This is a genomic window from Streptomyces longisporoflavus (genome assembly GCF_014649775.1).
GTDB lineage: Bacteria > Actinomycetota > Actinomycetes > Streptomycetales > Streptomycetaceae > Streptomyces > Streptomyces longisporoflavus.
On sequence record NZ_BMTR01000005.1, the window covers coordinates 56,146 to 171,488 of the forward strand.

Consider the following 115,343-nt stretch of genomic DNA (forward strand, 5'->3'; position numbering starts at 1 on the left):
GACCCGGACTCCGCCGCGGACACCCGGCGCACGGCGGACCTCCTCGCCCGGCGGCTCGGCGTACCGGTCGTGCCCGCGTACGCGACGCCGACCGAGGCCTCCGCGCTCAGCGTGCCCGCGGCGGTACACGCCCTCGCCGCTCGCGGACGCCACCGCACCGCCGTGGCCTCGTACTTCACGGCACCCGGCCGCTTCGCCACGCAGTGCGCCGAGGCCGCCCCCTGGATCGCGTCGGCCCCCCTCGGCGTCCACCTCGCCATGGCCCGCCTCCTCCTGCACCGCTACGACCAGGCCCGCGCCACCGCATCCTCGACGCCCCGGGCCGCCGCGCACGTTCCGTCCCGTCAGCTGACCACCGCCTGACGGCCACGCGGGGCCCCTGAAGCCCTCTTTGTCACTGCTTGCGTTTACTGTCGGTGCATGGAAGGCACTGCATCGAACGCGTACGGCGCTGGGGCGGCCTATGACGAGGCCGCCGTCGAGCGATGGGCCGCCGAGCCGGACAAACGGCCGGGGCGCACCGCCTTCCAGCGGGATCGCGCGCGCGTGCTGCACTCCGCCGCGCTGCGCCGCCTCGCCGGGAAGACCCAGGTGGTCACCCCCGGCACACGCAGCAACGAGGCGTGGGACGCCAGCGCACGGACCCGTCTGACGCACTCCCTGGAGTGCGCCCAGGTCGGCCGCGAGCTCGGCGCCGCCCTCGGCTGCGACCCCGACCTGGTGGAGACCGCGTGCCTCTCCCACGACATGGGGCACCCGCCCTTCGGGCACAACGGCGAGCAGGCGCTGAACGAAGTCGCCGAGAGCTGCGGCGGTTTCGAGGGCAACGCCCAGTCGCTGCGCCTGCTCACCCGCATCGAGCCGAAGCGCTTCGTCGCGCACGAGGGGACGGGCGAACTCGTCAGCGTGGGGCTCAATCTGACCCGTGCCGCCCTGGACGCCGCCACCAAGTACCCCTGGCCGCGCGGCGCCCACCCCACCGACCCCGAGTCGCCCAAGTTCGGGGTCTATGAGGACGACCGGCCGGTCTTCGACTGGGTCCGCAAAGAGGCGCCGGGCCGCCGCACCTGCTTCGAGGCCCAGGTCATGGACTGGTCGGACGACGTCGCGTACTCGGTGCACGACATGGAGGACGGCCTGCACGCCGGACACATCGATCCGAACGTGCTGCACGCCGAGCCCGAGCGCCGCGACATCTTCGCGGTCGCCATCGGACGGTACGTACCGGCGGACACCGACCCCGAGGAGCTGTCCGAGGCACTCGACCGCCTCCTGGGCCAGGAGTGGTGGCCGCACGGGTACGACGGCTCGGCGATCGCCCAGGGCCGCCTGAAGGACGCGACCAGCCAGCTCATCGGCCACTTCTGTCTCGCGGCGGAGAGCGCCACCCGCGCGCGGTACGGCAAGGGCCCCCTGACCCGGTACGCCGCCGAGCTCGTCGTCCCGCGCGAGGCCCGCCACGAGTGCGCGGTCCTCAAGGCCGTCGCCGACCGCTACGTGATGCAGCGCCCCGCCCAGGAGCGGCTGCGCGCGGACCAGCGGATCGTCGTCGCCGAACTGGCCGATGCGCTCACGGCGCGCGCCCCCGAGGGACTCGACCCGCAGTTCCGCGCGCTGTACGACACGGCACCCGACGACCGCGCGGCGCTGCGTGTGGTCGTCGACCAGATCGCGTCCCTCACGGACGCCGCCGCGCGCTCGCTGCACGCGCGGCTCACGGCAAGACACCCCTGACATATGCGAAATGAGCCGTTCGACCACGGGGCGTGACGAAAACTGGCCGGATCGGTTCGCAACCCCTTCCCCCATCACGCTCCGTGCGGGACGCTCCCCCCTGACGGCAAGGCTTCGAGGAGGCATCAAGTGGTCGACGCGGATCAGACGTTCGTCATTGTCGGAGGAGGTCTCGCGGGCGCGAAAGCGGCCGAGACGCTCCGGTCCGAGGGCTTCACCGGCCGGGTGATCCTCATCGGCGACGAACGCGACCACCCGTACGAGCGCCCGCCCTTGTCGAAGGGATACCTCCTGGGCAAGGAGGAGCGCGACACCGTCTTCGTCCACGAACCCGCCTGGTACGCACAGGCGGACGTGGAGCTGCACCTCGGCCAGACCGTCGTCTCCGTCGACCGCGCCGCCAAGGCCGTCCACCTCGGCGACCGCGCCGTCATCCACTACGACAAGCTCCTCCTCGCCACCGGCGCCGAGCCGCGCCGCCTCGACGTCCCCGGCACCGGCCTGGTGGGCGTGCACCACCTGCGCCGCCTCGCGCACGCCGACCGGCTGCGCCAGGTGCTCACCGGCCTGGGCCGTGACAACGGCCACCTGGTGATCGCCGGGGCGGGCTGGATCGGCCTGGAGGTCGCCGCCGCCGCGCGGACGTACGGCGCCGAGGTCACCGTCGTCGAGCCCGAGACCACCCCGCTGCACGCCGTACTCGGCCCCGAGCTCGGCCAGATGTTCACCGACCTGCACGCCGAGCACGGCGTGCGCTTCCACTTCGGCGCCACGCTCACCGAGATCACCGGCCAGGACGGCATGGTCCTGGCCGCCCGCACGGACGACGGCGAGGAGCACCCGGCGCACGACGTGCTCGCCGCGATCGGCGCCGCCCCGCGCACCGGGCTCGCGGAGTCCGCGGGGCTCGAGATCGCCGACCGCGCGCACGGCGGCGGCGTCGTGGTCGACGGCTCCCTGCGGACCTCGGACCCGGACATCTACGCCGCGGGCGACGTGGCCGCCGTCCACCACCCGCTCTACGGCACGCGCCTGCGCGTGGAGCACTGGGCGAACGCCCTGAACGGCGGCCCGGCCGCGGCCCGCGCCATGCTCGGCCAGGACGTGGCGTACGACCGGGTGCCGTACTTCTTCTCGGACCAGTACGACGTGGGCCTGGAGTACTCGGGATGGGCGCCGCCCGGGTCATACGACCAGGTCGTCGTCCGGGGCGATGCCGGCAAGCGGGAGTTCGTCGCCTTCTGGCTGAGCGAGGGGCGCGTCCTCGCCGGGATGAACGTGAATGTGTGGGACGTCACGGACACCATCCAGAAGCTGATCCGCACGGGGGCACGACCGCCCGCCGAGTCCCTCTCCGACCCGTCCGTCCCCCTGGAGTCCCTGCTCGGGTGACGCCAGGGGGACGGGGCAGGGCGGGAGTGTCAGAGCAGGGCCGTAGTATTCCAACGTGGCAGGCAGGATCAATGACGAGGACGTGAAGGCGGTTCGGGACGCGGTCCCGATCGACGCCGTGGTCTCCGACTACCTCCAGCTGCGCAACGCGGGCGGAGGCAACCTCAAGGGCCTGTGCCCTTTCCACGACGAGAAGTCACCGTCCTTCCAGGTCAGCCCCAGCAAGGGTCTCTTCCACTGCTTCGGCTGCCAGGAAGGCGGCGACACGATCGCCTTCGTGATGAAGATCGACCACCTCACCTTCTCCGAGACGGTCGAGCGCCTCGCCGCCCAGGCGGGCATCACCCTGCGGTACGAGGAGGGCGGGTACAACCCCTCCGGTCAGCGCGGCGAGCGCATCCGCCTCGTCGAGGCCCACAAGATCGCCGCGCAGTTCTACGTGGACCAGCTGGAGGGCCCCGAGGCCGAGATCGGCCGGAAGTTCCTGGCCGAGCGCGGCTTCGACCAGGCCGCCGCCGCGCACTTCGGCGTCGGCTACAGCCCCGCGGGCTGGGACCACCTCACCCGCTTCCTGCGCGGCAAGGGGTTCACCGACAAGGAGCTGACCCTCTCCGGCCTCTCCCAGGAGGGCCGCCGCGGGCCCATCGACCGCTTCCGCGGCCGGCTGATGTGGCCGATCCGCGACATCAGCGGCGAGGTCGTCGGCTTCGGAGCGCGCAAGCTGCGCGACGACGACAACGGCCCGAAGTACCTCAACACCCCCGAAACGCCGATCTACAAGAAAGGCCAGGTGCTCTACGGCGTCGACCTGGCCAAGAAGGAGATCGCCAAGACCTCCCGCGCGGTCGTCGTCGAGGGCTACACGGACGTCATGGCCTGCCACCTGGCCGGCGTCACCACCGCCATCGCGACCTGCGGCACCGCCTTCGGCGGCGACCACATCAAGATCCTGCGCCGCCTGTTGATGGACAACGGCTCGGCGCGGGTGATCTTCACCTTCGACGGCGACGCGGCCGGGCAGAAGGCGGCCCTGCGCGCCTTCGAGGACGACCAGAAGTTCGCCGCCGAGACGTACATCGCCATCGCGCCCGAGGGCATGGACCCCTGCGAGCTGCGCCTGGCCAAGGGAGACGGAGCGGTCGCCGACCTCGTCGAACCCCGCACGCCGCTCTTCGAGTTCGCGCTGCGCCAGATCGTCGGACGGTACGACCTGGAGACCCCCGCGGGCCGCGCCGCCGCCCTGGACGAGGCGGCGCCGGTCGTGGCCCGCATCAAGAACAGCGGCGCGCAGCACGAAGTGGCCGTACAGCTCGCCGGGATGCTCGGCATCATGGACACCCAGTTCGTGGTCAAGCGCGTCGCCCAGCTGGCGCGCTGGGCCCGGGACCGGGGCGGCAGGGGCCCGGCCCCGCAGCAGGGCCCGCCCCGGGGCCGGCAGTACGAGGCCTCCGCGCCGCCCGCGCCCTCCGGCCCGGCGCTCACGCTCCGCAGCCCCGCGCACCGCACCGAGCGCGAGCTGCTCAAGCTGGCCCTCCAGCGCCCGGAGCTGGTCTCCCCGGCCTTCGACGCGTATGGGGTGGACGAGTTCACGGCGCCTCCGTACGCGGCGGTGCGCCAGTGCATCGAGGAGGCGGGCGGCGCCGAAGCGGGCATCCCCGAGCCGCAGACCTACCTCGCCCGCGTCCTGGACGCCGCGCCGGACGACACGGTCCGCGCCATGGTCACCGAGCTGGCCGTCGAGGCGATCCTGCGCAAGACGGTCGACGAGATCTATGCGGGCACGCAGCTCGTGCAGGTCAGGCTGCGCGCCGTGGACCGCCGCATCCGGGACGTCCAGGGCAGCCTGACCCGGCTGAGCGCCCAGCGCGACGCCGCTCAACTGGCCGCCGTGCAGAACGAGTTGTGGGTCCTCCAGCAGTACGGCAGGGCGCTGCGCGAACGCGGCGCGGACGCGCTCTGAGCTTCCGCCCGGGGGCAGGAGCGGTCTCTTTGCCCGGCACGGTTGGCGGGTCCTGAGGTTCGGAAGGCGCCGCTCTGGTTACCCGTGGGGTAACCACACGGTTACGGACCGGACTCAAAAAGTCACCGCACGCCCCTCGTGGCGGCCGTGTGTCGTGCCCCACACTGGGTTGCGGTGCCTGAGTCCTCGGAGCGCGGCCGGCCCGCAGACAGCGGATGCGGTTCCGGTGAACCCGCGATTCCACACATCGTGTTCGGGACGGACAGCGGCGAGGCCGTGGAAGCCGATCCCGCTGTACCGCTGCCGCACGCCTCAGCAGCGATCATCATGGAGGTCGCCCCCGTGCAGACCCAGACCCTCACCCAGACCGAGACCGCCGTTGCCGCGGAAGCGGAGGCGGAGGCGGATACGGACGTCATCGCGGCCGTGCCGCCACAGAGCCGCGCCGCACGGCACCCGGAAGCGGGGCCCGAAAGCCCCGAAGCGGAGGCGATCCCCGACCCGCGGGACGCCCCGGAGGCACTGGAACCCGACAGCGGTGCGCTGCCGCCGCCTCCCGTGGCGCGGAGCCGCGCCGACAGCGGCGGCCCCTCGTCCGACCTGTTCCGTCAGTATCTGCGCGAGATAGGCCGGATCCCGCTGCTCACGGCCGCGGAGGAAGTGGAACTCGCGCGCGGTGTCGAGGCCGGTCTGTTCGCCGAGGAGAAGCTGCGTCTCGCCCCCGACCTGGACTCACAACTCGCCCTGGATCTCGACAAGTTGGTGGTCGCCGGCCGGATGGCCAAGCGCCGCCTGATCGAGGCCAACCTCCGCCTGGTCGTCTCCGTCGCCAAGCGGTACGTCGGGCGGGGACTGACCATGCTCGACCTTGTCCAGGAGGGAAACCTCGGCCTGATCAGGGCCGTCGAGAAGTTCGACTACGCACGCGGCTACAAATTCTCCACGTACGCCACCTGGTGGATCCGCCAGGCGATGTCGCGGGCCCTCGCCGACCAGGCCCGCACCATCCGCGTCCCCGTGCACGTCGTCGAGCTGATCAACCGCGTCGTCCGCGTCCAGCGCCGCATGCTCCAGGAGCGGGGCTACGAACCCACCCCCGAAGAGGTCGGCGCCCAGCTCGACCTGCCGCACGAGCGCGTCAGCGAAGTCCTGCGCCTGGCCCAGGAACCGGTGTCGCTGCACGCCCCCGTGGGCGAGGAGGACGACGTCGCGCTCGGCGACCTCATCGAGGACGGCGACGCGACGAGCCCCGTCGAATCGGCGGCCTTCCTGCTCCTGCGCGAACACCTGGAGGCGGTGCTCTCCACGCTCGGCGAGCGCGAACGCAAGGTGGTACAGCTGCGCTACGGCCTCGCCGACGGCAGGCCCCGCACCCTGGAGGAGATAGGCCGGATCTTCGGCGTGACACGCGAACGCATCCGCCAGATCGAGTCCAAGACCCTCAACAAGCTGCGGGACCACGCCTTCGCGGACCAGCTGCGGGGCTATCTCGACTAGCAGCCCCGCCAGCCCTAGTCGACTTCAGCCACGGCCTCCGCGAACTGGGCCTTGTAGAGCCGCTCGTACGCCCCGCCGGCGGCCAGCAGCTCGTCGTGCGTGCCCTGTTCGACGATCGCACCGTCCTCCATCACCAGGATGGTGTCCGCGTCCCGGATCGTGGAGAGCCGGTGGGCGATGACGAACGAGGTCCGCCCGTGGGCGAGCCGCGACATCGCCTTCTGGATGAGCACCTCGGTGCGGGTGTCGACCGAACTCGTCGCCTCGTCGAGCACCAGGATCACCGGATCGGAGAGGAACGCCCGCGCGATCGTGATCAACTGCTTCTCGCCCGCGCTCACCCCCGTGCCCTCGTCGTCGATCACGGTGTCGTAGCCGTCGGGCAGCGTGCGGCAGAAGCGGTCGGCGTGGGCCGCCCGCGCCGCCTCCTCGATCTCCTCGCGCGTGACGTCCTTGGCCGCTCCGTACGCGATGTTCTCCGCGATCGTGCCGCCGAACAGCCAGGTGTCCTGGAGCACCATGCCGATGCCGGACCGCAGTTCGTCGCGCGACATCTTCGCGATGTCGACCCCGTCGAGCGTGATGCGCCCGCCGGTGACCTCGTAGAACCGCATCAGGAGATTGACCAGCGTCGTCTTGCCCGCACCGGTCGGACCGACGATCGCCACCGTGTTTCCCGGCTCGACCGTCAGGGACAGGTCCTCGATGAGCGGCTTGTCCTTCTCGTAGCGGAAGGACACGTGCTCCATCCCGACCCGGCCGAGCAGCTGGTCTGGACGGACCCCCGGCTCCGGGTCCGCCTCCTGCTCGTCCGCGTCCAGGAGCTCGAAGATCCGCTCGGCGGAGGCGACACCGGACTGCACCAGGTTGGCCATCGACGCCACCTGCGTGAGCGGCATCGAGAACTGCCGCGAATACTGGATGAAGGCCTGCACGTCACCGATCGACAGGGCGCCGGACGCGACCCGCAGTCCGCCGACGACGGCCACGAGCACGTAGTTGAGGTTCGACATGAAGAACATCAGCGGCTGCATGGCCCCGCTGTTGAACTGCGCCTTGAACCCGGCCTCGTACAGCGCGTCGTTCTGCTCGGCGAACGCCTTCGCCGACTCCTCCTGGCGGCCGAAGACCTTCACCAGGCTGTGTCCGGTGTACATCTCCTCGATGTGCGCGTTGAGCTTGCCGGTGGTCTTCCACTGCTGCACGAACTGCGGCTGCGACCGCTTGCCGACCTTCGTCGCCACGAAGAAAGAGAGCGGCACGGTGATCAGCGCCACCAGGGCGAGCAGCGGCGAGACGTAGAACATCATGATCAGTACGCCGACGATGGTGAGCAGCGAGTTCACCAGCTGGCCCATGGTCTGCTGCAGCGTCTGGCCGATGTTGTCGAGGTCGTTCGTCGCCCGGCTGAGCACCTCGCCGCGCTGCCGCTTGTCGAAGTACGAGAGCGGAAGGCGCGACAGCTTCTCCTGGACGGCGCCCCGCATGTGGAAGACGGTCTTGTTGATGGCGCGGTTCGACAGGCGTGTCGCCACCGCCATCAGGAGACCCGCGATCACGAACACGCCGAGGGCGAGCAGCAGGACCTCGCCGACGGCGCCGAAGTCGATGCCCTCGCCCGGCGTGAAGTCGACGCCGGTGAGCATGTCGGCCATGCCGCCGTCGCCCTTGTCGCGCAGGCCCTCGATGGCCTGGTCCTTGGTGATGCCGGCCGGCATGTCCCGCCCGACGATGCCCGCGAAGAGCAGGTCGGTCGCCCTGCCAAGGATCTTGGGGCCGAGCACGCTGAGCGCCACGCTGAGCACTCCGGCGGCGAGCATCCCGTACATCGTGGTGCGCTCGGGCCTGAACTGCGAGAGCAGTCGTTTGCCGGACCCCTTGAAGTCCATCGACCGGGAGTCCGGTCCCATCATCTGTCCGCCACCCGGACCGGCCATTACGCGGCCTCCGCTTCCGTCAGCTGGGAGAGCACGATCTCCCGGTAGGTCTCGTTGCCCGCCATGAGTTCGCGGTGGCTGCCCGACCCCACGACCCGGCCCTCGTCGAGGACGATGATGCGGTCGGCGTCCCGGATCGTCGCCACGCGCTGGGCGACGATCACGACGGTCGCCTCGGCGGTCTCGCGGCCGAGCGCGGCGCGCAGGGCGGCGTCGGTCGCGTAGTCCAGGGCCGAGAAGGAGTCGTCGAAGAGGTAGATCTCGGGGCGCTGCACCAGGGTCCGCGCGATCGCGAGGCGCTGGCGCTGGCCGCCGGACACGTTGGTGCCGCCCTGCGAGATGGGCGCGTTCAGGCCCTCCTCCAGGCTCTCCACGAAGCCCTTGGCCTGGGCTACCTCCAGGGCGTGCCAGAGCTCCTCGTCCGTCGCGTCCGGGTTTCCGTAGCGGAGGTTGGTGGCGACGGTGCCGGCGAAGAGGTACGGCTTCTGCGGCACCAGGCTCACCGTTCTTGCGAGCAGCGCCGGCTCGATGGTGTGCACGGGCACGCCGCCCACCAGGACCTCGCCCTCGGTGGTGTCGATGAGCCGCGGCACGAGGCTGAGCAGCGTCGACTTGCCGCTGCCGGTCGAACCGATCACGGCGGTCGTCTCGCCGGGCCGTGCGACCAGGCGGACGGCCTTCAGGACGGGTTCCTCGGCACCGGGATAGCGGAAGCCCGCGTCGCGGATCTCCAGGTGGCCGTGGCTGCGCAGCTCCGTCACGGGGGAGGCCGGGGGCACCACGCTGCTCTCGGTGTCCAGGACCTCCTCGATGCGCTCGGCGCAGACCTCGGCGCGCGGCACCATCATGAACATGAAGGTGGCCATCATCACGGACATCACGATCTGCATCAGATACGCGAGGAACGCGGTGAGCGCCCCGATCTGCATGCCGCCGCTGTCGATGCGGTGCGCGCCGAACCACACCACGGCGATCGAGGAGAGGTTCACGACCGTCATGACGATCGGGAACATCAGCGCGAGCAGCTTGCCGGTGCCGAGCGAGACGTCGGTCAGCTCGGCGTTGGCCTCGCGGAAGCGTTCCTTCTCGTACTCGTCGCGGACGAAGGCGCGGATGACGCGGTTGCCGGTGATCTGCTCGCGCAGCACGCGGTTCACGGTGTCCAGGCGCACCTGCATGGAGCGGAAGAGCGGCCGGAGCCGCTTCACGATGAGGCTCACGGAGACCGCGAGGACGGGCACGACGGCGACCAGGATGCCCGAGAGCGGCACGTCGAGGCCGAGGGCCATGACGATGCCGCCGACGCACATGATCGGCGCCGACACCATCAGCGTGAACGACATCAGGACCAGCATCTGCACCTGCTGGACGTCGTTCGTGGTCCGGGTGATCAGGGACGGCGCGCCGAAGTGCCCCAACTCGCGGGCGGAGAACGACTGGACGCGGTCGAAGACCGCTGCCCGGACGTCGCGGCCGAGGGCGGAGGCGGTGCGGGCGCCGTAGTACACGGCGCCGACGTTGCAGATCACCTGGGCGACGGTGACGGCGATCATGAAGCCGCCGAACGAGAGGATGTAGCCGGTGTCGCCCTTCACCACACCCTCGTCGATGATGTCGGCGTTGAGCGTGGGCAGGTACAGCGAGGCGCAGGTCTGCAGGAATTGCAGCAGCACCAGCAGGACGATGGGCTTTTTGTACGGGCCCAGATGGGCCCGAAGGAGTCGTATGAGCACGGAGTCTCTTCGAGAGGCGTGGGCGGGGTTCTTGGCGAGGTCGCCCCCCATACTCCGGTACCGCACCCCGGCGTGCGCAACCGTTTAAGCCATTACCCGGTAAAAGAGTTGTCTGGGTCAAGAACCCGGATGCGTCCCGCCCGGTTGGTCGCCTGCGGGTGCGTCGTGGCTTGTCGCGCAGTTCCTCGCGCCCCTGCGGGGCGCTCTAGAGCGCCCCGGGATGCGTCTGTTCCCGCACCGTTCGGTACTGCTGCCGCACCGCCTGCCCCACGGCGTGCTCCTCGCCCGGCTCGAAGACCTGCGCGGTCGCTCCCTGCCAGTACGGCAGCCGGCCGTTCAGCGCCCAGGCCGCCTGCCGCGCCGCGCCGATCGCCGCGTAGTCCGCGGGCTGCGGCACCACGACCTGCGTGCCGAACAGCATCGGCGCCGCCGCCTGCACCGCGGGCAGCTCGGCCGCGGCGCCGAGCAGGAACACCCGGCGCACCTCCACGCCCCGCCCCCGCAGCACGTCGAGCGCGTCGCCGAGCCCGCACAGCATGCCCTCGAACGCGGCCCGCGCCAGATGCTCGGGCCGCATCGACTCACGCCGCAGGCCGGTCAGGGTGCCCGCCGCGTGCGGCAGATTCGGCGTCTTCTCGCCCTCCAGATACGGCAGAAGGACGAGCCCGTGCGCCCCCGGCGTCGACTTCACGGCCAGGTCGGAGAGCGCTTCGAGGTCGGCGACGCCGAGCATCTCGGCGGCGCCGCGCAGCACGCGCACCGCGTTCAGCGTGTGCACCACCGGCAGATGCATGCCGGTGGCGTCCGCGAGGGATGTGATCGTCCCGCTCGCGTCGACGAGCGCCTCGTGGTGGACGGCCATCACGGACCCCGAGGCCCCCAACGACACGACCGCGTCACCCTGTTGCACCCCGAGCCCGAACGCCGCCGCCATCGTCTCGCCGGTCCCCGCCGAGATCAGCAGCCCCTCGGGCGTCGTCCCCGCGGCCTCCGCCGGGCCGATCACCTCGGGCAGCATCGCCTGGTGGCCGAGCGCGAGCTCGACGAGATCGGGGCGGTACGAACCCGTCGCCGCCGACCAGTAACCGGTCCCGGAGGCGCCGCCGCGGTCGGTCGTGCGCCGCGCGGGCCTCCCGAGCAGCTGCCACACCAGCCAGTCGTGCGCCTGCATGAGGGCGGCGACGCGCTGCGCGGCCTCCGGCTCGGTCTTCGCCAGCCAGCGCAGCTTCGTGACGGGGTGGGCCGCCTGCGGGACGATGCCCACGGCCTGCGCCCACGCCTCGCGGCTGCCGAGCCCGTCGATCAGGTCGGCGGCGGCGACCTGCGCCCGCCGGTCGTTGCCGACGAGCGCCGGCCGCACGGTGTTGCCGTGCTGGTCGAGGGGGACGACCGCGTTCTGCTGTGCGGAGACGCCGATGGCCTGCACGCCTTCCAGCAACCCGCCGCCCGCCGCCTCGCCGAGCGAGAGCAGCCAGGCCTGCGGATCCACGTCCGAGGGGCGCCCGCCGTCGGGATTCTCCGTCGGATGCGGGGCATAGCCCTGCTTGAGTACGGCACCCGTGTCCGCGTCACAGACCACGATGCGCGTGAAATCGGGCGAACTGTCCAACCCTGCGACTATCCCCATGCCAGGAATTCTGCCGCACCGCGCGACGTGTCCCGAACCTCAGCTCCCGGGCGTCGTCCCGCCTAGGTGTTGCTGGTGCCCCAGTCGTCCTCGCCGCTGCCCTGCCCGCGCTCGCGCAGCGACCGCACCCGGTCGCTCACGGAGTCGGGAACCCGGTCCCCCACCTTCTCGGACACGGTGTGGAAGGCCTTGCCCGCCACGTCGCGGCCCTGCTGGGTCGCGGACTCGACGGTGTTGCGCACCGCCGGGTTCTGCGCGATCTCCCGGGCGGACTTCTTCAGCTTCTCGTAGCGCTCGCGGCCGGCCCGGGTACCGAGCACGTACCCGAGAGCCAGACCCGCCACGAATGTGAGCCGGTAGCGCATGTCTGCCACCCTTCCCTTACGTCGGCGTCGAGCGTCTGCTCGTCCGTCTGCTGCTCTGCGTCGGCGGTGGGGGATACCGATTGGCGGAGCACCCCCCTGCTTGCGCTAATGTATGTGTCGCAGCGACCGCCCGCCGCCTGGAGAGTTCCCGGTTAGGTGCGTTCGATGCAAACGAGACGATCCCCTGTAGCTCAATTGGCAGAGCAGCCGGCTGTTAACCGGCAGGTTACTGGTTCGAGTCCAGTCGGGGGAGCTCGGTCTCCTGTAGCTCAATTGGCAGAGCAGCCGGCTGTTAACCGGCAGGTTACTGGTTCGAGTCCAGTCGGGAGAGCAAGTGAGATGGACCCTTGAGATTCCCTCAGGGGTCCATTTTCATGCCTGGTGGAACCATGTGGGCAGCCGTGCGGTCCTCATGGTCGAGCGATGCCGACCATCCGAAGCAGGAGATCGTATGAGCGGCTATGCTGCGGCAGACGGCGCGCACAAATGTGCGCGACGCGCCGTTAGGGGCGGTAGCTCAGCCGGTTAGAGCAGCGGACTCATAATCCGTCGGCCGTGGGTTCGAGTCCCACCCGCCCCACCGAAGCGCTGGGGCGCAGGAACGATTCCACCTGCGTCAACAGTGCAAACCTCCCCGTCCCGCCCCATGCGGCGACACGCGGGACACAGGAACGCGGGACATGCGGTGGCCGCGCCGATCGGCGCAGGGTGCCACCGCGTCCCGCCGCTTCGGGCCCCGGCCCTCAGACGCGCTCCAGGACCACCACCGGGATCGACCGGTCGGTCTTCTCCTGGTACTCGTCGTAGGCGGGCCACGTCGCGGCCATGGTCCGCCACATCCCCGGCTTCTCGTCCGGCGTCGCGGTGCGTGCACGGGCGGTGTAGCGATCGCCCTTGATCTGCACCTGCACCTCCGGGTTCGCCTCCAGATTGCGGAACCAGAGCGGCGGGGTGTCGGCTCCGCCGTTCGAGGCCACCACGAGCACCGCGTCACCGTGCCGCCGGTAGATCAGCGGGGTGCTGCGCGGTTCGCCGCTCTTGCGGCCGGTCGTGGTGAGAATCAGCACCGTGGTGCCCTGCCAGTCGTGGCCTTCCTCGCCGTCGGTCTCCACGTAACGCTGGACGTGCTCCTTGCCGAACAGCATCTGCTCTCTCCTTCGTCTCTTGTCTTCGCGGGCTCGCGCCTGCCGGCCCACGTCATGGACACCCTGCGCTTTCCCGTCTGCCAGGCGCCGAACCGACGCGCCCGACGGCGGAGTGAGCTTCGTGATCGTGCGGTGGGCTTCAGCTCCGTGATCCGGGGAACCAGGGCGTCATGAAGATATTGATCGTCCTGGTGGTCGTCGGCCTCGCCGCAGCCTGGTACCTGCAGTCACGGAAGCGCCGGTGAGCGCGCACGACGGACGTGCGTCCGTCACGCCGGTGACCGTGCACCCGCCGCTCGGCACGGGTGGCCGCAGGGTGACGGTCGGGGGAGAGATCCTGGGGCTCGCGTACTCCGACGCCGATGTCGTGGAGTTCCTGCGCCGGATCGGGCTGCCGGAGGCCGAGGGGCTGCTCGACGATTCGGGGTGGGTGAAGTGGCGGGGCGGGCACGCTCACCACTACGAGGCGGCGTGAGCGGGGCGCGGGGACCGGGGCGCGCGGGGCGGTGCTCAGAGAGGCGCCTGCCACGTGGTCGTCGTGCCCTGGTCCGCGCTGTCGGAGGTGCCGTCGTCGTACACGGTCAGGCGTACCCCGGGCCGACCGTCCGGCAGCGTCGCCCGCGCGTCCACGGCCACCTCGATGCGGGTCACGTCGGGGCGGCGTGAGGCGCCGGCCAGGGCGCGGCGCAGGGCGGCGAGGAGATGGCCCGCCGCCGGGTCGGTGACGCGGTTGTCGACGGCGCCGGAGAAGTGCACCGATGGCTGTACGCCGACGACCGCGGCGGCGCCCGCCGTCTCGCGCAGGACCTTGCCCCGGAACGTGGTCGGGGCATCCGCGGGCGGCTGCTGGAGCGCGAAGATCGCCGTACGGACCTCCTGGATGGTGGACTCCAGCTCGTCCACGGCCTGGTCGAGGGTGGAGCCGACCTGCGGCGAGGCGTCCCTGCGGCGGGTGGACTCCAGCATCATGCCGGTGGCGAAGAGGCGTTGGACGACGAGGTCGTGCAGGTCGCGGGCGATGCGGTCGCGGTCCTCGAACACCGCCAGGCGCTGCCGGCTCTGCTGGGCGTCGGCCAGGACGAGGGCGAGGGCGGCCTGTGAGGCGAACTGGGTGGCGAGGAGACGCTCCACGGAGGTGTAGGCGCGCTCTCCCCTGCGGCGGGGCAGCGCCAGCGTGCCGATGAGGCGTCCGTCGGCCTGTAGCGGCAGCATCATGCTGGGCCCGAAGTTGGTGCGTACGTGGGTGGTCATGCGGGGGTCGGTCGCGGAGTCCTCGATGAACACCGGCTCGCCCCCGAGCAGTTGTTCGAGGACCGCGCTGCCGGGCTCGATGGTGGTGCCGATGAGGTCGTTCTGGAGGGCGGGGGAGGGGGCCGGGGCGGTGCTCGGGGGATCGTCGGTGTCCTCCGCCGTCGCCGCCGCGACGATGCGCATGCCGCCCTGCTCGGTGGGTTGCAGGATCACCCCCGCGGAGGCGTTCGCGAGGATCCGGGCCTTCTCGGCGACCGTCATCAGCGCGTCGGCCGCCGGTTCGCCGGTGAGCAGCGCCGTGGTGACCGCGGCGGCCCCGTCGATCCAGCGCTCGCGCTGCCTGGCCGCCTCGTACAGCCGGGCGTTGCCGATCGCGATGCCCGCCTGGCTCGCCAGGACGCGGAGCAGTTGCAGGTCCTCGTCGGTGAAGCGGCCCCCGCGCTTCTCGGTGAGGTAGAGATTGCCGAACGCCTCGTCGTGGACGTGCACGGGAACGCCCAGGAAGCTGTGCATCTCCGGGTGCCCCGGTGGTACGCCGCACGAGCGCGGGTCCGCCGTCAGATCGTCCAGGACGAGCGGCCGCGGCTCGCGGATGAGGGCGCCGAGCAGGCCCGAGCGGCCGTCGGGGAGAGGGCCGATGCGCTCCCGCTCGTCCTCGGTCAGGCCCGCCGTGAACAGGTCGGTCAGCCTGCCGTGCGCCGGGTCGATGACGCCGAGCGCGCCGTACCGGGCGCCGGTCAGCTCGGTCGCGCTCTCCACGATGTGCTGCAACGTGGTGTGCAGTTCGAGGTCCGAGCCCACGCCGAGCACCGCGTCCAGGAGCGGCACCAGGGGCAGCGGCAGGTCGGTGCCGCTCATCGCGCGGCGCCCGCCGTGCCCCCGGCGGCCCCGCCGCGCCGCGCCTTCTTGACCGGGCTCAGCAGCGAGACCACCCTCCACGCACCCTCCACGCCCCCTCCAGAAGCAGGAACCTTCATCGCTTTTCGTCCAGAGCGTCGCCCGCCGTGAGCCCGGATCCGGCGGAGGTGAGCAGGATCGGCGCGGAGCCGGCCAGCCACACGGTCATCGGCATACGGGCACACTTCCGCGGGGCGCCGAGGCCGGCGGGGGAGGGCTCCGCGGTCAGCCGGAGAGCGGGTTGAGGGCCAGCGGCTGGATCTTGCCCTCCAGCATCGCACCGAGCCCCATCACGGCGCACACGTCGGGCCGCTCGGCGATCTCCACGGGCATCCCCGTCGCGTCCCGCAGCATCTGGTCGAGCCCCGGCAGCAGCGCGCTGCCGCCGACCACCATGATCCCGCGATCGGCCAGGTCGGCCACCAGGTCCGGCGGGCAGTCCCGCAGCACCTTGCCGATGCCGTCGAGCACGGCGGTCAGCGGGGTGTGGATCGCTTCCCGTACGGCGGCGGTGTCGACGTGCACCGAGCGGGCGAGCCCTGTGGCGACGTCGCGGCCGTGGATCTCCGTCGACTCGGGACCCTCGGGCGTCAGGCCGTTGCCGCGCAGGGCGAGCTGAAGGGGACGTACCGACTGGCTGGGCAGCATCAGTTCGTGGTGGTGGCGCAGGTGCTGCACGATCGCCTCGTCGATGGCCTCCCCGCCGACCGGGATCCGCTGGGCGGTCACGATCGATCCGAGCGACAACACCGCGACCTGCGTCGTCGCGGCCCCGCACACCAGGATCATCGTTGCTTCCGGCTGCTCCACGGGCAGCCCGCAGCCGACCGCGGCCGCGATGAGCGTGTCGACGAGCTCGACCCTGCGCGCCCCGAGCCCGACCATCGTCTCCACGGCGGCCCGGCGCGCCAGCGGGTCCGCGTCGTGCGGCGTGCAGGCGGCGGCGCGCAGCCGCGGCTTGCGGCGCAGGTTGCGGCGCAGCTTCTCGCCGATGAGGTGCCGCAGCATGCGCTGGGCCATCTCGATGTCGACGACGGTGCCGCCGGAGACCGGCCGTACGACCCGGATGTAGCCCGGCGTACGTCCCGTCATCTGCTCGGCGAACCGGCCGACCGCGATGAGCGCGCCCGTCCGTGTGTTCACGGCGGCGGCGCTCGGTTCGTCGACGACGAGCCCCGCGCCCTTCACGAACACCCGGGTCCTCGCGGCACCCATGTCGACGGCGATGTGGCAGCGGCGCAACTGCTCCAGACTGACGGTCATGGCAGATCCTCCCGAGAGCGCAGACCGTACGGACCGCCGGACGACGGTCCCATCTCGCATCGTGCGGTGGCCGCGGGCGGCGCGCGCGTCGGGCTGAGCCGGGCGGGGTGCCGCCGCACGGGTGATCTTGATTGCGTCGCGGGCGGCGCAGTTAGCATCCCGTGTGACGCATACGCCCCCTGAAGAAGACGAAGCCGACGGCCCCCGCATACCCGAAGCCGCCGACCGCCCCCCGCTGTCCCCGGTACCAGTTGAGCCCCGGGAGCCCGTCACGAAAAGGCGGATACTCGCCGATCTGACGCCTTTGCGTACGTCCGTCGACTACCGCCGTCTCTGGATCGGCAACACCATCTCCTGGATGGGCCAGGCGATGACCGCCCTCGCGGTCTCGCTCCAGGTGTACGACATCACGCACTCCAGCTTCTCGGTCGGCCTCGTGGGGCTCTTCTCGCTCGTCCCGCTCGTGGTGTTCGGCCTGTACGGGGGCGCGATCGCCGACACGGTGGACCGGCGGAAGCTCGGCCTCTACTCGTCGCTCGGCTCGTGCGGACTCTCGGTCGCCCTCGCGGCGGGCGCCTTCGCGGGCTTCCACCACGTGTGGTTCCTGTACTCCGTGGTCGCGTCGCAGGCGGTCTGCGGGGCGCTGAACTCGCCGGCGCGCTCGTCGATGATTCCGCGCCTCCTGCCGCCGGAGCAGTTGCCCGCCGCCAACGCGCTCTCCTCGATCACGACGACGTCGGGCACGATGCTCGGCCCCATGCTGGGCGGACTCATCGTCGGCCTGTGGGGCTACCAGGCGGCGTACACGGTCGACGCGGTCGCCTTCAGCGCGTCGCTGTACGCGATGTGGCGGCTCCCGGCGATGCGGCCCGAGGGCTCGGCGGGCTCGGCGACGGGGGGTCGCAGGAAGCGGGCCTCGGTCATGGACGGGCTGCGGTTCCTGGCCACGCGGCCGAACCTGCGGATGACCTTCTTCACGGACATGTGCGCGATGGTGCTCGCGCATCCGCGGGCCCTGTTTCCCGCCGTCGCGGTGGTGTGGTTCGCGGGCGACGCGAAGACGGCAGGCCTGCTGGTGGCCGCGCCCGCGGTGGGAGCGCTGCTCGGCGCGGTGTTCTCCGGGTGGCTGGGGCGGGTCCGGCGGCACGGGCTCGCGATCCTGTGCGCGGTGGCCGGTTGGGGCACGGCGATCGCCGTCTTCGGCCTGACGCGGAACCTCTGGCTGGGGCTGTTCTTCCTCGCGCTCGCGGGGTGTGCGGACACCGTCTCGATGGTGTTCCGGAGCACGATGCTCCAGGCGGCCGTGCCGGACGAGATGCGGGGGCGGTTGCAGGGGGTCTTCATCGTGGTGGTGGCGGGCGGGCCACGCCTCGGGGACTTCATCGCGGGGTCGGTGGGGGACCTGAGCTCGCCGGGGGTGGCCGTGGTGGGCGGCGGCGTCGCCTGCGTGGTCGCGGTGGGGCTGCTCGCACTGCGGTGGCGGGGGTTCGCGCGGTACGACTCGCGGGTGCCGGGGGCGTGAGGGGGGGGGTGCTGGGGGGCTTGGTGGGCTCGGGGGCTTGGGGGTCCCGTGCGTGGGTCGTACGAGGGGGCTCGGGAGGCTTGGGGGTCCCGTGCGTGGGTCGTACGAGGGGGCTCGGAGGGCTTGGGGGTCCCGTGCGTGGGTCGTACGAGGGGGCCCGAGGGGCTTGGGGGTCCCGTGCGTGGGTCGCGTGGGTGTGCCGTGGGTTCCGTGAGTGTCCCCGTGGGTCGCCCCTGAGTGTCCCGTGGGTTCCGTGGGTGTCGCGTGGGTCCGCGTGGGTGTCGCGTGGGTCCGTGGGTGTTCCGTGGTCCGTGGGTGTCGGCGGGCTCGGTGTCGTCAAATGGCGCGGACCGCGTCGATCAGCGGGGTGAGCGAGTCAAGGGTCAGGTCGCAGCCCTCGGCCCGGAGCCTGCTGTACGACCTCTCGTCCCGCCGGTAGCCGATGAACGGCAGTCCGAGCCGCCGCGCCGCGAGCAACTCCGCCGCGGACGAGCCGACCATCACGCAGCGCTCGGCGTCGGATTCCAGGGCGAGGAGCGCGCGGCGCAGGCAGTCGGGGTCCGGCAGCAGGGGAGAGTCCGCGCGGCGGCCGTGCGTTCCGCCGGGCACCGCGTCGGTGAGACCCCGCCGGGCGAGCAGTTCCGCCATGACGTCGGAGTCGCAGTCCCCGGCGACCGCGACGGCCAGGCCCCCGGTCATGAACGTGCTCAGCAGCCGGGGCAGGTGCGGGGTTGGCCGGGCGTTCGTGAGGCTCTGCCGCTCGATGCGCTGGAGGCGGGCGCGCAGTTCACGGGCCGACGGGTGGTCCTGGTCCCCATGGGCGCGCAGGAGGTCCGTCGGGTGCACCCTTCCCTCGTAGCCGTCAAGGGCTCCGTCCAGTGCTCCGGCCAGGGGCGGCCTGCCGTCCAGGGCGTCCTCGACGGCACGGTCCTCGGTGATGGGGCCCATCAGGTCCAGGACGCCGGCGCGTGCCTGCGAGTCGGTGTGGAGCCGTACGACCGGCCCGTCGAAACCGAGGATCACGGCGCTGCGGCCGGCGAGCAGCGTGCCGAGGGCGCCCGAGACGGCGGAGGTGGTGGAAGCGGCGGAGACGGTCGTGGTCGCGGGGCGGGTGGGTACGGGCGCCGTGATCTCGCAGTACCAGTCGTCGGACCGCGGGACCGGCTCGAACCGGGCGTCTCCCGTGCGGCCCGATCGGCTGAGCCGGTCGTGCAGGTCGTTCGAGACGATCACGGTGGCCCGGCTGCCGGGGCGGTCGAAGAGGTGGCGCAGCTCGGCGGGGAAGGCGGGGGCGGAGACCGTGGGGTCCGGCTCGTGGGTGACGGTCACCCCGAGGCCCGCGCCCGGCAACTCCGCCAGCGCGGCGGGGAGTTGTCCGATCGTCGCCGTCAGCGCGTGCAGGACGTGGACCTCCGGGGCGACGGCCGCGTCCCAGCCGCCCGCGCGGGGTCGCAGCTCGAAGTGGTCGGGGCCGATGCCGCCCGCGATGAGCAGGTGGGAGATCACCCGGCCCAGCTCGTGCAGGGCCTTTGACCGGGCGCCGGCGGGGCGGGTCAGGTACTCGAAGGTGAGGGTCGTACCCGGCTGCGCGGGCTGGTCGTCCGGCAGCTCACGGCTGACGCCGATGTCGTCCAGCTGGTCGCTGGGGAGTTCCTCGTACGGGGTGAGCACCTCGTCCTCGGTGTGGGGGAACTCCCTAAGCAGCTCGGCCAGTTCGGTCTGCTCCTGCTCGGTGGCGCCGAGCTCCCGGTTCAGCTCAAGTCGCGTGTGGAGCAGGGACTGCCGCAGGCGGCTGATGTCGGCGCGGGTCGCGTGGGCCGCCGGGCCGGGGACTCCGTCCAGGGGGGTGCCGCGCCATAGGTCGAGAGCGGCGGTGACCAGCTCGCGGGCGCGGGTGAATTCGCCCGCGAACCGGGCGTGCCGGGCGTCCGCGGCGAGCCGCTGGCAGTGGAACAGGTCGACGACGTCGGGGCCCGTCGGCAGGGGCAGGACGTACGCGTCCCCCTCGGTCAGCACGGAATCCGGGCCCAGGGCGTTGCGCAGCCGCGACGCGTAGGTGCCGAGGACGCGGCGCGCGTGTGGGGGTGCGCCGGGGCCCCACATGCCCTCGATCAGCTCCTCGTGGGTCACGGCACGGCCGCGCCTGAGCAGCAGCATGCAGAGCATGGCCTGTTCGCGGGGCGTGCCGGTGGCGAGGGGGCGGCCGTTCCGTGTGGCGCGGAGAGGGCCGAAGAGGGAGTAGGCGCGCTCGCTCGACGAGGGCGCGGCAAGCCGCGTGAGCCGGTTGAGACCTTGCCGCTGGAGCTCCGGGTCGGTCGAGTCGAGCTCGCGGGCGGCGGAAGTCAGTGTGCTGCGGAGCGTGGCGCGCGGGGGTGTTGTGAGTGCCTTTGCCTGATCGGGTCCGGCGGCTGTCTGTTCCGGGTCTGCGGCTACTTGCTCCGGTCCGGTGGCTGCCTGATCCGCTTCCGCGGCTACTTGGTTCGGTCCGGCGGCCATTTCACCGGTGCCGTACATCTCGCGCAGCAGGCGGCCGAGCGAGCGGAGGTCGGCGGCGCGGGTCTCCTCGTTGTGGGGGACGAGGGCGAAGCCGCACAGTACCGGGCCCCGGGTGGAGAGGCGCACGTAGGAGGCCGAGAGGGCGCCGTGGGCCAGGCCCACGGTGTGCAGGGCGGAGACCGCGCCCGCGAGGGGCGGGAGCAGTTCCACGAGCCGGTGGGCGGGCAGGCCGTCCGGGTGGTCCGTGAGGAGATCCCGGAGGCTGTGGCCGTCGATGAAGTCCATGGTCACGTACGGGACTTCACCGTTGGCGTAGTCGTGCACGGCGGCCACCTGCGGGTGCCGGAACCGCGACAACTGCCGCGCCGCCCGGGTGAAGTCGAGGCGGAGCCACTGCGGCGCCTGCGGATAGCGCTGCACGACCACGGGCTTTCCGTCGCGGCGCAGATCCTCCGCGAGCCAGACTCTGCCGCTCTGCCCGATCTGCTGCATCATCCGGTACCGGTCGCCGAGGAGCTCCGCGTCCTGTCCCGCGGCCTGTCCCGCGGTCCGTCCCACGCCCAGCTGCCGCACGCTCTCCGGAGTCACCGTCGCGAACGGCTCGCCCAGCGGGGGACCTTGTCCGGCACCCCCGCCGACCGAGGGCTCCTGCCCGGCGCCCCCGCCCGAGGAGGCCACCGCCCGCAGCTCCCCGGGGGCCGTCCCCGCCCGCTCGTCGATCAGGCCGCCCACCCTGGCAAGCAGCTCCCTCGTACGCCCCCGCGCGGTACGCGGCAGCGACCTGAGCAGCAACTCCCGCACCCCGTCCCGGAATACGTACGACCCGGCGCCGTCGCCCGCGGTCAGTATCCCGCTCAGGATCACCTCCGCCAGATGCTGCGGACGCGGACGCTCCTCTACGGCCGCCTGGACGAGCCGCATCACCGGCAATCGCGGCTCGCCCACCGCCAGATGGCCAGCGAGGCGGAAGGCTTCCGGGGAGGCCGTGGAGCGGAAGCGGAGCACGAGGTCCTCGGCGGAGAGCCGCGTGACGTCCTCGCCGCCCGCGCCGCCGTCCGTCCAACCATCCGCCCCGCCGTCCGCCTCACTGTCCGTCTCGCCGCCCCCTTCGGCGTCCGCGGGCGCCGCGCCCAGCCACCCCACCGCGCCCGGCAACTGCGCCCCGCCCGCGTCCGCCACCAGCGCCGCCCAGTGCGACAGCCACGGCCCCGCGGGTTCGAGAACCGGCACCGGCAAGGCTCCGGCGGGCTGCGGCGCGTCGGCGGCGTACGGCGTGAAGGCGAGAGCGGCGGACGGTGCCGCCGGGTGCGGGGCGCGGAGAGTCCCCGGAGTCGTGGGCAGAGCCGTGGTACGCCAGAGGCGTTCCGGGAGTGGCTGAATCACGGCCGTCGGCATCTGGCTCGCCCAGCGGCGCAAGGTGCGGTACCAGCGGTTGCCGGCCGTGCCCGTACGCCACTGCGGGCCCATGCAGTCGCTGATCACGAGGGTGACCGTGCGGCCCGCCGCGGGGGCGTGGGCGGCCCGGGGCGGGACCGTGCCGTCCGGCTCCGCACGGTGCAGCTCGACCGTGCGGAAGATGCCGGACTGGGCGAGCGCCGTGTGGAGTTCGTGGACCAAGGGGCGCCAGATCGGCATGGTGGGGCCCGCGTCGTACACCAGGCACAGCCGCAGCCAGCGTTCCTCGGCGGGGCGCAGCACCGGCAGCCAGCCCTGCGGGCGGCCACCGAGGCGGGCGATGCGGTGTGCGGTGGCCTCCTCGTCGATGACCTGTCCCACCGGTGAGGGGACGCGGCGCTTGAGGGGGCGCAGGGCGCGCTGGAGTGTGAGGGGGTGGGTCACCATCGGGGGGACGGGAACGCGGACGGGCTGGATATGCCCGACCGCAGCCGACGGGGCGGAATTCGGCGCCGCGACCGGAACAGGCAGCCGCAGCGGGACCCGGTCGTCGTCCGGGGGAGGGGCAGGGGCGGGGGCGGGACTGAGGTCGGCAGGCGCCGGGCGCGGTGGTGCCGCCTGCTCAGTCTCCGGCGCAGGCGCCGACGGCTCTACGACCCCGGCAGTCTCCTGCGCCGCCCCAGCACCCCCACCCGCCTGTCCCGCAAGCCACAACAGCTCGGCCAGCTCGACAGAAGTGGCCCGCGCCCCACCCGCCACCTCCGCAAGCAGATCAGCGAGGCGCGCGACGGGGCTGTGGGGGCGGGGCGCGGTCGCGGGCGGGGAGGGGTCAGACGGCATTGGGGTCCGTGTCCGGCGACTGCGTCAGGTACGGCATCAGTTGGCGGGCCAGTTCGTCGCGCGAGGTCGCGTCGATGCCTGCCGCGCCTGTCAGGTAGATCGCGTTCAGGAGTTGGTCGGTGGCGAGTTCGCCGGCGGTGCCCCGTTCCAGGAAGCGGGTGATGAGGGTGCGGGCGTAGGCGTCGGGCTCGCCGAGGTGGGCGCGGACGATCTCCTCCAGGTGTTCGTCGCGCGGCTGGCGAAGACGCAGCGTGACACAGCGGCGCAGGAACGCGGGCGGGAACTCGCGCTCGCCGTTGCTGGTCAGGACGACGAAGGGGAAGGCGCGGCACCGCACGCGGCCCCGCTCGACCGTCACCGGCTCGTCCGAGCCGTCGGTCAGGAGATCCGCCTTCGGGGTGTGCTTGGCGATCCGTACCAGCTCGGGGATCTCGTACTGCCCCTCCTCAAGGATGTTCAGGAGATCGTTGGGCAGGTCCAGGTCGCTCTTGTCGATCTCGTCGATGAGGAGTGCCCGGGGGCGGGCGTAGGGGAGGAGCGCCGTGCCCAGCGGGCCAAGGCGCAGGTGGTCCTCGACGCCCGCGCCGTCCCGCGGCGTCCGTGAACTGGGGGCGCGGCCCGCCGCGTAGAGACGGGAGAGCGGGTCGTACTGGTAGAGGCCGTCGTGCAGGGTGCTGCGGCTCGTGATGTTCCAGCGCAGCACAGGACCGAGCCCCAACTCCCGTGCCACCGCGTACGCGAGGCTCGACTTGCCGCTGCCCGGCGGGCCCGTCACCAGGAGCGGCCGCCGCAGGTACAGCGCGGCGTTGACCAGCTGCACGCAGGTCTCCGTGGCCCGGTACGTGTGCGCCCGGTGTACGCGGTCCGGAGAGGTCGCCGAGCCGTCGTCCGCCGGCGTATCCAGGACCGGACCGCCGTCGAAGGCGCGCCACGGCGGGGGCGGAGGCAGCTCGGAGATCCCGTCGTGGGGCTCGTTCGTGCCGGTGTAGACGGGCCACAGGGACATGATCGGGGTTCTCCGTATTCGTACGTCGGTCACATGCGTCATTCGTACGTCGGTCTCGTGCGTCGGTCTCGTGCGTCGGTCTCGTGCGTCGGTCTCGTGCGTCGGTCCCCATACGCCGGCGGACTCAGGCGACCGGGGAGTGGCGGTGGGCCGGGGGCGCGTCGGGGAAGCAGCGCGGGTCGTCCCAGAGGAGCTGGACGTCCCTCGCCCAGTGCTTGTCGGGTTCGTCGGCCGCGTCGGCGCTCTCGCGCAACGACATGATGGTGCGCGGGAGTTCGGCGGGCCGATGACCGTCGAGGTGGGCGGCAAGCCGGTCGAGGAAGTCGGAGCCCTGACAGCCCATGTCGTCCCGGTGGTGCTCGGCGTCCTCGCAGCCCGTGCGCGGCCACAGCAGCATCGGTACCGGCACGGTGAGCGAGACGTCGAAGTGCGTCACGTCGGCGTCGGGACCGGCGCGGTCGGCGCGGGGCGGCGCCGCGAAGCCCGCCAGATCCGCGCCGTCCTGCCGCAGCCGGAAGCGCAGCTTGTTCGGCTTCTCCCGGGTGCCGCACTCGACGCGGTGCAGGACGGTCGTGGCCCGGCCGTCCAGCTGCTCCCACTGCCGGGCGAGCCGGTGGCGCAGACCGCCCTTGCGGCGCGAGCGGTCGGTCACGACCAGGGGGTACGAGCAGCCGAGCGGGGTCGGGTCGTCGGCGCCGCACTCCCACTGGGCCACCGGCCAGTTGAGCAGCGCGCGGGGCAGGACGAAGGCCAGCAACTCGTCCGTACCGGGCGTGAGATGGGAGAAGGCGTCGTCGACACGCTCCTGGACGTACGAGCGGACGTGGCTCGCGGCGACGGTGCCCGAGCCGACGGGGTGGCGCAGGCCCTCGCGGTACGCGGACACCTCGACCAGGAACTGGTCGTCGCCTGCCCCGCTGTGGTCGATCTCGACGAGGATGGGGGACCACACGGGCAACTCGCCGGGCGCCGGTCCGGCGCTCCCGGCGGTCCCCGCGATCCCGGCGGGCCCGCCAGGTGAGGTCGCCGTTTCGAGCTGCATGGCGAGCCGGTCGGCCAGGCGGGTCACCACGTCGGGGTCGTCGACCTCCGAGAGGACGTACCACGCCGCCGACCACAGCGAGCCGAAGCCGCCGGGCGGCACGGGCGGGTCGAACGGTCCCACCGCGTCGCGGTAGAGGCGCTCCGGATCGCCGGCGACGCCGGCCGCCGCAGCCCGTTCCACCAGGGCGCGCAGCCGTTCCTTCGCCGTCCGCTGGTGGCCGGGGGTGGGGATCAGGTCGCCGAGCGGGGGCCAGTAGCGGGCCATGACGGAGGTGGGCAGCATCCGTCCGTTGCGTACGCCGCCGGCCGCGCGGGAGGCGGCCGACACCATGCCCACGACGCGGTTGCTGTCCGCGAGGGTGGCCGCCGAGCCGCTGAACCCCGGTGCCAGGGGCTGTCCGTGGGCGCTCCAGGCCTCCAGCTGCACCCATTCGTCGGCGATCCGCTGGGCGGCGGTGGCGCGGTACTCGGCGAGGGTGCCCTCGCGGTAGCCCTTGGGGAAGCCGTAGACGAGGAGCCGGGGGCGGGGCTCGGCGTACGCCTCCTCGGGCGCCGCGAACTCGGCGGGCCGCAGCGGCACCGTGTGCTCCAGCTCCAGGACGGCGAGGTCACCGAGGTCGTCGCTCCGTCCGTCCCAGCCGCCGTGGGCGCAGACGGCCGCGGTCACCTCCCCGAGGTCCTCGCGGTGCGGGAACGAGACGGCGACGGGGGCGCGGGCGCTGTCGCGGACGACGTGCGCACAGGTCAGGACGTGCCGCTCGGACACGAGGAACCCGGCCCCGGCCTCGCCCCCGCACGCAATGCGGGCATGCCACGATGCGCTGCTCATCGTGCGGGGGAGACCTCCGGCGGGCTCACGGGCGACGCGGCGGACGCCCCCGCGGCCCCTCCTGCCGCTCCCGCGGTCTCTCCTGCCGTTCCCGCGGTGCCGCCTGCCGTTCCCACGGCCCGACCTGTCGCTCCCGCGGCCCGACCTGCCGCTCCCGCGGCCCTTCCTGCCGCCCCTGCGGACTCGCCTGCCGCCCCCATGGACCCGCCCGGCGCCGCCCCCGCCGACCCGTCCGGTGTCCACGCCAGGCGTACCACCAAGTGGCCCTCCGCCGTGCCCTTGACGATCACCGCGCCCGCCTCCGCCGACATCCGTACGCCGAACTCGATCTCCACCGAGTCCGGGCGCAGGCTGCCGTCACGGAAGACCCGCAGTGCCGACTCCGCGGCGGCGCGCGCCCCGGCCAGAGACTCCTCGAAGGTGCGGGCCGCGCGGGAGGGGCCGTCGCCGCGGGAGACGAGGCGGGAGCCGTGCGTGTCGTCCACGTCGGCCATGACGACGTGCCCGCCGTCGTCGGTCGTGAACTCCACCAGATCATCCATCAAAATGCCCCCGTCGAGCGTTCATCGCACCTGCCAACCGCATTGTTACGGATGGTCCTCGCGCCTGTCATCACGGTCATCACCAACGGGCATCACCAGCGGTCATCACCCCAGTCACGGTGATCGCGGGCGCACCGGCGGGGGCAGGAGGGAACGGTGGACTTGGCGGGAAGGTGCCCTGGCGGCTTCCCGCCAGCACCGGTCAACACCCCCGCAACACAAGCCCCCTGACACTCTTCGCAGCGCCCGGGAACCACCCCCGCCCGGGTCCGACGAAGAGAGGGCACCCATGACCCGATCATTCCCCCGGCGAAGAGCGAGGCTGCTGCCTGCCGTCGGCCTCGCGTTCGCGCTGCTCCCGGCAGGGCAGAGCGCCACCGCCGCGCCCGCGGACGGACCGCGGGCGCGGACCGCCCCCGCAGTTCCCGCCGCCCCCGCCGCGAGGGCCGCTCACACGGTCACCCTGGTGACCGGCGACAAGGTCACCGTCACGGAACTCGGCGGCGGCAAGAAGACCGTCACCGTCGACCGGCCGACCGGGGCCACCGGCGCTGTCCGGAGCGAGATCGCGGGCGACCGCATCACCGTCGTACCGGACGAGGCGCGGCCCTACCTGAGCGCGGGCACCCTCGACAAGCGCCTCTTCGACGTGACGGAGTTGATGCGCCAGGGGCTCGGGGACGAGAAGGGCGGCGCGCTGCCGCTCATCGTCACGTACGAGAAGAGCGCGCGCCGCGACGCGGGCCCGGCGACGCCCCGCGGCACCGAGAAGGTGCGCGCGCTGCCGAGCGTGGGCGGCGTGGCGGTGAAGGCGGACAAGCCCGGCACGTTCTGGCGGGACGTCGCGCCCGGCGCCTCCAAAGCCACGCGTACGAAGGCCGGTTCGGACTCGGGCGGCGCCCTCGCCGACGGCATCGAGAAGATCTGGCTCGACGGCCGTGTCGAGGCCGACATGGCGCAGAGCAACGAGCAGATCGGCACACCCGGGGCCTGGGAGGCCGGGCTCACCGGCAAGGGCGTCAAGGTCGCCGTGCTCGACACGGGCGTCGACCTCGGCCACCCCGGTCTCAAGGACCGGGTGGGCGCCGCCAAGAGCTTCATACCGGGCGAGGAAGTCGCCGACCGCAACGGCCACGGCACCCATGTGGCCTCGACCGTCGGCGGCAGCGGAGCCGGATCCGACGGCGACAAGGAGAAGGGCGTGGCACCCGGCGCCGACCTCTCTGTCGGCAAGGTCCTCAGTGACGAGGGCTCCGGCACCGAGTCGCAGATCATCGCGGGGATGGAGTGGGCGGCCAAGGACGTCGGCGCCAAGGTCGTCTCGATGAGCCTGGGTTCGCAGGAGGCGAGCGACGGCACCGATCCGATGGCCGCCGCCGTCAACACGCTCTCCGAGGACACCGGCGCCCTCTTCGTCGTCGCCGCGGGCAACAACGGCGCACCCTCCTCGATCGGTTCGCCAGGCGCCGCGGACTCCGCGCTGACCATCGGCGCCGTAGACTCCGCCGACCGGGCCGCGTACTTCACGAGCCAGGGCCCCCGCTACGGCGACAACGCCCTCAAGCCCGACCTGTCGGCGCCGGGCGTCGACATCCTCGCCGCCCGCTCGCAACTCGTCACCGGCGAGGGCTACTACACCGAGATGAGCGGTACGTCGATGGCCACCCCGCACATCGCGGGCGTCGCCGCCCTGCTCGCCGAGAAGCACCCGGACTGGAGCGGGGCGCGCCTCAAGGACGCGCTGATGTCGACGTCGAAGCAACTCGACTCATCGGCCTATGAGTTGGGCGCCGGGCGCGTCAGCGTGCCCGATGCCGTGGGGGCCCGCCTCACCGCGACCGGAAGCGCCGATCTCGGCTTCTACTCCTGGCCGTACGAGGAGAACAAGCCCGTCACGAAGACGGTGACGTACACCAACTCGTCGGACGCCGCCGTCGAACTGAGCCTGTCCGCCGAGGGTGCGGCCGAGGGCGTCGCGACCCTCGCCGACAAGACGCTGACCGTCCCCGCGCACGGCACCGCGTCGACCACGGTGACCGGTGACGGCGCGAAGGCGCCCGTCGGGAACACCAGCGGTCGTATCGTCGCGAGCGCCGCCGGGAAGCCGGTCGCGCACACCGCGTTCGGCCTGGTCAAGGAGGAGGAGCGGTACACGCTCACCGTCCGCGTCAAGGACCGGGACGGCGCCGCGACCGGGGCAGGCCTCGTGCTCCAGCGGCTCGCCGGGCAGGTCGACCCCGTCCAGGCGCAGGTCGGGGACTCCGGCACCCTCCAACTGCGCCTGGAGCCCGGAAAGTACGCCCTCTCCTCCTTCCTCGACGTGCGCGGCGGCAAGGGTGAGGACTCTCTCGGCCTCGGCTTCCTCATGGCGCCGGAGATCATCCTCGACAGGGACCGCGAAGTCACCCTCGACGGCCGCAAGCTGCGCGAGGTCGGCGTGGACGTCGGGAAGCGTACCGAGACCCGCCAGCTCCTGATGGAGTACGACCGCCGGGCGAACGGTGCCGAATTGCAGGGCGCGGTCCAGGTGCCGGTCAAGTACGACAGCGTCTTCGCGGCGCCCACCGAGAAGGTGACCGACGGCAGCTTCGAGTACCGCACCGTCTGGCGCCTCGGCAAGCCGACCCTGGACGTGCGGGGCCTGCGCGAGGTGGTCGCGCAGCCCGGCGGCACGGTGACCGAAGGGCGGAGCGAGCTGCGGCTCGTGGACGCGGGCGGCGGTACGGCGGCCGATTACGCGGGCAAGGACGTGAAGGGCAAGGCTGTCGTCGTACGGCGGCCGGCGGTTGCGGACGGGACGGCCGCGCAGCTCGCGCAGACCGCCCAGGACGCGGGCGCCAAGGCACTGTTCGTGACCGACGACGTGCCGGGGCGGCTCAACGCCTGGTTCGGAACGGACGACAACGCGGACCGCCCGCTCCAGATCGGCACGGTCGATGCGGCGGACGGCGCGCGGCTGCGCGCGGCGGCGAAGGCGGGCCGGACCGTGCACACGACGGCGACTCCCCGCACTCCCTATGTCTATGACGTGTCGGAGGGTCACAAGGGAGCCGTGCCCCGCGACCTCACCTACGAGCCGTCGAAGCGTGAACTTGCCGTGCTGGACACGAAGTTCCACGCGGTGAAGCCGGTGGCGGGCGGCGAGTTCCGCTACTCGCTGACGGACACCTTCTCCGTCGGGTTCGGCTTCCAGGAGAAGATCGACTACCCGGTCGAGCGTACGGACCACGCGTCCACGGGAGCCGGTCAGCTGTGGCACGAGTCGGTGTCGGTCGGGCCCGGCGTCCTGGAGGAGCGCAGCGGTCTGGTCGGCTACCGGGGCGGCAAGCGCGGCGAGCTGAACTGGTTCAAGCCCGTGTGGCATCCGTGGCTGGGCACGGGGCTCGGCTGGGGCCAGACGCGGACCGGGAACAACCTGGAGTTCAACGTCCCCGGCTGGGGCGATTCAGGACCCGATCACACGGGCTTCGGCGACGTGTGGAACGACGACTCGATGACGCAGGTCAGCGAGGTCTACGCGAACGGTGAGCTGGTCGACCGCAAGAAGAGTTCGGGTGTGTACGTGTGGGACGCGGACCCCGCGCCGACGACGTACAAGGTCGTGACGGACACGACGCTCGACCCGCGGCGGTGGCGGCTCGCCACGAAGGGCCACTCGGAGTGGACCTTCGAGTCGAAGGAGACGGCGGTCGACCGCAGGACGTTCCTGCCCCTGCTGAACCTCGGCTTCGACGTGGACACGGACCTGGCGGGCGATGTGCGCGGCGGGCGTTCCGTGCGGGTCGGGATCTTCGCCGAGTACGTGAAGGGGGCTGTCGGCACCGGGAGCGTCGGAGGCGGAAAGCTGGAGGTCTCCTACGACGAGGGGAAGACCTGGAAGAGCGTCGGCCTCGACCGGCGCGGCAGCGGGGCCGCGTGGGAAGGGAAGCTGAAGGTGCCCGGGTCCGCGGAGTTCGTCTCGCTGCGTGCCTCGGCGAAGGACGACCGGGGCGGCTCCGTCACCCAGGAGATCGTGCGGGCGGTGGGGGTGAAGTAGCGGACGGCGGCCGAACGCGGCGACGCCGCCTCCCCTGGGACGGGGGAGGCGGCGCCGCTGCGTGAGTATCCGGGTGCGTCTCCGGACGGTCTGCGGGTGACGTCAGATCAGCCAGCCGAGGAAGTGGGCGATACCGGCGACGACGTCAGTGATGATGTTCATGGTGGTGCTTCTCCTTGTGGGACTTTCTCAGGATGTTCCAACTCCCGGCCCTCGTATGGGACATGGGCCGGGTCACGCGGCAACTACGGTCTGCAGCCCGTCGCTTGCGTTCCGTAATCATCGTCAATCACATGCGTCACATGCAATCCCTGCCGGAACGATCACCTGTTCAAGGGAACAACTGCTCCCGTGTTCGTATTTTCGAGATCGGGGGCCAGGGCGGTGAAGAGAGTTGGAGGGCGCACGCGTTGAGGGCATGTGCATCCAACCGCTCAGAGCGTCTTCATCCTCTGAGCCACGCCACGCGGCGCCCCGCTCCCCCGGGGCGCCGCGTGCGCGTCACCGCATGGGTGCCTTCATCATCCGATCCGCGCCTCTTCGCCCACGCCTGCGCCGAGTTGGGCGTCGCCCCCGCGGATGCCCTGATGGTCGGCGATCACCCCGCCAAGGACGGTGGTGCCGCGGGGGCGGGGCTGCGGGCCTATGTCCTGCCGGGTGGTGCGGCGCCGGGAGCCGTGCGGGGGCTCGGGGCGGTGCTTCGCCTGGTCGACGGGTCTCGCTGACCATGCCGCCCGCGCGCCTTGCTGACCATGCCGCCCGCGCGCCTTGCTGACCACGCGGACCGTGCGCCTCGCTGACCATGCCGCCCGCGCGCCTCAATGCCTCGCTGACCTGGGCAAGGGGCTTGTCGGGTACACGTCCAGGAGTTGTTAGCCTGCGGGGCGGATCATCGAACCCAGGAGGCCTCCGTGTCACCAGACCGCCCCACGATCGCCCTGGTCACCAGCAGGCCCCAGCTGGAGACCGGCGTCGACCGTGACCTCCCCGGGCTTGCGCGTTCGCTCGGCGACGCGGGCGCCGAAGTCGCCACCGTGTCCTGGGACGACCCGAGGGTCGACTGGGAGCGGTTCGACCTCGTCGTCATACGGTCCGCCCGGGATCACGGCTCGCGCCTCGCCGAGTTCGTGGCCTGGGCGGGCCGCGTCGCACGGCTCACCGTCCTGGCCAACCCGGCGTCCGTGGTGCGGTGGAACACCGACGAGCGCTACCTGGAGGCGCTGGCGACGGCGGGGGTGCCCGTCGTGCCCACGCGCTATCTGGCGCCCGGTGACGCGGTGGAGATCCCGGACGACGGCGCGTTCGTCGTCAAGCCCGCCTCCGGGGCGGGCGCGCGCAGTGCCGCCCGGTACGAGAAGGGCGAATACGAGCCCGCCGTACGGCACATCGAGCGGCTGCACGGCGAAGGGCTCACCGCGATGGTCCAGCCCTATATGCCGCGCGTGGACGAGACCGGTGAACGCGCACTCGTGTACGTCGGCGGGCGCTTCCTGCACGCCGTACGGAAGGGTGCCCTGTTGGCTCCGGGCACGGCGTACGACGACCGGACAATGCCGCGTCCCGACCTCCGGACCTGGCAGCCGACGCCCGCCGAACTCGCCCTCGCCGAGCAGGTGTTGGCCGCGGTGCCGGGCTCGCCCGAGTTGCTGTACGCGCGCGTCGACCTCGTCGACGGGGCGGAAGGGGACGGGCCCTGCGTCCTGGAGCTCGGACTCGTCGAGCCGAACCTCTACCTCGACCTGCACGCGGGCTCGCTGCCCGCGGTGACCGAGGGGATTCTCGCCGCCGCCGGATAGCCGACGCGGTGTAACCGGATGGACGTGGCGGCCGGGATCCGCATACCCTGCCGCCATGTCCAGCCCCGAGTCCGACAGACTCCAGCCACCGGCCGGCATGTCCGGTGGCTGAGTAGTTCCGCGGGAAACCAGCGTCAAACTGCGCCTACGCCGTGGCTCGGCGCGTCGTTTTCCGCGCCCCTGTCAGGGCGCTGCCTCGCTCACGTCACCGGACCCTTCGCCGCCGCACGGGCCGACGTTTCCTTCCCCCGGCCGGCGCACATCCGTCCGTCCCGCCGGTCGATCACTGACGTGGTTGCGGAGTTCCTTCATGCCATTTTCCCTCTACATGCTCGGACTTGCCGTTTTCGCGCAAGGCACATCCGAGTTCATGCTCTCCGGTCTCGGCCCCGACATCGCCGCCGACCTCGACGTATCCCTCTCCACCGCGGGCACCCTGACCTCGGCCTTCGCCGTGGGAATGGTCATCGGCGCCCCGGCGATGGCCCTCCTCAGCCGTCGCCGGCCGCGCAGGACCGCGCTGCTCGGCTTTCTCGTCGCCTTCCTGCTCGTTCACGTCGTCGGCGCGCTGACCAGCAGCTTCGCCGTGCTGCTCGGCACCCGTGTCGTCGGCGCGCTCGCCAACGCCGGATTCCTCGCGGTGGCCCTGGTCGCCGCCGTCGACATGGTCGAGCCGAACGCCAAGGGGCGGGCCACTTCCGTACTGCTCGGGGGCGTCACCCTGGCCTGCGTCGCGGGTGTTCCCGGCGGCGCGCTGCTCGGGCAGTTCTGGGGATGGCGGTCCGCCTTCTGGGCGGTGGCGCTGGTCTCCGTGCCCGCGCTCCTCGCGATCCTGCGATCCGTGCCCGGCGGTGCGTCCGGCACCCGGGTGTCCGGTGCGCGCGGGGAACTGCGGGCGCTGCGCGAGCCGCGTCTCGTCGTGACCCTGCTCCTCGGAGCGCTGGTGAACGGCGCGACCTTCTGTACGTTCACCTACCTCTCGCCGGTGATCACCGAGGTGAGCGGGTTCCCGGAGACCAGGGTGCCCGCGCTGCTCGCGCTCTTCGGCGCGGGGTCGTTCATCGGGGTCACGGTCGCGGGGCGGTTCGCGGACGCGCGGCCCGTGACGTTCCTTCTCACCGGCGGGGTCGCGCTGCTCGCCGGGTGGGTGCTCTTCGCGCTGACCGCGCAGAACGCGGTGGCCGCCGTCGTGCTCGTCCTCGTCCAGGGCGCGCTGTCCTTCGGCGTCGGCTCCGCCCTGATCACCCGGGCGCTGTACGCGGCCACCGGCGCCCCCACCCTCTCCGGCGGCTTCGCGACGGCCGCGCTGAACGTGGGCGCCGCGATCGGCCCCGCAGGCGGCGGACTCGCCCTCGCGGCGGGGCTCGGCCACCGCTCGCCGCTGTGGGTCAGCGCGCTGCTCGTGGCGCTGGCCCTGGTGGCCGGGGTCATGGCGCTCGGAAGCGTCAGCCGCCGGGGGAGTCGGGAAGCGACAGCCGCTGCACCAGTCCCCAGGTGAACTCCGCCACGCACCGCCGCGGCTGACCCGCACCGTCCGGGGCCGTGAAGGCGAGGCGCCAGCGCGTGGGTGCCGTGCCCTCCATGGGGCGGGCCGGGGCGAACGCGCGGGCGGCCTCGTCGACCGTGCACGACCAGGGGGTGAGGTCGTCCAGGGTGTGCAGCGCGGGCCCCGGAGCGCCCGGCGCGCGGATCAGCCACTCGTTCCACACCGCGCCGTTCGGTGCGCGCAGGACCTCGAAGCGCAGGGACGGCCACAGCGGCACCGGCCACAGCAGCGCCTCGCACTCCAGGTCGCCGATCTGCCGGGCCAGGGTGGCTTCGGGGGCGCCGAGCACCGAGCGGTAGCGGGAGACCGCGCCCCGCGAGCGGGCGGAACGGGTCATCGCCTGCCAGCGGCGGTTGGCCTCGCGCATGTCCGCGATGGAGACGCCGAGCTCGTGCCGGGCCGCCTCCACCAGGTCCGGATTGTGGTCGGCCATGCGGCGCAGCAGGACCAGCTGGAAGTCGAGAGGGGTGAACGGGCCGGAGGGCGGCCTCGACCCGGAGGCGGAGCTAGCGGACATGCGCTCCATGGTCGCGCACCGCAGCCGCCCCCGGGCGGCGCCCGCCGGGAAGGAACAGGACCGAGTTCACGTACCGGGGTCTGCGCGGGGTGAGCACCCGGCGCAGCAGCCCCTGCGACACGACGTACGACGTGTCCTTCTGGTGCGCCTCCAGGTCGAAGTCGGCGAGCGGCAGCCAGGTGTGCTCGGGCAGGACCCAGCCCTGGTAGCCGTGGTGCCGGGTGAGGAGGTCGACGATCGGCCCGATCGGCTGGATGCGGGACTCCAGCTCGACGAACAGAGCGGGACGGTCGCGGGTGAGCAGATCGTGGGCGCCGCGCAGGACCCGCAGTTCGTTGCCGTCCACGTCGATCTTGATGAAGTCGACGTCGCGCAGGCCGAGCCCGTCCAGGGTGAGACAGGGCACCTCGACCGCCTTGGCGTGGATGTCCCTGCGGATGAGTGAGGAGACCCCGCGGTCGCCGCGGTCGCCCTGCGGCAGCCAGAGCCGCGCCGTGCCGGGGCGGTCGGTGGCCGCTGCCTGGATCACCCGCACGTTGCCCGGCGTGGAGGTCTCCAGGAGCCGGGCCAGATGCGGGACGGGTTCCACGGTCACCACGCGGCGCGCACGCGAGGCCAGGCGGCGCGACCAGGGGCCGTACCAGCCGCCGACGTCCACCGCCGTGCCGCAGCCGCGCGGGCAGAGGTCCGCGAGACGGGCGAGCTCCGGCTCGAAGCGGGGATAGACGAGGCGGGCCAGGGAGGCGATGAGCCGGGCGGGGAGGTGCGGGGCGAGGCGGGCGGCCACGGTTTTATGGGTGCTCGGCCCGGGCTTGTGGGGGCCCGTCACGTGGTTATCCGCTTCAGGAGCTGCTCGTGCTCGTCCTCCGACAACTGCTCCCCCGAGGAGGGCAGGAGCTGCGGTATGCCGTCGATGATGGGATAGCGGCGGCGCAGCCTGGGGTTGTAGAGCACCTCCTGCGGTACGAGGGGTTCCGCGGGTTCCAGGAGATGCAGCGGCCCCTTGTCCAGCGGGCAGGCGAGGATCTTCAGAAGAGGGTCTTCGGGGTTCATCAGCTCGTCAACTCCTTGGTCGGTGACGTCGCTTGAGGTGGCGGCGCGTCGTGCTTGGGCATGGCGAGGAGGACGGAGACGGCGAGCGCCGTGCCCGCGATCCGCAGGGCGAGCCGCACGGGTTCGTCGGGCAGCGGCTCGCCGAACGCCAGCGTGCCGAGTACCGCGGTGAACAGCGCGGTAACCGTCGTGCAGACCGGGACGATGAGCGAGGCGCGGCACCGCTGCAGCGCCGCCTGGGACATGATCAGGCCGAACGCCCCGGTGAACAGCAGGAGATACGGATACGGCGATGCGAGGAGATGGAGCAGCGCCGAGCCGAGATCCTGCGTGGTCAGATAGCTGGAGACGCCCTTGATGGCCAGTGAGCTGACTCCGTAGAGGAGCCCTACGGCCACCCCGTACTCCACGCCCGTCGTCGGGAGCCGGTGCCGGTGCCTCGCGCGGCGCTCGGCCGAACCGTAGAGCAGCACTCCCGCGGCGAGCGAGGGCAGGCAGACGGTGAGGACGAGCGGCACGGGCGCGCCGCGGCTGACGGTGTCCGCCTCCTCGTCCAGCGAGAGGACGACCATGAGCAGCGCGAGGAGGATGGCCCCGACGGCGTACCGCTCGCGCCCCGAGGTCTGCTCCCCGAGCAGCACGGAGGAGAGAAGCAGCAGGAGCACGAGCCCGGAGACGAAGATCCCCTGCGCCGCGGCGATGGGCAGCGTCCGGTAGACGGCGAGCTGCGCGCCGAACCCGGCGGCGAGCGCGAGCGATCCGCCGATCCACAGCGGGCTGGAGATCACCTGTTTGAGCAGCCGTGCCGGGCTGCGCACGCTGACGGACGGCATCGCGGTGAGGGCACGTTTCTCCAGGACGAACCCCGTGCTGTAGAGGACGTTCGCGAGCAGTGCGGCGGTCACACCCCACCACATGGCGTTACGTCCTTCGGGCGTGTAGCAGCAGGATCGACGAAGCGCTCGGCACCGCGCAGGCGAGCCGGTCCAGGGTGCGCAGCGGGCGCGGTACGCCGTGGAAGGGCGCACCGGCGACCCGTACGACCTCGAAGCCGGACGCGGCGACGAACTCGCGCAGCGCGCGGGCGGTGTAGAGCCGCAGGTGCCCGACGACCTCGCTGCCCGGACGGCCGTGGATGCCGCGCAGGCTGACCTCCGAGAAGACGGGCTGCACCCCCGCGAGCAGGAGCCCGCGGTTGTACCAGGCGGCGAGGTTGGGCGTGGACAGCATCAGGTGTCCGCCCGGCCTGAGCACTCTGCGCAGCTCGTCGAGCGCGCTGTCCGGGTCGACGAGATGCTCGATGACCTCGCTGAAAAGCACGGCGTCGGCGGCACCGTCCGCGAACGGGAGCCCGCCGTCGGTGAGTTCGCCGCGCACGACGTACGGCAGCTGTGCGTGGGCCCGCTTGAGCGCGTCCTGGGACCAGTCGACGCCGACCACGCGGTGTCCCGCGAGGAGCGGCGCGGCGGTCGCCGCCGCGGTGCCGTCGCCGCAGCCGATGTCCAGGACGACGGAGGTGCGGGTGGTGGCGGGGCCGATGGCCTCGGCCAGCATCCGGGCCTGGCGGAGGCTGCGGGCGTCGCCGGACGCGACGGGGACGGAGGGGTCCTCGTAGAAGTCCCGCAGGTCGCGGGGCGCGGTACTGGTGCTCGTCATCGCTTCGTTCCCTCCTCCGTGTGCTCGGTGGCGTGGAGGTAGTGCTCGAAGAGGTCGCGCAGGTGGGCGCCGTCACCGCTGCTGAGCAGGGACTTCGACCAGCGAAGGGCGACGTGCAGGCGCCCGGCGGTGGCCGCCGTGGTCACCGTCAGGCCGCGGGGCAGCCGGGCGGGCGCCGAGAACCAGACGGCGTGCGCGCGCCCGGCGTCGCCGAAGTCGAGGGGGTAGGGGACACGCCCGATGTTGCTGAGCAGCGTCGTGGACGTCCAGGGCGCGGCGGCCCTGCGCAGGCCGCGCGTGACGGCGGCTCTGAGCGTGACGGGCAGGACGGGCGAGGTCAGCAGGGCGGCGCTGCGGCCGAGTTGGGGGCGTGGGAGTGCCTTGAGGGTGCGGGTGCGTTCGGCGGTACGGCGCAGGAGCGTGCCGATGTCCTCGGGGCCCCAGTCTTCCGAGGTCAACTCGGCCGCGCTGAAGGGCACTTCCACGAGGCGGGTGCCGTTACCGATCGGCATGTCCATGCTGCGGGGGCGGTCGTCGACGGGCATGGTGATGCGAAACGGCTTGGGCCGCGCCCCGTGCTCCCTGTTCCAGTGCGCGATCATCAGCGCCGTCGCCACCATGAGCTGGTCGTTCACGGTGAACGGCGCACCCTTGGGACGCCGCGGGACGGCAAGCTCGGCGACGAGCATGCCGTTGCCGGGAGAGGGCTCGGGCGTGCCGCGCGAGACGCGGGCAGGCGGAGCCCAGCCACCGGGCGCGTCCCCGACGGGCTCCGCGCCGCTCTCGGCCGCGGAGGACGAAGGCGTACGCACAGGAGGCGCGGCGGGCGAGTTGTCCTGCCCGTCGTACAACTCGGCGGCGGTGGCGAGCACACGCAGACAGGCGGGCCCGTCGAGGGCGGTGTGGTTGATGGTGAGGAAGAGGACGCTGCCCTTGCCGGCCCCCGGAGCGTCGGGTTCGCCGGCCGGGCCGCTGTCCCCGCCCGGCCGGGTGCCGGCCGCACCGGCAGCCGGTACCGCCACGTCGCCGGAGACACGGCCCCGGTCGTCACTCCCGGCGGAGGCGGCCGTGCCGGGCACCTCCTCGGCCGCGATCACCTCCAGGCGGATCGGAGGGGACGACGACAAGGGCGGGGCCTCGGAGAGGGAGCGGGTGCGGGCCTTCTTGAGGGCGTCCCGCTCCGGGGGCGGGAACGTCACCACCTCCACGTCCGGCTCCGCCGTCAGCTCCCACTCGTAGCGGCGGCGGTACCAGGGCCCCCGCGCCTCCCGCATCAGGATGCGCGGGTGGCGGCGCAGGGCCTCGGCGAACGCGGCCTTCAGGCGGGCCGGGTCCGGGGTGCCGGGCAGGTGGACCTCGATGTGTACCGTCTCCGGCTCCTCCTCCTGGAGGCAGTGCCGGGCGACCTCGTCGACGACGGGGAACGGCACGCGCTCCGGGCGCCGTTCGGGTCCGTCCGCGTGACGTGCCGGCTGATCGAGTGCGGTCATCGGTCGTTGTCCTCCCCGGGGGCGGACGGCGCCGCGGCTCCCGCGAGCCCCTCCGTCGTCCTTGTCCTGCGCCGCCTGAAGCGCGTGGTCCGCGCGGTTCGCGCGCCCGGCGGCGGAAGTTCCGGCTGGGCGGACGCGGGACCCCTGGCGGAGATGGTCGAACTCGCGGCCCGCTGTGCGCCACCCGCGTCCATACTGCCGCCACCTCCCGCCTCCGCGCCCGGCCCGCTCTCCCCGCGCTTCCGGCGGGGCAGCCGTGTCGTACCCGGGTCCGGGTCGGGCCCGAGCGGCAGCGTGCTGCCGGCCGGGGGCGGCGGCATCACCGGGGGAGCGGCGGGCGGCGGCTGGTGCGGGGGAGGCTCCCACGCGCCGGCCCCGCCACCGTCACCGGTGCCACCCGCGTCGGAACGAGTGCCCGCGGCGGCGCCCCGCACACTCACCAGCGCCGCGAACAGCGCTATGAGAGCCAGGAGTTGGGCCGCGGGGCTGAAGGCGCCCGCGTCGGACGTGGTCGGTTCACCGGCGTTCACCGCGGCCACGATCCCCGCCGCCGCCATCGCCGCGAAGGCGAGCGGGACGAGCAGCGCGTGCCGGCGCCACGCGAGCAGCGCGAGCACGGGCACAAGGAGTGCGAACCAGCCCGCGATCACCACGCCCACCAGCGTCAGCACCACCGTGCCCGGGATCAGACCCGGCGCGGGCGGCGCCACATCAGGCCCGTCCGGGTTCGGCTCGCGGCGCCGGATCAGGACCAGGGCGATCAGGGCGATGATGCCCGCGGCGCCGCCGATCAGGCCGATCTCGTAGATCCGCGACGGCTCGTACGACAGCTTGACCGTGCCGCCCTCGCCGCCGGGGACCAGGAATCCCTGCTGCCAGCCGTCGAGCCGTACGGACGACAGCTCCTTGCCGTTCAGCGTGGCCTTCCAGCCGTCGTTGACGTTCTCGTACGTCGTGAGGTACGAGGCCGCGCCCGCGCCCACCGCCAACTCGCGCCGGTCGCCCAGCCAGTCCTTGACGTTCAGGGAGCGCGACTCCTCGTCGACCGCCCCCGGCGTCCCCTGCGTCAGCGAGACGTCCATGAGGGAGAGCGGGCCCGCGTCACCGGCCTCGACGGTGTGCTCGCCGGAGCCGAGCGACATCGTCGTGTTCTCCGAGCCCCGCGAGCACAGCGTCACCTCGACGGGCCGCCGCTCGACCAGATCCCGTACGGAACCCTTCGCGCTCGTCGCGTGCAGCTTGCCGTCAACGGCGAGATCCGGGCCCTCTCCGCAGGCGAGCTCGAACTTCTCCGAGACCGGCGGCTGCTCCGTGCGGAACTTGTCAAGGGCCGGGACGTAGACCTCGGTGAGACCCACCGGCAGCTGCAACTGGGCGTCGGCCACCGGGTTGTGGACCGTCAGCGGCGCGGTCTGCGTGACGGTGATCGTCAGCTCGTCCGTGGTGATCGGCGCGAACCGCGCGTTGCCGTTCTCGTCGACCCCGGCGACCGCCGCGCCGTCCGGCGAACTGATCTCGATCTTCTCGGGGCGTGTCGAGAGCCCGCCCGCCGCGGGCAGGACGATCTCGTCGATCTCCTGCTTGCCCTGCCACTTCAGATGGACCACCGGACTGTCGCCGGCGATCCACGCCGTCGTCAGATCGCCGTCCGTGAGATTGCGCGGGGACAGACCGCCGCCGAGCTTCGACGTGGAGTCGGCGCTCGCGATGATCTGGTCCTTCTGCTCCGGAGCCACCTTGTAGAGCAGCTCGTCGAGCTCGGGCCCCGGCACGGCGAGCGCGCTCGCGCTCACCTCGTACTCGCCCTCGGCCGGTGTCGTGAAGCGGCGGTGCAGACCCGACTCGGCGTTCACCGCGTTCAGCGCGCCCGGGTCGGACGAACGGTGCATCGAGTACGTCGTCGCCTCGGCGCCCGCCGCCGCGTCGCGGCCCGCGCCGGACCCGGTGTCCTTCGGCAGCTGGAGCAGCTTCGTCACACGCACACCCGGCACGGTGATCTCCGAGAACCCGGCGCCCGTCAGACCCTCCCTGCCGATCTGCGCGTCGACGATGGTGACCTTCAGCCAGCTCGACTCACCCGCGGGCGCCTTGATGCGCTGCCGCATGCCGTTGGGCTGGAGGAAGCTCGTACGGCTGCCCTGCTCCGTCTCCACCCGCACCCGGGTGGGCGCGGCCCGCACGCCCTCCTGCGGCAGCGGGATGACCCTGATCGAGGACGGGATCGACTCCTTCGACCTGAACTCCGCCTTGATCCAGGCGCCCTTCGGCTTGCCGGGACTGCCCTCGGCCCATGCCGTGGCCGGGTTGCCGTCGAAGGCGTTCACCGGGTCGTACTGCGGCAGATGGAAGAGCCAGTTGCCGTAGCTCGACGCCGTCACGGACTTCGCGCCGCGCAGCACCGCCGTCGTCTGGTGCTCGATCCCCTCGGTGGGCAGGATCTGGTGCGGCTTCTTGCCCGGATCCTGGAGGGCGCCGCTCGCGTTGTGTTCGCCCGCTGTGTATGTGTACGAGGTGTTGGAGCTGACCAGGCCGAAGCGCGTGTCGGCGCGGCGCAGGCCGTCACCGACCGCCTGGAGCGCGGGAGTGCCGACGCCCGGGTGGTTGTCGCCCGTCAGGACGGAGGGACGGTCCCGCATCGAGGGGTCCGCGGACAGCTGGAGCAGCGCCTCGGGGCCGCCGCTCACCACGGCCGTGTTCGAGACCGGCTTGATCCCGGCCTGCCCCGGCCGCTCGGCGCCCGACTTCGGGGCGTAGATCTCCACCGCGCGCTCGCGCGGGTAGAGGCCCTCGACCTGGAGGGGCGTGTCGTTGGGGATGATCCCGCCGGTCTCGGTCGGACCGAAGCCGGTGACACGGTCGAAGCCCGACTCCTCCAGGGTCCGCTTCACGGTCGAGGTCGGCACGTTGCCGATCTGGTCGGGGTCGAGGTCGTTGCGTACGACGACGTAGTACAGGCCCGCGCGCGTCAGGTAGTCCTGGAGGCCGGGGACCGCGCCGCCCGTCGCGAGCGCCTGCTCCACGGCGTCCATCGCCCGCCGGTTGCCGGGCGTGCCGAACGGTACGTAGTCCCGCTGCGCCCAGCGCGAGTCGGCGAGCACGTCGAGGGGCTGGTCGATGGGCGAGCCCCAGGTGTAGATGCCGTGCGCGGTGGCGGGCACCACGAGCGCGCGGGAGTCGGGGGAGTACTTCTCCAGCCAGTCGGCCGTCGCCTGCCAGTACGTCGGCAGCTTCTTGAACGAGCCGGGCTGCAGGATCGAGCCGTTCAGATAGGGGAAGGCGAGGCCGGGCAGCACGAGCAGGGCGGCGATCAGCGGGGCGTAGCGCCGTCCGCGCACCGGGCGCGCCCCGCGCGACTGCGCGGCCACGCCCACCAGGTGCATCAGACCGAAGACCAGGGCGAGCGCGAGGCCCGTCTGGAACTTGTAGATGTTGCGGAAGGGGACGAGCCCGCCGTTCAGCCACGACTGCACGGTGTCGTGGAAGGGAGCGCCGAACGCGCCGCCGTAACCGGCGAGCGTGACGAGGGCGACCGAGAGCACGGTCAGGACGAGCCAGCGCCGCTCGGGCACGTCGCGCCGCGCGAGCCCGGCGAGACCCAGGGCGGCGGCGAACGCCGAGCAGACCACGACGATCCCGGCCGTCGCGACCGTCCACCCCGCGGGCAGCCACGCCTCGCCGAAGTTGAGGTACGCGACCCAGTTGCCGGCGCCGCGCAGTGCCTCCGTGGCCGACATCGTGCCGGTCGTGGTGGCCGAGGTCTCCACGTACGGGAGGAAGTTCTCGCCGTAGATGCCGAGCATCAACAACGGCACCACCCACCAGGCGGTGGCGAGGATGACGCCGGGCACCCACCAGAGGATCAGCTTCCGCTTGCGCGGTCCGTTCGGTCTGGAAAGGAGATACAGGCCCACCGGCAGCAGGGACGCCAGCGTCGCCGCCGCGTTCACGCCGCCCATGAAGGGGATGAAGAGCGCCGAGCGCAGGGCGGCCGAGCGCGCGCTGACGCGGTCGTTCGTCAGCGGGAGCAGCACCCACGGCAGCAGGGCGCCGGGCAGCGCCGCGGCCGACGTCGACCCGACGACCACCGTGAACGTCGGCCACAGGGCGTACACCACCGCGCCGAGCAGGCGGCTCGAACCGCTGCCGATCCGCATCCGCTCGGCGAGCCGCAGCACGCCCCAGAACGCGGTGGCCACGATCAGCGAGAGCCAGAGCCGCTCCGCGAGCCACACCGGGAGCTGGACGAGGTCCGCCAGACCGTAGAACGGCAGCATCGGCCACGCATAGCCGACGTACTGGTCCTGGATGCCGCCGAAGCCGCCCCGGTCATGCCAGAGCTGGCCCAGGTCGGAGAGGAACTGCCAGGGGTCGACGGCGACCCCCAGCTTGGTGTCGAAGGTCATCCGCCCCGGCTGCACGACCAGGAAGAGGACGAAGACCACGGCCCAGAACCCGAACAGCCAGCGCTTGGAGCGCGGCCCCCGTCCGGGTTCGGGGGCGTCAGCCGTGGGCCGGACAGACGCCGGGGGTGGGGCCTGCACCGTGGTCATGGACACCGCCTGAGGATGAGGAGGAGATTCCAGGTGGCGAACTCGCGTACACCCGGCACTTTGGTGATGGCACCGGCCAGGAAGGGCCAGTAGCGGGACCGTGCGGACACGACGGACACGTCGCCCCTCGCCCGCACCTGGCGCAGGGTCGGGCCGACGTGGTGGGCGAAGAGGTTCTCGCCGAGCGTGTGTTTGGCTGCCTTGCCGGTACGCCGTTCGTAGCGGGCCCGCGCGCGGGCGCCGCCCAGGTAGTGCCAGGGCGCCCACTCGTGGCCGCCCCACGGCGAGTACCAGTTGGTGAAGGAGACGTAGATCAGACCGCCGGGCCTGGTCACCCGCACCATCTCGCTGAGGAACGTCTGCGGATCGTCGACGTGCTCCAGGACGTTGGAGGAGAAGGTGACGTCGGCCGCGCCGTCCGCCAGGGGGAGCAGATAGCCGTCGGCGACGACGGCGCCCTCCGGCGGCTTGGCGCCCAGCTCGGCCAGGTCGGGCTCGAAGAGGAAACTCTGCGCGCCGCGCCGCCGGAACTCCTCGGTGAAGTAGCCCCCGCCGCCGCCGACATCGACGACGACCTGGCCCTTGACCGGTCCGTAGGCCTCGACCTGGTCGGCGGCGTCACGTGCGAGCAGGGTGTAACACCGCTCGGGCTCCTGCTGCTCGCGCATGAAGGCCCGGAAGAGGGTGACGGAACGGCGCAGGGACGGGTCCTTCACACGGACCCCTGGGATGCCCCGGGCGTGGACGGGTGCGCGGACCGGCTCGTCGTCCGGTGCGTTGTCTGGTTCGTCGTCTGGTGCGTCTGGTGCGCGGCGACCGCCTCGGCGGCCACCGCCTGGAACTCGCGCACGGTATTGGCCCACCGGTAGCCGGTGGCCCGTTCGCTCGCCGCCTTGCCGAAGGTCTCCCTGCGTTCCGCGCTCAGCGCCAGAGTGCACCAGGCGGCGGCGAAGGAACTCTCGCCGCGGGCGAGCAGCCCCGTCACGCCGTCCTCGATGGAGTCACGTACGCCCGGTACGTCGAAGCCGATGGCAGGCGTCGAACGGGTCGCCGCCTCGGTGATCACCAGGCCCCAGCCCTCCACGGCCGAGGGATGGAGCAGCATCCAGGCCTCGCAGAGCAGCCGGTGCTTCTCCGCCTCGGAGACATGGCCCCTGAACTCCACGCCGGGACCGGCGAGTTGTTGCAGCCGCCCCAGTTCGGGGCCGTCGCCCACGATCACCAGACGTCCTCCGGTGACGGGTCTGACGCGCTCCCAGAGGCGCAGGAGCAGGTCGATGCGCTTGTACTCGACGAGCCGTCCCATCGCGAGGAACAGCGGCTCGTCGGAGCGGGGGTGCAGTGTGCCCGGCTCCTCGACCCCGTTGTGGACTATCCGTATTCGCTCGCGCTCGACGCCTATCGCGCGCAGCGCGGTGGCCGTGGACGGAGATACGGCCACCAGGAGATTGCCGCGCTGGGCGCCGGAGAGCGACCAGTGTTCGAGTCTTCGGCCGAGCCGGGCGGCGGGGGCGAGCGCGCCCTGGAAGCGCATCCCCCACAGATCGGTGTGGACGTGGTTGACCAGGCACAGCGTGGGCCCGCGGTGCCACAGCGGCGCCAGGTAGGGCATGCCGTTGCAGACTTCGACCAGCAGGTCGCAGTCGCCGACCTGCCGGGTGAAGGCGGAACGCGAGCGCAGATAGTGGCCGAGGTCGCCGCCCGCCGAGACGACGCGGTAGTCGCGGAAGGCCGCAGGGCCCCCGCACAGCAGGGTGACCTCGTGGCCCAGCTTGCTCAGGCCGTCGGCCAGCCGGTCGACGAGCAGTTCGGATCCGCCCGCGGCGGGGTTCGCGAGATCGCGGCGGGCCAGGAAAACGATTCGGCCCGGCTGCGGGGGAAGTGCCGGAAGCCGTTGCGCGACCCGCGGGGTGGCGGCGCGCAGCGGAGAAGGCACGTGCTGGGGCATGCGTGCTCCAACTCGTCAGGGTGCGGAACCGTGAGGCGCTTATGGGGGGTTGCACCGTTCGGGGGTCGCTTGCGGACGTGCTGTGCTCGGACTGTGCGGGGGCGTGCTCTACGCGTACGTGCTGTACGCGTATGTGCCGTGCGGGGGCGTGCCGTGCTCGGACTGTGCCGGGGTGGTGCGGGGACTGTGCTCGGGGTGGGGTCGTTAGTTTTCGCCGCAGTCTTCGACGCGGCTACTCACCGAAGTGACAAGTTCTGGGCTTTCAACGGCTGACGTCTCATCACATCGTGCTGGGTTGCAGGGTGGTTGGGGACGTATCGCCATTCGGACCGTTCGGCTCCGCCGCGCTGCCCGGGCCGTTCGTCCCTTGTGTCCCGCTGTCGGACCGTCGTCCCCGCAGCACCAGGACGCCTCCCGCGATCGCGAGCAGCCCACCCAGCACGGCCGCTCCCACGGGCAGCGTCACGCCGATCAGCTCCAGCCGGCTGCTGTCGTCGTCGGCGAGCTTGACCTGCGCCTTCTGCGTCTTCGTCGTGAACGCGATGCGCTTGCTGTCGAGCAGCACCGTCTCGTCCTTGTCCGAGCCGGGGGCGCGCAGCGTCTTGCGGGGGCCGATCGCCGCGTAGATGATCCGGCCCGTGCGCTTGTCGGCGACCAGCTCGACGCCGTGGTTGGCGTACCACTCCTCGGCCAGCACGTTGCTGCGCCGGGGCTGGCCCACCAGACGGCCCGGCACCAGACGGGTCCCGGTCTTGGCCGGCTTCACCTTGGCGGTGAAGCGGTAGCCCTCGTACCCCTGGATCTTCTTGGTGCCCCGGAAGGTCAGCGGGACGGTCGCGCCCAGGGTGTTGTCCCACCAGATGTAGGAGCGTTTCTGCACGTCGAAGGGGAACTTGAGGTAGGCCTCGCCCTCGAAGTACGGCTTCTCGTCGCAGCAGTGCACCGGTCTGTTGGTCTTGCGGTCGGTGACCCAGCGCTCCGTCGTGAACTGGAGCGAGTCGTGCGGGTCGGCGGCCGGAAGCGACGAGTCCGGATCGACGGACGTGACCACGTCCCAGACCGCGTGCTCGTCGTTGCTGTCGTCCACGTCGCCGCGCACCTGACGCGTGATCGTGAGGTTCTTGTCGTGCACGGTCTTGATCTTGTCGGTGTCGAAATAGCTGCCCGTGCCCTTGAAGACGGTGGTGGTGTCGATGTCGACGGGCGTGCGTTTGGCTCGTGGCTCGACGTACCACGCGAGCATCGGGGCCAGGACGAGCAGAAAAACGCCCAGACCGAGGAGAATCAGCGAGAGGGGTGAAGCTGTGCGGCGCATCCGGCACTCCTGGGGGCGGGTGAGAAGTGTTACCGAGCCGTATGGGGCCGGAACGCTAGGCGGACCCTTGACGAAGTGTCAATGCCGTGATGAGACTGTGCACTTGCCGGACGGGGCCGGTAAGGGACTGTGCGCCTGACGTCAACTGACATCCGCACGACCAGGGTGGGGACGACCTCCAGCAGAGAGGCTGACCCTAGACATGCACCGATTGCTAGCCGCCGGTCTGACCGTCGTGGCCGCCGCGGCACTCGCCGTGGGCGCCGCGTTCGGCATCGTCGCTCTCCTGGGCGCGACACCGGACCAGCCCAACACGCCACTCGTGCACTACGAGACTCCCCCTCGGGGACAGTGAGTGGCCGTGCCCGTGACCGAGAGCCAGGGTTCCCTGTCCGTCCGCTCGGCCTGGCGCGACGTACCGCCCGTGCTCGTCAGGCGGTTCGCGGCGCTCGCCCTGGACGAAGTGCCCGCCCTGGCCCAGGACATACTGCGGGAGATCCGCGCCGAGTACCCCGGCCTGCCCGTCGTCCTCGACGACTCGGGCGAGCCCATGGCGCTCATCGGCATACGCCGTGCCCTGGAGGGGTTCGTCCAGCAGATCGCGTCCGCCGAGGGGCGCCCCCGCTATCCGCTGGAGGTCTTCCAGGAGTTCGGCAGGGGCGAGGGCCTGCACGGCCGCAGTCTCGACTCGCTCCAGGCGATCTACCGGCTCGGCGTACGGCTCGCCTGGCGCCGCCTCGCGGAGATCGGCCAGCAGATCGAGATCCCGCCGCCTGCCATGTACGAACTCGCCGAGTCGGGCTTCGAGTATCTGGACGGCCTGGTCGACCAGTCCGTCCGCGGGTACGCCGAGGCCGCGGCCCGGCAGGAGGGCGAACGGCTGCGCCTGCAACGCAAGTTGATGGAGCTCCTGCTCTCCGAGCGGCGCGGCGAATCCGGGGCCGGATCGTCGGCCGATCCCGGTTCCGGTCCTGGTTTCGGTTCCGGCTCCGGTTCGCACTCCGGGCAGCGGCAGCCCGGCGCCCGCAGCGCGCTCGACGAACGGGCCGCCCGCGTCGGCTGGCAGCTGCCCGAGCGCGTCGCCGTCGGCGTACTGCTTCGCCCGGCGAGGGACGCCGTGGCGCCCGCCGTGGGCCAGGGCGTGCTGCTCGACATGGAGGCCGAACAACCCCGCCTCGTCGTCCCCGACCCCGAAGCGGCGGGCCGCCCCGAGCTCCTGCGGCGCGCCATGACGGGCTGGTCCGGCGCCATCGGCCCGCCCGTACCGCTCGCCGACGCCGCGAAGTCACTGCGCTGGGCGGAGGCCGCGGTCCGTCTGATGGAACGCGGACTGCTGCCCTCCGGCGAGGTCCTGCACTGCACCGAGCACACCGAGGCCCTGGTCCTGCTCCAGCCCGAGGAGCTCATCGAGGACCTGGCCCGCCGCTGCCTCGCCCCGCTCGCGCACTGCGGCCCCGCGCACGGCCGCCGCCTCGCCGAGACGCTGCTCGCCTGGCTGGAGACGCGGGGCGGCGCACCGGAGGTCGCGGCGCGCCTCGGCGTGCATCCGCAGACGGTGCGCTACCGCCTGCGGCAGATCAGGGAGCTGTGGGGCGACGAGGTCGACGATCCCGACCGCCGCTTCGAGCTGGAACTGGTGCTCAGGGCGCGCAGGTTGCGGGGCGAGCTCGGCCGGGTGGGCTGAGCGGGGGTGTGCGGGTAGCCTGCGGCAATGGACATAGCGGTACGCGCGCAGGCAGCACTCGGCGAGGGCCCCACCTGGGATCATGCCGCCCAGCGGCTGATCTGGGTCGACATTCTCAGCTCCCGCGTGCACACGTACGACCCGTCGAACGGACGCCGCTCGGTCATGGCCACCGAGCAGCACGTCGGCGCCGCGAAGCCGCGCGCGGGCGGCGGTCTCGTGGTCAACCTCCGGGACGGCGTCGCGCTCTACGACTCCATGGCCGACGGCGGCGCGTTCCGCTGGCTGCACCACGAACCCGTGCCGGGCCGCCGGGGCAACGACGCGGCGGTCGCCCCCGACGGCTCGCTCTGGGCGGGCACGATGCGCTACGACGAGGCGACGGGCGGCGGCAACCTCATCAGGCTGACCGGCGACGGCACCGTGACCGAGGTCCTCGACGACGTGTCCGTCAGCAACGGCACGGGGTGGAGCCCGGACGGCCGCCTGATGTACTACATCGACACCCTGACCCGGCGCATCGACGTACTGGACCTGGGCGAGGACCAACTCCCCACCGCGCGACGGACCTTGGTGGCGATCGAGCCCGAGGCCGGATACCCGGACGGGCTCGCCGTCGACGCCGACGGCTGCGTCTGGGTCGCCCTGTGGGACGGAGCGGCCGTGCGCCGTTACACCCCCTCCGGCGCCCTGGACCGGGTGATCAAACTCCCGGTGGCCCGCCCGACCGCGTGCGCGTTCGGCGGCGCGGGTCTGCGCGACCTCTACATCACGTCCGCCTGTACGGGACTTGAGGCGCCGCACCCCTTGTCCGGATCCGTGCTGGTCGTGCCGGACGCCGGGCAGGGCCTGGAGCAGCCGCCGTTCGCCGGTTAGGACGGCCACGTCCCGGGACCCACGAGGGCCGGGGCTCCCGCGGCCGGCGCGGAAGAGGCGGTTTGCCCCATAGCGGAAGCGGACTCCCTCGGAATATTCGATTCCGCACACAACCTTCACGGCAGCGGCTTCCTCTGTTACCCGCGGCTCACTTAGCCTCCATGCCTCATGGACTACTGCCACCCGTGCCACCGGCACCTCAACGGCGCCCTGGCCTGCCCGGGGTGCGGAACCCCGGCCGATGCCTGCCGTGAGTACGCGGAGGCGGTCACCGCGCAGAGCGAACCGGACGGTTCCGGGCGCGCGTCCGACGGCGAGACCCCGCGCGGCAGGGGCCGCCGCCGGGAGCGGGAGCGGGGGCGTCGGGAGCGCGGTCGCCGGGCGCACCGGCGCAGACGCCGCAAGGTCCTGCTGATCACCGCCGGGCTCGCGCTCGCGGCCGGCGGTCTGAGTCTGGCCGAGCTTGGCATCGAGGGCCCTTCGGAGGAACCTGCGGCGGCGTCGTCCCCGGACGGCGGAACGGGCAAGTCCGCGTCACGGACCCCGGACGACCCCGAGAGCGGTACGGCGGCGGAGGCCGAGTCCGCAGCGGACACATCGGCCGGCCCCTCGGCATCCGCATCGGCGTCCGAGTCCGCGAAGGACAAGAAGTCCAGGGAGTCCAGGGAGTCGAAGAAGGCCGAGGACGGCGAGAAGCCGGACGAAGCCGGGACGGACCCGGACCCTGATTCTTCCGCTCCGGTCACGACCTCCGCACCAGGCACCCCCGGCTCGCCGGACACCCCCGGAACCACCCGCCCCACACCCCCGCCGACCACGCAGCAGCCGGACCCGACACCCGAGCCGGAGCCTTCCGAGACGTGCGACCGCTTCCTGTGGTGGTGCACGTAGGCGATCGGCCCCGGGGCGGGAGGGTCAGGCCCCGCCCTCGCCGTTCTCGCCGACCATCCTGCGCAGCAGCGCGCGCAGCGAGAGCCGCTCCTCGCGGGAGAGCTCGGCCAGCGGCTCGCGCGCGAAGTCGAGCGACTCGCGCAGGCTGCGGGCGACCGTCCGGCCCTCCTCCGTCGGCGCGGCCAGCTTCACGCGGCGGTCGGCGGGGTCGGGCCGCCGCTCGACGAGTCCGCGCACCTCGAGCCGGTCGATGATCCCCGTGATGTTCGACGGCTCGCACTTCAGCTTCTTGGCTATGCGACGCATGGGCAGGGGCTCCAGGGAGAGCAGCCCGAGGACGCGCGCCTGCGCCCCGGTGAGGGCGTGCTTGCCCGCCGCGGCGTCGTACTCCTCGTGGTAGCGCGCGACGACCGTGCCGATGAGCTCGACGACTTCGAGCGTCAGGGGGTCGGTGCGCGGGGAACGGGAGCTGGTGGTGGCCATGTACTCCAGATTACCCCGTTGCTTGACATCATGAAATATCTAGGAGCATGGTTGTTTCATAACCTGAAGCATTTCCGCTACGCCAGCCTGCCGGCGACGGCAGCCTGAGCAGGAGGAGGACGCCCGCATGTCCGTCACCCCCGAGGCCTCCGGGTCCGCGCAGCTCCCCGACGTCAGCCGCGAATGGCACCTCGTGCGCCGCCCGCACGGCTGGCCGGTGCCGGAGGACTTCGCGCTGCGCGAGGCCCCTGTCTCCGCCCCGGCCGACGGCCAGATCCTGGTCCGCAACCTGCACTTCTCCGTGGACCCGTACATGCGCGGCCGGATGAACGACGTGAAGTCGTACACCCCGCCGTTCAAGCTGGACGAGCCCATGCAGGGCGGCGCGGTCGGCGAGGTCGTCGCGTCGAACGCCGAGGGCTACGAGGTGGGCGACAACGTCCTGCACTTCGCCGGCTGGCGCGAGTACGCGACCGTCCCCGCCAAGCACGCCACCAAGGTGGACGCGCAGGTCGCGCCCCTCTCGGCGTACCTCGGCGTGCTCGGCATGACGGGCCTGACCGCGTACGCGGGCCTCTTCGAGGTCGCCTCCTTCAAGGAGGGCGACGCGGTCTTCGTCTCCGGTGCCGCGGGCGCCGTCGGCTCCCAGGTCGGCCAGATGGCCAAGCTCAAGGGCGCCTCGCGCGTCATCGGCTCGGCGGGCTCGGACGAGAAGGTCAAGAAGCTCGTGGAGGAGTACGGCTTCGACGCCGCGTTCAACTACAAGGAGTCGAAGCCGGTCGTGGAGCAGCTGAAGGAAGCGGCCCCCGACGGCATCGACGTCTACTTCGACAACGTCGGCGGCGAGCACCTCGAAGCGGCCATCAGCCGCATGAACGTGCACGGCCGCGCCACGATCTGCGGCATGATCGCGGGCTACAACGACACCGAGCCGACGCCGGGCCCGCGCAACATGGCCATGATCATCGGCAAGCGCCTGCGCCTCCAGGGCGTGCTCGTCGGGGACCACGAGGACCTGCAGTCGCAGTTCGTCTCGGAGGTCTCCGAGTGGATCCGCTCCGGCGAGCTCAAGTACGACGAGACGTTCGTCGAGGGCGTCGAGAACGGCGTGGACGCGTTCCTCGGCATGCTGCGCGGCGAGAACACCGGAAAGATGATCGTTTCCCTGGCCTGAGACCCGGGCACCCGAGGGGCACCACCGGAAGCGCTATTCCGGCATCCGATAAAGTGATTCCACATTGTCGCGACTGTGGGCGCGCATCGCGGAACATCACAGGAGGAACCGGCACTTATGTCCATCCAGCAGATCGACGTCAAGTACACCGCCGTCGCCACCGCCGAGAACGGCCGTGACGGCCGCGTCGCCACCGACGACGGCAAGCTCGACGTCGTCGTGAACCCGCCGAAGGAGATGGGCGGCAGCGGCGCCGGCACCAACCCCGAGCAGCTCTTCGCGGCCGGCTACAGCGCCTGCTTCCAGGGCGCGCTCGGCGTCGTCGCCCGCAAGGAGAACGCCGACATCTCCGGCTCGACCGTGACCGCCAAGGTCGGCATCGGCTCGACCGAGGCCGGCGGCTTCGGCCTTGAGGTGGCGATCGTCGCCTCCATCCCGAACGTGGACGCGGCCACCGCGCAGTCCCTGATCGAGAAGGCGCACCAGGTGTGCCCGTACTCGAACGCCACGCGCGGCAACATCAAGGTGGAGCTCGCGGTCGCCTGACGCGCGCTCTTGTCTGACGCCGTACGCAGGGCCGCACCCCGGACAAGGGGTGCGGCCCTGCGTCATGCCGGTCTGCGGGTGACGGCCGCCGTGTGGATGGCCCGCACGAGGGGCTCGTCCTCCGGGACCGGACCGCCGGGGAAGGGGAACCGGCGCCGCGTGTACCCGTAGGCGAGCCCGCTGCGCGGATCGGTGAACGCCTGTGAGCCGCCCACGCCCTTGTGCCCGATGGACCCCGCGCCGAGGAACGGGTACCCGGCTTCGGCGGTGTTCTGGAAGCCCACCCCGTACGACTTGTGGGCCTGCAGCACCAGGTCGTACCCGTTGGAATGGATCTGCCCGAACTCGGCCACGGTGTCCGGCTTCAGGAGCGGGTTCCGCCCGTCGAGCCCGGTGACGGCCGCCGCGTACATCGCGGCGAGGCCGCGCGCTGAGGCGACACCGCCGGCGGACGCGGGCCCTTCGGCGCGCACCCGGCGGGAGTTGGGCAGCGCCTCCAGGTCGGTGGGGTGCGCGCCGTTGCGGTTGAAGGCGATGGAGTTCAGGGTGCCGGGCTGTGGCGGCCGCGCGTCGAGGAAGGCCTGCTCCGTGACGGACGGGATCATGGGCAGGACGGGCCGGAAGCGGGGTTCGAGCGCCTCGGGAAGCCCGAGGTAGAAGTCAAGACCGAACGGGGCGCGAACCCGCTCCTCGTACACCGCTTGAAGTGTCTGCCCGGTGGCCCGGAACACGACCTCGCCGGCCAGCGCGCCGATGGACAGGGCGTGGTAGCCGAAGGCGGCGCCGGGACGCCAGTAGGGACGCTGGCCCGCCAGGCGCGCGGCGACGGCGCGATCGTCGGTGACCTCGTCCGGCGTGAACCCGGAGTCGGCGCCGACGATGCCCGCGCGGTGCGAGAGAAGCTCCCTGAGGGTGACGCCCCCCTTTCCCTCGGCGGCGAACTCCGGCCAGTAGTGCGCCACTTCGCGGTCCAGGTCCAGGGCGCCGTCCTGGACGAGGAGGGCGACGACGAGGTATGCCGCGCCCTTGGTGGAGGAGTAGACGCCGAACAGCGTGTCGGGCCCGGTGCCGGGCCCGACCCACAGGTCGACGACCTGCTGTCCCCTCACGTACGCGAAGAGCTGCGCGGCGTGGTCGGGCTTCTCCGCCGCCAGCAGCGCGGTGAACTCGTCCCGGACGGCTTCGTATCCGGCCGCGGTGGTGCCTTGCACTTTGATCTCGCGGGTCATGTGTTCTCGGTACCTCCCTGCGTGCTGCCGGCTGCGCCAGGGCGTCCTCAAACGCCGGACGGCTGAAAACTCAGCCTGTCCGGCGATTGAGGACGAACTCGGCGCAGCCGGTGATGACGGTACGTACAAGGCCCCCGCGCCGAGCGGGTTTTCGGGAAGGGGCGGGGTTGGGGAAAAGCCCCGCCGGGATCTCAGCCCCGTCCCACGCTCAGCAACGCCCTCCCCACCTGCGGGAACACTCCCTTGGGGTGGTCCCGGAAGAGTGGCTCCGTGCCGAACAGGACCACACGGGACCCCGCAGCGGCCCCGCTGACGACAGAGGGCTGACCCGCGGCATCCGCGGGACCGCCCGCACCGTCGACCGCCCGCCAATGCCCGGATACCAGCGGATTCCCGCCCCCGTAGGACTGCTCGACCCGCACCCCGCTCCCCAGCCCGGTAAACCACATCGGCGCGTACACGAACGAATGCGACGGCGCACCCCCGGTGACGGAACCACCGGCATTCAGCACCCGCACCACACCATTGGCATCCCCGTTCCCGGAGACAGCCGTCACGGAGAGCAACTTCGCGTCGGAGTTCAACGAGGCCCCCTCAGGCCCACGCCCGACGAGCCCGCCGCCCCCGGCGAGGAACGAGTCGAGCCCGGCCTTCGCCCCGGCGTTCAGCTCCCCGTACGAAAGCCCCGCCGACACGAACAGCGCGTCCGCCCCCGACTTCTTCCAGTCGAACCCGGCGTTGAGGATGTCCGTCGACACCGGCACGACATCGAAGTTCATCTCCCGCAGGGCGAACAGCTCACCGGGAGTGACGGCCGCGGCGACCCGAGTCGACCGGACCGAGGCGCCGCCCTTCGCCTTCGTCGCGTCGAAGGCGACGTCGTACTTCCGCGCCGCCACGAGCGCCGCGCCCCGTGCCGACGACGGCAGGATCACGCTTCCGCCATCGGCCCGGCGCACGGAAGTACCGCGCGCGAGAAGCCAGTTCAGGGCGGCGACCTCCCGCGCGTCGTCGAGTCGCAGTCGCAGGTCCCCGCGCGAGGCGACATGCCCGACCCGCGACGCGGAGTCCACGGCGCCCGAGCGCACCCCGGACAGCGAGCCACCCTTCACCGGGTCCACCGTCGCGCCCCACAGCCGCCCGAGGCTCCACCCCGAGATGTCGTACATGGTGGACACCTTGTCGCTGATGTCGCGTCCGTCGGCGAGCATCACGTTGGCGAGGCCGCGCTTGGGCTGCCGCATGTCGATGACGTACGAACCCTCGGCGTACGAGGTCCCGCCGAGCCTGAAGTCCCTTGTGGCGCGGCGCACTTCGACGTCATTGTCGAGCAGGTGCTCCACGAGGCGCGAAGCTGCCGCCGCCGAACGCTGGCCGCGCTGCCCCTTCTCCTCGCCCCGCGGGATCACGTACGCGCGGGGGAAGTCGGTCGTGTACACGTCCTCCGGACCGATGCCGGGCACCCCGGGCACGGTCTCCGGCGAGACCGGCACCTGCTTGGCGCCCGTCGCGCCCCGCCGGAACGTCTCGATCTGGTCGGCGATCACCGAGGTGCGGTGCTCCTGCGTGTACTTGAGCGTCGCCGACATCGCCGCTCCCGCGATGTCCACGTTGATCGCGGACCGCCGCCGCAGCTCCGGCACCGGAAGCTCGTCGTACTCGTCGTTGTTGACGGCCATCGGGAACTCGATGGTGTGCGCGGCGACCGCGCCGTGGAACGGCATGTACTGCGGGGTGAAGATCGGCGGCCAGTCGTCCCAGCCCTCCTCCTGGTCGCGGAAGGGGATGATCGCCGGTTCGACGCCGTCCTTCCCGGGGGTGTAGCCGAGGCCGTTGACCGCGGCCTCCATGCCGAGGGCGTTGGCGTAGGTGTTCTTGAGGAAGAGGTCGTACTCGTAGTTCTCGCCGTGCGGGGGCGTCGTCGGCTCGATGAGCGTGCCATTGACGTACCCGTGCAGGTCGATCACGACCGCGGGCTGCTTGTCGACGGCGATCTGCCGCATCGCGCGGACCTCGGGCTGCGAGGCGGTGATGAAGTCACGGTTGAGGTCGAAGCCGTTGGCGTTGGCGCGGGTGCCCGCGATACGGCCGTCCGGGTTGGCCGTGACGTTGAAGTAGAGGCGGTTGTGCGCGAGCAGGTCCTTGGTCTTGGTGTCCTTGGCCTTCGCGAGTTTCTCGATGAGCCCGAGGGCGGCGTCCGTGCCCTCCCACTCGTTGCCGTGGATGTTGTTGTTGATGAAGACCGGCGTCTTGTACGAGGACTTCACCGCCGGGTCCTTGGCGGCGGACGCGGGTTCGTTCTCGATGAGCTCGCGCATCCGCTCCTGGCGGGCCGTCTCCCTGGCGGACTCGGGGGAGGTGACCGTCACCAGGTAGAGCTGGTGGCCGCCAGCCGAACGGCCCGCGATCTCGACGCTGACCCGGTCGCCGATGCCCTGGATGTCGTTCAGCTTCGGGGCTATGGAGTGATAGGGGGCAAGCCCCAGCTTTATCGATTTGTCGGCAGGATTGACGGCAGGCGGAGTGAGCTTCTGCTCGCGGGGATAACCGCGGTTCTTGCCGCTGCCGAGGCCGGGACTCCCGGCGGCTCCCAGCGCGCGGTCGGCGGCGCTCTCGGGGCCCTTCGCGGCCCGTTCGGTGCTGCTGAGGGGCGAGCCCTCGCGGAGGATGTCGCGGCCGCCGGGACGGGGGTCGGCACTCGCGCTGCCGGGGACGAGCGTGGTGAGGAGCAGGGCGCCCGCCGAAGCGAGGGCGGTAAGCAGAACGGGCCTGGCCGGAACCGGTCTGGATGGCCGGGATATCCCCATGCGTACCTCCTGAAGATGAGCCTGAAGTGGACCTGAACTGAGCCTGAAAAGAACCGCGGAGAGAAGCCGGTACGCGTGGTCTACCGGTTCAACCCCCTCGCAACAAGAGGGCCTTCGGCCCCACCCGTCCCCTGGACCGCAGGCCCGCGACCGGCGGATAGGCTGTGCCGCATGCGCGATCTGGGCCGAGGCTTCGGCTACTTGATGAAGGGCCAGCGCTGGGTCGCCCAGCACGGCAAGCAGTACGGGGTCGGCCTGCTGCCCGGCTTGATCACCCTGCTCCTGTACGCGGCGGCGCTCGTGGCGCTCGCCCTGTGGGGCACGGACTTCGTCGGCTGGGCGACGCCCTTCGCGGACGACTGGTCGGCGCCGTGGCCCGGCCTGTTCCGCGGCTTTTTGACGGCGCTGCTCTTCGCGCTCGCGCTCCTCCTCTCGGTGATCACCTTCACGGCCGTGACCCTGCTGATCGGCCAGCCCTTCTACGAGTCGCTGTCGGAGAAGGTCGACATCTCCGTCGCCGGGTTCGCCCCCGAGTCGGGCCTGCCTCTCTGGCGCGAGCTGTGGATCTCCGCACGGGACAGCCTCCGCATCGTCGTACGGGCCGTGATCTGGGGCATCCTGCTCTTCGCCCTCGGCTTCATCCCGGTCGTCGGCCAGACCGTGGTCCCGGTGATCGGCTTCATGGTGACCGGCTTCTTCCTGGTCGAGGAGCTCACCGCGGTGGCGTTGCAGCGCCGGGGCGTCGAACTCCGCGACCGGCTCGCGACGCTGCGCGGCCGGAAGATGCTGGCATGGGGCTTCGGCACCCCGCTCGCCGTGGCCTTCCTCGTCCCCTTCGTCGCGGTGTTCCTGATGCCGGGGGCGGTCGCCGGTGCGACGCTCATGGCGCGGGAGCTCGCGGGCGAGGACACCGGGGAGGACGACCCGCAGGGGCCGGACGGCTCGTCCGGCCCCGGCGGCCGGGTGTCGTCCGCTACCGGCGGGCGTCCATAGCGGTCGTCAGGATCTGCCGCACCTGCGCGATGATGTCGAGGCGGTTGCGCACGAACTCCGGATCGGTGATCTTGCCCGTGGCCGGGTCCGTGTTGCCCGCCCCGAACTGCAGGATCGGCGTGTGCACATGGCCGCCGGGCAGGCGGTCGTGCAGCCCGAGCCGGTCACGCAGCAGCGTCGCACGGTAGGCGATCTCGTTCGACAGGTAGTTGCCGCCGCCGCCCTCACGCGCCGTCGAACCGGCGGTGGGCCCGTCCGGGCGGACCACGGGAGCACTCTGGCCCGCCGGGATCTCGGTCACCGACGTGTTGTCGTACACCGGGAAGCGGCCCGTTTCGGCGCTCACGATCTCCTTGTACGGGAGGGTCGTGGACGTCCACTGGGGCTGCGAGGCCGGATCGGTCACCGGGACCGTCTCCGTGCGCGAGAGGTTCTCGTTGTCCGGGAAGCCGCCCCGCCAGGCGCCGTTGGTCCGCTCGATGTCGAAGCGGCCCGCGCGGCCCTGGCTGATGGTGGTGAAGAGGTCGACACGGGGGAGATGCGCGCGCAGGGTGCGCTCGACCGTCCCCTCGGCGAAGTCGTCCCAGCGGACGGGGAAGACGGCGGTCTCCACGCGGGCGGGGCCGTCGGCGGTCTTGATGACGGTGCCGTCGAGGGCGAGGGCGGTCGCGCCGGACGGGTTGCTGATGCGGACGTCCCGGTCGAGCGTGAAGGGGTCGAAGCCGGTCACGAGCACGCGCTTGAGGTGATGGCCCGCGGCGTCCTTCTTCGGGTAACTGATCGAGTTGTGCCCGCGGGACGCGTCCTCCAGGGCCCGTATGAGGTGGCGCTGCCGGGTCTCGCTCACCCCGAAGCGGGTCGGCTCCCACTGGCGCAGCTCCCGCGTCATCCCGAGTCGCGCCCAGTACAGCGGCCGGTCGTCGTCCCGGCTCAGCTCACCGGCGGGACCCCGCCCCTGCGCCCGGTCGACGGCACGCCGCCACAGCGCCTCTCCCTGCCGTACGACGACGCGCTTGGCCTCGCCGTACGAGCGGGCGCGCTCCAGGGCCCTGGCGAACTCCGGTGCCACGGCGTCGAATCCGCTGCTCCGCAGGATCTCCCGCGGCGCGGCCCGGTCGAGGCGCTGCTCCTCGGTGGTGGCGGCAGTCGCCGTGGTCGTCGCCGACGCGGGCGGCACCGCCGCGAGGGAGAGCAGCAGGGTGACACCGATCGCGGCGAGCCGCGGGGAGACGTTGGACGAGAGTGACACGGGAGTCCTTCCGTGGCCGTTGGGGGTGATCGCAGTATTCCGGCAGGAAGGCGCCGCCCGCCAGCGGTTCAGCACGGCATGATCCGCGGCTCACCACTCCCGTTCGGCGACCAGCTCTTCCACGTCCGCGTCCGTGAATCCGTAGGCCGACGCCACAAAGGCGAAGTCCCCGGCTATCTCCTCCCGGGCGATGGTCTCGATCTCGCTGCCGGCCTCGTCGAACTCCGCCTCCAGGGCGTTGAACTCCTCCGTCGCCACGGCCGTCAGGACGTACAAAGACTCCAGGTCGCCCGGCCGCTCGGCCTCGATGCGCTCGCACAGGCGCACCAGGATCGCCCTCCCCTTGTCGAGCAGGTGACCGGGGTAGTAGTCCTCCCCGTACAACTCGCCCAGGAACGCGTGCCCGGCCGCCTGCTGGTTCGTGATCGGCATGGGGTGCCCCTCCTCGAAGATCCGACGTACACCCCGATGCTGCACCACGCCACTGACAACGGCGGCTGACCTCAGGCCGCCTGAGCGGCCCGCAGCGCTTCCAGGAACGGTCCCACCGCGGGCGGCGCCGTCCTGCCCCGCGCCGTCGCCGCGTACACGGTGCGCGGCGGTGCGTCCTCGTCGTGGACCCTGACCAGCGTGATGTCGGGGCGGACGGATTCGGCGGCGAGGGCGGGCACGAGCGTGACGCCGAGTCCGGCGGCCACATAGCCCTGCTTGGCGGTCCACTCGGCGACGACGTGGGCGACCCGGGGGCGGAAACCGTGCCGGTGCGCCTCCTCCAGGAGGGTTCCCTCGGCATGCGCGCCGCCGGATACCCAGTCCTCGTCGGCGAGTTGGGTCAGATGTACGGACGCTCGGCCCGTCAGGGGGTGGCCCGGCGGCAGGGCCACGTACAGCGCCTCGTCCAGCAGGTGGTGCAACTCGTACGCCTCCACGTCGCCGCTCAGCGCCCCGCCCGTCGAGGAGACGATGGCCAGGTCGAGATCACCGTCCCCGAGCCGGGCGAGCAATCGGGGTGTCAGGCCCTCCTCGCGGGTGAGCGTCACGCCGGGATGCCGGGCGCGGAACGCCGCGATGGCCCGCGGTACGAGCGCCGCGTCCGCCGTCGCGAACGCCCCGAAGCGAAGGGTTCCGCCGGTCAGGTCATCCAGCGCCGCCAACTCCCGGCGCATGGTGTGCAGTCGGGCCACTGTCGCTTCGGCGTGCGGCAGGAGAGTACGGCCGTGGGCGGTCAGGCGTACGCCTCGCGGCAGCCGGTCGAAGAGCGGGACGCCGCCGAGGGCTGCTTCGAGGGAGGAGATCTGACGCGAGACGGCGGACTGCGTCCAGCCGAGATCGCGGGCGGCCACGGTGAAGGAGCCGTGCCGCGAGACGTCCAGGAAGACGCGGAGCCAGACGGTGGAGAGGTCGGGCGGCGCGGTCCGTGAAGGCGTCACCTTGCTCGGCCTTGCGGTATGCGAAGTGCGGTATGCGAAGTGGGCATGGCGGCCATGCTAGACATTCGCTTGTCGCATCGAACGGCCGGGCCTAGCGTCGGACTCATGCAGAAGATCGCGTTTCTCGGGCTCGGTCACATGGGTGCGCCGATGGCCCGCCGACTGTCCGACGCCGGCTACCCGTTGACGGTCTGGAACCGCACCGCCGAGAAGGCGGAGTCACTGGTGAAGGAGGGGGCCCGGCTCGCCGCGAGCCCCGCGGAAGCCGTGCGTGACGCCGACGTCGTCATCACCATGCTGGCGGGCCCCGAAGCGGTGCGTGCCGTCGCCGACGCCATCGTGCCGGAGTTGCGGCCGGGCACCCACTGGGCGGAGATGTCCACCGTCGGGCCCGATGTCGTAAAGGAGTTGGGTGCGAGGGTGCCGCAGGGCGTGACCCTCGTCGACGCACCCGTCACGGGCAGCACCGACAAGGCCGCTTCGGGCCGGCTCGGCATTCTCGCGGGCGGCGACGCGGACGGGGTCGCGCCGGTTCTCGCCCGCCTCGGCCCGGTGACCCGCACGGGCCCGCTCGGCTCGGGGGCCGCGCTGAAGCTCGTCGTCAACACCGCCGTCATCGGAGGCGTGGCGCTCGTGGCCGAGGCCATGAAGCTGGCGGACGCGCTGGGCCTCGACGAGGAGACCGCCAAGGGGGCCCTCGCCGGAGGGCCGCTCGGCGGCGCGGCGGGCCGCGCCTTTGCCGCGGACGTGCACTTCGGCAACGACCTCGCGGTGAAGGACGTGGCGCTCGCGACGCGGGCAACGCGACTGCCCGCCATGGAAGCGGTCCTCGCCCACTTCGAGGCGGCTGCCGCGGATCCGGAGGTCGCCCACGAGGACATCGCACGGACGGTCACCCGCATCCGCGGCCGGAACACCCCATAGCCGCACCCGCAACACCCGGCAGCCGCACCCGCAACGCCCCGCAGTCGAACCCGCAACGCCCGACAACCGCACCCGAGAAGGAGAAACCCCCGCCATGCGCGTAACCATCGACAACCCCGCGTCCGCACCCCAGCCCCTCGGCCCCTACTCCCAGGTGGCCCGCGTCGAACTCGACGACGGCGGAGCCCTGTTGTACCTCTCGGGGCAGATCGCCGAAGGCGCCGACACCGCCGCTCAGAGCAGCGGGATCTTCGAGACCCTGGCCGCCCTGCTGGAGGCGCACGGCGCGACACTCGACGACATCATCAACATCCGTACCTTCATGACGGACCTGGGCGACCTGCCCGCATACGCCGCCGTACGCGCGCGGTTCCTCACCGCGACTCCGCCCACCAGCACGACCGTCGAGGTGCCGCGGCTCTTCCGGCCCGATGCGCTCATCGAGATCGACGTCGTGGCGGCCGTGCAAGCCGCCTGATCACTCGCTCCCGCCGTGCAGGAGGGCGAGGAAATCCCTGAACGCCCCCGCCATGTCCACCGATTCGGGGTCCAGGAGCCACTGGTACTGGAGGCCGTCCATCACCGCCACGAGCAGCGGCGCCGCGGCCTGCGGGGTCAGCCCGCCGGGCAGCCGCTCCCCGTACTCCGCGCGCAGGACCGCCGCGAACTTCTCCCGCACCGAGCCGTACCGCTCGGTGAAGTAATCCCGTGCCGGATGCCCGTCCGTGACGCTCTCGCCGAGCAGCGCGGAGAAGGTCTGGATGATGCCGGGGCGCATCGCGTTGTACTCGACGAGCGAGCCGAGCAGGTCGAGGCGGATCTCGTTCGACGGGACGGCGTCCCACTGGTCGCGGGCCTCCAGGACGGCGACCAGAAGGGCCTCCTTCGTGGGGAAGTAGTGCAGCAGGCCCTGCTGGGTGAGGCCGACCCGCTCGGCCACGGCGCCGAGGCTGGCGCCGCGGTAGCCGCGCTCGGCGATCACCTCCAAGGCGGCCCGGAGGATCTCCGCGCGCCGCTCCTCGCTCCTGGCCCTGGTCGTGCCCCTGGTCGTGGCCTTGGCCGTGGTCCTGGCCTTGGGCGCCATCGCGTCTGCCCCTTCACGTTCTCGATCCCGCTCGCGGGACGACCGTACGCCATACTGATCAAAATATAACGTCCAGATTACGAAATCTACCGGTCTACAGGTAACCGAGGCAGGATGGAGGGCACGTACGGAACGGACTTCGACGCACTTCGACGGACTTCAACGAGGAGGTACCGCCATGGCGGGAACCCGGGACACCGGAGCCACGCAGGCCGACCAGGCGCGGGAGGCGGTCGTGGAGACCGCGCTCGGCAAGCTGGACACGGTCGACAAGGCCCGGCTGCTCGGCGGGCGTGACATGTGGTCGCTGCACGCGCTGCCCGGCATCGGCCTGGCGTCCCTCGTCATGTCGGACGGCCCGATCGGCGTGCGCGGCACCCGCTGGACCGCCGACGACCCGTCGATCGCGCTGCCGTCCCCGACCGCGCTCGCCGCCGCCTGGGACCAGGACCTCGCCCGCCGCGCGGGCGCCCTGCTCGCCCAGGAGGCCCGCCGCAAGGGCGTCCACGTCCTCCTCGCGCCCACCGTCAATCTGCACCGCTCGCCCCGCGGCGGCCGGCACTTCGAGGCGTACAGCGAAGACCCGTATCTGACCGGCGTCATCGGCACCGGCTACGTCCAGGGCGTGCAGTCGGGCGGCGTCGGCACGACCGTCAAGCACTTCGTGGCGAACGACGCCGAGACCGACCGCTTCACCGTCGACAACAAGGTGGGCGCCCGCGCCCTGCGCGAGCTCTACCTCGCGCCCTTCGAGGCGATCGTCGCCAACGCCCACCCCTGGGGCATCATGACCGCGTACAACCAGGTCAACGGCGTGACGATGACCGAGCACCGCTACCTCGTGGGCGAGGTCCTGCGTGGCGAATGGGGCTTCGACGGCTACAACGTCTCCGACTGGATGGCCGCCCGTTCGACCACCGGCGCCATCGAGGGCGGCCTCGACGTCGCCATGCCGGGACCGCGGACCGTGTACGGCGACGCGCTGGCGGAGGCGGTGCGCGCCGGGCAGGTCGAGGAGTCGACGCTCGACGAGGCCGTGCGCCGCGTCCTGCGGCTCGCCGCCCGCGTCGGCATCCTCGAAGGCGCCGAACCCGTGGTCACCGACCCGCCCGCCGAGATCGACGGCGAGGCGCTCGCCCGCGAGATCGCCCGCCGCGCCTTCGTCCTCGTGCGCAACGAGAACGAAGCGCTGCCGCTGCCGCCGACCGCCTCCGTCGCCCTCATCGGCGCCGCCGCGCGCGACGCCCGGGTCCTGGGCGGCGGCTCCGCCACCGTCTTCCCCGCCCACGTGGTCTCCCCGCTCGACGGCCTCACGGCCGCGCTCGGCGAGGACTTGCTTACGTACGCGCTCGGTGCCGACCCCAGCGACGAGCTCGCCCCCGCGGACAAGGGGTTCGAGCTGCGTGCCGTCTGCCGTGACACGGACGGCAATGTCCTCGGCGAGGGCAATCTGCCCACCGGCCAGGTCCAGTGGATCGGCGACGATCTGCCCGAAGGCGTCACCCACGAGGCGCTGGCCTCCATCGAGGTCGTCGGCACGTTCACGCCGCGCGTGAGCGGCGAGCACTCCTTCGGCACCCGCGGTCTCGGCGCCTTCACGCTCTCCGTCGGCGGTGAGGTCGTCTTCGACGGGTCCGAGGTGACGGGCCCCGAGTCCGACCCCTTCGAGGCGTTCTTCGGCTCACCGGTCGAGCGCGCCAAGGTGCGCCTGACAGAGGGCGAGACGGTCGAGGTCTCCCTGCTCCACCCGCTCGACGAGGAGTACGCGGCCCCGCTGCCCGGCGTCGTGTTCTCCTTCGTGCACCTGGAGCCGCAGCGCGACCCCGACGAGCTGATCGCGGAGGCCGTCGAGGCGGCGCGCGGCGCCGACGCGGCGGTCGTGGTCGTCGCCACCACCGAGCGCGTCGAGTCCGAGGGCTTCGACCGCAAGGACCTGCGGCTCCCCGGCCGCCAGGACGACCTCGTACGCGCGGTGGCCGCGGCCAACCCCCGTACGGTCGTGGTCGTCAACTCCGGCTCCCCGGTGGAGCTTCCGTGGCGCGATGACGTCGCCGCGGTGCTGCTGAGCTGGTTCCCCGGCCAGGAGGGCGGCGCCGCGCTCGCCGACGTGCTGCTCGGCGCCGAGGAGCCGGGCGGCCGACTGCCCACGACATGGGGCAGCCTCGCGGACGCGCCGGTCACGGAGGTCACTCCGAGCGACGGTGAACTCGCTTACTCCGAGGGCGTGTTCATCGGCTACCGCGCCTGGGACCGTCACATCGAGCAGCATGCGGGCGCCACTCCCGCGTACGCCTTCGGCCACGGCCTCGGCTACACCGACTGGACGTACGAGTCCCTCGCCGTGGAGGGCACGACGGTCACGGTCCGCGTCCGCAACTCCGGCAGCCGCGCTGGCCGCGAGGTCGTGCAGGTCTACCTCGCCCCGGCCGCGAACGACGGCAGCCGCCCGGCCCGCTGGCTCGCGGGCTTCGCGGGCGTCGAGGCGGGGCCCGGCGAAAGCGCGGAGGTCCGGATCGAACTCCCGCGCCGCGCCTTCGAGACATGGGACGAGGACAGCGACTCCTGGGCGCACCAGGGCGGTTCGTACGAGGCCCGGGCGGGCCGCTCGCTCACCGACAGCAGGCTGAGCGAGACGATCACGGTCTGACGCGGGTCCGCCGGGCTCGACCACTCCCGTCGGCGTACGGAGGCCGGCGCACGGAGATCAGCGCACGGAGAAGCCGTACACCGTCTCCGACCTGTACACCTCACCCGGCCGCAGTACCGTGCTCGGAAACCGCGGCCGGTTGGGGGAGTCGGGGAAGTGCTGCGTCTCCAGGGCGACCCCGGCGCCGGGTGCGAACGGCAGCGGCTCCGCGAAGTGGTCCGCCGTGTACAGCTGGAGGCCGGGCTCCGTCGTCGCGACGGACAGCACGCGCCCCGACGCCGGATCGCTCAGCTCGGCCACCTCGACCGGCCGCGCGGTGACCCCCTTGTCGAGGACGTAGTTGTGGTCGATCCCGTCGCCGACCTTCCGGGCCGTACGGAAGTCGAACCGCGTCCCCTCGACGTCCTCGTACACCCCTGTGGGAATCTGCGTGCCGTCCGTCGGCGTCATGCGCGCCGCGTCGATCCGCAGCTCGTGTCCGCCGGCGCCGCCGTTCCCGCTCCGGGCCCCGGCGAGGTTCCAGTACGTGTGGTTGGTGAGGTTCACGACAGTGGGGGCGTCGGTCGTCGCCTCGTACGCGATGCGCAGCCCGCCCGCCTCGTCCAGCGAGTACGTCACCGAGACCGAGAGCCGTCCGGGGTACCCCTCCTCGCCGTCCGGGCTGACGCGCGTGAGCCGCACCCCGTGCTCGACCTCCGCGGCCTCCCACACGCGCTTGTCGAAGCCGGCCGTGCCGCCGTGCAGCGCGTTGGGATCGTTGTTCCGCGCCAGGCGGTACGTCCGCCCGTCGAGCGTGAACCCGCCGCCCGCGATCCGGTTCGCGTACCGGCCCACCAGCGCCCCGAAGTACGGCTCCGGGTGATCGAGGTAACCCCGGAGGTCGTCGAAGCCCAGGGCCACCGACTCGCGCTCTCCCGACCGGCCGGGAACTTCCGCCGACTGGATGATCCCGCCGTACGTCAGGACGCGTACCCGCACCCCGCCCCTTTCCAGGGTCCAGCGATGGACGGAGGTGCCGTCGGGGAGCGTCCCGAAGAGTTCACTGCGCATGATCGTGACCCTACGCCGGGCCGCGGCACCCGCGACCGCCGGTATCAACCCTCGGGATCCTCGGCCTTCACCTGCCGGTAGGCCAGTTCGGCCAGGCGCGACTGGCCGTTCTTGCTGGGGTGGAACCAGTCCCAGCGGCTCAACTGGTCGCCGTCGAAGCGGTACTTGAAGACCGCGCCGCCGTCGTACCGGCAGCGCAGGTCCTTCGCGCACACCTCCTCGAGCACCTTGTTGTACGCGACCACCCGGCCCTGCACCGTCTCCCGCCGCTCCGTCGCCGCCGCGTCCCGCGCGTCCGGGTCCGCCAGCATCGAGGAGCAGATGCCCAGCTTCCAGATCTGCTTGCCCAGCGCGTTGGTGCGCCCCTGGGACCAGAGCCGCATCAGATCCGGCACCGAGCTGACGTACACCTGGGTCTTGGGAAGCTCGCGCCGCAGCGTGCGCATGGCCTTCTCGAAGTCGGCGCGGAACTGCGTGAGCGGCGTCATGGAGTCCACCGAGGGGCGGCAGGCGTCGTTCGCGCCCGCCATCACCGTGATCAGCTCGGGGCGGTCGGCCACGGCCTGCTCGACCTGGCCGGGGAGATCGGCCATGCGCGCCCCGGTCTTGGCGTGGTTCCAGCTGTGGTCGGCGGCCCGCTCCCTGCCGAACAGGCGCGTGGCGAGACTGCGCACCTCGGAGTCCGTGCCGGTCGCCCAGGACGCCTCGGGGCAGTCGGCGAGCACCGAGCAGGCGTCGAAGCCGCGGGTGATGGAGTCGCCGACAGCCGCCAGGGAGTCAGGGCTCGTGTCCCAGGTCGGGGTGGGCTTGGGGGAGGGCTTCTGCGCCGACGGTCCCTTGGGCGCGGGGGTGTCGCCGCCGGAGGCGTCACACGCCGTGAGCGCGCCGGCGCCGAGAAGAACCGCCGTGGCCATGGCGACGGCGGCACGCGGGCGGTGACTTCGATTCCGCATCCTCGGGTCCCCTCTGTTGCCGTAAGGCCGATCCGGTAGCCGTAGGCCGACCGCGCCGTTTCGGCGCACCTGCGAGTGAATGGTGGGTGGTTCCTGGCCTTGGGACCGACGGTACGTCACACTCCTTGCCCCGCCGCACGGTAGCCTCGCCACCCAGTGGCACCCGGCTCTCTCGGTTCCGCTAAATTACATCACGTCACATCTGTCCCGTTTTCGGGAGTTTCCCGGATTCGGGGCCGCAACGCTCGGCACGGGCGCGAGGCCGCTGGGGAAGGCGAACCTCGACCCACACTGGAGGTCCCGGTGACGACACGTGGAGTTCTGTACGTGCACTCCGCACCGCGCGCGCTGTGTCCGCACGTCGAATGGGCAGTCGCGGGCGTCCTCGGCGCGCGCGTCAACCTCGACTGGATCAGACAGCCGGCGGCGCCCGGCAGCTGGAGATCGGAGTTCTCCTGGCGCGGCCCGGTGGGCACCGCCTCCAAACTCGCCTCCGCCCTGCGCGGCTGGCAGCTGCTGCGCTTCGAGGTCACCTCCGAACCGTGTGCCACCGCCGAGGGCGAGCGGTACAGCGCCACGCCCGACCTCGGGATCTTCCACGCGGTCACCGGCATCCACGGCGACATCCTCATCCCGGAGGACCGGCTGCGCGCCGCCCTGGCCCGCTCCAAGGGCGGCGAGAGCGACCTGGAGGCCGAGCTGGCCAAACTGCTCGGCAAGCCCTGGGACGACGAGCTGGAGCCTTTCCGGTACGCGGGAGAGGGCGCTCCGGTGCGCTGGCTGCACCAGGTCGTCTGAGCTGCTTGCGGTGCACGCGGCGAAGGGCCCCCACCGAGCGGTGGGGGCCCTTCGTCACGTACAGGCAGTTGCTCAGCCGGTCTCTCAGACGGTCCGGAACGCGAGGACCACGTTGTGGCCGCCGAAGCCGAACGAGTCGTTCAGGGCCGCGATCCTGCCCTCGGGCAGTGCGCGGGCCTCGTCACGGATGACGTCCGCGTCGACCTCGGGGTCGAGGTTCTCGATGTTGATCGTCGGCGGGGCCATGCGGTGCTTCAGCGCGAGGACCGTGGCCACGGTCTCCACGCCGCCCGCGCCACCGAGCAGGTGACCGGTCATGGACTTGGTGCTGGCGATCGCCATGTGGTCGACGTCGTCGCCGAAGGCCTTGCGCAGCGCCTTGATCTCGGCGACGTCACCCTGCGGCGTCGAGGTCGCGTGCGCGTTCACGTGCACGATCTCGGCGGGCTTGAGGTCCGTGCCGTCGATGAGGTTCTGCAGCGCCGCCGCGATGCCGTTGCCGGACGGCTCGGGCTGCGTGATGTGGTGGGCGTCGGCCGAGATGCCCTGGCCGACGGCCTCCGCGTAGATCTTGGCGCCGCGGGCCTTGGCGTGCTCCTCGGACTCCAGGACGATCACGCCGGCGCCCTCGCCGAGCACGAAGCCGTTGCGGTCGACGTCGTAGGGGCGCGAGGCGCCCTGCGGGTCGTCGTTGTTCTTGGACATCGCCATCATGTTGCCGAACGCGACGATCGGCAGCGGGTGGATCGCCGCCTCCGTGCCGCCCGCGACGACGACGTCGGCGCGGCCGGTGCGGATCATCTCGATCGCGTAGCCGATGGCCTCGGCGCCCGAGGCGCAGGCCGACACCGGGGTGTGGACGCCCGCGTGGGCGCCGAGCTCGATGCCGACGTTGGCCGAAGGCGAGTTGGGCATCAGCATCGGCACGGTGTGCGGGGAGACGCGGCGTACGCCCTTCTCCTTGAGCACGTCGTACTGGTCGAGCAGGGTGGTCACGCCGCCGATGCCGGAGGCGATGACCGCGCCGAGGCGGTGCGGGTCGACGGAGGTGTCCTCGCCGGCCTTCGCGGTGTAACCCGCGTCGGCCCAGGCCTCCTTGGCCGCGATCAGCGCGAACTGCGCCGAACGGTCCAGCTTGCGGGCCTGCGGCCGGGGAATGATCTCGCCCGGCTCCACCGCGATCTGGCCCGCGATGCGGACCGGAAGCTCGGCGGCCCAGTCCTGTTCGAGAAGACTGACACCGGAACGGCCCGCGATCAGGCCCTCCCAGGTCGAGGCTGCGTCGCCACCCAGCGGTGTGGTTGCGCCGATACCGGTGACGACCACGGTGCGATTGGTCGAGTTCACAGGAAAATTCTCCACGGTGTTGAGGGGATCAGCGGCGCCACCGCCGGGTGGCGACAGCAGAGCAGCCTTGGTCAGGCCTGTTGCTTCAGCAGCGGAACCTGATCAGGCGTCCTGGTGCTTGAGGATGTAGCTGGTCGCGTCGCCGACCGTCTTGAGGTTCTTGACGTCGTCGTCCGGGATCTTGACGTCGAAGCGCTCTTCGGCGGCGACGACGACCTCGACCATGGACAGCGAGTCGACGTCCAGGTCGTCGGTGAAGGACTTGTCCAGCTGGACGTCCTCGACCGGGATGCCGGCGATCTCGTTCACGATCTCGGCGAGACCGGCGACGATCTCTTCCTGAGTGGCGGCCATGTTGGCGCTCCTTCTATGTATCCAGAGGGTGTGGCGCCCGCCGCGGCAGCGGCAGGTTGGTTACAGCCGTACGGACCGGATGATCCGGACGGGATGCCTAGGGGAGGGTAACGACCGTGGCGGCGTACACGAGACCTGCCCCGAAGCCGATGACGAGCGCGGTGTCGCCGCTCTTCGCCTCGCCGGTCGCCAGGAGCCGCTCCATCGCGAGCGGGATCGAGGCTGCCGACGTGTTGCCGGTGGTGCGCACGTCACGGGCGACCGTGACGTGTTCCGGCAGTTTGAGAGTCTTCACCATCGAGTCGATGATCCGCTCGTTGGCCTGGTGCGGAATGAAGACGTCCAGGTCGTCCGCGGTGATCCCGGCCGCGTCCAGCGCCTGCTGAGCGACCTTCGCCATCTCGAACACGGCCCAGCGGAAGACCGCCTGGCCCTCCTGCGTGATCGCGGGGAACTTGATGTTGCCCCTGCTGTCGAGAGGCAGGTTCGAGACATCGCCGACGTGGAAGTCGTTCCACGCCACGGTCTGCTTGATGGTCTCGGACTTGTCGCCCTCGCTGCCCCAGATGGTGGGGCCGATCTGCGGTTCCGTGGCCGGACCGACGATCACGGCGCCCGCGCCGTCACCGAACAGGAAGGCCGTGGCGCGGTCCTCCAGGTCGGTCAGGTCGCTCAGCCGCTCGACGCCGATGACCAGGACGTACTCCGCGGAACCGTCGGTGATCATGCCCTTGGCGAGCGTGAGGCCGTAGCCGAAGCCGGCGCAGCCCGCGGAGATGTCGAACGCGGCGGGCTTGCCCGCGCCGATCTTGTCCGCGATCTCGGTCGCGATGGCCGGGGTCTGCTTGAAGTGCGAGACGGTCGAGACGACGACCGCGCCGATCTGCTCCGGGGTGATGCCCGCGTCGGCGATCGCCTTGCCGGAGGCCTCGACGGACATCGCGGCCACGGTCTCCTCGTCGGAGGCCCAGTGGCGGGTCGCGATGCCGGAGCGGGAGCGGATCCACTCGTCGGACGAGTCGATCGTCTCGAGGATCACCTCGTTGGGCACGACACGAGTCGGGCGGTAGCCGCCGACACCCATGATGCGCGCGTACGGGGCGCCCTTACTGGGCTTGATCTTCGACATGCTCTCCTGGCTCCTTCTCAGGCACCCGCCGCGTCGGCGGCGGATGCGGTGTCGGCGATGAGCTCACGAGCGGCGTCGAGGTCGTCGGGGGTCTTGAGGGCCACCGTCCGAACGCCGGGCAGAGCGCGCTTGGCGAGACCGGTCAGCGTGCCGCCGGGGCACAACTCGATCATCGCCGTGGCGCCGAGGTCCTTGAACGTGTCCATGCACAGGTCCCAGCGCACCGGGTTGGCCACCTGGCCCACCAGGCGGGACACGATCTCCGCGCCGTTCGGCACGGCCCGGCCGTCGCGGTTCGAGACGTACGTCAGCTTCGGGTCGGCCGGGTCGAGGGACTTGGCGGCCTCCTCGAGCGTGGCGACCGCGGGAGCCATGTGGTGCGTGTGGAACGCGCCCGCCACCTTCAACGGTACGACGCGGCGCACGCCCTCGGGCTTGTCCTCGGCGAGCGCGGCGATCTGCTCCGCGGTGCCCGCGGCGACGATCTGCCCCGCGCCGTTCACGTTCGCCGGCGTCAGGCCGAGCTTCTCCAGGTGCGGGACGGTGACCTCGGGGTCGCCGCCGAGCAGGGCGGCCATACCGGTCTCCGTGACCGCCGCGGCGTCGGCCATCGCCAGACCGCGCGTACGGACCAGACGGAGCGCGGCCTCGTCGCCGATCACACCCGCGTACGCGGCCGCGGTGATCTCGCCGACGCTGTGTCCCGCGACCGCGCCGGGCTTGTTCGCGGCGAGGGCGTCACCGAGTGCCTCGGCGGACAGCAGACCGGCGGCCACGAGCAGCGGCTGGGCCACGGCGGTGTCGCGGATGGCGTCCGCGTCGGCCTGCGTGCCGTAGTGGGCAAGGTCGAGCCCGATGGCGTCCGACCAGGCGGCGAGGCGGTCTGCGGCGCCGGGGAGGTCGAGCCAGGGGGTCAGGAAGCCGGGCGTCTGGGCGCCTTGGCCGGGAGCGACGAGTACGAGCACTCTCACACTCTCTCTTGTGGACGGTGGGAGCCGCCCGTGGGGACAGGGACGAAGAACCGCTGGGGGAATTGTAGGGGCCCGACAAAATCCTACGGTTGGAGATCTCCGTCGGCCAGACGCCCCAGGATCAGCGCGATCCGCAGCGTGAATGCGGAGCGCACATCGGAGGGTGACCAGCCGGTGACGTCTGTCACACGTCGCAGCCGGTAGCGCACGGTGTTGGGGTGCACGAAGAGCATCCGGGCGGCCCCTTCGAGGCTGCTGGCCTGTTCCAGATAGACGCTGAGCGTCTCCAGGAGCGCGGAGCCCGCTTCCTCCAGTGGTCTGTAGATCTCCTCCACCAACTGCTCACGAGCGGCGGGATCGCTCGCGATCGCGCGCTCCGGCAGGAGATCGTCCGCCAGGACGGGACGCGGGGCGTCCTGCCAGGCGGCACAGGCCTTGAGTCCGGCGGCCGCGGCCTGCGCGGACCGGGTGGCGGCGAGCAGGTCGGGGACGATGGGGCCCGCGACGACGGGCCCGGCGGCGTAGGGCCCGATCAGGCCCTTGGCGACATGCAGCGGATTGTCGCTGCCGCCCGCGATGACGACAAGACGGTCGCCGAGCACACCGGTAAGGACCTGCAGCTTGGCGTGCCGCGCGGCGCGGCGGATGGCCTCGACGGTGAGTTCGCTGTCGCCGTCGGGAGCGGTACCGAGCACGACGCAGACGTGCTCTGGGGAGTTCCAGCCGAGTGCGGCGGCCCTGCTCACCGCCCCCTCGTCGGCCTCCCCGGAGAGCACGGCGTTCACCACCAGCGACTCCAGGCGGGCGTCCCAGGCACCGCGTGCCTCGGCGGCCTGCGCGTAGACCTGCGCGGTGGCGAAGGCGATCTCGCGGGCGTAGACGAGGAGCGCCTCGCGGAGCACGGACTCGTCGCCCGGCGCCGCGACCTCGTCGATCGCGGACTCCATCACCTCGATCGTCGTACGCACCATCTCGACGGTCTGGCGCAGGGTGATCGCCCTGGTCAGCTCGCGCGGGGCGGTGCCGAAGACGTCGGTCGAGATGGCCTGGGGGGCATCGGGATGCCGGAACCACTCGGTGAAGGCGGCGATACCCGCCTGCGCCACCAGGCCGATCCAGGAGCGGTTCTCCGGGGGCATCGCCCGGTACCAGGAGAGCGTCTCGTCCATGCGCGCGATGGCCTGCGCCGCGAGGCTGCCGGATGACTGTTCGAGGCGCTTCAGCGTGGCTGAGTGCGCGTGCGCCTTGCGGTGCGCGTCCTGGCGGGCGGCCTCCTCGTGGCGCGCGGCTTCCTCGTGGTCTGCCTGATGGGCGTCCTGGCGGGCTTCGTTCGCAGAGGGTTCGGGCACGGGGACAAGACTGCCTTATCGGGACGGGGGTGTGCGGTGCCGGGTCTAACGTGGGGTGTGTGATTGATGTACGGCGCTCCGGCGGCCGGTACCGCGGCGGGGAGCCCGGCGCCGGTATCGAGACCTTCCACGCCTTCTCCTTCGGGCCGCACTACGACCCGGACAACGTCCGCTTCGGCGCGGTCCTGGCCTGCAACGAAGAGCGGCTCGCGCCCGGCGCGGGCTTCGGCGAACACCCGCACAGCCACACCGAGATCGTGACCTGGGTGACGGAAGGCGAACTGACCCACCGGGACTCGGCCGGGCACGAATCGGTCGTGCGGCCCGGTGACGTGCAGCATCTGAGCGCGGCGGGCGGCGTCCGCCATGTGGAACGCAATGACGGCGCGGTGCCCCTGGTCTTCCTCCAGATGTGGCTCTCCCCGCTGACGCCGGGCGGCGAGCCGTCCTACGAGGTGGTGCACGGCATCGCGGACTCCACGCCGTACGCCGTCCCGGCGGCGGGCGCGCTCCTCCACGTCCGCAGACTCGGCGCGGGCGAACGCACCGCGATCCCGGACGCCCCTTTCGCGTACGTCCACGTCGTACGCGGCGAAGTCGCTCTGGGCGGCGAGAAATTGCTCTCCGGCGACGCGGCCCGGATCACGGGCGCCGAGGGCTTGGAGGCGGTGTCGTCGCCGGGGGGTGGTGGCGATGGTGGTGCGGAGCTGCTGGTGTGGGAGATGGCGGGGAGGTAGACCCGCGCGGCTGTGGGCAGTCGTGCCGCTGGGGCGGCACGGGTGGGCACAGCGACGGCACCCCGCCCCGCCGGGCTGCGGAAAAGCTCCTTGCGGAGGCTGGGCTGCAGGGGCACTGCTGGGTACTGGGCGCTGCTCAGGGCCGTATAACCCCGCGACGCGCAGGGGAGGGCCCTTTCAGAACGTGCAGAGGAGGGGACCTTGCAGAACGCGCAGGGGAGGGCCCCTTACAGCTCGGCAAGCACCGCATCGGTGAACGGCGGCCACGCCTCGACGGCCCACGGCCCGAACGCTCGATCCGCCAGAGCGACACACGCCGCCCCCGCATCGGGATCGACCCAGAGGAACGTCCCCGCCTGCCCGAAGTGCCCGAACGTCCGAGGCGACGACGAACTCCCCGTCCAGTGCGGCGACTTGGAGTCCCGGATCTCGAACCCGAGCCCCCAGTCATTGGGGCTCTGATGCCCGTAACCGGGAAGCACACCCTTGAGCCCCGGATGCACTACGGACATCGCCTCGGCCACCGTTCGCGGATCGAGCAACCGCGGAGCCTGCACCTCGGCGGCGAACTTCATCAGGTCGTCAACCGTGGACACCCCGTCCTTGGCGGGCGACGCACCCCCGTCGAGCGAGGTGGCCGCCATCCCCAACGGCTCGAGCACGGCCTGTCGCAGATACTCCCCGAAGGGAATGTCCGTCGCCTTGGCGATGTGATCCCCGAGAACCTCGAAGCCCGCGTTCGAGTACAGCCGCCGCGTCCCGGCAGGCGCCATCACCCGGTGCTCGTCGAACGCCAGACCACTGGTGTGCGCAAGGAGATGCCGCACCGTCGATCCCTCGGGCCCGGCGGGCTCGTCAAGCTCGACGGCCCCCTCTTCGTACGCCACGAGCACCGCGTACGCCGCCAGCGGTTTGGTGACCGAAGCGAGCGCGAAACGGTGCCCGGTGGGTCCGTGCGCCCCGACGACCGTGCCGTCCGCGCGAACGACGGCGGCGGCAGCGGTGGGGACCGGCCAGTTCTCGATCAACGCCAGGCTCTGCATGTGTACGAGCCTATGCGCCCTACAGGCTCAGCCGCATCGAGGGGTCGGGCTTGCGCACGAAACCCAGCGAGGCATACAAGGGCTCGGCCTCCGCCGACGCATTGAGATCCACGCTCCCCGCACCCCGCTCCCGGAGCCAGTCGAGGAGCACCTCCATGCACGCCCGCGCATACCCACGCCGCCGGTGCTCCGGATCGGTGGCGACACTGAACACGTGGCCGATGACGCCCCGTGGATTACCGGCCCGCCCGATGCGGTAGTCCAGCGTCCCCACCACCAGCGCCGCCAGCTTGCCCGGCCGACCGGGCTGGTCGACGACGAAGGCGGCGAAGTCGCCCTCCGGATCAGCCAGCTTGTCCCGTACGACGGCAATGGACTCGGCGTGCCACCCGGTGTCGGAGTCGGCCGCTCCGGCTGCCGAACGGCCGGCGAACACCGAGTCGATCATCACCTGCCGCAGCCTGAGCAGTTCCTCGGCATCCTCTGGCGTGGCGCGACGTACAACACTCATGATCGGCACCGTAGCCACCGCCCGCAGCGGCGTCGCCCGATTTCCCGAAGATTTGTTTCCGTCACATATTTCTCCCCGGTTCTGCTTGCTTGGAGCGCACTCCAAGGTTCTAGCGTGGTGGTCATGACGGTGATGGAGACCGAGACCGCCCGCGCCCCGGGCCCCGCACGGGACAAGACGAAGCCGACCTCCGGTGCCGCCGGGGGCACGGACAGTGCCGAGGGCACGGGCAGTGCGGAAGGCGCCGGAAGCGCCGAGGGCACTGGTAGCGCCGTCGGGGCTGGAAGCGTTGGCGGTGTCGGCAGTACCCGGGGCATCGGAAGCGCTGGCGGGGCCGGAAGCACCGACGGCACCGGCACCAAGGCGGACAGCTGCGCCTCGGCACCCTCCGCGCATCCCCGCCCGAACGGGCAGGACCGCTACACGATCAGCGAGGTCGTCGCCTTCGTCGGCCTGACCGCGCACACCCTGCGCTGGTACGAGCGCATCGGCCTGATGCCGCACATCGACCGCTCCCACACGGGCCAGCGCCGCTACCGCAACCGCGATCTCGACTGGCTCACCTTCGTCGGCAAGCTCCGCCTGACCGGCATGCCGGTGGCGGACATGGTCCGTTACGCCGAGCTGGTACGCGAGGGCGAACACACCTTCAGCGAGCGCCAGGAACTCCTCGAGCAGACCCGCCGCGACGTCCGCACCCGCATCACGGAACTCCAGGACACGCTCGCCGTCCTCGACTACAAGATCAACTTTTACGCTGACGCCCGCCCGGCGTCGGAGAGGCTCTGAGAACTGATGACCGCCAAAACGCCCGACACCCCCGCCACCCCCGAGACGGCTGCGACGGCTGGCACGCCAGGCGCCGCGGGCAAGAACCCCGACCCGATCGGGAAGGTGCAGCTCGGGACGGGCGGCCCCGAAGTCGGTGTCCAGGGACTCGGCTGCATGGGCATGAGCTTCGCCTACGGCCCCACCGACGCGCAGGAGGCCCGGGCGACCCTGGAGCGCGCCCTCGAACTGGGTGTCACCTTCTACGACACCGCCGACGCCTACGCCGCCGGCGAGAACGAGAAGTTCCTCGCTCCCTTCTTCAAGGCCCACCGCGACGAGGTGGTCATCGCCACCAAATTCGCCCTGTCCATCGACCCGAACGACTCGACCAAGCGGATCATCAACAACGACCCCTCCTACATCCGCGCCTGCATCGACGCCAGCCTCCAACGCCTCGGCGTGGACGTCATCGACGTCTACTACATGCACCGCCGCAACCCGCAGGTACCGATCGAGGAAACCGTCGGCGTGATGGCCGAACTGGTCGCCGCGGGCAAGGTCAAGCACCTCGGCCTCAGCGAGGTCACCGGCCCCGAACTCCGCGCCGCCCAAGCCGTCCACCCCATCGCCGCCCTCCAGTCGGAGTGGTCGCTCTTCAGCCGTGACATCGAGCAGGGTGTGGTACCCGTCGCCGCCGAGCTCGGTGTCGGTCTCGTCCCCTACTCTCCGCTCGGCCGCGGCTTCCTCACCGGCTCGTTCGTCAGCGCCGAAAAGGAGCTCGACGAGGGCGACTTCCGCCGCCAGCAGCCCCGTTTCACCGGCGACAACGCCACCGCCAACGCGGCCCTCCTCGAACCCGTCCGCACCGTCGCCGACGCCCATGGCGCGAGCCTCGGCCAGGTCGCCCTCGCCTGGGTCCAGCAGCAGGCCCGGGCCCGTGGACTGGCGGTCGTGCCGATCCCCGGCACCCGCAAGCGCACCCGCGTCGAGGAGAACACCGCGGCCACCCGCCTCGAACTCACCGCCTCCGAACTCGCCCTCCTCGACCCCATCGCCGCCCGGGTCGCAGGCGACCGCTACGCCGACATGACCTTCACTTCGGCCGGCCGCGAGTAGCGAGCGACAGGCTCCTCCGCCGGGAGACAGGGGTTGGCCGCCGTGCCACAACGGCTGCCCCCGCCCGGCGAGGCGCTGCGACTTCTGCTGCGGCTCTTGCTGCGGCTGCGGCTGCGGCTCTTGCTCCGGCTCCCGGGCGCCTTTGCCGTGTTGCCCGCGTCCGACCGGGGCTGCCGGCGGGCTGGAATGCCGCGCGCTCCCGCTGCTCATGCCAGCCCCAGCGCGAAGACCGCGAACCCGGCCGCCAGGAGCCCGGCCAGAGCCCGTCGCATGTGCGTGGCACGCTTCCACGGTGCCTCGAAGCCACGGGCGTACCGGCCTATCAGCAGCAGAAGCGCTCCGAAGACCGGAAGCCAGGCGACCCGGGCGGCTATCCAGCCCCAGGTGTCCGGACCCGCCGTCAGCCCCGGCACCGTGCCGCCGAGAAACGAGCCGGGCACGGCCGCTGCGAGCATCGCCGTCTGATGCCAGCACAGGATCGTCATCGCCGACAGATTGATCGCGACGACCGGTGCCCAGAGGGCGGGCCTGCGCAGCAACCTGCCGATGCGCTCGTGCAACAGGACCGCCGCGCCGCTCTGAGCGGCAGCCAGCGCCAGGACCAGCAGAGACGGGGGATGCGAATTCGTCCGTGCCTCGCCCGGAACGCCGACCATCGACGCCGGATAGTGGAAGGCGAGCAGCAGAGCGGCGAAGAGGGCCGTCCCTCCGGTGAGCAGCAGCCACGCGCCCCGCCTGCCCAGCTTCTTCTCGCCCCAGCTGACGCCCAGTTGATAGGCGAACAGCCAGCCGGGCAGCAGATTGAGCAGACTCAGCCAGGACGGCACGGCGTCACCGAACGGGCCGTAGCGCAGGAAGTCGACGACGGCCACCGAGCCGAGCAGGGGCGCCGCGGACCAGGCACCTAGCCGAGCGGCCGCCTTGACGCACCACGGGGTGAGCGCGGTGACGACCGCATAGATCCCGACGAACCACAGCGGCTGTATCACCAGCGTGGACCCCGTGCGCAGTGTCGTGCCCGGCACGCCCATCGCGTAGAGGACCGGTATCAACGCGGCCCAGACGGCCGTCACCCCGAGAACCGGCCGGCCCAGACGCGCCACCCGCCCGCGAAGCCAGCGCCTGGCCGGCTCACCGCGCGCCGCCGCCCGTCGATACGACAGGACGGAGGCATGGCCGCCGACCAGGAAGAAGATGCCGAGCATCTGCAGCACCCAGCTGAGCGGCGCGAAGAAGCCGAACGAAGCCAGGGGGCTGGCATTGTGCAGCGCGCCGCCCGCGTCCAGCGTGAATCCGCCGAGCAGCCAGTGTCCGGTCGGCACGGCGAGCAGGGCGAGCGCACGCAGCCCGTCGATGGCCCGGTCACGATGGGCGGGCGTCCTGGCGTCGATCTCCGACGTCGTCCTGCGCAGGGTGGTCAGCGGATCGAGACTCATGACTGCCCCTCTCCGGCAGGGCGGAGACCGGCGGCAGGTGCGCCGGTGCCGGAGCCCTCGTCCTGTGTGCCGGTGGAGGTGGACTGCGCGATGGCGGCGAAGGCCCGCAGGGAATCCGTCCCCGGCGCGAAGTAGCCGGTGTGGCCCTTGGCTCGTTCCGCGGGGACGGGGCGGGCGCCGAATGCGGGCTCTGCCGGGTCCTCGCCGTGGCCGAGGCCGAACAGCTCGACGTTCGGGACGTCACCGATCCAGTCGCTGTCGTCCTTGGCCGCCCAGACGCGGGCGGAGGTGTGCAGATCCGCCACGCTGTCCGCACGCATGCCGGGTGAGCCGAGCGCCACCAGGTCGGACGCCGCAAGGCGGGGAGCCGCCAGGCCGCACACCACCGAGCCGTAGCTGTGGCAGAAGACGGCGGGGCGTGGCATACCGGATGCCGTCAGACCCTGTACGAACCGCGTGAGCCGGGGTGCGCCGGCCTCTGCGAGCCGTCCCGTCGCCGCGTCGGGGCCGAGACCGACCGGAGTGGTGTACCCGACCCAGGCGATCACGGCGGTGTCGCTTCCCGCTGTGGCACGCAGGGAGCGGGCCATCCCGGCGGGCGTGCCGTACCTGTCCTTCGAGCGGTCGAAGGTGCTCAGGTCCATGTCGGAGCCCGGCACGACCACGGACACGTGTTTCGCGAGGGCCAAGTCTCCGTAGACCTCTGCCACCTGCCCCCTGCCGCGCGGGTCGAAAGCGAGTATCCGCCGACCGGGTTCCAGGAGCTCTTCATAGCGCGCGACGAGGGACCGGGACTGCTCGTGATCCTGCGAAGTCAGGCCCGGCTCGCTCTCGCGGGCCTTCTCGTGGGCGCGCTCGGCCTTGAGGGCCAGGGAGTTCGCCTCGTACCGCAAGGCGGTCGGGACGCCGTCCAGGTTGCCGACGACCGAGGGGTGCTTCCGGGCGAGGCTCTGCTGCTCGGCCTCGCTCAACGAATCGAAGAACGCGGCGACCCGGGCGGGGGTCGTGGTCGCCGGGTCGGGCAGCCGCACCCCCCACGTATGGTCCGCGCGCCAGGCTTGTGTGCCCGGTGGCGGGCCCGTGAGCGGCTGCTGTTCGCTGCCGACGGCCCAACCGGTCGTACCGGCCACGACGGTTGTCGTGAGCGCCACGGCGATCAGCGTCCGCCTGCCGCGGTTCTTCCAGCTCCTGCGGGCTTTCCAAGAACGAAGGCGCATGGCCCGTCTCCCTCCCCAACTCGTGGCACGCTCTGGCGTGACGAGGGAAAAGTAGGGAGACGGTGCCCACCGGCACCTCACACTGGGGTGCCAACTAGCGCTTGATACCTGGGTATGTGGAGGTCATACCGCGGTATGGGAGAGAGGGCCTACTGCTCTCCGGGCGTGATGAGGCCCGACTCATAGGCGAAGATCACGGCCTGCGCGCGGTCCCGCAGGTTCAACTTGGAGAGGACCTTGCCGATATGGGTCTTCACCGTCTGCTCGGCGAGCACCAGGTGCTCGGCGATCTCCTGGTTGGACAGGCCGCGCGCGATCAGCGCCAACACCTCGGTCTCACGCGGTGTCAGGCCCTTCAGCCGCAATGACTGGCCGGTGCGCGGTCGCCGTTTGACGAAGTCCGTGATCAGACGGCGCGTCACCGTAGGAGCGAGGAGAGCCTCACCCGCCGCCACCACACGCACCGCCGAGATGAGATCGGCCGGCGGGGCGTCCTTGAGGAGGAAGCCCGAGGCCCCGGTGCACAGCGCCTCGTACACGTAGTCGTCCACGTCGAAGGTGGTGAGCATCAGTACCTTCGGCACGTGCACCACGCCGGGCGGAGGCTCCAACAGGGCGCGCGCCGCCGTGATTCCGTCCATCTCCGGCATGCGGACGTCCATCAGGACGACATCAGGGTGGGTTTTGCGGCTGACGTCCACCCCCACCTTGCCGTTCGGCGCCTCGCCCACGACGTCGATGTCGCTTTGGGCCGCGAGGAGTGCGGCGAAGCCGGCCCGCACCATGTTCTGGTCATCGACGATGATCACGCGGATGGTCATGCGGTGCCGGGTTCCTTCTTGATGAGGGGGAGTTGGGCCGCTACACGGAACCCGCCGTCGGGCAGCGGGCCGGCGTCGACCGTGCCGCCGACCAACCGTACGCGTTCGCGCATGCCGACGAGACCGTGACCTGTGCCGCCGTGCTCCAACGTGTCGGGTGTTCCGGTGGGCGGGCCGTTCACCACCAGAATCAGCAAATGCTCCTCGTCCAGGGTCACGGTGATGGTGGTGTGCGCTCCCGGCGCGTGCCGCATCACGTTTGACAGGGCTTCCTGGACGATGCGGTACGCGGACAGGTCGACGGCCGGTGTGACGTCGGCCAGCTGCGTCAGCACGGACAGTTCGGGGCGCGACAGATCGATGGGTATACCGGCGCGCACCGTCGCCTCGACCAGATGCGGCAGTCTGCTGAGCCCTGGCTGCGGGGCCCGCTCGCCCGGAGTGTCCTCGCTGCGCAGTACGGCCAGCAGCCTTCGCATCTCGGTGAGGGATTCACGGGCGCTGGTGGCGATGCTCCCGAACTCCTCCCGGGCGGCTTCCGGGAGGCCGTCGATGCGATAGGGCGCGGAATCGGCCTGCACGGTGATCACGGACATGTGGTGCGCGACGACGTCGTGCAACTCCCGCGCGATGCGGGCACGTTCCTCGAGGAGGGTCCGTCGGGCGCGCTCGGCCTCGCTGATCGTCTCCTGCTCGACGAGCCTGCGCTGCTGCTCACCACGCTCGCGCAGCAGCGCCCCGAGCAGCAGTGCGACACCGCTCAGCACGATCAGCAACACGCTGCTGTCCTGACTGCCCTCGTCCCGGAACGCGCCGAGGACGAGGCTCACGACGACGGTGACCAGCCAGATGCCCAGAAGGGTGCGGCGGCTCTCACGCAGGGAGAGCAGGAGGCACACGACCACGTAGCCAACGACGATCATGGCGGTCCAGGGGGCCGGCCGGTCGTCGCCCGTGGAGAGGGTCACGATCGCCCCGAGGACATCCGCGACGATCATGATGCACCAAGCGGCCAACGGGCGGCTGACCGCCAAGAGCAGCGGCGCGGCCTGGGCGACGCCCAGGGCACCCGCCAGGCCGCCGTCCACCCCGTAGTCGTTCGTCAGTACCTGGACGGTGACCGGGATGAGTGCCGCGACGAAGCCCAGCGCGACGACCAGGGGCAGCAGTCGCATCCAGCGCTTGGGCGCCCGGGCGAGGAGCGGCTCCGCCTGTCCCGAGGGAGTCGAGAGGAAGGAGCCGGCCCTGCCGAGCCCTTCGCGGACGCCCGCGGCCGCACGCTGAAGGGTGACCCGGTGTCCGTCCGGCTCGGTGGCCGGCCGGTGAGGATCCCGGTCGGGCTCGGGTGGTGTCGATGCGCTGCTCATGGCCTGATCAGCGTAGGCAAGAAGCACGCCTCGCGCCGTCGTACTGCGGAGCTGATCTGCACCTCATACCGGGGTATGAACCGGGCCTGAGGCCATACCCCGGTATGAGCCGTGACCGACGCCCAGCCCATAGGCTTTGGCCCGTAGCCGTAGCCGTAGCCGTAGCCGTAGCCGTAGCCGTAGCCGTAGCCCAAAGCCCCCGACCGGCTCACAGCTCTGCCAGCAGCTCGGCCTTCTTCGTGGTGAATTCCTCGTCCGTGAGCAGACCGGACTGGTGCAGCTCGCCCAGGTGCCGGATGCGTTCCGCGATGTCCGCCGGGTCGCTGCGTGTCTGGGCGGCGACGGGGACCGCGCCGGGCGTCATACCGGACGCCAGGGCCGGGCCCGACGCCCGCACCGCGGCGAGTACCGACGCCGCGAAGGGCAGTGACTCGTGCACCGGGCCGTACCCGAGACCGAAGACGACGGCCGCGGGATCCTGGTCCGCCTGCGCGGGCTGGGCGACCGGGGTCTCACGGCGCAGCAGCCGCAGATGACCCTCGAAGACCTCGGGAGAGCGCCACTCGACGCCGCTCAGGTCCGTGACCAGGAAGCTCTGGTCGCCGGCTTTCCACTTCGCCGACGAGGCGCCCGTCCAGAACCACCGGAAGGCCACCGACTTGCCGTCGAAGGACGCCTTGCCGTCGTACGCCTTGAACTGCAGCGGGGTCTCCGGGGGCGCCACCAGATAGCGGTCCGGGGGCCCGCAGTCGTCCTGGGTGAGCTGGGCCCGCAGCTCGTCCGCGTAGTACTCGGCGAGTGTCTCCCGCTCGGCGGGCAGCACGAGTCGATACGGGTCGCAGCCGTCCTTGAGCTGGCCCGCGGCCGCCTCCATCAGCGGATCCGCGCCCGGTCTGGGCACGGCGTGCAGGACTACCGTCCCGCGCTTGCCGGGAGTAAGTGTCACCGCCGCGATCGCCTCGTGGGGGATGCGGCGTTCACCGAGTGCCTGGAAGAGCTTCGGTGTGCGGATTCCCCGTTCGAAGCGGATGAGCACGGAGTCGGACTCGAACTCCCAGGCGGCGTGAAATCCGGCCAGTACATCACCCATGCGGCTCATCGTAGGCGGCACGCGCGCCTCCGTCCCTCCTGCGGCGTGCCGCTGTTTCGTCGATTTCTACGCGCGTCAGGCCACTGTCGTGCCGGAAAATTCCTTCCGGCAAGCGTTGTCCCCGCTCGCACACCGCACCGAACGGTACGAACCAACTCCGATGTCGGCGAAGTTCCTGAGGCTCTCCGTGCCCGGCTCGAAATAGCCGGTGTGGCCGATCGCGCCCCGTGCGGACAGCACGCGCGCGCCGAAGTCCCTGGAGACGGGATCGGCACCGTGACCGAGCCCGCCGACCTCCATGTTTGGTACATCCTGGATCCAGTCGTCGCCGTCCCTGGTGGCCCAGACGCGGGCACCCGTGCCCAGCTGCGCCGCGGTGTCGGCGCGCATTCCGGGGCTGCCCGCGACCGCGATGTCGGAAACCCGGGAGGGCAGCTGCCGCGCGGCGACGCCGCACACCACCGAGCCGTAGCTGTGGCAGTACAGAGCAACAGGTGAGTGGCCCGGCAGTCCGCGCACCAGAGAGTTGAGCCGGATCGCGCCTTCGTCCGCGCGCATGGACGTGGCCGCGTCGACACCGAGGCCGATGGGCGCGGTGTAGTCGGCCCAGGCGATCACGGCGGTACGCGCGCGTGGACTGGCCGACTGCTCCGCGCGGTACAGGGCCTTGGCCATGCCGACGGGCGCGGAGTACTTGCGGTTCGTCCGCTCGAAGGTCAGCAGATTCGTGTCCACTCCGGGCACCACGACCGACACCCGGGAAGCCCGGTCGAGGTCTCCGAAGACCTCGGCGATACGACCCGACCCCATGGGATCGAAGGACAAGACATGCCGCTCAGGGCGCATCATCACGCCGAAGCGCTTCATTCTGCGCTCCGCCTCCTGTTGCCCGATCGGGGAGAGGCGCTTGTCGTGCACGCGCTGCTGTTCGGTCTTGCGCGCCTGGTCCAGGGCGATGCGGTTCGCGCGATATCGCAGCTCTACGGGGGCGCCGTTCATGTTGCCGACCGCAAGGGGATAGCGGGCGGCGAGACGGTTGCGCTGTCGTGCGTCCAGCGAGGCGAAGAAGTGGGCCAGCTTGCGGGCAGGGCCACTGGCGTCAGGCAGGGCACGTCCGTTGATGTGCCCGCTCTCCCAGGCGGAGAGCGAGGCTGCGAGCGGCGATGCGGCGTCCTTGTGGTGGCGTACTGCCGTCCAGCCCGTGGTCGCCAACATGACGAACACGACGGCGAGCGCAAGCAGGGCGCGCCAGGCGCTGAGTTGAGGGGAGGAGTCGAAGGAAGTCACTACGGGACACCCTAGGAGAATCGTGATGCCCACCGTGCACTGGGTGAGGTAGATCACGTTTCCTGTGGGGTGATTGAGGCATAGCGGGCGCACTCGAAGCGCTTCCGTAACACTCCGTAGGTGGTGGTTGAACGCAGTGCGCCTCGGGTGAATGCCTACTGATGGTGCATCAGTCGATACTCACCGTGTTGATTTGTTCGACGTTTCGATCTGCCGGGTGAACGGTGCTGCGTACACGCTCCGTTACTCTGCGCGCCAGTTCTCCGCCAATGAGGGTCCCAGCTGGTCGAGATGTGTCTCGGTGATGGCGCGGATCGATTCCACGCTGGAGTCCTCGCCCGCGCCCCACAGTCGTCCGGTCGTGCGCATCACGCCGCTGAAGGCGGCCACCACCACGCGAGGTCGCGGGTCCGCGTCCAGGTCGAGTCCCTCGCGCTCGGCGATCACGCGCGCGATCTCCTCCTCCATCTCGATGGAGCGGCGCAGGTGGGCGGCGAGCAGGGAAGGGGTGGACTCGATCATCTGGTAGGTCCGCATGTGGAGTTCGACGGGGACGACCTCCTCGATGGATTTCCCCAACGCGTCCCAGGCGCCCATGACGGCCCTGCGCAGAGCCACGAACGGCGTCTCCTCGGCGGGGCGTTCGCGCAGTGTCTCCACGAATCGCTGCTCCACCATCTCCTGGACGGCGAAGGCGGTCTCCTGCTTGTTGGTGAAGTACCGGAAGAACGTGCGCTGCGAGACGTCGACGGCTTCGGCGATCTCGTCGACCGTCGTCTCCTCGTACCCCTTGGTCGTGAAGAGTTCGAGCGCGGCGCGCAGGAGGGCGTCTCGGGTGCGCTGCTTCTTGAGCTCGCGCAGCCCGGGGCGGGAGGGCTCGTCGGAGACGCTTCCGGAGGCATCGGCCTGCGGTTTCGCGGGGTCCGCCGCTCGCTGCTCGGTCCTCACACCCTGGCCTTCTTTCCGCCGTTTTGACCGACTCAGCTTACCTGTGAGCTACGTGACAGTTACCGACTTGTGAATTGGTTTGTCAACTGTCAGCGGCTGACACTAGCCTCGAACGTATGACTAGTCAGATCACCGTCGACAAGGCGGACAAGGCGCCGGAGCCATCGTCCGCTCCGGCCCCGGCCAAGGGGCTCCGCGGCCACCCTTGGCTGACGCTCTTCTCCGTCGCGATCGGCGTGATGATGGTCGCCCTGGACGGCACCATCGTCGCGATCGCCAACCCCGCCATCGCCAGTGACCTCGGCACCACGATGGCCGGTGTCCAGTGGATCACCAATGGCTACCTCCTCGCGCTCGCCGTCGCGCTGATCACCGCCGGCAAGCTCGGTGACCGGTTCGGCCACCGGCAGACCTTCCTCATAGGCGTGGCGGGCTTCGCCGTGGCCTCCGGAGCGATCGGGTTCTCCGGCAGCGTCGGCCTGGTCGTCGCCTTCCGTGTGCTCCAGGGCCTCTTCGGAGCCCTGCTGATGCCGGCCGCGCTCGGCCTGCTGCGCGCCACCTTCCCCGCCGAGAAGCTGAACATGGCGATCGGCATCTGGGGCATGGTCATCGGCGCCTCGACCGCGGGCGGCCCGATCGTCGGCGGTCTGCTCGTCGAGCACGTCAGCTGGCAGTCGGTGTTCTTCATCAACGTGCCCGTGGGCGTCATCGCCCTCGTCCTCGGCCTGGTGATCCTCAAGGACCACCGCGCGGAGAACGCGCCGAAGTCCTTCGACATCCCCGGCATCGTCCTCCTGTCGAGCGGCATGTTCGCGCTGATCCTCTCCCTCATCAAGGGCTCCGAGTGGGGCTGGGGCAGTTCCAGGACGCTGCTCTTCCTGGCGGGCGCGGTGGTTCTCTTCGCCCTCTTCGCCTTCTGGGAGACGAAGGTCAAGGAACCGCTCATCCCGCTGGGCATGTTCAAGTCCATCCCGCTGTCCGCGGGCGTGGTCCTGATGGTCCTCATGGCCTTCGCCTTCATGGGCGGGCTGTTCTTCGTCACGTTCTACTTGCAGAACGTCCATGGGATGAGCCCGGTCGACAGCGGACTGCATCTTCTGCCGCTGACGGCCATGATGATCGTCTCGTCGCCCATCGCCGGTGCGCTCATCACCAAGTTCGGTCCGCGCGTCCCGCTCGTCGGCGGCATGGTGGCCACGGCCGTCGCGATGTTCGGCATGTCCACGATGACGACGGACACCGCGACGCTGCCCATGTCGCTCTGGCTCGCCATGATGGGCCTCGGCCTCGCGCCCGTGATGGTGGGAGCCACCGAGGTCATCGTCGGCAACGCCCCGCTGGAGCTTTCCGGCGTGGCAGGCGGTCTGCAGCAGGCCGGCATGCAGGTCGGCGGCGCTCTCGGCACGGCGGTGCTCGGCGCGGTGATGGCCTCCAGGGTCGACGAAGAGCTTCCCGCGAACTGGGCGGACGCCAAGCTTCCGCCCCTGACGCCGGACCAGCTCGACCAGGCGTCCGGCGCCATCGAGATGGGCGGGGCCCCGGTTCCGCCGAAGACGCCGGAGCCGGTCGCCGAGGCGATCACCAAGGTCGCGCACGACACGTTCGTGTCCGGCATGGGCCTGGCCTTCACCGTCGCCGGCGTCGTCGCCGTCGTCGCGGCCCTGGTCGCCACCATGACCAAGCGAGGCGCCAACGCCGAGGCGGGCGCCGGGGTCGGACACATCTAGCCGCGACGGCGTCCGGGCGGGCAGCCGCCACGGCGCGCTGCCATCCCGCCGGGCCGCGCATCAGGGAAAGCCCCTCAGGGTTCGACTGGGGGGCTTTCGCCTATCTGGGTGACGCACATTCGTACCCCTTCCGACGGCGCTAGCGAGTGGGTCACAGTTCTCGCAAGTGATCGACACGAAACGGGAGTTGATGAAGATGCGTACGACCATGCCCACGACCTTCGCCGCCGCCGCGCTCGCCTCGGTGATCCTGGCCCCCGTACCCGCCGGGGCCGCGACACCGCTCGCCGAGGCCGGAGCAACGACACCGCTGGCCAAGGCCGGAGTCGCGACACCTGCCAAGAATGCGCGGGCCGCCGCGCCACCCGGGCTCGCCAGTTGCGGGCCGGGAGAGCTCTGTCTGTGGGGGAAGGCGCAGTTCAAGGGCGCCCGGCAGACGTACGAGCTGTCCGGGATCGACATCGAGAGCTGCGTAGCGCTGCCGGAGGGGGGCAGCGCTCAAGCTCTCGCCAACCGCACGGGCCGGCCGGTCACCACGTATCAGTCCGCCGAGTGCGGCGAGACCGGTGAGTTCGACACATATCCGGGGGGAGGCACCTGGCTCCCCGAATCGCCCTATCGCGTACGGGCGTTCAAGGTCTGGGAGAGCTGACCGATGACGCGCGGCGGCACAGGAAACGCCGGAGGGCGGCGGGAGCCGCTGCCCCGCCGCCCTCCGGACGACCTACTCGCTGATCTAACGCGCTGCTGGTACCGCGCGGCCTAGGCATCGCCTCCGGCAACACCCGGGTCGGCCGACGTGACGTCGAGCAGCTGGTAGCGGTCGATGGCCTGCTTCAGCACGGAGCGGTCGAGCTTGCCCTCACGGGCCAGCTCGGTCAGCACGCCGACCACGATCGACTGCGCGTCGATGTGGAAGAAGCGGCGGGCGGCGCCGCGGGTGTCCGCGAAGCCGAAGCCGTCGGCGCCCAGGGACTGGTAGGTGCCGGGGACCCAGCGGGAGATCTGGTCGGGGACGCTCCGCATCCAGTCGGAGACGGCCACGAACGGACCCTCGGCGCCGGACAGCTTCTGTGTCACGTACGGGGTGCGCTGTTCCTCCTCGGGGTGCAGGAGGTTGTGGCGCTCCACGTCGACCGCCTCGCGGCGCAGCTCGTTCCAGGAGGTCGCCGACCAGACGTCCGCCTTGACGTTCCACTCCGAAGCGAGGATCTGCTGGGCCTCGACCGCCCACGGGACCGCGACACCGGAGGCGAGGATCTGTGCCGGGATCGCGCCCTGCTCGCCCGTCTTGAAGCGGTAGATGCCCTTGAGGATGCCGTCGACGTCCACGTCGGCGGGCTCGGCGGGGTGCTGGATCGGCTCGTTGTAGACGGTGAGGTAGTAGAAGACGTCCTCGCTGTCGGGGCCGTACATCCGGCGCAGGCCGTCCTTGACGATGTGCGCGATCTCGTAGCCGAAGGCCGGGTCGTAGGCGACGCAGGCCGGGTTGGTCGAGGCGAGCAGCTGCGAGTGGCCGTCCGCGTGCTGGAGGCCCTCGCCGGTCAGCGTCGTGCGGCCGGCGGTGGCGCCGAGCACGAAGCCGCGGGCCAGCTGGTCGGCCATCTGCCAGAACTGGTCGCCGGTGCGCTGGAAACCGAACATCGAGTAGAAGACGTACACGGGGATCAGCGGTTCGCCGTGGGTGGCGTAGGCCGAGCCCGCGGCGATCAGCGAGGCCGTACAGCCGGCCTCGGAGATGCCGTCGTGCAGCATCTGGCCGGTCGGGGACTCCTTGTAGGCCAGGAGCAGTTCGCGGTCGACCGACTCGTACTGCTGGCCGATCGGGTTGTAGATCTTCGCGCTCGGGAAGAAGGCGTCCATGCCGAACGTGCGGTACTCGTCGGGGGCGATCAGCACGAAGCGCTTGCCGATCTCCTTGTCCCGCATGAGGTCCTTCAGGATGCGGACGAATGCCATGGTGGTGGCGATCGACTGCTGGCCCGAACCCTTCTTCGCGGTCGCGTACGTCTTGTCTTCGGGAAGCGGGAGGGGCTTCGCGCGGACGACGCGGGTCGGTACGTAGCCGCCGAGGCCCTGGCGGCGGTCGTGCATGTACTGGATCTCTTCCGAGTCACGGCCCGGGTGGTAGTACGGCGGGGCGCCGTCCTCCAGCTGCTTGTCCGTGATCGGGATGTGCAGGCGGTCGCGGAAGCCCTTGAGGTCGTCGACCGTCAGCTTCTTCATCTGGTGGGTCGCGTTGCGGCCCTCGAAGTTGGGGCCGAGGGTCCAGCCCTTGACCGTCTGCGCCAGGATGACGGTCGGCTGGCCCTTGTGGGCCTTGGCGGCCGCGTAGGCCGCGTAGACCTTCTTGTGGTCGTGGCCGCCGCGGCCGAGGTGCAGGATCTGCTCGTCGGTCATGTTCTCGACCATGGCGCGCAGGCGGTGGTCGTCGCCGAAGAAGTGGTCGCGGATGTATGCGCCGGTCTCGGTCGCGTACGTCTGGAACTGGCCGTCGGGCGTGGTGTTGAGCCGGTTGACCAGGACGCCGTCGCGGTCCTGCGCGAGCAGCGGGTCCCAGCTGCGGTCCCAGACCAGCTTGATGACGTTCCAGCCGGCGCCGCGGAACTGGGACTCGAGCTCCTGGATGATCTTGCCGTTGCCGCGCACCGGGCCGTCGAGGCGCTGGAGGTTGCAGTTGACGACGAAGGTGAGGTTGTCCAGGCCCTCGCGGGCGGCGATGGAGAGCTGGCCGAGCGACTCGGGCTCGTCCATCTCGCCGTCGCCGAGGTAGGCCCAGACGTGCGACTTGGAGGTGTCGGCGATGCCGCGCGCCTCCATGTAGCGGTTCATCCGCGCCTGGAAGATCGCGCCGAGGGGGCCGAGGCCCATGGAGACGGTCGGGAACTCCCAGAAGTCCGGCATCAGACGCGGGTGCGGGTAGGACGAGAGCCCGTTCGGTGCCTTCGACTTCTCCTGGCGGAACGCGTCGAGCTGCTGCTCGGAGAGCCGGTCGAGGAGGAAGGCGCGGGCGTAGATGCCGGGGGAGGCGTGCCCCTGGAAGAAGATCTGGTCGCCGCCGTCGCCCTCGTCCTTGCCACGGAAGAAGTGGTTGAAGCCCACGTCGTAGAGCGAGGCGGAGGAGGCGAAGGTGGCGATGTGGCCGCCGACCCCGATGCCGGGGCGCTGGGCGCGCGACACCATCACCGCGGCGTTCCAGCGGGTCGCGTTCAGGACCTTGCGTTCGATTTCCTCGTTGCCGGGGAAGAACGGCTCGTCCTTGGTGGCGATCGTGTTGATGTAGTCCGTACTGCGCATTTCAGGCACGGCGACGCGCTTCTCGCGCGCGCGTTCGATAAGCCGGAGCATCAGGTAGCGGGCCCGCTCGCGGCCGCGTTCGTCCACCGCGGCATCGAGGGAGTCGAGCCACTCCTGGGTCTCTTCGGGATCGAAGTCCGGGACCTGACTCGGCAGGCCGCCAATGATGATCGGGTTGCGATCGGATCCGGAAGCCACGCTGTTCCTTCGCTGTTGGGGCTTTCGCCTGGGTTCTGCCTGGCTGTGAGACGTTCCCCATCGTGTACCGAGTAGGCGTAATCGTCATCTCTACTCAGAGGTAACCGAGGCGCCCGCCCGGCGGCCCTGGGGTAGGCTCGACCAAATCGCAACGATACGCCCATCCTGCCTAGCCGGTTCGTAAGGCCGTTCGGAGCCCGGTTCCGACCGGTTTTCGCGCGAGCGAAGTACGAGCGGAGTGCGAGCAGAGAAGGATCTGGCAGGTGGGCCTTGAGTTGCGGCGACACGGCCGGGAACGTCACCGTTTCAGCGGTCTTGACGGCCGGGTACTTGCGCGATCCGGTCCGCCCGTGTGGACTACCGCCAATGTCCCGCGCACGCGCGTGGGTGAAGGCATTCCCGAAAACATGATCAGGAGGCAAGCCGTGAGCGCGACCGCGGACCACGCGGAGGAGCGGACCAACCCTGCCGCGAGGCTGGGTTTCCAGCCCGAGCAGGTGGTCCAGGAGATCGGCTACGACGACGATGTCGATCAGGAGCTCCGCGAGGCCATTGAAGGGGTGATCGGCAGCGAGCTCGTCGACGAGGACTACGACGACACTGCTGACGCCGTGGTGCTGTGGTTCCGCGAGGACGACGGCGACCTGACGGATGCGCTGGTGGACGCCACCGAGCTGATCGAAGAGGGCGGCGACCTCTGGCTGATGACGCCCAAGACGGGCCGTGACGGCTACGTCGAGGCGAGCGACATCAACGAAGCAGCCACGACCGCCGGCCTTGCTCCGACCAGGAGCATCAACGCGGGCAAGGACTGGACGGGCAGCCGTCTGGTCACGCCGAAGGCGGCAGCCAAGAAGCGGTGAAGCTGCCGCTCAGGCAGCAGGAAGTCGACTGAGCCAATCGCCGTGAGCCCCCACCAGCACATGCCGGTGGGGGCTCACGCGTATGTGCGGTGCCTGCGAGGCGCCCGACCCGGGCAGTGATCGTACGAAACGCCCGTTGCGTAGGGTGGTCGTCACCCGAACAGCCCCATCGAAGGGATGCTTAGCTCATGGCGCTCGCTGGAATCGCGACCGACACCGAGGCACCGGACTTCGAGCTGAAGGACAACCACGGCCGGACCGTGAAGCTGTCGGACTTCCGCGGCGAGAAGAACGTGGTGCTGCTCTTCTACCCGTTCGCGTTCACCGGCGTGTGCACGGGTGAGCTCTGCGCGCTGCGCGACGAACTGCCGAAGTTCGTCAACGACGACACCCAGCTGCTCGCGGTCTCGAACGACTCCATCCACACCCTGCGCGTCTTCGCCGACCAGGAGGGCCTGGAGTACCCGCTGCTCTCCGACTTCTGGCCGCACGGCGAGGTCTCGCGCGCGTACGGGGTCTTCGACGAGGAGAAGGGGTGCGCGGTGCGCGGCACCTTCATCATCGACAAGGCGGGTGTGGTGCGCTGGACCGTCGTCAACGACCTGCCGGACGCCCGCGACCTCGACGAGTACGCCAAGGCGCTCGGCACCCTGTGAGCGACCCCGGGATTCCTCAGGGGTGACACCCTGTGATTCTTCGGGTGCAGAGCCTGTGTCGGCCGGGAACCGGTCACTAGGATCCACTCGTTGATCCGATGGCAAAGCACGACTGGGGCTCCCCGCCCCTGGACATCAATTTGGGAGGACTTGTGGGAGTCAGCCTCAGCAAGGGCGGCAACGTATCGCTGAGCAAGGAGGCCCCCGGCCTGACCGCGGTTCTGGTCGGCCTGGGCTGGGACGTCCGTACCACCACCGGTACGGACTTCGACCTCGACGCCAGCGCCATCCTGACGAATGCCGAGGGCAAGGTCAGCAGCGACGGCAACTTCGTGTTCTTCAACAACCTGAAGAGCCCGGACGGATCCGTCGAGCACACCGGTGACAACACCACCGGTGAGGGCGAGGGCGACGACGAGGCGATCAAGGTCGACCTCTCCGCCGTCCCGGCCGACGTGGACAAGATCGTCTTCCCGGTCTCGATCTACGACGCCGAGACCCGCCAGCAGTCGTTCGGCCAGGTGCGCAACGCGTTCATCCGCGTCGTGAACCAGGCGGGCGGCGCGGAGATCGCACGGTACGACCTCTCCGAGGACGCCTCGACGGAGACGGCGATGGTCTTCGGCGAGCTGTACCGCAACGGAGCGGAGTGGAAGTTCCGCGCCGTCGGCCAGGGGTACGCCTCCGGCCTGCGCGGCATCGCGCAGGACTTCGGCGTCAACGTCTGAGCCGAGTAACACCCTCCGCCTTGTCGTCCGGCGCCGCACACCACGAGTGCGGCGCCGGACGTGCTCAAAACTCTTGTTCCCGCACAGGGACGCCCGCATGGGTCCCGGGGATTTCTGCTCTCGAACCACGGGGAGGACCACATCATGGGCGTCACGCTCGCCAAGGGAGGCAACGTCTCCCTCTCCAAGGCCGCACCGAACCTCACACAGGTCCTGATCGGCCTCGGCTGGGACGCGCGCTCCACCACCGGAGCCCCCTTCGACCTCGACGCCAGCGCGCTGATGTGCAACTCGGGCCGGGTCATCGGTGACGAGTGGTTCGTCTTCTACAACAACCTGAAGAGCCCGGACGGCTCCGTCGAACACACCGGCGACAACCTCACGGGGGAGGGCGACGGGGACGACGAGTCGCTCCTGATCGACCTCTCCAAGGTCCCCGCCAACTGCGACAAGATCGTCTTCCCCGTCTCGATCCATGAGGCGGACAACCGTGGTCAGACGTTCGGCCAGGTCAGCAACGCCTTCATCCGCGTGGTCAACCAAGCCGACCACCAGGAACTCGCGCGCTACGACCTCTCCGAGGACGCCTCCACGGAGACCGCGATGATCTTCGGCGAGGTCTACCGCTACGGCGGCGAGTGGAAGTTCCGTGCCGTTGGGCAGGGGTACGCGTCAGGCCTGCGGGGCATCGCTCTAGACTTCGGGGTCAATGTTTCGTAAAGCCGGGGACCGGCGCGGGGGAGACCGCTAAACGGGAGCCCGTACACACACGATTGGGTAGCCAGTGCTTCTGAAAACCTTCGGCTGGTCGTTCGCGGTTACCGCGCTCGGCCTGGTCGCGGCGGTGTTCTACGGGGGGTGGACAGGTTTCGGGATCGTGGCGATCCTGTCCATCCTCGAGATCTCGCTGTCCTTCGACAACGCGGTGGTCAACGCCGGAATCCTGAAGAAGATGAGTGCCTTCTGGCAGAAAATCTTCCTCACCATCGGTGTGCTGATCGCCGTGTTCGGCATGCGCCTGGTCTTCCCCGTCGCCATCGTGGCCATCAGCGCCAAGATCGGCCCCATCGAGGCCGTGCGCCTCGCGCTCAACGACAAGGACCAGTACCAGCAGCTGGTGACCGACGCACACCCGTCGATCGCCGCGTTCGGTGGCATGTTCCTGTTGATGATCTTCCTCGACTTCATCTTCGAGGACCGCGACATCAAGTGGCTCGGCTGGATCGAGCGCCCGCTCGCCAAGCTGGGCAAGGTCGACATGCTGTCGGCCTGCATCGCGCTCATCGTGCTCATGATCTCCGCGATGACCGTCGCCACCCACGCCCACCAGCACGGCGGCGCGCACGTGGACAAGGCGGAGACGGTGCTGCTCTCCGGCATCGCGGGCCTCATCACGTATCTCGTGGTGGGCGGTCTCTCCGGCTTCTTCGAGAACAAACTCGAGGAAGAGGAGGAGCGCGAGCACGAGCAGGAGGAAGAGGCGAAGAAGACCGGCAAGAAGGTTCCTGCCGTCGTCCTGGCCGGCAAGGCCGCCTTCTTCATGTTCCTCTACCTCGAGGTCCTGGACGCGTCGTTCTCCTTCGACGGCGTCATCGGTGCCTTCGCGATCACGAACGACATCGTCCTGATGGCGCTCGGCCTCGGCATCGGCGCGATGTACGTCCGTTCGCTCACCGTCTACCTGGTCCGCCAGGGCACCCTGGACGACTACGTCTACCTGGAGCACGGCGCGCACTACGCGATCGGCGCCCTCGCCGTGATCCTGCTCGTCACCATCCAGTACGAGATCCACGAGGTCATCACGGGCCTCGTCGGCGTCGTCCTGATCGCCTGGTCCTTCTTCTCGTCCGTGCGCCGCAACAAGGCGCTGGCGGCGGCGGAGGGCAAGGGCTCGGGTTCCGACGACAAGGCCGAGGTCTCGTCCGGCGTATGAGTCCGGGTCTGACCTGTCTCCGGTGTGTGACGCGGGGATGAGTGAGGAACGCTTCTGAACGGGGCGGCCATCGAGGACGAGTCCTCCTGGCCGCCCCGTGGCATTTACGACGGGCCCACGGGGCTCCGGCATATTTTGGGGGCGGCGATGTCCTTCTGGGACGGTTTGTGGCGCGGGCGTTCGACGGACTTCGAGTCGGGCAGCGCCGCGACCAACTCCATCGAACTCACCAAGCGGCACCCGACGGTCTCGCTCAACAAACAGGGCGCGGCCACCGGCAACCTCCGGGTCAACCTCTCCTGGCAGATGCGTACGTCCGACATCATCGGCAAACGCAACAACGGCAGCCTGCTGCGGCACCCCTTCCGGATGTTCCAGCCCGACGTGGTGCAGGCGCACACCCAGGGCGTGGTCAACGTAGACCTCGACCTCGGCTGCCTGTACGAGACGGTGGACGGCGCCAAGGGCGTCGTACAGCCGCTCGGCAGCTTCTTCGGAGACCTGAACGGACCGCCGTTCGTGAAGCTCAGCGGCGACGACCGGTTCGGTTCGCCGTCCGGCGAGACGATCTACGTGAACCTCGACCACCGCGAGTCGATCAAACGGCTGCTGTTCTTCGCCTACATCTACGACCAGACACCGGCCTTCGACCGGACACACGCCAAGGTGACGCTCTATCCCAGCAACGGGCCGCGGATCGAGATCGACTTGGACGAACGCCAGCCGCAGGCGCGCTCCTGCGCGATATTCACGCTGGAGAACGTCAAGGACGAGCTGATCGTGCGCCGCGAGGTGAAGTTCGTGTACGGCTTCCAGGCCGAACTCGACCGGCTCTACGGCTGGGGACTGCAGTGGGGCCGCGGCTACAAGTCCAAGGTGGGCGGCTGAGCCGCCCCGCCCGGGGCCCGCGCCGCGGGCTCAGCGCGCCAGGAACTGCGGCCCCTGGGGCGGCAGCCGGAAGTTCGGGTCGGGCATCGGGGCCACGGGCTGCGGATAGCCGTAACTGGGCTGCGCGGCAGGCGGCGCATGGGCGGGCGCGGGCTGCGGGTAGCCGTAGGAAGGCTGCGGGACCGGCTGGTGGCGCGGGGGCTCGGGAGGGTAGCCGTACGCGGGCTGCGGGGCCGGTGCGGGGAAGGGCTGGGGAGCCGGGGCGTGCGTGGCCGGGGCCTGCGGAGGCAGCGCCTGCGTGGCCGGTTCGGGCAGCGGCTGGTGATGCTGCGGGTAGGGCTGCGGCAGGGACGCCTCGGTCGTCGGCTCGGTCACCGCCTCCGACTCGTCCACGGAGATCCCGAAGTCGCCGGCGAGACCCTCCAGGCCGTTCAGATACCCCTCGCCGAGGGCGCGGAACTTCCAGACGTCGCCGCGGCGGTAGAGCTCGCCGCAGATGAGGGCTGTCTCGTCGCCCGTCTGCGGGGTGATGTCGAAGTACGCGAGCGGTTCGGCCTCGCCCGCGCCGGCGTCGTACAGCAGGATGCGCAGCGCGCGTACGTGCTTGAAGGCGATGTCGTCGGCGGACGCGACGAGCAGGACGCGGTCCACCGCGGGGTCCAGGCCCGCCAGATCCGTCTGGATCGTGTCGGTCGAGCCCTCGGAGAGCCCCCCGGTCACGCGCTTCTTGCCGAGCCGCCAGACCTTGTCCGAGGGATGGCGCGGCTGGTTGTAGAAGACGAAGTCCTCGTCGGACCGCACGCGGCCGTCGGCGCCGAGCAGCAGGGCCGAGGCATCGACGTCCGGGACTCCCTGACCGGGGGTCCAGCGCAGCACGGCGCGGACGGCCGTGGCTGCGAGCGGGACGTTCGACCCCTTCAACATCGCGTGCGTCATGCGGTCATCCTGCCTTCCCGGGTTTGAACGGGACAACGCGGGGGTGACGGTGTGTGGCCTGTGTGTCCTACACGGCCGGGTTACCTGAATTTCATGCCCGTGGGGAACCCTTGACACCCGTCCCTACGTACTATTACCGGCCACATCACGTCGGGTCGCGCCGACGAGTACAGGGGAAATCATGCGTCATTTTGGGCATATAGCCCCAGAGGTGCGACAGCGTCTCTTTCATCGGGAGCCGTGCTCCTTCAGCGCGGACTCCTCCCCGAGTCTGCTGGCCGCCGCGCTCGGGGCCACGCTCTACAGCCCTGCGACGCGCCCCCGCCTCGCCGACGACATCCTGAAACAGGCCGGACGTGGCGTGATCTCGATGGTGCTCTGCCTCGAGGACTCGATCGACGACGCCGAAGTCGTCGGCGCCGAGGAAAACCTGGTCAGACAGTTCGCCGACCTCGCGGAGCGAACCGGAGCGGACGGCGAGGGCGCTCAGCCGCCGCTCCTGTTCATCCGGGTCCGTTCTCCCGAGCAGATAACCGACCTGGCGGACCGCCTCGGTCCCGGCATCCGGCTGCTGTCCGGATTCGTCCTGCCCAAATTCACCGAGGAGCGCGGCGTCGCCTTCCTGGAGTCGCTCGCCGCGGCGGAGGCTGCCACCGGCCGTCGGCTCTTCGCGATGCCCGTCCTCGAATCGCCCGAACTGCTCCACTTGGAGAGCCGCGCCGAGACCCTCGCCGGGATCGCCCGCACCGTCGACAAGTACCGCGAGCGGGTGCTCGCGCTGCGGCTCGGCGTCACCGACTTCTGTTCGGCGTACGGACTGCGCAGGCCGCCCCACATGACCGCCTACGACGTCCACATCGTGGCCTCGGTCATCGCCGACGTGGTCAACCGCCTCGGCCGGGCCGACGGCACGGGTTTCACCGTGACGGGACCCGTGTGGGAGTACTTCCGCGTCCAGGAGCGCATGTTCAAGCCGCAGCTGCGCCGGAGCCCCTTCCTGGAGGGCCGGGCGGAGGAGCTGCGGCAGGCGCTCATCGAGCACGACATCGACGGGCTGCTCCGCGAGATCGAGCTGGACCGGGCCAACGGCCTGCTCGGCAAGACCTGCATCCACCCCTCGCACGTACTGCCCGTGCACGCCCTCTCGGTCGTCACCCACGAGGAGTTCAGCGACGCGGAGGACATCCTGCGACCGGAGCGGGACGGGGGCGGGGTCCTGCGTTCGGCGTACACGAACAAGATGAACGAGGTGAAGCCGCACCGCGCGTGGGCCGAGCGGACGCTCAGGCGGGCCGAGGTGTTCGGCGTCGCGCGTGAGGACATCGGTTTCGTGGAGCTGCTTTCCGCCGGTCTTGGCGGCTGACCGCGGCGGCTGACTGCGGCCGTGCGGGGGCCCGGGGGGCCAGGGCTCCGGCGCTCTGGGGCTCCGGCGGGCGGGGGAGAGCAAGAGCCGCCCAAGAAACAGTGCAAGAACCAGTGCAAGAACCAGTGCAAGAACTAAGGACTGTGCGAGGACTGTGAACGACGACGTGGTGTGGTCAGGGACGTGGGTCGCCGAGCGGCTCGGTGTGGAGTTGGCCGGGGACGCGGGGCTGAGCGACCTGCTCGGCCTCGCGCTGCGCCGCAACCCGAAGCGGGCGCACCTCCTGGTGTCGAACGTCCTGGGCAAGCATGTGCCGCAGCGGCCCTCCGTCGTGTACGCGGCCGGGTACGACCTCGGCGTCCGCGCACGCGCGCTCCTGGGTGACGCGGAGGCCGGGCGCGCGGTCGTCCTCGGGTACGCGGAGACGGCGACCGGCCTCGGCCACTGCGTCGCGGACGGCATCGGCGTCGCGCCCTACCTCCATTCCACGCGCCGCCCGGTCGACGGAGTGCGCCGGGCGGGCGGCTTCGAGGAGTCCCACTCGCACGCGACCTCGCACCTGCTGCTGCCCGAGGACCCCCGGCTGCTCACCAGGGACGGCCCGCTGGTCCTCGTCGACGACGAGTTCTCCACCGGCAACACCGTCCTCAATACGATCCGCGCGCTCCACGAGCTGTACCCGCGCGAGCGGTACGTCATCGTGGCGCTCGTCGACATGCGCTCCCCGCGGGACCAGGGCCGCCTGGCCGGCTTCGCCCGCGAGATCGGCGCGCGGGTCGACCTGATCACGATGGCGTCCGGCACGGTGAGTCTGCCGGACGGCGTCCTGGAGAAGGGGCAGGCACTGGTCGAGGAGTACGAGGCCTCGGGGCCCTCCTCGGCGCCCACCTCGGCGCCCACCTCGGCGCCCTCCTCGGGGCTCCCCGCGCCGCGCAGGGAAGGCGGCTCGGTCGCCCGGGTCGACCTCGGCTGGCCCGCCGGAGTGCCGGACGGCGGGCGTCACGGGTTCGCGCCCGAGCACCGCGCGGCGCTCGACGCGGCGCTGCCGGGGATGGCGGAACGGCTCGCGGAGGCGTTGACTTCGGGGGTTGCGGGGGCCGTCGTGCCCGGCGCTTCCGGCGTTCCCGGTGTCGCTGACGTCCCCGGCGCTTCCGGCGTCCCTGACGCTCCCAGCGCTCCCGGCGCCCCCGACGCCCCTGACGCCCCTGACACCCCCCGCACCCCCAGCACGCCCAAGCGCGGCAGCGGCGGCGCCCGGCGCGTACTCGTGCTCGGTTTCGAGGAGCTGATGTACGCGCCGCTGGCCATCGGCAAGGCTCTGGAGGAGCGGCTGCCCGCCGGTGCGGCGGAGGTGCGGTACTCCACCACCACCCGCTCGCCCGTGCTCGCCGTCGACGACCCCGGTTACGCCATACGCAGCCGCCTCGTCTTCCCCGCGCACGACGCGCCCGCCGACGGGCCCGGCGAGAGGTACGCCTACAACGTCGCGGGCGGCGGCTTCGACGCGATCGTCCTCGTGGTCGACTCCGTGGCCGACCGCCCCGAACTCCACGCCCGCGGCGGCCTGTTGGCGCAGCTCGCCGCGCACACCTCGCAGGTGCTGCTCGCGGTCGTGCCTTCGTACGTCCCCGAACGCGCCCCCGAGCGTGTCCCTGAGCGCGCTTCCGAACGCGCCCCCGAGCACCTCTCCGAAAGGCCCTCCATGCTGCCCGAGCCCCTCCGCGGCCCCGACTTCTCCTCGTACGCGGCCGAAGACGTCGGCTGGCTGCTGCAGGACCTCTCGGACGTGACGCTGGAGGCGCCCACCGAGGAGCGCGAGGAGGCGATACAGAGCGGCGGCGCGCACTACGCAGAGTCGCTGCCGGTCGAGTACCAGCCGAGCCCGCAGTACCAGGAGCTGTTCCGCGCCGCGCTCGGCACCTCCGCCGCGCGCATCGCGCAGGCCGTCGGCACCGTCACCGAGACCGTGCTCGCCGAACGGTCCCCCCGCCCCGTCCTGGTCTCGCTGGCCCGCGCGGGCACACCCGTCGGCGTCCTGATGCGGCGCTGGGCCGAGCACCGGCACGGCCTCGACCTGCCGCACTACGCCGTGTCCATCGTGCGCGGCCGCGGCATCGACGCCAACGCCCTGCGCTGGCTCGCCGCCCACCACGACACGGCCGACGTCGTCTTCGTCGACGGCTGGACGGGCAAGGGGGCGATCACGCGTGAACTCGCCGACGCGGTGCGGGAGTTCGAGGAGGCCGGCGGGCCCGCCGGATTCAACCCGGAGATCGCCGTGCTCGCCGACCCCGGCTCCTGTGTCCGCACCTACGGCACTCGCGAGGACTTCCTCATCCCCTCCGCCTGCCTCAACTCGACCGTCTCCGGCCTGATATCGCGCACCGTCCTGCGCGCGGACCTGGTCGGGCCCGACGACTTCCACGGCGCGAAGTTCTACCGCGAACTCGCCGACGGAGATGTGTCCCTCGACTTCCTCGACGCCATCACCGCCTGCTTCGACGAGGTCACCGACGCCGTCGACGCCCGGGTCAAGGAACTGCTCTCCGCGGACCGGGCCCCGACCTGGGAGGGCTGGGCCGCCGTCGAGCGGATCAGCGAGGAGTACGGCATCCATGACGTGAACCTCGTCAAGCCGGGCGTCGGCGAGACGACACGCGTCCTGCTGCGCCGCGTCCCCTGGAAGATCCTGGCGCGCGCGGGAGCGGGGGCCGACCTCGATCACGTACGGCTCCTCGCGGAGCAGCGTGGTGTGCCGGTCGAGGAGGTGGCCGAACTCCCCTACACCTGCGTCGGGTTGATCCACCCGAAGTTCACGCGCGGGGCAACCGGCGCGGACGGCAAGGCGGTAGCGGCGGGCGGGTCGGCGGGCCAGGCGGTGGCCGCCAAGTGAGTACCTCTGTGAACCCGGTGAGCACCTCTGTGAACCCAGTGGGCACCTCTGTCAGCATGCCCCGCACCGTGCTGGTCGCCAGCGACCTCGACCGCACCCTCATCTACTCCGCCGCCGCCCTCGGCCTGACCATGCCCGACGCCGAGGCGCCGCGCCTGCTCTGCGTCGAGGTGTACGAGAGCAAGCCGCTGTCGTACGTCACCGAGACTGCCGCCGGGCTGCTCGACGCGGTGGGCCGCGGCACGGTCTTCGTGCCGACGACGACGCGTACGCGCGAGCAGTACGGCCGCATCCATCTGCCCGGCCCCGCACCGAAGTTCGCGATCTGCGCCAACGGCGGGCACCTGCTGGTCGACGGCGTCTCCGACCCCGACTGGCGGGCGGCCGTCGACCGGCGCCTCGCCGCCGAGTGCGCCTCGCTCGACGAGGTCCGCGCGCACATGGTGCGCACCGCCGATCCCGCCTGGCTCCTGAAGGAGCGGGTGGCCGAGGACCTCTTCGCCTACCTGGTCGTCGAGCGCGCGCTGCTGCCGGAAGGGTGGGTCAAGGAGCTCGCCGTGTGGGCGGAGAACCGCGGCTGGACCGTCTCGCTGCAGGGCCGCAAGATCTACGCCGTGCCGAAACCGCTGACCAAGAGCGCGGCGGTGCGGGAGGTGGCCCGCCGTATCGACGCGGACGAGACACTCGCAGCCGGTGACTCGCTGCTCGACGCCGATCTGCTGCTGGCCGCCGACCGCTCCTGGCGCCCCGGACACGGCGAACTGGCCGACACGGGCTGGACCGCACCGGGACTCACGGTACTGCGGGAACGGGGCGTCGCCGCGGGGGAGGAGATCCTGCGGCGGTTCTTGGGGGCGGAGGGGCGTTGAGCGCGGGGCTTCGGGTGAAGTGAGTACGCCGGGTCCTGGGCCCCCGGCGCGGAGGGGCCGTTGAGCGCGGGGCTTCCGGCGAAACGCGAAGTGACGGCGGCAGGCCCCGGGCTCCGGCGCTGTGTGGCGTGGGCCCGCCGCCCCTGCGGCGGTGGTCGGCTTGGCGGGGCACCCGGTGAGAAGGGCGGTAGGGCTCCTTTGTGCCCAAGCGCGCCCCGGTTGATCCGGTGCCGTTAGCCTTGGCCCATGCCTCGATACGAGTACCGCTGCCGTTCCTGTGGTGACACCTTTGAGCTGAGCCGCCCGATGGCCGAGTCCGCCGCGCCCGCGGCCTGCCCTGCCGGGCACGAGGACACGGTGAAGCTGCTGTCGACGGTCGCCGTCGGCGGCTCGGCCTCCGCGTCCGCCCCTGCCCCGGCCCCGGGTGGCGGCGGAGGCGGCTGCTGCGGCGGGGGCTGCTGCGGCTGAGACCCCGCGCAAGGGGCACGGGGCCGCGGAACACGCGGCTCCACCGCGCGACCGCGACCGGCCCCACCGGCCTACGGCCCATCACCGCACGGCGGGTGCAGCGCCAACGTTGCCGGGCCTCCCTGGGCATGCGGTCCACCGCGCCGCGCCCGGCGCTACCGCACTACGGTGCCGGGCCTGCCTCGCCTCGTTCCTGCGGTCGAGTACCGCGCGTCGGGCGCGGTGCAAACGCACTACGAGTTGCCGGGTCGTCCCAGCGCTGCGGGTTCATCGCCGCACGGTCGGCGGCGCACTAACGCCACGGTTGCTGTGCCTCGCCCTGGGCCTGCGGTCGGGCTCCGTACCCTCCAGCGCTACCGCACCGCGGTGCCGGGTCTCGCCTCGGTTCTGGGGTCGTGTACTGGGCGTCTGGCGCGGTGCTGGCGCGCCACGGTTGCTGTGCCTCGCCGTGGGCCTGCGGTCGGGCTCCGTACCCCCCGTCAGCGCTAACGCACACCATGGTGCCGGGTCTCGCCTCGGTCCTGCGGTCGAGTACCACGCGTTCGGGGCGGTGGTAACGCGCCACGAGTTGCCGGGTCGCCCCAGGCCAGCGGCCCATCACGGCCGCACGCCCCGGCGCAGCCAACGCGCCATGATTGCCGGGCCCGCGCCCCCCAGGCCGCCGCCCCTTCCCGCCCCCTACCGCACCACAGTGCCAGCCCCCACCCCCAACAGCCCCAACTCCGCCCGGGTCGGCGCGCCCTCCCAGTCGCCGTGTGATGCCACGGCGAAGGCTCCTGTCGTTACGGCGCGGTTGAGGCGGGTTGCTACATCGGCGGCGGGGAGTTTGCCTTCTTCGAGGTCGGCGCCGTCGAGCAGCGCCGATAGATAGCCCGCGACGAACGCGTCCCCCGCGCCCACCGCGTCTACCGCACGCACCGGGCGCGCCGGAGCGTGCAGTTCGCCTTCGGCGGTGTACGCGGTGGCTCCGTCCGCGCCGAGTTTGACGACGACCTCACGGATGCCCTGCGCCAGGAGCTGGCCGGCCAGGTCGGAGGTGCTGTCAGTGGTCGTCGTCTCCGTTGCGCACAGCGGCAGTTCGTCGTCCGAGGCGATGAGGACATCGACGTACGGCATCCAGGAACGCATGACCGCGGCGGACTCCTCGGCGCTCCACAGTCGTGAGCGGAAGTTGACGTCGAGGCAGACCGTCGTGCCGTGCTCCTTCGCCAGTTCGAGGGCCCGGCGGCAAGCGGCCAGGGCGGACGGGCCGAGGGCCGGGGTGATGCCGGTGAGGTGCAGGACGCGGGGCGCGCCGGGAGCGGTGAAGGCGCGTTCGACCGCGCACGCCGTGAGGCGTGAACCGGCTGAGCCCGCGCGGTAGTAGTGCACGCGGGTCACTTCGGGCAGCCGCGGCTCGAAGAGGATGAGACCGGTGGGCGCCTCCGGGTCGCGGGAGGCACCGGTGACGTCGACTCCCTCGGCGCGCAGCGTGCGCAGCACGAGCTCGCCCGCCTCGTCGTCGCCGACGGCGCCCGCCCACCGCGTCGCGTGCCCGAGCCGGGCGAGGCCGATGGCCACGTTCGACTCGGCGCCCGCGATGGACACCTCCATCGTTCCGCCCAGCTTCAGCGGACCGCTGCCGCGCAGGGCGACCATGGTCTCGCCCAGGGTCAGGACGTCGCAGGTGCCGGGGCCGGTGCCGGGGCCCGACGTCGAAACGCTCATCGGGCGGCCCCCGCCGCCCCCGCCGCCCCCGCGACCGCCGTGAACTGCGCCGCACGCTTGCGCAGCGCGTCCAGGTCCCCGCCGTCCGCCGCGTCCCCGACCAGTGGAGAGCCGACGCCCACGGCGACCGCGCCGAGCGCCAGATACTCCTCGGCGGCGGCCGCGTCCACGCCGCCCACCGGTACGAACGGCACGTCGGGGAACGGGGCGCGGAGCGCCTTGAGGTACGCCGGCCCGCCCATCGCCGACGCGGGGAAGATCTTCAGCGCGGTCGCGTCGGACGTGCTCGCCGCGATCACGTCGGTCGGGGTCAGCACCCCGGCGGCGACGGGCAGTTCCCGCCGTACGGCCTCCGCCACCCCGGCGCCGAGACCCGGCGTCACGATGAGGTTCGCCCCCGCGTCCGCGGCCCGCCGCGCGTCGTCCGCGGTGAGGACAGTGCCCGCGCCCAACCAGGCCTCGTCGCCCAGTTCGGCGCGCGCCCGGCGCAGGACACCCAGCGCGTCGGCGCCGCTGAGGGAGACCTCGACGAGCGGCACGCCGGACTCGACGAGCGTCATGACCGTACGGAAGGAGGCCTCGGGATCGGTGCCGCGCACGATGGCGACCAGGCGCCGGGTCCGCAGGGCTGTATCGAAGGCAGTGGTGAGGTCCGACATGCCCCAAGGCTCGCACAGGGCGTTCGACGTCCCTGCTCAGGGATGGTCCGTCTGCTTGGGGCGATGCGTCGTCACGGCCTTGTGCGCGCCGCTCGCCGGTCCGCGTCGTCCGACACTCTCGATGTACCGCGCGCGCCCGCTCCCGACGCCCTCGGCGTGCCGCGCCCGCCCGCTCTCGGCGTGCCCCGCGTGTTCGGGGTGGCGCGCCTTCCAGTACGGGTTGTCGTGCGGCAGCGCCGAGCCGACCCTCCCGTACATCCCGAAGATCATCAACAGGATGCCGACCACGAAGCTGAACAGGACGTTCGGCATGCGGAAGGCGAGGAAGTTGAGGCCGGTGTCCAGGATGGCGAGATTGACGAAACCGCTGATGACGAAGGCGCAGCCCAGGACCATGTTGAGCGTCGAGGCGAAGTTGCCGCCGATCACCATGCCGACGAACAGGAGCAGCCCGACGCAGATCGACAGGACGCTGAGCGCGCCGTTGGTGTTCAGCCCGGCGACGGTGTCGCCCCCGGTGTCGAAGAAGCCCACTTTGTCGATCAGGCCGAGGATGCCGAACGCGAGCAGGACGAGCCCCATGAGGCCCGCGCCGACGCGGTAGACCATGCTGAGACGGTGGTCGACGGGCAGGTGTTCGTTCAGTTTGACCCGTCGACCGGGCCGCCTCGTCCCTGAGCGAAGTACATGCGTGGCCATGTCCGCCTCCCTTGGGTGCGCGCAAAGGCCGCTTCCGTACGGTGCCGCGGCAGCCGCCGAGCGCCCTCGTCCGCGTACGGTGACGCCGGCGTACGTACCTCAAGGATCAGCCCGCGAGCCGCAGGCCGCCAGGCAGAGGGGAGCGGGGGAGCGGGCCGGCCGCGTGGGGCCTCAGGGGCTCAGGGCCTCAGGCCCCTTGTCCCCGCTCCTCCCGGATCTGCGAGACGACCCGCGCGACCGTCTGCCGCACGGCTTCGGTCTCGGTCAGGAAGTGCCACCAGTCCGGATGCCGGCCCTCCAGGGAGGACACCGCGCGGTCCAGGCGGGCCACGGACTCGTCCAGCGGGCGGGCGTGCCGCTGCTCCGGGGTCTGGCGCCCCGCCATGGCCAGGCGCTGGGCGTCACGGATCGCGAAGCGGGTGCGCTCGATCTCCTGCTGGGGGTCCTTCGACACCGCGTTCAGCCGCTGGAGCCGGTCGCCCGCGGCCGATACCGCCTCGTCCGTCGCGTTCAGCAGGGCGCGGACCGTCGAGAGCAGCGACGTGGCGTCCGGCCAGCGCTGCTCCTCGCGCGCCTGCCGGGCCTCCTTGAGCTTGACCTCGGCCTGCCGTACGTTCTCCGCGGCCTGGTCCGGCACGCGCTGGAGGTCCTGCCAGCAGGCGACGGTGAACCGACGCCGCAGCTCGCTCAGGATGGGTTCGACCTGGCCGCTGCGGGTGGTGAGTGCCTGCGCGCGCGTACGCAGCGAGACCAGGCGGCGGTCTGTCTCGGCGGCGCGCTCCGGCAGCCGCTCGGCCTCGGCGCGGACGGCTTCGGCGTCCCGCAGGACGCGGTCGGCGCGCCGCAGTGTCTCCGGCACGCCGTGCTGGCCCGCGCCCTGATTGAGCTTGGTCAGCTCCGGGCCGAGCGCGGCGAGGCGGGCGGCGAGGTCATCGGCCTTGAGCCCGGCCCCGCGGACGGCGTCGAGGGCGTTGCTGGCGGCCAGCAGGGTCTGCCGGGCGCGCTCGACGGACGGGGCGAGCCGGGCGAGCTGTGTCTCCGCCTTGTCGAGCAGCGGCCCGAGCCCCTGCTGGAACCGCTCCAGGTCGCCCCTCGCCTTGTCCAGCTCGCCCTTGGCCTGGGTGAGCTGCGTGCGGGCGCGGGCGGCGACGGAGGCTTCCAGGTCGTCACGGTCGAGGTCGTGGGCGTCCACCGCGCTGATGTACTGATGGCTGACCTCGTCGATCCGCCGCCCGATGGCCTCGAAGTCGGAGACGGCCCGCTGCGCCGCGGGCGTCGAGTCGACGGCGACGATGGTCTCGATGGAGATCCGCAGGTCCCGCTGGGCGGTGTCCAGTTCGTAGAAGGCGGCGGCCGCCGCGTCCTTGGCCGCCTGCGCGTCGGCCCGCATGCTCTCCCCGCGCCCGCCGAACCACCGCCGGGTGCCGCCTCCCGCAAAGGCGGCGGGCAGGGCGAGGGCGAGGAGGGGGAGGGGCAGCAGGGCGAGCGCCACGGCGTCGCGGAGAGGGGAGGGGCGGCGCCGCGGACCTTGGCGGCGGCCTTCGTCGTCGTGATCGGCGGCGGGGTGGGCGGCGGGGCGGGTGTCGTGGCGGGCGTCAGGTCGGGCGTCGTGCCGGGCACGCTCACTGGCGTCAGGTCGGGCGTCCGGCTGGTCGTTCTCGCGGGCGTCCCGCCGGTCGTACTGACGGTTGCTCTCGCGGGCGTCCGGCCGGTCGCGCTGGCCGGCGTTCTCACGGTCGCTCTCGCGGGCATCCTGCCCGGCGCGCTGACGGTCGCTCTCGCGGGCGTCCCGCCGGTCATCCTGACTCTCTCTCTCGCGAGCCTCCGGGCGAGGTCGCGGCGGGCGTACGCTCCCGCAGCGACGTACATTTTCATCCGGAGCCGGCACCACTGACTCGCCCGACGTATCCGGTGTGTACGGCTGCGAAGATGTCGCCGTCACTATCCCTCTCCCGTGCTGTCATCCGCCTTGCCCGGTGTCACATTCTCCCACCGGTTAATGACGAACACACGGGTCGGTTAGTTCGCGCCGCGGACCGCGATTTTGCCGTCTTCGCTGCGGGCGGACACGCGGGACCGGCCGATCATCCGCGGCCCCCACCGCCCCACGCCTCCCGGGCACCCCGTACGGATTTGCGAGGCGGGGCCACCGGCAAGGTAGGCTGTCGAAATATCCGGGGCGCGTAGCTCAGTGGTAGAGCGCTGCCCTTACAAGGCAGATGTCGGCGGTTCGAAACCGTCCGCGCCCACCCTGGACAAGTCGCAGGTGCGAGCCTGTCTTTGGCCCCCCGGCCGTGCTCGGTCGGGGGGCTTTTCACGATTCGATACGGGGTTCGGGCGCACTCTGTGCCTCGGAGTGGCTGTTGTTCGTGGATTCGATGGTTCCGTCCTTCACCAGCGCCCGGAGTTCCTCGATTTCCAGCTGCATCAATTTCAGCTGCCGGTGGGTTTCGAAGAGGTAGCGGACCTTGGTGCGCAGGGTCAGTGGGTCGATGGGCTTGAGGGCCACGTCGGCCACGCCGAGCAGGAAGGCCTTGGCCGCCACCTCGCGGCTCACGTCGAAACCGGTCAGCAGGATGATGGGGATGGAACGCGTCTGGTCCAGACGGCGCACATAGTGCACGACGTCTAATCCGCTCACACCCGGCATGCGGACGTCGAGCAGGATGAGGCCGACGTTCCCCCGCAGGACCACCCGGAGCGCGTCGTCGCCGTTGGTGGCGCTCACCAGGGGGTAGCCGAGAGGGGCCAGCGCGCTCTCCAGCGCGAACAGAGTGTCCCTGTGGTCGTCGACGACGAGGATCACGTGATTGGTCGACATGGACTTGAGCCCCCTCTCCAAGTAACCACGCTATGCCGAAGCCGAGTTGCAGTATCCGTTCGTCACCACACCGGCGCTACCCAACTGCATGACGGCGGTACCAGGAGGAACAGCGGAAGCGTCCCTTCCGCCCGTGCGGGCGGATCCGCGTACGCCGGAGCGCGCTACCGGCACTCCCTGCGGCCGAGGACGCGCCGCCTCCGGATGGGGGCGGATGCCCCTGCTTCCCCCACCAGTTCACATGTGCCCGCGGCGGCCCGGGGCATACCGCCGGACGGCTCCTCCAGTGGCGGGGTGAAAGAAGCGTGCATAGAACGGGATACACGCTCTCGGGCGGGGCGAGGACGTCCCGCTGGAATGGAGAAGGAAAATGGCCGCTGAGTCATTCTCTGCCGCAGAGGACATAACGGGGAACGGCGAACCTCTGGTGACGACGTCGGTTCATTGGGGCACCGCGCAGCTCGGCGCCCCGCCCCGGCACCAGCCCGCACCGTGGCAGCAGCCAGTCGACCAGGAAACCGCCGGTGCTCCCGCCGTCGTTCCCGACGAGGCCCCTCCGGAGTGGCCCCCGCACGTCGCCGACCAGGGACCACCGGAACAGAAGGAACCGGACATCGACGACGACGCGGTGGAAGAGCTCATCCGCGTGGCCGTGGTGTCCAGGCCGCTCGACGATGTCGTCGACCTCGTCACCCTCCTGGAGCAGTCACCCGAGGGCATGCCGTCCGCCGCCTCGGTGCTCCGGCTGGCCTGCGTGGCCCGCTCCGTCGACGACGTCACCCGCCTCGTGGACCTTCTCGGCCCGCCGGAACACCCCGCCGAGCACATAGACGAGGCCATCCGGCACGCCGCCGAGGAGCGGCCCATCCCCGAGGTGAGCCGCCTGGTTCATCTGCTGTCCCGCCCGCCGCACGATCCGCACAGCGGCGCCGAGGCGGTGCACGCCGCGGGTACCACCAGGTCCGTCGAGGAACTGATGCAGCTCATCGGCAGGCTGAGCGACCGCAAGGACGCCGACAGCACCGAGGCCGTGGCCCGGGCCCAGAACCAAGCACAGGCCCAGGCCCAGGCTCCCGCCGCGCCGACCGTGCCGCCGGTCGCTGCCGCCGCGCAGTCGTCTGTCCCCGGTGCGGCGGTCACGCGGGCGCAGGGCGGTACGGCGCTGGCGTGGCTGCGCCTCGCGGCAGGCGTACTCCTTCTGCTCTGTGCGGCGGCCCATTTCCCGCTGAACTGGTCCGACGCGTCCACCTTCGGGCTCGTCGCCGCGTTCTGCGTCTTCGGCGTCTGCGCTCTGGCGGGCCTTGGCCTGTGCTTCAGCCGGTCACCGGCCGTGGCCGTGGTGGGCGTGTTGGTGGCCGGTGTGCTGACCGTCAGTCATCTGGTGGGCGATCGGGTCGACTCCACGACGCTCGCCTACGTGCTGCGGCCCGACGGGGTGTCGGCGCCTCTCCCCGCCCTGTCGGCGGCGGCCGCCACACTGGCCGCGCTGCTTGTCGTGGCGCTCACGGTCGCCGGCCTCAGGGCCGCGGCCAACCGGCGTCCCGTGCAAGGCGGCTGAGTCGCCGGACGGCGAGCAGAGACGGACCGGGTGGCCCGGCGGGAGCAGTCTCCTGCCGGGCCACCCGGTGTGCGGTGTGCTGTGTGCTGTGTGCTGTGTGCGGTGTCCGGCGTCCGGGGGGCATCTGGAATCGATCGGGTGGTCGGCCAGAACCTCGGGGATCGCGGGAGAGTTGTGGAAACCGGACAGGGCCGTGAGCGTCCGACTTTGCGGACGCTCCGGCCGTACGACCGTCGTGCCGCTGCCGGGCCCTGCCGGAAGGGATGCATCTCGTGAGGATCGCCAAGGCCGCTGCCGCTGCCGGTGTCGTCGGTATCGGCCTCGCCCTGGGAGCCGTATCGCCCGCCTTCGCCGCGCCGCAGCCGCCCGCCGGTGGTGCGGCGCTGCCGCTCGACTCCGTCACGGCGACGACGCAGGATCTGCCGGACCCGCAGGACTTGCAGGACCTGCAGGAGACGCTCGGCGGGCTCGACCTCGACGAGAAGACCGGCGAGCTGAAGGCGGACAACCCCACCGCCCCCACGGCCGTCGTCGACGACGCGGCGCAGGGCGCGGTCTCGATGCTCGGCGGGCTTTCCGCGGGCGCCCCGACGGGCTGACCCGTCGGGGTACGTGGGTTCAGCGGCCCGAATGGGGATGCGTCCGGCGATACCTGCGGTCCCAGCGCTCCTGGCGTTCCTTGCGGATGCGGTAGTCGCGGTAGGTCTTGGGGAAGCCTCCGCCTCCGCCGCCACCCGCGCCGCCCCCGCCGCCTCCGGCCCCCGCGCTTCCGCCCGCGCCACTCCCACTGCTGCTCGACTTCGAGCCCGCGCGGTCGTACTGCTGGATCATGAAGTAGACGAGCACCGCCGCTGCCAGCCATAGAAGCGGCTGGCTGAAACCAAGGCCGACCAGTGCGATGAGCAGGACGACCAGCCATACATTCATGGCAGCACCTCCTCGGCGTAGCTGGAGTCAAGCGCCCGCTGTCACCCGGTGTCAATGGCTTTATCGTGCGCGTGTTTGAGCCGTGCGCGGGCCGCTACGGCGTCCGGGCCCGCCACCTGGTCCCAAAAGCGGTGACAAGTGACGAACACCGCCAAATCCCGCTCCCTCGCGCGGAGCTTCTCCACCTCCGCCTGTTCGTCCGGGGTCCAGCCGGGCGAGGCGGGGCGCTCCACCTTGCGCCAGCCGTGGTCGTCGCTGAAGCCCTCCAGGGGCGTGACCGACCAGGGGAGCCGCTTCAGCAGGGCCAGGAGTTCGGCGCGGACCTGATGCAGTTCCTCCTGACCCGCGAGGAGGTCGTCGGGGAAGTCATGGGCAGGGGTTTCAGGCACCCGCTAATGGTACTCCTGTTCGATTTTCGAGTGCGAGGGCTGCCACGCATGATGTGGGACCAACTTCGGGGCGCGCGGGGGTTGCAGGGGGCTGCCGGGACTCGAATGAGGGCTCGCGGAGACTCGCGGGGGCTCGGGAGGGCTCGCGTGGGCGCTCGTATGCGCCCGTAGGTGCGATGACCGCACACGCACGCCTCGATCGCGGCAAGCTGGAGGTATGTGCCGCAGCATCAAGACACTCCGTCCGCCAGCCATCCCCGACGACGCCACCGAGGAGGAGATCCGGGCCGCCGCGCTCCAGTACGTGCGCAAGATCTCGGGGTTCCGCGCCCCGGCCGCGCACAACCGCGAGGTCTTCGACCGCGCGGTGGACGCGATCGCCGAAGCCTCGGCCGAGCTGCTCGCCGGAATCGAGGTACGAGGAACCAAGCCCCGCCCCGCCGAACAAGCGGCGGAGGAGGCCACTCCGGCGGCTTAGGCCGAGATGGCTTGGCGGCGTTGGGGCCCTGGCCTGAGGCGGGCTCGGTGATCCGGTGCGGGGTGCGGGGTGCGGGTTCAGGGCGCGGTGTGCGCAGCTGCCCGGCGGAAGAAGGCCTCGGCGACCCGGGGCGGAGTAAGCCCGGCGGTTCGGTCCTGGGGACTGGTTGTCCGGGACGGAGTAAGCCCGGTGGTCCGGCCCCGGGAGAGTTTTGGCTGTCCGCGAGCAAGCCCGGTGGCCGCGCTCGAGGAAGTCTCGGCGGCCTGGGGGCCCGTTGGTTGGTCCGCGCGCGAGGGTCTCGACAGTCTGGGGCGGAGTATCCACGGTGGTCCGGATCCGAGCAGGTCTCGGCGGTCTGGCAGCGAGCAAGCCCGGTGGTCCGGGCCAAGAAAGTCTCGGCGGTCTGGGGCAGTAACCCCAGTGGTCCGCGCGCGAGAAGGTCCCGGCGGTCCGGGAGCGAGCAAGCCCGGTGGTCTAGGCCGGGAAAGTCTCGGCGGTCCGGGAGCGAGCAAGTCCGACGGTCCGGGCCGGGGAAGTCTCGTTGTCCGGGACGGAGCGTGCCCGGTGGTCAGGGCCTGAGGAAATCTCGGCTGCCCCGTATGGAGCAAGCCCGGCGGCTAGACCCGAGAAGGCCTCGGTACGGCCCCAGACTCGAAGGCCCCGGCGGCCCAGGCCCGAGAAGGCCTCGGTACAGCCCCAGACCCGAAGAGGCCCCGGCGGTCCAGACCCGCGAAGGCCTCGGTACGGCCCAGGCCCGAAGAGGCCCCGGCGGCCCAGGCCCGAGAGCCCTGGGCTGCCCGGGCCCGGGTAACCCCAGCGTCTACGCCGCAGTCGGCCGTGGTCTGCGGACCAGGAACGCCGCCCCCGCGCCCGCGGCGAACAGGGCGAGCAAGGAGACTCCTGTGGCTAGCCAGGATGCGCCCAGCCACTGGCCGCCGAAGTAGCCGAGCGCGACGCTGTAGCCCGCCCAGGCCACGCCCGCGAGCGCCGACCAGGGCAGGAACTCGCGTACCTTGCGGTGGGCCGCGCCCGCCGCCAGCGAGACGATCGAGCGGCCCGCCGGGGCGAAGCGTGCGATGACGACGAGGATGCCGCCGCCCCGCGAGAGCGCCGTGCCGAGTCGTTCCTGCGCTGTCGTGAGGCGGCGCGAACGCGCGATGGCGCGGTCCAGGCGCTCGCCGCCGCGCCAGGCGAGACGGTAGACGGCCAGGTCTCCGAGGACCGACGCGGTGGCCGCGCAGAGCAGCAGCACCAGGATGTCGGGCACCTCGTGCGGGACGGCCCCCGCGGCCGTGCCCGCTGTGCCCGCCGCCGCAGCCGCGGTGGCCGCGGTAATCACGAGGACTCCGCTCGGCAGCACGGGCACGACGATGTCGAGGAGCACGGAAAGCGCCACCGCCACGTAGATCCATGGGCTGCTGGTCAGCGCGCCCAGACTCTCAAGCACCGAAATTCCCCGTAACTCCCCGGTCGACGACGTGTCTGCCGCGACGTCGCGGGGGAGCGGCAGGGGCGGCTTGGTGACAGCTGTACAGCGTACGCCGCGCTCCCCGGCGGAGATTCATGGGGGGCTCATATGTTCGCTACATCACGTTCACCCGGCTGCCGGTCATGACGGCGCGTACGGCGCCGATGTCCCGTAGCGAAGGGACCGAAGGCAGTGCGGAAGGAGCGGGACGATGGTGGCGACGGTGACAGGAACGCTTGCCGGGGTCGTGGCAACGGCGGTGCTCGCGGGGGTTGGTGTCGTGGCTGGTGACGGCGCGGAGCCGCGTTACTGGGTGCGGGTCGGGGCGCGGTTCGCGCCGCCCACGGCTTTCATCCCCTCGTCGGCGATCACGTACGACCAGAAGCTCGTCCCCGCAGGCTCCGCCATCGAGGTCGAGCAGCGCAGCAGGCCGGGCGGGCGGGAAGGGCAGGGAGAGCGGGGAGAGCGGGGAGGAATGGCGGTCACGGTTCGCGTGAAGGGGCTGCAGCCGGGTCACGCGTACGGCGCGCACGTGCACCAGAAGGCGTGCGGCGCCGATCCGGAGGCGGCCGGCGGGCACTACCAGCACCGCGAGGACCCGAAGCAGCCGTCGAAGGACCCGGCTTTCCTCAACCCGCGGAACGAGGTCTGGCTGGACTTCACCGTGGGCCCGGACGGTGCGGGCGAGGCGACCGCGCGCCATGACTGGGAGTTCCGCGCGGGCGGGGCCGGATCCGTCGTGCTGCACCGCGAGCCGGGCGGTGCGGGGGACCGGGTGGCGTGCTTCACGGTGCCGTTCGTCTCCGGCGGCTGAGGGGGGGGCTGAGGGGGGCTGAGGGGGCCGAGGGGCCTCTGAAGTGACGTCGGACGTGACGGCGCCCCCTTTCCCGTACGCATACGGCGCGTACGGGAAAGGGGGCGCCGTCACGAGCGCAAGCGGGGCGCGTCAGGCGGCCACCGGCGTCCGCTCCGACTCGCTCTTGGCCTCGCTTTCGCCGCGCGAGGCGAAGAGGCGGTCAAGGCCGAGCGCGCCCGAGCCGGTGAAGACGAGCAGGAGCATGGCCCAGCAGAAGATCGCGGAGGCCTCTCCGCCGTTCTGCATCGGCCACAGGGCCTCGGGCTGGTGCACCTTGAAGTAGGCGTACGCCATCGAGCCCGACGAGATGAACGCCGCGGCGCGGGTACCGAGACCGAGGACGACCAGGCCGCCGCCGACCAGCTGGATGACGGCCGCGTACCAGCCGGGCCAGGTACCGGCGTCGACCGTGCCGCCGCCAGCCGCGCCACCGAGCACGCCGAAGAGCGAGGCGGCGCCGTGGCAGGCGAAGAGCAGGCCGATGACGATGCGGAAAAGCCCGAGGGCGTAGGGCTGGGCGCTGTTGAGACGTCCAGTCATGGTGGGGGACTCCTTCGGTTTTCGGGGACGGTAACCGAGCGGAGGCCCAAGGTTAGGGGAACCTAATCAATGCTTGCAAGTTCAACATCTGGCCATTCGGGTATTCCACTTCCGGCCGCGGACGGGACCGCTCCCGGCGCGAAGGGGACCTCCGTCGCGCCCGCCGCCGTCCGCAGCACGGCCCGCGCGATGGCGTCCGCGTCCGACAGAGTCACTGAGTCGACGCCTGGCCTGGCCCCCGCGGCCGTCACCCAGTGAACGCCCTCCGTGGGCACCCCGAACGCGAACCTCCTTGCGTGGTAACGACCTTGACGGTCAATCAGGTGATAGGGGCGAGGCGTCACGTCCACGCCTCCGGTTTCGTAGCCGTCGACGACGTGGGCGCGGCACTGGCCCGTGGCGAGGAGCCGTCCGAGCAGTTCGTCCGCCGTGCGGCGCACGTCCGGCTCGGGGAGCCGGGCCTCGACGACTGTGGTGACGGACACAGCCGACCCCGGTACGTCGGGGGAGTGCGCGAGGAACGTGCCGTCCGCGGTGGGTCGCACGTCGAGACGCGGGCCGAGTACCTCGACCACGCCCGCCTCGATGAGGGCAGTCATCTCCTCGATGCGGCGCCGGGGCGGTCCGATGGAGAGGAAAGCGTTGAGCGGCGTGTACCAGCGGTCCAGGTGCTCGCGGCGGGAGACGCCGGCCAGACCGCCGTGGTCGAGGATCAGGCGCAGTTCGTTGCGCAGGTCGCGCAGCACGTCCAGGGCGGACTTCAGCGGGCTCGCGACATTGCCGAGCGCGGCCTGAGCGGTGTCCTCGCGCAGATACGCGAGCAGCCAGGCGCGGAAGTCGTCGGGGGAGCGGAAAGTCCGGCCGGAGTGCGGCTGCGCCAGGCGGTCCCAGGACCAGCGTGCGGCTTCGGGAATCCCGAACTCGTCCAGGACCAGGGCCTCTTGGGGGCTGTGGTGCGGCGTGGCGAGGAAGGCGTCCCGGAAGTCCGGGGACCGCTCGGCGGGCCGGACGAGAGCCGTGTAGTAGACCGTCTCCACCTCCTTCGCGACCAGCGGCCATATCTCGTCGAGGAAGTCCGGGGCGTCACCGTTGTCCGCGCGCTTGCGGAAGCGGGCTATGACGTCGGAGGTGAGGACCAGCGGCTCGTGCCGTCCGTACGGGCCCTTCGCGTTGTCGCCGCGCGCCTGATAGGGAACGCCGCGCCGGGAGCCCGCGTACAGCTTCGGCTCGTGTCCCGAGCGCTGATAGCGCAGACCGCCCCCCGGAGCCGGCGTGAAGCGTCCGCCGCGGCCCTGTGTCAGGAGCGCCATGTGGTCGAAGAAGTTCAGGCCGAGCCCGCGCAGCAGGACACGTTCGCCGGGGGCGATGGCCGACAGGTCTACGTCGGCGGGGTTGGCCGGGGGTATGTGGCGCAGGCCGTGCCGTGCGGCGTGCGCGGCGAAACGCTCCTGCCCCTCGTCGCTCACCACGGGCAGGTGGCCCTGCGCGAGGACGACGGCGCTGAGCCCGGAGAGTTCACGGCCGTCGTCGAGTATGAGGCGCTGGAGTGCGAGGTTCTGGAGTGCGTGGCGCTGGAGTGCGTGGCGCTGGGCGCCGTCGTCCGTGCCGCCGTCCTCGGGGTCGAGGCGCACGGCGCGTGCCGCGTGCACTACGACCCGGACCGTCGCGGGGGCGCCGCGCAGGGTCTCGGCGAAGACCCACTCCAGATAGCGGCCGTAGCAGGCGCGC

At 71.3% G+C, this 115,343-nt stretch carries 98 protein-coding genes and 4 tRNA genes (2 of these 102 only partly in view); 46 read left to right on the forward strand and 56 right to left on the reverse strand.

The window, feature by feature from the left end; all coding sequences use genetic code 11:
* The 5 genes from IE226_RS11725 to IE226_RS11745 all read left to right on the forward strand — a co-directional run.
* Window positions 1-363: the 3' end of a sirohydrochlorin chelatase gene (locus IE226_RS11725; protein ID WP_190081066.1), read on the forward strand. 588 nt of this gene lie to the left of the window's left edge; the window shows 363 of its 951 coding nt (coding positions 589-951); its start codon lies off the left edge, out of view; the stop codon is at window positions 361-363.
* A gap of 57 nt (window positions 364-420) precedes the next feature.
* On the forward strand, window positions 421-1,734 hold the full coding sequence (locus tag IE226_RS11730) for a deoxyguanosinetriphosphate triphosphohydrolase (protein WP_190081067.1): 1,314 nt from the start codon (window positions 421-423) through the stop codon (window positions 1,732-1,734).
* Window positions 1,735-1,863: 129 nt separating this feature from the next.
* On the forward strand, window positions 1,864-3,126 hold the full coding sequence (locus IE226_RS11735; protein ID WP_190081068.1) for an NAD(P)/FAD-dependent oxidoreductase: 1,263 nt from the start codon (window positions 1,864-1,866) through the stop codon (window positions 3,124-3,126).
* A gap of 55 nt (window positions 3,127-3,181) precedes the next feature.
* On the forward strand, window positions 3,182-5,086 hold the full coding sequence (gene dnaG, locus IE226_RS11740; protein WP_190081069.1) for a DNA primase: 1,905 nt from the start codon (window positions 3,182-3,184) through the stop codon (window positions 5,084-5,086).
* A gap of 174 nt (window positions 5,087-5,260) precedes the next feature.
* Window positions 5,261-6,583 (forward strand): RNA polymerase sigma factor, encoded by a 1,323-nt coding sequence (locus IE226_RS11745; RefSeq protein WP_190081070.1) that lies wholly within the window; start codon window positions 5,261-5,263, stop codon window positions 6,581-6,583.
* A 14-nt stretch (window positions 6,584-6,597) separates the two neighbouring features.
* Here the strand turns inward: IE226_RS11745 and IE226_RS11750 are convergent, their stop codons facing one another.
* The 4 genes from IE226_RS11750 to IE226_RS11765 all read right to left on the reverse strand — a co-directional run bounded on the left by IE226_RS11750 (window position 6,598) and on the right by IE226_RS11765 (window position 12,245).
* The gene (locus IE226_RS11750; RefSeq protein WP_190081071.1) at window positions 6,598-8,520 is read right to left on the reverse strand and encodes an ABC transporter ATP-binding protein; all 1,923 of its coding nucleotides are present in this window, start codon (window positions 8,518-8,520) and stop codon (window positions 6,598-6,600) included.
* Entirely contained in the window at window positions 8,520-10,253 is a 1,734-nt protein-coding gene (locus IE226_RS11755; protein ID WP_190081072.1) for an ABC transporter ATP-binding protein, read from the reverse strand. Before IE226_RS11755 ends, IE226_RS11750 begins: the two co-directional genes overlap by 1 nt.
* 205 nt (window positions 10,254-10,458) lie before the next feature.
* Window positions 10,459-11,880, reverse strand: a complete 1,422-nt coding sequence (locus IE226_RS11760) for a xylulokinase (protein WP_190081073.1) — start codon at window positions 11,878-11,880, stop codon at window positions 10,459-10,461.
* A gap of 62 nt (window positions 11,881-11,942) precedes the next feature.
* Complete coding sequence (locus IE226_RS11765) at window positions 11,943-12,245, reverse strand: YtxH domain-containing protein (protein WP_190081074.1); 303 nt, start codon at window positions 12,243-12,245, stop codon at window positions 11,943-11,945.
* Between the two features lie 180 nt (window positions 12,246-12,425).
* On the opposite strand from IE226_RS11765, the gene IE226_RS11770 reads away from it, so the two are divergent.
* From IE226_RS11770 to IE226_RS11780, 3 genes are all read left to right on the forward strand, one after another.
* Window positions 12,426-12,498, forward strand: a tRNA-Asn gene (locus tag IE226_RS11770).
* Window positions 12,499-12,503: 5 nt separating this feature from the next.
* A tRNA-Asn gene (locus IE226_RS11775) sits at window positions 12,504-12,576 on the forward strand.
* A gap of 175 nt (window positions 12,577-12,751) precedes the next feature.
* Window positions 12,752-12,825: transfer RNA gene (locus IE226_RS11780), tRNA-Ile, on the forward strand.
* Window positions 12,826-12,988: 163 nt separating this feature from the next.
* Here IE226_RS11780 and IE226_RS11785 read toward each other — a convergent pair.
* On the reverse strand, window positions 12,989-13,390 hold the full coding sequence (locus tag IE226_RS11785) for a nitroreductase family deazaflavin-dependent oxidoreductase (protein ID WP_190081075.1): 402 nt from the start codon (window positions 13,388-13,390) through the stop codon (window positions 12,989-12,991).
* A gap of 241 nt (window positions 13,391-13,631) precedes the next feature.
* Between IE226_RS11785 and IE226_RS11790 the strand changes: the two genes are divergently transcribed.
* Entirely contained in the window at window positions 13,632-13,865 is a 234-nt protein-coding gene (locus IE226_RS11790) for a hypothetical protein (RefSeq protein WP_190081076.1), read from the forward strand.
* Between the two features lie 35 nt (window positions 13,866-13,900).
* On the opposite strand, the gene IE226_RS11795 is transcribed toward IE226_RS11790, so the two are convergent.
* Together IE226_RS11795 and IE226_RS11800 are read right to left on the reverse strand one after the other, a co-directional pair.
* Window positions 13,901-15,499, reverse strand: coding sequence for a GAF domain-containing protein (locus IE226_RS11795; RefSeq protein ID WP_190081077.1), 1,599 nt, complete (start codon window positions 15,497-15,499; stop codon window positions 13,901-13,903).
* Window positions 15,500-15,763: 264 nt separating this feature from the next.
* Window positions 15,764-16,801 (reverse strand): rod shape-determining protein, encoded by a 1,038-nt coding sequence (locus IE226_RS11800; RefSeq protein ID WP_190081078.1) that lies wholly within the window; start codon window positions 16,799-16,801, stop codon window positions 15,764-15,766.
* A gap of 208 nt (window positions 16,802-17,009) precedes the next feature.
* Here IE226_RS11800 and IE226_RS11805 point away from each other — a divergent pair, with 208 nt between their 5' ends.
* Complete coding sequence (locus IE226_RS11805; RefSeq protein WP_190081422.1) at window positions 17,010-18,323, forward strand: MFS transporter; 1,314 nt, start codon at window positions 17,010-17,012, stop codon at window positions 18,321-18,323.
* 336 nt (window positions 18,324-18,659) lie between these two features.
* Here the strand turns inward: IE226_RS11805 and IE226_RS11810 are convergent, their stop codons facing one another.
* The 4 genes from IE226_RS11810 to IE226_RS45050 form a co-directional block, all read right to left on the reverse strand.
* On the reverse strand, window positions 18,660-23,054 hold the full coding sequence (locus IE226_RS11810) for an SAV_2336 N-terminal domain-related protein (RefSeq protein ID WP_268251281.1): 4,395 nt from the start codon (window positions 23,052-23,054) through the stop codon (window positions 18,660-18,662).
* Entirely contained in the window at window positions 23,044-24,060 is a 1,017-nt protein-coding gene (locus IE226_RS11815) for an AAA family ATPase (RefSeq protein WP_190081080.1), read from the reverse strand. The genes IE226_RS11810 and IE226_RS11815 overlap by 11 nt, the downstream gene beginning before the upstream one ends.
* 124 nt (window positions 24,061-24,184) lie before the next feature.
* A complete protein-coding gene (locus IE226_RS11820) occupies window positions 24,185-25,933 on the reverse strand; it encodes a VMAP-C domain-containing protein (RefSeq protein ID WP_190081081.1) in 1,749 nt (582 codons plus the stop codon).
* On the reverse strand, window positions 25,930-26,475 hold the full coding sequence (locus IE226_RS45050) for a CU044_2847 family protein (protein WP_229870788.1): 546 nt from the start codon (window positions 26,473-26,475) through the stop codon (window positions 25,930-25,932). Before IE226_RS45050 ends, IE226_RS11820 begins: the two co-directional genes overlap by 4 nt.
* Before the next feature lie 289 nt (window positions 26,476-26,764).
* Between IE226_RS45050 and IE226_RS11830 the strand changes: the two genes are divergently transcribed.
* From IE226_RS11830 to IE226_RS11845, 4 genes are all read left to right on the forward strand, one after another.
* Complete coding sequence (locus tag IE226_RS11830) at window positions 26,765-30,511, forward strand: S8 family serine peptidase (protein WP_190081082.1); 3,747 nt, start codon at window positions 26,765-26,767, stop codon at window positions 30,509-30,511.
* Window positions 30,512-31,023: 512 nt separating this feature from the next.
* On the forward strand, window positions 31,024-31,236 hold the full coding sequence (locus IE226_RS11835; RefSeq protein ID WP_308429455.1) for an HAD hydrolase-like protein: 213 nt from the start codon (window positions 31,024-31,026) through the stop codon (window positions 31,234-31,236).
* 186 nt (window positions 31,237-31,422) lie between these two features.
* A complete protein-coding gene (locus tag IE226_RS11840) occupies window positions 31,423-32,307 on the forward strand; it encodes an ATP-grasp domain-containing protein (protein WP_229870789.1) in 885 nt (294 codons plus the stop codon).
* Between the two features lie 310 nt (window positions 32,308-32,617).
* A complete protein-coding gene (locus IE226_RS11845; RefSeq protein WP_190081083.1) occupies window positions 32,618-33,805 on the forward strand; it encodes a Cmx/CmrA family chloramphenicol efflux MFS transporter in 1,188 nt (395 codons plus the stop codon).
* On the opposite strand, the gene IE226_RS11850 is transcribed toward IE226_RS11845, so the two are convergent.
* The 10 genes from IE226_RS11850 to pgfA form a co-directional block, all read right to left on the reverse strand.
* Window positions 33,753-34,379 (reverse strand): hypothetical protein, encoded by a 627-nt coding sequence (locus tag IE226_RS11850; RefSeq protein ID WP_190081084.1) that lies wholly within the window; start codon window positions 34,377-34,379, stop codon window positions 33,753-33,755. The genes IE226_RS11845 and IE226_RS11850 overlap by 53 nt on opposite strands.
* Window positions 34,360-35,199 carry an FkbM family methyltransferase gene (locus IE226_RS11855; protein ID WP_190081085.1) on the reverse strand — a complete coding sequence of 280 codons (840 nt, stop codon included), beginning with the start codon at window positions 35,197-35,199 and terminating at the stop codon, window positions 34,360-34,362. The genes IE226_RS11850 and IE226_RS11855 overlap by 20 nt, the downstream gene beginning before the upstream one ends.
* Window positions 35,196-35,423 (reverse strand): Trm112 family protein, encoded by a 228-nt coding sequence (locus tag IE226_RS11860; protein WP_190081086.1) that lies wholly within the window; start codon window positions 35,421-35,423, stop codon window positions 35,196-35,198. Before IE226_RS11860 ends, IE226_RS11855 begins: the two co-directional genes overlap by 4 nt.
* Window positions 35,423-36,328 carry a hypothetical protein gene (locus IE226_RS11865; RefSeq protein WP_190081424.1) on the reverse strand — a complete coding sequence of 302 codons (906 nt, stop codon included), beginning with the start codon at window positions 36,326-36,328 and terminating at the stop codon, window positions 35,423-35,425. Before IE226_RS11865 ends, IE226_RS11860 begins: the two co-directional genes overlap by 1 nt.
* A gap of 16 nt (window positions 36,329-36,344) precedes the next feature.
* Window positions 36,345-37,079: a class I SAM-dependent methyltransferase gene (locus IE226_RS11870; RefSeq protein WP_190081087.1), complete on the reverse strand. Its 735-nt coding sequence runs from the start codon at window positions 37,077-37,079 to the stop codon at window positions 36,345-36,347.
* Window positions 37,076-38,569, reverse strand: a complete 1,494-nt coding sequence (locus IE226_RS11875) for a condensation protein (RefSeq protein ID WP_190081088.1) — start codon at window positions 38,567-38,569, stop codon at window positions 37,076-37,078. The genes IE226_RS11870 and IE226_RS11875 overlap by 4 nt, the downstream gene beginning before the upstream one ends.
* Window positions 38,566-43,125, reverse strand: a complete 4,560-nt coding sequence (locus tag IE226_RS11880; protein WP_444546076.1) for an alpha-(1->3)-arabinofuranosyltransferase domain-containing protein — start codon at window positions 43,123-43,125, stop codon at window positions 38,566-38,568. Before IE226_RS11880 ends, IE226_RS11875 begins: the two co-directional genes overlap by 4 nt.
* Complete coding sequence (locus IE226_RS11885) at window positions 43,116-43,835, reverse strand: class I SAM-dependent methyltransferase (RefSeq protein ID WP_229870791.1); 720 nt, start codon at window positions 43,833-43,835, stop codon at window positions 43,116-43,118. Before IE226_RS11885 ends, IE226_RS11880 begins: the two co-directional genes overlap by 10 nt.
* Window positions 43,832-45,067, reverse strand: a complete 1,236-nt coding sequence (locus IE226_RS11890; protein ID WP_190081090.1) for a glycosyltransferase family 4 protein — start codon at window positions 45,065-45,067, stop codon at window positions 43,832-43,834. Before IE226_RS11890 ends, IE226_RS11885 begins: the two co-directional genes overlap by 4 nt.
* Window positions 45,068-45,347: 280 nt before the next feature.
* Complete coding sequence (pgfA, locus tag IE226_RS11895) at window positions 45,348-46,382, reverse strand: cell envelope lipid trafficking protein PgfA (RefSeq protein ID WP_190081091.1); 1,035 nt, start codon at window positions 46,380-46,382, stop codon at window positions 45,348-45,350.
* Between the two features lie 202 nt (window positions 46,383-46,584).
* Here pgfA and IE226_RS11900 point away from each other — a divergent pair, with 202 nt between their 5' ends.
* The 4 genes from IE226_RS11900 to IE226_RS11915 all read left to right on the forward strand — a co-directional run bounded on the left by IE226_RS11900 (window position 46,585) and on the right by IE226_RS11915 (window position 49,833).
* Window positions 46,585-46,737 carry a hypothetical protein gene (locus IE226_RS11900; protein ID WP_190081092.1) on the forward strand — a complete coding sequence of 51 codons (153 nt, stop codon included), beginning with the start codon at window positions 46,585-46,587 and terminating at the stop codon, window positions 46,735-46,737.
* A 6-nt stretch (window positions 46,738-46,743) separates the two neighbouring features.
* Window positions 46,744-48,066 carry a PucR family transcriptional regulator gene (locus tag IE226_RS11905; RefSeq protein WP_373306932.1) on the forward strand — a complete coding sequence of 441 codons (1,323 nt, stop codon included), beginning with the start codon at window positions 46,744-46,746 and terminating at the stop codon, window positions 48,064-48,066.
* Between the two features lie 27 nt (window positions 48,067-48,093).
* Window positions 48,094-48,942 carry an SMP-30/gluconolactonase/LRE family protein gene (locus IE226_RS11910; protein WP_190081093.1) on the forward strand — a complete coding sequence of 283 codons (849 nt, stop codon included), beginning with the start codon at window positions 48,094-48,096 and terminating at the stop codon, window positions 48,940-48,942.
* A 168-nt stretch (window positions 48,943-49,110) separates the two neighbouring features.
* Window positions 49,111-49,833: an SCO2400 family protein gene (locus IE226_RS11915; protein WP_190081094.1), complete on the forward strand. Its 723-nt coding sequence runs from the start codon at window positions 49,111-49,113 to the stop codon at window positions 49,831-49,833.
* Between the two features lie 24 nt (window positions 49,834-49,857).
* Here the strand turns inward: IE226_RS11915 and IE226_RS11920 are convergent, their stop codons facing one another.
* Window positions 49,858-50,316, reverse strand: coding sequence for a MarR family winged helix-turn-helix transcriptional regulator (locus IE226_RS11920; protein ID WP_190081095.1), 459 nt, complete (start codon window positions 50,314-50,316; stop codon window positions 49,858-49,860).
* A 127-nt stretch (window positions 50,317-50,443) separates the two neighbouring features.
* Here IE226_RS11920 and IE226_RS11925 point away from each other — a divergent pair, with 127 nt between their 5' ends.
* Window positions 50,444-51,490, forward strand: coding sequence for an NADP-dependent oxidoreductase (locus IE226_RS11925; protein ID WP_190081096.1), 1,047 nt, complete (start codon window positions 50,444-50,446; stop codon window positions 51,488-51,490).
* Between the two features lie 117 nt (window positions 51,491-51,607).
* Window positions 51,608-52,036, forward strand: coding sequence for an organic hydroperoxide resistance protein (locus IE226_RS11930; protein WP_190081097.1), 429 nt, complete (start codon window positions 51,608-51,610; stop codon window positions 52,034-52,036).
* A gap of 62 nt (window positions 52,037-52,098) precedes the next feature.
* Here IE226_RS11930 and IE226_RS11935 read toward each other — a convergent pair whose 3' ends face one another.
* Both IE226_RS11935 and IE226_RS11940 read right to left on the reverse strand, forming a co-directional pair.
* Window positions 52,099-53,265 carry a serine hydrolase domain-containing protein gene (locus IE226_RS11935; RefSeq protein WP_190081098.1) on the reverse strand — a complete coding sequence of 389 codons (1,167 nt, stop codon included), beginning with the start codon at window positions 53,263-53,265 and terminating at the stop codon, window positions 52,099-52,101.
* 191 nt (window positions 53,266-53,456) lie between these two features.
* Window positions 53,457-56,072 (reverse strand): M14 family zinc carboxypeptidase, encoded by a 2,616-nt coding sequence (locus IE226_RS11940; protein WP_190081099.1) that lies wholly within the window; start codon window positions 56,070-56,072, stop codon window positions 53,457-53,459.
* 171 nt (window positions 56,073-56,243) lie between these two features.
* Here IE226_RS11940 and IE226_RS11945 point away from each other — a divergent pair, with 171 nt between their 5' ends.
* The gene (locus IE226_RS11945) at window positions 56,244-57,065 is read left to right on the forward strand and encodes an EI24 domain-containing protein (RefSeq protein WP_190081100.1); all 822 of its coding nucleotides are present in this window, start codon (window positions 56,244-56,246) and stop codon (window positions 57,063-57,065) included.
* Here the strand turns inward: IE226_RS11945 and IE226_RS11950 are convergent.
* The 3 genes from IE226_RS11950 to IE226_RS11960 form a co-directional block, all read right to left on the reverse strand.
* A complete protein-coding gene (locus tag IE226_RS11950) occupies window positions 57,046-58,314 on the reverse strand; it encodes a pyroglutamyl-peptidase I (protein WP_190081101.1) in 1,269 nt (422 codons plus the stop codon). The genes IE226_RS11945 and IE226_RS11950 overlap by 20 nt on opposite strands.
* A gap of 90 nt (window positions 58,315-58,404) precedes the next feature.
* The gene (locus tag IE226_RS11955; RefSeq protein ID WP_190081102.1) at window positions 58,405-58,746 is read right to left on the reverse strand and encodes a DUF5713 family protein; all 342 of its coding nucleotides are present in this window, start codon (window positions 58,744-58,746) and stop codon (window positions 58,405-58,407) included.
* Between the two features lie 71 nt (window positions 58,747-58,817).
* The gene (locus IE226_RS11960) at window positions 58,818-59,744 is read right to left on the reverse strand and encodes a LysR family transcriptional regulator (RefSeq protein ID WP_190081103.1); all 927 of its coding nucleotides are present in this window, start codon (window positions 59,742-59,744) and stop codon (window positions 58,818-58,820) included.
* Between the two features lie 105 nt (window positions 59,745-59,849).
* On the opposite strand from IE226_RS11960, the gene IE226_RS11965 reads away from it, so the two are divergent.
* Both IE226_RS11965 and IE226_RS11970 read left to right on the forward strand, forming a co-directional pair.
* Complete coding sequence (locus IE226_RS11965) at window positions 59,850-60,668, forward strand: NAD(P)-dependent oxidoreductase (protein ID WP_190081104.1); 819 nt, start codon at window positions 59,850-59,852, stop codon at window positions 60,666-60,668.
* Window positions 60,669-60,762: 94 nt separating this feature from the next.
* Entirely contained in the window at window positions 60,763-61,146 is a 384-nt protein-coding gene (locus IE226_RS11970; protein WP_190081105.1) for a RidA family protein, read from the forward strand.
* On the opposite strand, the gene IE226_RS11975 is transcribed toward IE226_RS11970, so the two are convergent.
* Complete coding sequence (locus IE226_RS11975) at window positions 61,147-61,752, reverse strand: TetR/AcrR family transcriptional regulator (RefSeq protein ID WP_190081106.1); 606 nt, start codon at window positions 61,750-61,752, stop codon at window positions 61,147-61,149.
* Between the two features lie 178 nt (window positions 61,753-61,930).
* Between IE226_RS11975 and IE226_RS11980 the strand changes: the two genes are divergently transcribed.
* Entirely contained in the window at window positions 61,931-64,399 is a 2,469-nt protein-coding gene (locus IE226_RS11980; RefSeq protein ID WP_190081107.1) for a beta-glucosidase family protein, read from the forward strand.
* 57 nt (window positions 64,400-64,456) lie between these two features.
* On the opposite strand, the gene IE226_RS11985 is transcribed toward IE226_RS11980, so the two are convergent.
* Both IE226_RS11985 and IE226_RS11990 read right to left on the reverse strand, forming a co-directional pair.
* The gene (locus tag IE226_RS11985; protein WP_190081108.1) at window positions 64,457-65,449 is read right to left on the reverse strand and encodes an aldose epimerase family protein; all 993 of its coding nucleotides are present in this window, start codon (window positions 65,447-65,449) and stop codon (window positions 64,457-64,459) included.
* Between the two features lie 44 nt (window positions 65,450-65,493).
* The gene (locus IE226_RS11990; protein ID WP_190081109.1) at window positions 65,494-66,402 is read right to left on the reverse strand and encodes an SGNH/GDSL hydrolase family protein; all 909 of its coding nucleotides are present in this window, start codon (window positions 66,400-66,402) and stop codon (window positions 65,494-65,496) included.
* Window positions 66,403-66,705: 303 nt separating this feature from the next.
* Between IE226_RS11990 and IE226_RS11995 the strand changes: the two genes are divergently transcribed.
* Window positions 66,706-67,200 carry a DUF3145 domain-containing protein gene (locus tag IE226_RS11995; RefSeq protein WP_190081110.1) on the forward strand — a complete coding sequence of 165 codons (495 nt, stop codon included), beginning with the start codon at window positions 66,706-66,708 and terminating at the stop codon, window positions 67,198-67,200.
* 84 nt (window positions 67,201-67,284) lie between these two features.
* On the opposite strand, the gene fabF is transcribed toward IE226_RS11995, so the two are convergent.
* The 5 genes from fabF to fasR all read right to left on the reverse strand — a co-directional run bounded on the left by fabF (window position 67,285) and on the right by fasR (window position 72,224).
* Window positions 67,285-68,547 (reverse strand): beta-ketoacyl-ACP synthase II, encoded by a 1,263-nt coding sequence (gene fabF, locus IE226_RS12000; protein ID WP_190081111.1) that lies wholly within the window; start codon window positions 68,545-68,547, stop codon window positions 67,285-67,287.
* A 102-nt stretch (window positions 68,548-68,649) separates the two neighbouring features.
* Window positions 68,650-68,901 carry an acyl carrier protein gene (locus tag IE226_RS12005; protein ID WP_190081112.1) on the reverse strand — a complete coding sequence of 84 codons (252 nt, stop codon included), beginning with the start codon at window positions 68,899-68,901 and terminating at the stop codon, window positions 68,650-68,652.
* Between the two features lie 97 nt (window positions 68,902-68,998).
* A complete protein-coding gene (locus IE226_RS12010) occupies window positions 68,999-70,030 on the reverse strand; it encodes a ketoacyl-ACP synthase III (protein ID WP_190081113.1) in 1,032 nt (343 codons plus the stop codon).
* Window positions 70,031-70,047: 17 nt separating this feature from the next.
* Window positions 70,048-70,995 carry an ACP S-malonyltransferase gene (locus IE226_RS12015; protein ID WP_190081114.1) on the reverse strand — a complete coding sequence of 316 codons (948 nt, stop codon included), beginning with the start codon at window positions 70,993-70,995 and terminating at the stop codon, window positions 70,048-70,050.
* Between the two features lie 89 nt (window positions 70,996-71,084).
* Complete coding sequence (fasR, locus tag IE226_RS12020) at window positions 71,085-72,224, reverse strand: fatty acid biosynthesis transcriptional regulator FasR (RefSeq protein ID WP_190081427.1); 1,140 nt, start codon at window positions 72,222-72,224, stop codon at window positions 71,085-71,087.
* A gap of 185 nt (window positions 72,225-72,409) precedes the next feature.
* Here fasR and IE226_RS12025 point away from each other — a divergent pair, with 185 nt between their 5' ends.
* A complete protein-coding gene (locus IE226_RS12025) occupies window positions 72,410-73,087 on the forward strand; it encodes a pirin family protein (RefSeq protein WP_190081115.1) in 678 nt (225 codons plus the stop codon).
* A 227-nt stretch (window positions 73,088-73,314) separates the two neighbouring features.
* Here IE226_RS12025 and IE226_RS12030 read toward each other — a convergent pair whose 3' ends face one another.
* Together IE226_RS12030 and IE226_RS12035 are read right to left on the reverse strand one after the other, a co-directional pair.
* Entirely contained in the window at window positions 73,315-74,130 is an 816-nt protein-coding gene (locus IE226_RS12030; protein WP_190081116.1) for a serine hydrolase domain-containing protein, read from the reverse strand.
* 19 nt (window positions 74,131-74,149) lie between these two features.
* Window positions 74,150-74,641 carry a GNAT family N-acetyltransferase gene (locus IE226_RS12035; RefSeq protein WP_190081117.1) on the reverse strand — a complete coding sequence of 164 codons (492 nt, stop codon included), beginning with the start codon at window positions 74,639-74,641 and terminating at the stop codon, window positions 74,150-74,152.
* Between the two features lie 315 nt (window positions 74,642-74,956).
* On the opposite strand from IE226_RS12035, the gene IE226_RS12040 reads away from it, so the two are divergent.
* The gene (locus tag IE226_RS12040) at window positions 74,957-75,430 is read left to right on the forward strand and encodes a MerR family transcriptional regulator (protein ID WP_190081428.1); all 474 of its coding nucleotides are present in this window, start codon (window positions 74,957-74,959) and stop codon (window positions 75,428-75,430) included.
* 6 nt (window positions 75,431-75,436) lie between these two features.
* A complete protein-coding gene (locus IE226_RS12045) occupies window positions 75,437-76,528 on the forward strand; it encodes an aldo/keto reductase (RefSeq protein ID WP_190081118.1) in 1,092 nt (363 codons plus the stop codon).
* 206 nt (window positions 76,529-76,734) lie between these two features.
* On the opposite strand, the gene IE226_RS12050 is transcribed toward IE226_RS12045, so the two are convergent.
* From IE226_RS12050 to IE226_RS12080, 7 genes are all read right to left on the reverse strand, one after another.
* A complete protein-coding gene (locus tag IE226_RS12050; protein WP_190081119.1) occupies window positions 76,735-77,964 on the reverse strand; it encodes an acyltransferase family protein in 1,230 nt (409 codons plus the stop codon).
* Window positions 77,961-79,181 carry an alpha/beta hydrolase gene (locus IE226_RS12055; RefSeq protein ID WP_190081120.1) on the reverse strand — a complete coding sequence of 407 codons (1,221 nt, stop codon included), beginning with the start codon at window positions 79,179-79,181 and terminating at the stop codon, window positions 77,961-77,963. The genes IE226_RS12050 and IE226_RS12055 overlap by 4 nt, the downstream gene beginning before the upstream one ends.
* A gap of 149 nt (window positions 79,182-79,330) precedes the next feature.
* Window positions 79,331-80,002: a response regulator gene (locus IE226_RS12060; RefSeq protein WP_190081121.1), complete on the reverse strand. Its 672-nt coding sequence runs from the start codon at window positions 80,000-80,002 to the stop codon at window positions 79,331-79,333.
* Window positions 79,999-81,369 (reverse strand): sensor histidine kinase, encoded by a 1,371-nt coding sequence (locus IE226_RS12065; protein ID WP_190081122.1) that lies wholly within the window; start codon window positions 81,367-81,369, stop codon window positions 79,999-80,001. Before IE226_RS12065 ends, IE226_RS12060 begins: the two co-directional genes overlap by 4 nt.
* Window positions 81,370-81,577: 208 nt before the next feature.
* Complete coding sequence (locus IE226_RS12070) at window positions 81,578-82,468, reverse strand: DUF4429 domain-containing protein (RefSeq protein WP_190081429.1); 891 nt, start codon at window positions 82,466-82,468, stop codon at window positions 81,578-81,580.
* A gap of 66 nt (window positions 82,469-82,534) precedes the next feature.
* Window positions 82,535-83,746: an alpha/beta hydrolase gene (locus IE226_RS12075; RefSeq protein ID WP_190081123.1), complete on the reverse strand. Its 1,212-nt coding sequence runs from the start codon at window positions 83,744-83,746 to the stop codon at window positions 82,535-82,537.
* A gap of 243 nt (window positions 83,747-83,989) precedes the next feature.
* On the reverse strand, window positions 83,990-84,607 hold the full coding sequence (locus IE226_RS12080) for a TetR family transcriptional regulator (RefSeq protein ID WP_190081430.1): 618 nt from the start codon (window positions 84,605-84,607) through the stop codon (window positions 83,990-83,992).
* Window positions 84,608-84,810: 203 nt separating this feature from the next.
* Here IE226_RS12080 and IE226_RS12085 point away from each other — a divergent pair, with 203 nt between their 5' ends.
* Window positions 84,811-86,421, forward strand: a complete 1,611-nt coding sequence (locus IE226_RS12085; RefSeq protein ID WP_190081124.1) for an MFS transporter — start codon at window positions 84,811-84,813, stop codon at window positions 86,419-86,421.
* A gap of 208 nt (window positions 86,422-86,629) precedes the next feature.
* Window positions 86,630-87,073 (forward strand): peptidase inhibitor family I36 protein, encoded by a 444-nt coding sequence (locus IE226_RS12090; RefSeq protein WP_190081431.1) that lies wholly within the window; start codon window positions 86,630-86,632, stop codon window positions 87,071-87,073.
* A 110-nt stretch (window positions 87,074-87,183) separates the two neighbouring features.
* Here IE226_RS12090 and aceE read toward each other — a convergent pair whose 3' ends face one another.
* Window positions 87,184-89,916, reverse strand: a complete 2,733-nt coding sequence (gene aceE, locus IE226_RS12095) for a pyruvate dehydrogenase (acetyl-transferring), homodimeric type (protein WP_190081125.1) — start codon at window positions 89,914-89,916, stop codon at window positions 87,184-87,186.
* 425 nt (window positions 89,917-90,341) lie between these two features.
* Here aceE and IE226_RS12100 point away from each other — a divergent pair, with 425 nt between their 5' ends.
* From IE226_RS12100 to IE226_RS12125, 6 genes are all read left to right on the forward strand, one after another.
* Window positions 90,342-90,779 (forward strand): DUF3052 domain-containing protein, encoded by a 438-nt coding sequence (locus IE226_RS12100; protein WP_190081126.1) that lies wholly within the window; start codon window positions 90,342-90,344, stop codon window positions 90,777-90,779.
* A gap of 188 nt (window positions 90,780-90,967) precedes the next feature.
* A complete protein-coding gene (locus IE226_RS12105; protein ID WP_190081127.1) occupies window positions 90,968-91,435 on the forward strand; it encodes a peroxiredoxin in 468 nt (155 codons plus the stop codon).
* A 152-nt stretch (window positions 91,436-91,587) separates the two neighbouring features.
* Window positions 91,588-92,163 (forward strand): TerD family protein, encoded by a 576-nt coding sequence (locus tag IE226_RS12110; protein ID WP_190081432.1) that lies wholly within the window; start codon window positions 91,588-91,590, stop codon window positions 92,161-92,163.
* Between the two features lie 144 nt (window positions 92,164-92,307).
* Window positions 92,308-92,883 (forward strand): TerD family protein, encoded by a 576-nt coding sequence (locus tag IE226_RS12115; protein WP_190081128.1) that lies wholly within the window; start codon window positions 92,308-92,310, stop codon window positions 92,881-92,883.
* A 64-nt stretch (window positions 92,884-92,947) separates the two neighbouring features.
* Window positions 92,948-94,096: a DUF475 domain-containing protein gene (locus tag IE226_RS12120; protein ID WP_190081129.1), complete on the forward strand. Its 1,149-nt coding sequence runs from the start codon at window positions 92,948-92,950 to the stop codon at window positions 94,094-94,096.
* A gap of 147 nt (window positions 94,097-94,243) precedes the next feature.
* Complete coding sequence (locus tag IE226_RS12125) at window positions 94,244-94,984, forward strand: TerD family protein (protein WP_190081130.1); 741 nt, start codon at window positions 94,244-94,246, stop codon at window positions 94,982-94,984.
* A 30-nt stretch (window positions 94,985-95,014) separates the two neighbouring features.
* Here IE226_RS12125 and IE226_RS12130 read toward each other — a convergent pair whose 3' ends face one another.
* Window positions 95,015-95,920, reverse strand: a complete 906-nt coding sequence (locus tag IE226_RS12130) for a TerD family protein (protein WP_190081131.1) — start codon at window positions 95,918-95,920, stop codon at window positions 95,015-95,017.
* Between the two features lie 181 nt (window positions 95,921-96,101).
* On the opposite strand from IE226_RS12130, the gene IE226_RS12135 reads away from it, so the two are divergent.
* The 4 genes from IE226_RS12135 (at window position 96,102) to IE226_RS12150 (ending at window position 101,513) form a co-directional block, all read left to right on the forward strand.
* Window positions 96,102-97,283, forward strand: coding sequence for an HpcH/HpaI aldolase/citrate lyase family protein (locus IE226_RS12135; RefSeq protein WP_190081132.1), 1,182 nt, complete (start codon window positions 96,102-96,104; stop codon window positions 97,281-97,283).
* Between the two features lie 154 nt (window positions 97,284-97,437).
* Complete coding sequence (locus IE226_RS12140) at window positions 97,438-100,176, forward strand: phosphoribosyltransferase (RefSeq protein ID WP_229870793.1); 2,739 nt, start codon at window positions 97,438-97,440, stop codon at window positions 100,174-100,176.
* Between the two features lie 56 nt (window positions 100,177-100,232).
* On the forward strand, window positions 100,233-101,045 hold the full coding sequence (locus IE226_RS12145; RefSeq protein ID WP_190081133.1) for an HAD family hydrolase: 813 nt from the start codon (window positions 100,233-100,235) through the stop codon (window positions 101,043-101,045).
* A 246-nt stretch (window positions 101,046-101,291) separates the two neighbouring features.
* A complete protein-coding gene (locus tag IE226_RS12150; RefSeq protein WP_190081134.1) occupies window positions 101,292-101,513 on the forward strand; it encodes an FmdB family zinc ribbon protein in 222 nt (73 codons plus the stop codon).
* A 678-nt stretch (window positions 101,514-102,191) separates the two neighbouring features.
* On the opposite strand, the gene IE226_RS12155 is transcribed toward IE226_RS12150, so the two are convergent.
* From IE226_RS12155 to IE226_RS12170, 4 genes are all read right to left on the reverse strand, one after another.
* Window positions 102,192-103,220 (reverse strand): sugar kinase, encoded by a 1,029-nt coding sequence (locus IE226_RS12155; RefSeq protein ID WP_190081135.1) that lies wholly within the window; start codon window positions 103,218-103,220, stop codon window positions 102,192-102,194.
* A complete protein-coding gene (locus tag IE226_RS12160) occupies window positions 103,217-103,879 on the reverse strand; it encodes a bifunctional 4-hydroxy-2-oxoglutarate aldolase/2-dehydro-3-deoxy-phosphogluconate aldolase (RefSeq protein ID WP_190081136.1) in 663 nt (220 codons plus the stop codon). The genes IE226_RS12155 and IE226_RS12160 overlap by 4 nt, the downstream gene beginning before the upstream one ends.
* A 36-nt stretch (window positions 103,880-103,915) precedes the next feature.
* On the reverse strand, window positions 103,916-104,578 hold the full coding sequence (locus IE226_RS12165; protein WP_190081137.1) for a DUF4383 domain-containing protein: 663 nt from the start codon (window positions 104,576-104,578) through the stop codon (window positions 103,916-103,918).
* Window positions 104,579-104,765: 187 nt separating this feature from the next.
* Window positions 104,766-106,070 carry a hypothetical protein gene (locus IE226_RS12170; RefSeq protein WP_190081138.1) on the reverse strand — a complete coding sequence of 435 codons (1,305 nt, stop codon included), beginning with the start codon at window positions 106,068-106,070 and terminating at the stop codon, window positions 104,766-104,768.
* A gap of 36 nt (window positions 106,071-106,106) precedes the next feature.
* On the opposite strand from IE226_RS12170, the gene IE226_RS12175 reads away from it, so the two are divergent.
* Both IE226_RS12175 and IE226_RS12180 read left to right on the forward strand, forming a co-directional pair.
* Entirely contained in the window at window positions 106,107-106,472 is a 366-nt protein-coding gene (locus tag IE226_RS12175) for a hypothetical protein (protein ID WP_190081139.1), read from the forward strand.
* Between the two features lie 283 nt (window positions 106,473-106,755).
* Window positions 106,756-106,827 (forward strand) — tRNA-Val (locus tag IE226_RS12180).
* A 65-nt stretch (window positions 106,828-106,892) separates the two neighbouring features.
* On the opposite strand, the gene IE226_RS12185 is transcribed toward IE226_RS12180, so the two are convergent.
* Entirely contained in the window at window positions 106,893-107,399 is a 507-nt protein-coding gene (locus IE226_RS12185; protein ID WP_190081140.1) for a response regulator, read from the reverse strand.
* Window positions 107,400-107,769: 370 nt separating this feature from the next.
* Here IE226_RS12185 and IE226_RS12190 point away from each other — a divergent pair, with 370 nt between their 5' ends.
* A complete protein-coding gene (locus IE226_RS12190) occupies window positions 107,770-108,957 on the forward strand; it encodes a YiaA/YiaB family inner membrane protein (RefSeq protein ID WP_190081141.1) in 1,188 nt (395 codons plus the stop codon).
* Between the two features lie 272 nt (window positions 108,958-109,229).
* Window positions 109,230-109,556, forward strand: a complete 327-nt coding sequence (locus IE226_RS12195; RefSeq protein ID WP_190081142.1) for a hypothetical protein — start codon at window positions 109,230-109,232, stop codon at window positions 109,554-109,556.
* 19 nt (window positions 109,557-109,575) lie between these two features.
* On the opposite strand, the gene IE226_RS12200 is transcribed toward IE226_RS12195, so the two are convergent.
* Together IE226_RS12200 and IE226_RS12205 are read right to left on the reverse strand one after the other, a co-directional pair.
* A complete protein-coding gene (locus tag IE226_RS12200; protein WP_190081143.1) occupies window positions 109,576-109,884 on the reverse strand; it encodes a hypothetical protein in 309 nt (102 codons plus the stop codon).
* A 41-nt stretch (window positions 109,885-109,925) separates the two neighbouring features.
* Window positions 109,926-110,273: a DUF8825 domain-containing protein gene (locus tag IE226_RS12205; protein WP_190081144.1), complete on the reverse strand. Its 348-nt coding sequence runs from the start codon at window positions 110,271-110,273 to the stop codon at window positions 109,926-109,928.
* A 217-nt stretch (window positions 110,274-110,490) separates the two neighbouring features.
* Here IE226_RS12205 and IE226_RS12210 point away from each other — a divergent pair, with 217 nt between their 5' ends.
* A complete protein-coding gene (locus tag IE226_RS12210) occupies window positions 110,491-110,751 on the forward strand; it encodes a DUF2277 domain-containing protein (RefSeq protein WP_190081145.1) in 261 nt (86 codons plus the stop codon).
* Window positions 110,752-111,571: 820 nt separating this feature from the next.
* On the opposite strand, the gene IE226_RS12215 is transcribed toward IE226_RS12210, so the two are convergent.
* Entirely contained in the window at window positions 111,572-112,198 is a 627-nt protein-coding gene (locus IE226_RS12215) for a DedA family protein (protein ID WP_190081146.1), read from the reverse strand.
* Window positions 112,199-112,430: 232 nt separating this feature from the next.
* Between IE226_RS12215 and IE226_RS12220 the strand changes: the two genes are divergently transcribed.
* Window positions 112,431-113,033 carry a superoxide dismutase family protein gene (locus IE226_RS12220; RefSeq protein WP_190081147.1) on the forward strand — a complete coding sequence of 201 codons (603 nt, stop codon included), beginning with the start codon at window positions 112,431-112,433 and terminating at the stop codon, window positions 113,031-113,033.
* A gap of 132 nt (window positions 113,034-113,165) precedes the next feature.
* Here IE226_RS12220 and IE226_RS12225 read toward each other — a convergent pair whose 3' ends face one another.
* Window positions 113,166-113,615: a DoxX family protein gene (locus IE226_RS12225; protein ID WP_190081148.1), complete on the reverse strand. Its 450-nt coding sequence runs from the start codon at window positions 113,613-113,615 to the stop codon at window positions 113,166-113,168.
* 62 nt (window positions 113,616-113,677) lie between these two features.
* Window positions 113,678-115,343, reverse strand: partial view of an FAD/NAD(P)-binding protein gene (locus IE226_RS12230; protein WP_190081149.1) — the 3' portion only. Its footprint extends 353 nt past the window's final position; the window shows 1,666 of its 2,019 coding nt (coding positions 354-2,019); its start codon lies beyond the right edge, outside the window — the gene reads right to left on this strand; the stop codon is at window positions 113,678-113,680.

Coding starts and splice junctions, on each gene's coding strand:
- IE226_RS12130 (WP_190081131.1), bottom strand. CDS start 95,920: ATGACGCACGCGATGTTGAAGGGGTCGAACGTCCCGCTCGCAGCCACG.
- IE226_RS12105 (WP_190081127.1), top strand. CDS start 90,968: ATGGCGCTCGCTGGAATCGCGACCGACACCGAGGCACCGGACTTCGAG.
- IE226_RS12115 (WP_190081128.1), top strand. CDS start 92,308: ATGGGCGTCACGCTCGCCAAGGGAGGCAACGTCTCCCTCTCCAAGGCC.
- IE226_RS11920 (WP_190081095.1), bottom strand. CDS start 50,316: ATGGCCACCACCAGCTCCCGTTCCCCGCGCACCGACCCCCTGACGCTC.
- IE226_RS11760 (WP_190081073.1), bottom strand. CDS start 11,880: ATGGGGATAGTCGCAGGGTTGGACAGTTCGCCCGATTTCACGCGCATC.
- IE226_RS12165 (WP_190081137.1), bottom strand. CDS start 104,578: ATGGCCACGCATGTACTTCGCTCAGGGACGAGGCGGCCCGGTCGACGG.
- IE226_RS11925 (WP_190081096.1), top strand. CDS start 50,444: ATGTCCGTCACCCCCGAGGCCTCCGGGTCCGCGCAGCTCCCCGACGTC.
- IE226_RS12065 (WP_190081122.1), bottom strand. CDS start 81,369: ATGAGCAGCGCATCGACACCACCCGAGCCCGACCGGGATCCTCACCGG.
- IE226_RS11980 (WP_190081107.1), top strand. CDS start 61,931: ATGGCGGGAACCCGGGACACCGGAGCCACGCAGGCCGACCAGGCGCGG.
- IE226_RS12035 (WP_190081117.1), bottom strand. CDS start 74,641: ATGAGTGTTGTACGTCGCGCCACGCCAGAGGATGCCGAGGAACTGCTC.
- IE226_RS11785 (WP_190081075.1), bottom strand. CDS start 13,390: ATGCTGTTCGGCAAGGAGCACGTCCAGCGTTACGTGGAGACCGACGGC.
- IE226_RS11990 (WP_190081109.1), bottom strand. CDS start 66,402: ATGCGGAATCGAAGTCACCGCCCGCGTGCCGCCGTCGCCATGGCCACG.
- IE226_RS11940 (WP_190081099.1), bottom strand. CDS start 56,072: ATGGGGATATCCCGGCCATCCAGACCGGTTCCGGCCAGGCCCGTTCTG.
- IE226_RS11890 (WP_190081090.1), bottom strand. CDS start 45,067: ATGCCCCAGCACGTGCCTTCTCCGCTGCGCGCCGCCACCCCGCGGGTC.
- IE226_RS12005 (WP_190081112.1), bottom strand. CDS start 68,901: ATGGCCGCCACTCAGGAAGAGATCGTCGCCGGTCTCGCCGAGATCGTG.
- IE226_RS12225 (WP_190081148.1), bottom strand. CDS start 113,615: ATGACTGGACGTCTCAACAGCGCCCAGCCCTACGCCCTCGGGCTTTTC.
- IE226_RS11915 (WP_190081094.1), top strand. CDS start 49,111: ATGGACTACTGCCACCCGTGCCACCGGCACCTCAACGGCGCCCTGGCC.
- IE226_RS12150 (WP_190081134.1), top strand. CDS start 101,292: ATGCCTCGATACGAGTACCGCTGCCGTTCCTGTGGTGACACCTTTGAG.
- IE226_RS12145 (WP_190081133.1), top strand. CDS start 100,233: ATGCCCCGCACCGTGCTGGTCGCCAGCGACCTCGACCGCACCCTCATC.
- IE226_RS11875 (WP_190081088.1), bottom strand. CDS start 38,569: ATGACCGCACTCGATCAGCCGGCACGTCACGCGGACGGACCCGAACGG.
- IE226_RS11870 (WP_190081087.1), bottom strand. CDS start 37,079: ATGACGAGCACCAGTACCGCGCCCCGCGACCTGCGGGACTTCTACGAG.
- IE226_RS11945 (WP_190081100.1), top strand. CDS start 56,244: ATGCGCGATCTGGGCCGAGGCTTCGGCTACTTGATGAAGGGCCAGCGC.
- IE226_RS11970 (WP_190081105.1), top strand. CDS start 60,763: ATGCGCGTAACCATCGACAACCCCGCGTCCGCACCCCAGCCCCTCGGC.
- IE226_RS11850 (WP_190081084.1), bottom strand. CDS start 34,379: ATGGAGCGCATGTCCGCTAGCTCCGCCTCCGGGTCGAGGCCGCCCTCC.
- IE226_RS12055 (WP_190081120.1), bottom strand. CDS start 79,181: ATGCGCCTTCGTTCTTGGAAAGCCCGCAGGAGCTGGAAGAACCGCGGC.
- IE226_RS12090 (WP_190081431.1), top strand. CDS start 86,630: ATGCCCACGACCTTCGCCGCCGCCGCGCTCGCCTCGGTGATCCTGGCC.
- IE226_RS12185 (WP_190081140.1), bottom strand. CDS start 107,399: ATGTCGACCAATCACGTGATCCTCGTCGTCGACGACCACAGGGACACT.
- IE226_RS12200 (WP_190081143.1), bottom strand. CDS start 109,884: ATGAATGTATGGCTGGTCGTCCTGCTCATCGCACTGGTCGGCCTTGGT.
- IE226_RS11965 (WP_190081104.1), top strand. CDS start 59,850: ATGCAGAAGATCGCGTTTCTCGGGCTCGGTCACATGGGTGCGCCGATG.
- IE226_RS11815 (WP_190081080.1), bottom strand. CDS start 24,060: ATGTCCCTGTGGCCCGTCTACACCGGCACGAACGAGCCCCACGACGGG.
- IE226_RS12160 (WP_190081136.1), bottom strand. CDS start 103,879: ATGTCGGACCTCACCACTGCCTTCGATACAGCCCTGCGGACCCGGCGC.
- IE226_RS12045 (WP_190081118.1), top strand. CDS start 75,437: ATGACCGCCAAAACGCCCGACACCCCCGCCACCCCCGAGACGGCTGCG.
- IE226_RS12085 (WP_190081124.1), top strand. CDS start 84,811: ATGACTAGTCAGATCACCGTCGACAAGGCGGACAAGGCGCCGGAGCCA.
- IE226_RS12010 (WP_190081113.1), bottom strand. CDS start 70,030: ATGTCGAAGATCAAGCCCAGTAAGGGCGCCCCGTACGCGCGCATCATG.
- IE226_RS11955 (WP_190081102.1), bottom strand. CDS start 58,746: ATGCCGATCACGAACCAGCAGGCGGCCGGGCACGCGTTCCTGGGCGAG.
- IE226_RS11800 (WP_190081078.1), bottom strand. CDS start 16,801: ATGACCGTCAGTCTGGAGCAGTTGCGCCGCTGCCACATCGCCGTCGAC.
- IE226_RS12070 (WP_190081429.1), bottom strand. CDS start 82,468: ATGAGCCGCATGGGTGATGTACTGGCCGGATTTCACGCCGCCTGGGAG.
- IE226_RS11765 (WP_190081074.1), bottom strand. CDS start 12,245: ATGCGCTACCGGCTCACATTCGTGGCGGGTCTGGCTCTCGGGTACGTG.
- IE226_RS11795 (WP_190081077.1), bottom strand. CDS start 15,499: ATGAGCGGCACCGACCTGCCGCTGCCCCTGGTGCCGCTCCTGGACGCG.
- IE226_RS11930 (WP_190081097.1), top strand. CDS start 51,608: ATGTCCATCCAGCAGATCGACGTCAAGTACACCGCCGTCGCCACCGCC.
- IE226_RS11730 (WP_190081067.1), top strand. CDS start 421: ATGGAAGGCACTGCATCGAACGCGTACGGCGCTGGGGCGGCCTATGAC.
- IE226_RS12135 (WP_190081132.1), top strand. CDS start 96,102: ATGCGTCATTTTGGGCATATAGCCCCAGAGGTGCGACAGCGTCTCTTT.
- IE226_RS12125 (WP_190081130.1), top strand. CDS start 94,244: ATGTCCTTCTGGGACGGTTTGTGGCGCGGGCGTTCGACGGACTTCGAG.
- IE226_RS11860 (WP_190081086.1), bottom strand. CDS start 35,423: ATGAACCCCGAAGACCCTCTTCTGAAGATCCTCGCCTGCCCGCTGGAC.
- IE226_RS11900 (WP_190081092.1), top strand. CDS start 46,585: ATGCACCGATTGCTAGCCGCCGGTCTGACCGTCGTGGCCGCCGCGGCA.
- IE226_RS11910 (WP_190081093.1), top strand. CDS start 48,094: ATGGACATAGCGGTACGCGCGCAGGCAGCACTCGGCGAGGGCCCCACC.
- IE226_RS11935 (WP_190081098.1), bottom strand. CDS start 53,265: ATGACCCGCGAGATCAAAGTGCAAGGCACCACCGCGGCCGGATACGAA.
- IE226_RS12155 (WP_190081135.1), bottom strand. CDS start 103,220: ATGAGCGTTTCGACGTCGGGCCCCGGCACCGGCCCCGGCACCTGCGAC.
- IE226_RS12050 (WP_190081119.1), bottom strand. CDS start 77,964: ATGAGTCTCGATCCGCTGACCACCCTGCGCAGGACGACGTCGGAGATC.
- IE226_RS45050 (WP_229870788.1), bottom strand. CDS start 26,475: ATGGATGATCTGGTGGAGTTCACGACCGACGACGGCGGGCACGTCGTC.
- IE226_RS12030 (WP_190081116.1), bottom strand. CDS start 74,130: ATGCAGAGCCTGGCGTTGATCGAGAACTGGCCGGTCCCCACCGCTGCC.
- IE226_RS11845 (WP_190081083.1), top strand. CDS start 32,618: ATGCCATTTTCCCTCTACATGCTCGGACTTGCCGTTTTCGCGCAAGGC.
- pgfA (WP_190081091.1), bottom strand. CDS start 46,382: ATGCGCCGCACAGCTTCACCCCTCTCGCTGATTCTCCTCGGTCTGGGC.
- IE226_RS12190 (WP_190081141.1), top strand. CDS start 107,770: ATGGCCGCTGAGTCATTCTCTGCCGCAGAGGACATAACGGGGAACGGC.
- IE226_RS12060 (WP_190081121.1), bottom strand. CDS start 80,002: ATGACCATCCGCGTGATCATCGTCGATGACCAGAACATGGTGCGGGCC.
- IE226_RS12220 (WP_190081147.1), top strand. CDS start 112,431: ATGGTGGCGACGGTGACAGGAACGCTTGCCGGGGTCGTGGCAACGGCG.
- IE226_RS11975 (WP_190081106.1), bottom strand. CDS start 61,752: ATGGCGCCCAAGGCCAGGACCACGGCCAAGGCCACGACCAGGGGCACG.
- IE226_RS11830 (WP_190081082.1), top strand. CDS start 26,765: ATGACCCGATCATTCCCCCGGCGAAGAGCGAGGCTGCTGCCTGCCGTC.
- IE226_RS12210 (WP_190081145.1), top strand. CDS start 110,491: ATGTGCCGCAGCATCAAGACACTCCGTCCGCCAGCCATCCCCGACGAC.
- IE226_RS11985 (WP_190081108.1), bottom strand. CDS start 65,449: ATGCGCAGTGAACTCTTCGGGACGCTCCCCGACGGCACCTCCGTCCAT.
- IE226_RS11820 (WP_190081081.1), bottom strand. CDS start 25,933: ATGAGCAGCGCATCGTGGCATGCCCGCATTGCGTGCGGGGGCGAGGCC.
- IE226_RS11750 (WP_190081071.1), bottom strand. CDS start 8,520: ATGGCCGGTCCGGGTGGCGGACAGATGATGGGACCGGACTCCCGGTCG.
- IE226_RS11810 (WP_268251281.1), bottom strand. CDS start 23,054: ATGCCGTCTGACCCCTCCCCGCCCGCGACCGCGCCCCGCCCCCACAGC.